94 protein-coding genes, 2 tRNA genes, 3 rRNA genes and 1 pseudogene (2 of these 100 only partly in view) are annotated in these 115,343 nt (G+C 59.6%); 43 read left to right on the forward strand and 57 right to left on the reverse strand.

The window, feature by feature from the left end; genetic code table 11:
- Together CAL20_RS17830 and CAL20_RS17835 are read left to right on the forward strand one after the other, a co-directional pair.
- Positions 1–609: the 3' portion of a Bug family tripartite tricarboxylate transporter substrate binding protein gene (locus CAL20_RS17830; protein WP_094822240.1), read on the forward strand. Its footprint begins 381 nt before the window's first position; the window shows 609 of its 990 coding nt (coding positions 382–990); its start codon lies off the left edge, out of view; it ends in the stop codon at positions 607–609.
- Positions 610–810: 201 nt separating this feature from the next.
- Entirely contained in the window at positions 811–1,299 is a 489-nt protein-coding gene (locus CAL20_RS17835) for a VOC family protein (RefSeq protein ID WP_094822241.1), read from the forward strand.
- Between the two features lie 16 nt (positions 1,300–1,315).
- Here the strand turns inward: CAL20_RS17835 and CAL20_RS17840 are convergent, their stop codons facing one another.
- Both CAL20_RS17840 and CAL20_RS17845 read right to left on the reverse strand, forming a co-directional pair.
- The gene (locus CAL20_RS17840; RefSeq protein ID WP_094838544.1) at positions 1,316–2,152 is read right to left on the reverse strand and encodes a class II glutamine amidotransferase; all 837 of its coding nucleotides are present in this window, start codon (positions 2,150–2,152) and stop codon (positions 1,316–1,318) included.
- A gap of 50 nt (positions 2,153–2,202) precedes the next feature.
- On the reverse strand, positions 2,203–2,625 hold the full coding sequence (locus CAL20_RS17845; protein WP_094822243.1) for a VOC family protein: 423 nt from the start codon (positions 2,623–2,625) through the stop codon (positions 2,203–2,205).
- Between the two features lie 185 nt (positions 2,626–2,810).
- Here CAL20_RS17845 and CAL20_RS17850 point away from each other — a divergent pair, with 185 nt between their 5' ends.
- Positions 2,811–3,857 (forward strand): NADP(H)-dependent aldo-keto reductase, encoded by a 1,047-nt coding sequence (locus CAL20_RS17850; RefSeq protein ID WP_094838545.1) that lies wholly within the window; start codon positions 2,811–2,813, stop codon positions 3,855–3,857.
- Positions 3,858–4,766: 909 nt separating this feature from the next.
- Here CAL20_RS17850 and CAL20_RS17855 read toward each other — a convergent pair.
- The 5 genes and pseudogenes from CAL20_RS17855 to CAL20_RS17875 form a co-directional block, all read right to left on the reverse strand.
- A pseudogene (locus tag CAL20_RS17855) lies at positions 4,767–5,474 on the reverse strand (haloacid dehalogenase type II); the annotation flags it as partial.
- A gap of 35 nt (positions 5,475–5,509) precedes the next feature.
- Complete coding sequence (locus CAL20_RS17860) at positions 5,510–6,271, reverse strand: ABC transporter permease (protein ID WP_094822246.1); 762 nt, start codon at positions 6,269–6,271, stop codon at positions 5,510–5,512.
- A gap of 52 nt (positions 6,272–6,323) precedes the next feature.
- Entirely contained in the window at positions 6,324–7,244 is a 921-nt protein-coding gene (locus CAL20_RS17865) for an ABC transporter ATP-binding protein (RefSeq protein ID WP_094838547.1), read from the reverse strand.
- A gap of 250 nt (positions 7,245–7,494) precedes the next feature.
- Positions 7,495–8,703, reverse strand: a complete 1,209-nt coding sequence (locus tag CAL20_RS17870; protein ID WP_094822248.1) for a CaiB/BaiF CoA transferase family protein — start codon at positions 8,701–8,703, stop codon at positions 7,495–7,497.
- An 85-nt stretch (positions 8,704–8,788) separates the two neighbouring features.
- Positions 8,789–9,658, reverse strand: a complete 870-nt coding sequence (locus tag CAL20_RS17875) for an HpcH/HpaI aldolase/citrate lyase family protein (RefSeq protein ID WP_094822249.1) — start codon at positions 9,656–9,658, stop codon at positions 8,789–8,791.
- 93 nt (positions 9,659–9,751) lie between these two features.
- On the opposite strand from CAL20_RS17875, the gene CAL20_RS17880 reads away from it, so the two are divergent.
- Positions 9,752–10,645: a LysR family transcriptional regulator gene (locus tag CAL20_RS17880; RefSeq protein ID WP_094822250.1), complete on the forward strand. Its 894-nt coding sequence runs from the start codon at positions 9,752–9,754 to the stop codon at positions 10,643–10,645.
- Between the two features lie 3 nt (positions 10,646–10,648).
- Here the strand turns inward: CAL20_RS17880 and CAL20_RS17885 are convergent, their stop codons facing one another.
- Positions 10,649–11,371: a hypothetical protein gene (locus tag CAL20_RS17885; protein WP_143277082.1), complete on the reverse strand. Its 723-nt coding sequence runs from the start codon at positions 11,369–11,371 to the stop codon at positions 10,649–10,651.
- A 184-nt stretch (positions 11,372–11,555) separates the two neighbouring features.
- Entirely contained in the window at positions 11,556–12,884 is a 1,329-nt protein-coding gene (aceA, locus tag CAL20_RS17890) for an isocitrate lyase (RefSeq protein WP_094822252.1), read from the reverse strand.
- Positions 12,885–13,309: 425 nt separating this feature from the next.
- Between aceA and queF the strand changes: the two genes are divergently transcribed.
- Positions 13,310–14,131 carry an NADPH-dependent 7-cyano-7-deazaguanine reductase QueF gene (gene queF / locus CAL20_RS17895; protein ID WP_094838611.1) on the forward strand — a complete coding sequence of 274 codons (822 nt, stop codon included), beginning with the start codon at positions 13,310–13,312 and terminating at the stop codon, positions 14,129–14,131.
- A gap of 887 nt (positions 14,132–15,018) precedes the next feature.
- Here the strand turns inward: queF and CAL20_RS17900 are convergent.
- The 6 genes from CAL20_RS17900 to CAL20_RS17925 all read right to left on the reverse strand — a co-directional run bounded on the left by CAL20_RS17900 (position 15,019) and on the right by CAL20_RS17925 (position 22,966).
- Positions 15,019–17,349 carry a molybdopterin guanine dinucleotide-containing S/N-oxide reductase gene (locus CAL20_RS17900; RefSeq protein ID WP_094838549.1) on the reverse strand — a complete coding sequence of 777 codons (2,331 nt, stop codon included), beginning with the start codon at positions 17,347–17,349 and terminating at the stop codon, positions 15,019–15,021.
- Positions 17,350–17,408: 59 nt separating this feature from the next.
- Positions 17,409–18,404, reverse strand: coding sequence for a tripartite tricarboxylate transporter substrate binding protein (locus CAL20_RS17905; protein ID WP_094838550.1), 996 nt, complete (start codon positions 18,402–18,404; stop codon positions 17,409–17,411).
- Between the two features lie 63 nt (positions 18,405–18,467).
- Positions 18,468–19,502 (reverse strand): M14 family metallopeptidase, encoded by a 1,035-nt coding sequence (locus tag CAL20_RS17910; protein ID WP_094822265.1) that lies wholly within the window; start codon positions 19,500–19,502, stop codon positions 18,468–18,470.
- 29 nt (positions 19,503–19,531) lie between these two features.
- Positions 19,532–20,713: a cystathionine beta-lyase gene (metC, locus tag CAL20_RS17915; RefSeq protein ID WP_094838551.1), complete on the reverse strand. Its 1,182-nt coding sequence runs from the start codon at positions 20,711–20,713 to the stop codon at positions 19,532–19,534.
- 41 nt (positions 20,714–20,754) lie between these two features.
- On the reverse strand, positions 20,755–22,332 hold the full coding sequence (locus tag CAL20_RS17920) for a rhodanese-like domain-containing protein (protein WP_179266696.1): 1,578 nt from the start codon (positions 22,330–22,332) through the stop codon (positions 20,755–20,757).
- Between the two features lie 46 nt (positions 22,333–22,378).
- Positions 22,379–22,966 carry a cysteine dioxygenase family protein gene (locus tag CAL20_RS17925; RefSeq protein WP_094822268.1) on the reverse strand — a complete coding sequence of 196 codons (588 nt, stop codon included), beginning with the start codon at positions 22,964–22,966 and terminating at the stop codon, positions 22,379–22,381.
- Between the two features lie 107 nt (positions 22,967–23,073).
- Between CAL20_RS17925 and CAL20_RS17930 the strand changes: the two genes are divergently transcribed.
- On the forward strand, positions 23,074–23,997 hold the full coding sequence (locus tag CAL20_RS17930; protein ID WP_094822269.1) for a LysR substrate-binding domain-containing protein: 924 nt from the start codon (positions 23,074–23,076) through the stop codon (positions 23,995–23,997).
- A 91-nt stretch (positions 23,998–24,088) separates the two neighbouring features.
- Here the strand turns inward: CAL20_RS17930 and CAL20_RS17935 are convergent, their stop codons facing one another.
- The 11 genes from CAL20_RS17935 to CAL20_RS17985 form a co-directional block, all read right to left on the reverse strand.
- Positions 24,089–25,375 (reverse strand): MFS transporter, encoded by a 1,287-nt coding sequence (locus CAL20_RS17935; RefSeq protein WP_094822270.1) that lies wholly within the window; start codon positions 25,373–25,375, stop codon positions 24,089–24,091.
- A gap of 144 nt (positions 25,376–25,519) precedes the next feature.
- Positions 25,520–26,092, reverse strand: a complete 573-nt coding sequence (gene pgsA, locus CAL20_RS17940) for a CDP-diacylglycerol--glycerol-3-phosphate 3-phosphatidyltransferase (protein ID WP_094822271.1) — start codon at positions 26,090–26,092, stop codon at positions 25,520–25,522.
- 81 nt (positions 26,093–26,173) lie between these two features.
- Positions 26,174–28,003, reverse strand: a complete 1,830-nt coding sequence (gene uvrC, locus CAL20_RS17945; protein ID WP_094822272.1) for an excinuclease ABC subunit UvrC — start codon at positions 28,001–28,003, stop codon at positions 26,174–26,176.
- The gene (gene nagZ / locus CAL20_RS17950) at positions 27,966–29,021 is read right to left on the reverse strand and encodes a beta-N-acetylhexosaminidase (RefSeq protein ID WP_094822273.1); all 1,056 of its coding nucleotides are present in this window, start codon (positions 29,019–29,021) and stop codon (positions 27,966–27,968) included. The genes uvrC and nagZ overlap by 38 nt, the downstream gene beginning before the upstream one ends.
- A 45-nt stretch (positions 29,022–29,066) precedes the next feature.
- Positions 29,067–29,504 (reverse strand): holo-ACP synthase, encoded by a 438-nt coding sequence (gene acpS, locus CAL20_RS17955; protein ID WP_094822274.1) that lies wholly within the window; start codon positions 29,502–29,504, stop codon positions 29,067–29,069.
- A gap of 10 nt (positions 29,505–29,514) precedes the next feature.
- On the reverse strand, positions 29,515–30,255 hold the full coding sequence (gene pdxJ, locus CAL20_RS17960) for a pyridoxine 5'-phosphate synthase (protein WP_094838553.1): 741 nt from the start codon (positions 30,253–30,255) through the stop codon (positions 29,515–29,517).
- Positions 30,256–30,342: 87 nt separating this feature from the next.
- Entirely contained in the window at positions 30,343–31,932 is a 1,590-nt protein-coding gene (locus CAL20_RS17965) for an efflux transporter outer membrane subunit (protein WP_094838612.1), read from the reverse strand.
- 44 nt (positions 31,933–31,976) lie between these two features.
- Positions 31,977–35,207: an efflux RND transporter permease subunit gene (locus tag CAL20_RS17970; RefSeq protein ID WP_094838554.1), complete on the reverse strand. Its 3,231-nt coding sequence runs from the start codon at positions 35,205–35,207 to the stop codon at positions 31,977–31,979.
- Between the two features lie 62 nt (positions 35,208–35,269).
- Positions 35,270–36,490, reverse strand: a complete 1,221-nt coding sequence (locus CAL20_RS17975) for an efflux RND transporter periplasmic adaptor subunit (RefSeq protein WP_094822277.1) — start codon at positions 36,488–36,490, stop codon at positions 35,270–35,272.
- Between the two features lie 183 nt (positions 36,491–36,673).
- Positions 36,674–37,861, reverse strand: a complete 1,188-nt coding sequence (locus CAL20_RS17980; protein WP_094838555.1) for a DUF3734 domain-containing protein — start codon at positions 37,859–37,861, stop codon at positions 36,674–36,676.
- Positions 37,858–38,454, reverse strand: coding sequence for a DUF4136 domain-containing protein (locus CAL20_RS17985; protein ID WP_094822279.1), 597 nt, complete (start codon positions 38,452–38,454; stop codon positions 37,858–37,860). Before CAL20_RS17985 ends, CAL20_RS17980 begins: the two co-directional genes overlap by 4 nt.
- Positions 38,455–38,615: 161 nt before the next feature.
- Here CAL20_RS17985 and CAL20_RS17990 point away from each other — a divergent pair, with 161 nt between their 5' ends.
- Positions 38,616–39,422, forward strand: coding sequence for a TOBE domain-containing protein (locus CAL20_RS17990; RefSeq protein ID WP_094838556.1), 807 nt, complete (start codon positions 38,616–38,618; stop codon positions 39,420–39,422).
- Between the two features lie 430 nt (positions 39,423–39,852).
- Here the strand turns inward: CAL20_RS17990 and CAL20_RS17995 are convergent, their stop codons facing one another.
- The 8 genes from CAL20_RS17995 to CAL20_RS18030 all read right to left on the reverse strand — a co-directional run bounded on the left by CAL20_RS17995 (position 39,853) and on the right by CAL20_RS18030 (position 48,597).
- Positions 39,853–40,647, reverse strand: a complete 795-nt coding sequence (locus CAL20_RS17995) for an ABC transporter ATP-binding protein (RefSeq protein ID WP_094838557.1) — start codon at positions 40,645–40,647, stop codon at positions 39,853–39,855.
- A gap of 2 nt (positions 40,648–40,649) precedes the next feature.
- Positions 40,650–41,540, reverse strand: coding sequence for an ABC transporter permease (locus CAL20_RS18000; RefSeq protein WP_094822282.1), 891 nt, complete (start codon positions 41,538–41,540; stop codon positions 40,650–40,652).
- 104 nt (positions 41,541–41,644) lie between these two features.
- Complete coding sequence (locus CAL20_RS18005; RefSeq protein ID WP_094822283.1) at positions 41,645–42,622, reverse strand: ABC transporter substrate-binding protein; 978 nt, start codon at positions 42,620–42,622, stop codon at positions 41,645–41,647.
- A gap of 296 nt (positions 42,623–42,918) precedes the next feature.
- On the reverse strand, positions 42,919–43,902 hold the full coding sequence (locus tag CAL20_RS18010; RefSeq protein WP_094822284.1) for a Bug family tripartite tricarboxylate transporter substrate binding protein: 984 nt from the start codon (positions 43,900–43,902) through the stop codon (positions 42,919–42,921).
- Between the two features lie 241 nt (positions 43,903–44,143).
- A complete protein-coding gene (locus tag CAL20_RS18015) occupies positions 44,144–45,685 on the reverse strand; it encodes a malonate--CoA ligase (protein ID WP_094822285.1) in 1,542 nt (513 codons plus the stop codon).
- 5 nt (positions 45,686–45,690) lie between these two features.
- Positions 45,691–46,503: an enoyl-CoA hydratase/isomerase family protein gene (locus tag CAL20_RS18020; RefSeq protein ID WP_094822286.1), complete on the reverse strand. Its 813-nt coding sequence runs from the start codon at positions 46,501–46,503 to the stop codon at positions 45,691–45,693.
- A gap of 62 nt (positions 46,504–46,565) precedes the next feature.
- Positions 46,566–47,864: a malonyl-CoA decarboxylase domain-containing protein gene (locus tag CAL20_RS18025; protein WP_176456537.1), complete on the reverse strand. Its 1,299-nt coding sequence runs from the start codon at positions 47,862–47,864 to the stop codon at positions 46,566–46,568.
- Positions 47,815–48,597, reverse strand: a complete 783-nt coding sequence (locus tag CAL20_RS18030; RefSeq protein ID WP_094822287.1) for a GntR family transcriptional regulator — start codon at positions 48,595–48,597, stop codon at positions 47,815–47,817. Before CAL20_RS18030 ends, CAL20_RS18025 begins: the two co-directional genes overlap by 50 nt.
- 163 nt (positions 48,598–48,760) lie before the next feature.
- Here CAL20_RS18030 and CAL20_RS18035 point away from each other — a divergent pair, with 163 nt between their 5' ends.
- The gene (locus tag CAL20_RS18035) at positions 48,761–49,519 is read left to right on the forward strand and encodes a VIT1/CCC1 transporter family protein (RefSeq protein ID WP_094822288.1); all 759 of its coding nucleotides are present in this window, start codon (positions 48,761–48,763) and stop codon (positions 49,517–49,519) included.
- A gap of 54 nt (positions 49,520–49,573) precedes the next feature.
- Here CAL20_RS18035 and CAL20_RS18040 read toward each other — a convergent pair whose 3' ends face one another.
- The gene (locus tag CAL20_RS18040) at positions 49,574–50,344 is read right to left on the reverse strand and encodes a spermidine synthase (RefSeq protein ID WP_094822289.1); all 771 of its coding nucleotides are present in this window, start codon (positions 50,342–50,344) and stop codon (positions 49,574–49,576) included.
- Between the two features lie 65 nt (positions 50,345–50,409).
- Positions 50,410–51,591, reverse strand: coding sequence for a beta-ketothiolase BktB (gene bktB / locus CAL20_RS18045; RefSeq protein WP_094822290.1), 1,182 nt, complete (start codon positions 51,589–51,591; stop codon positions 50,410–50,412).
- A gap of 188 nt (positions 51,592–51,779) precedes the next feature.
- Here bktB and CAL20_RS18050 point away from each other — a divergent pair, with 188 nt between their 5' ends.
- The 3 genes from CAL20_RS18050 (at position 51,780) to CAL20_RS18060 (ending at position 54,483) form a co-directional block, all read left to right on the forward strand.
- Entirely contained in the window at positions 51,780–52,937 is a 1,158-nt protein-coding gene (locus tag CAL20_RS18050; RefSeq protein WP_094822291.1) for an acyl-CoA dehydrogenase family protein, read from the forward strand.
- A 70-nt stretch (positions 52,938–53,007) separates the two neighbouring features.
- On the forward strand, positions 53,008–54,021 hold the full coding sequence (locus tag CAL20_RS18055; protein ID WP_094822292.1) for an acyl-CoA dehydrogenase family protein: 1,014 nt from the start codon (positions 53,008–53,010) through the stop codon (positions 54,019–54,021).
- Positions 54,022–54,108: 87 nt separating this feature from the next.
- On the forward strand, positions 54,109–54,483 hold the full coding sequence (locus CAL20_RS18060) for a tautomerase family protein (protein WP_094822293.1): 375 nt from the start codon (positions 54,109–54,111) through the stop codon (positions 54,481–54,483).
- A 38-nt stretch (positions 54,484–54,521) separates the two neighbouring features.
- Here the strand turns inward: CAL20_RS18060 and CAL20_RS18065 are convergent, their stop codons facing one another.
- Positions 54,522–55,415: a LysR family transcriptional regulator gene (locus CAL20_RS18065; protein ID WP_254924175.1), complete on the reverse strand. Its 894-nt coding sequence runs from the start codon at positions 55,413–55,415 to the stop codon at positions 54,522–54,524.
- 99 nt (positions 55,416–55,514) lie between these two features.
- Here CAL20_RS18065 and CAL20_RS18070 point away from each other — a divergent pair, with 99 nt between their 5' ends.
- From CAL20_RS18070 to CAL20_RS18085, 3 genes are all read left to right on the forward strand, one after another.
- Positions 55,515–56,777 carry a CaiB/BaiF CoA transferase family protein gene (locus CAL20_RS18070; protein WP_094822295.1) on the forward strand — a complete coding sequence of 421 codons (1,263 nt, stop codon included), beginning with the start codon at positions 55,515–55,517 and terminating at the stop codon, positions 56,775–56,777.
- A complete protein-coding gene (locus CAL20_RS18075) occupies positions 56,774–57,244 on the forward strand; it encodes a MaoC family dehydratase (RefSeq protein WP_094822296.1) in 471 nt (156 codons plus the stop codon). Before CAL20_RS18070 ends, CAL20_RS18075 begins: the two co-directional genes overlap by 4 nt.
- A gap of 165 nt (positions 57,245–57,409) precedes the next feature.
- Complete coding sequence (locus tag CAL20_RS18085) at positions 57,410–58,381, forward strand: Bug family tripartite tricarboxylate transporter substrate binding protein (RefSeq protein WP_094838558.1); 972 nt, start codon at positions 57,410–57,412, stop codon at positions 58,379–58,381.
- 204 nt (positions 58,382–58,585) lie between these two features.
- Here CAL20_RS18085 and CAL20_RS18090 read toward each other — a convergent pair whose 3' ends face one another.
- The 4 genes from CAL20_RS18090 to CAL20_RS18105 form a co-directional block, all read right to left on the reverse strand.
- Complete coding sequence (locus CAL20_RS18090; RefSeq protein WP_094838559.1) at positions 58,586–59,845, reverse strand: quaternary amine ABC transporter ATP-binding protein; 1,260 nt, start codon at positions 59,843–59,845, stop codon at positions 58,586–58,588.
- On the reverse strand, positions 59,842–60,699 hold the full coding sequence (locus CAL20_RS18095; protein ID WP_094822300.1) for an ABC transporter permease: 858 nt from the start codon (positions 60,697–60,699) through the stop codon (positions 59,842–59,844). Before CAL20_RS18095 ends, CAL20_RS18090 begins: the two co-directional genes overlap by 4 nt.
- A gap of 574 nt (positions 60,700–61,273) precedes the next feature.
- Positions 61,274–62,272 (reverse strand): ABC transporter substrate-binding protein, encoded by a 999-nt coding sequence (locus tag CAL20_RS18100; protein ID WP_094822301.1) that lies wholly within the window; start codon positions 62,270–62,272, stop codon positions 61,274–61,276.
- 572 nt (positions 62,273–62,844) lie between these two features.
- Positions 62,845–64,104, reverse strand: coding sequence for a class I SAM-dependent methyltransferase (locus CAL20_RS18105; RefSeq protein ID WP_094822302.1), 1,260 nt, complete (start codon positions 64,102–64,104; stop codon positions 62,845–62,847).
- A 217-nt stretch (positions 64,105–64,321) separates the two neighbouring features.
- On the opposite strand from CAL20_RS18105, the gene CAL20_RS18110 reads away from it, so the two are divergent.
- The 3 genes from CAL20_RS18110 (at position 64,322) to rpmG (ending at position 66,239) form a co-directional block, all read left to right on the forward strand.
- On the forward strand, positions 64,322–65,500 hold the full coding sequence (locus CAL20_RS18110) for a Bcr/CflA family multidrug efflux MFS transporter (RefSeq protein ID WP_094838560.1): 1,179 nt from the start codon (positions 64,322–64,324) through the stop codon (positions 65,498–65,500).
- A gap of 304 nt (positions 65,501–65,804) precedes the next feature.
- Positions 65,805–66,041 carry a 50S ribosomal protein L28 gene (gene rpmB / locus CAL20_RS18115; protein ID WP_012250213.1) on the forward strand — a complete coding sequence of 79 codons (237 nt, stop codon included), beginning with the start codon at positions 65,805–65,807 and terminating at the stop codon, positions 66,039–66,041.
- Between the two features lie 30 nt (positions 66,042–66,071).
- Complete coding sequence (gene rpmG / locus CAL20_RS18120) at positions 66,072–66,239, forward strand: 50S ribosomal protein L33 (RefSeq protein WP_003810296.1); 168 nt, start codon at positions 66,072–66,074, stop codon at positions 66,237–66,239.
- Positions 66,240–66,380: 141 nt separating this feature from the next.
- On the opposite strand, the gene CAL20_RS18125 is transcribed toward rpmG, so the two are convergent.
- The 3 genes from CAL20_RS18125 to CAL20_RS18135 all read right to left on the reverse strand — a co-directional run bounded on the left by CAL20_RS18125 (position 66,381) and on the right by CAL20_RS18135 (position 70,232).
- Positions 66,381–68,183 (reverse strand): SulP family inorganic anion transporter, encoded by a 1,803-nt coding sequence (locus tag CAL20_RS18125; RefSeq protein ID WP_094822304.1) that lies wholly within the window; start codon positions 68,181–68,183, stop codon positions 66,381–66,383.
- 231 nt (positions 68,184–68,414) lie between these two features.
- Positions 68,415–68,963 (reverse strand): hemerythrin domain-containing protein, encoded by a 549-nt coding sequence (locus CAL20_RS18130; protein WP_094822332.1) that lies wholly within the window; start codon positions 68,961–68,963, stop codon positions 68,415–68,417.
- A gap of 105 nt (positions 68,964–69,068) precedes the next feature.
- Positions 69,069–70,232: a D-alanyl-D-alanine carboxypeptidase family protein gene (locus tag CAL20_RS18135; protein ID WP_094822305.1), complete on the reverse strand. Its 1,164-nt coding sequence runs from the start codon at positions 70,230–70,232 to the stop codon at positions 69,069–69,071.
- 456 nt (positions 70,233–70,688) lie between these two features.
- Here CAL20_RS18135 and CAL20_RS18140 point away from each other — a divergent pair, with 456 nt between their 5' ends.
- The 14 genes from CAL20_RS18140 (at position 70,689) to CAL20_RS18205 (ending at position 84,740) form a co-directional block, all read left to right on the forward strand.
- Positions 70,689–71,144 carry an HU family DNA-binding protein gene (locus CAL20_RS18140; protein WP_094822306.1) on the forward strand — a complete coding sequence of 152 codons (456 nt, stop codon included), beginning with the start codon at positions 70,689–70,691 and terminating at the stop codon, positions 71,142–71,144.
- 137 nt (positions 71,145–71,281) lie between these two features.
- On the forward strand, positions 71,282–71,785 hold the full coding sequence (locus tag CAL20_RS18145) for a MarR family winged helix-turn-helix transcriptional regulator (RefSeq protein ID WP_094838561.1): 504 nt from the start codon (positions 71,282–71,284) through the stop codon (positions 71,783–71,785).
- Between the two features lie 14 nt (positions 71,786–71,799).
- A complete protein-coding gene (locus CAL20_RS18150) occupies positions 71,800–73,017 on the forward strand; it encodes an MFS transporter (protein WP_094838562.1) in 1,218 nt (405 codons plus the stop codon).
- Positions 73,018–73,101: 84 nt separating this feature from the next.
- Positions 73,102–75,759 carry a leucine--tRNA ligase gene (gene leuS / locus CAL20_RS18155; RefSeq protein WP_094838563.1) on the forward strand — a complete coding sequence of 886 codons (2,658 nt, stop codon included), beginning with the start codon at positions 73,102–73,104 and terminating at the stop codon, positions 75,757–75,759.
- A 10-nt stretch (positions 75,760–75,769) separates the two neighbouring features.
- A complete protein-coding gene (locus CAL20_RS18160; protein ID WP_094838564.1) occupies positions 75,770–76,429 on the forward strand; it encodes an LPS-assembly lipoprotein LptE in 660 nt (219 codons plus the stop codon).
- A gap of 3 nt (positions 76,430–76,432) precedes the next feature.
- Positions 76,433–77,491, forward strand: coding sequence for a DNA polymerase III subunit delta (gene holA / locus CAL20_RS18165; RefSeq protein WP_094838565.1), 1,059 nt, complete (start codon positions 76,433–76,435; stop codon positions 77,489–77,491).
- A 232-nt stretch (positions 77,492–77,723) separates the two neighbouring features.
- The gene (locus tag CAL20_RS18170) at positions 77,724–78,989 is read left to right on the forward strand and encodes a glutamate-5-semialdehyde dehydrogenase (RefSeq protein ID WP_256981609.1); all 1,266 of its coding nucleotides are present in this window, start codon (positions 77,724–77,726) and stop codon (positions 78,987–78,989) included.
- A 50-nt stretch (positions 78,990–79,039) separates the two neighbouring features.
- Positions 79,040–79,420 (forward strand): hypothetical protein, encoded by a 381-nt coding sequence (locus CAL20_RS18175; protein WP_094838567.1) that lies wholly within the window; start codon positions 79,040–79,042, stop codon positions 79,418–79,420.
- A gap of 63 nt (positions 79,421–79,483) precedes the next feature.
- On the forward strand, positions 79,484–79,768 hold the full coding sequence (locus tag CAL20_RS18180; RefSeq protein WP_094838568.1) for a GNAT family N-acetyltransferase: 285 nt from the start codon (positions 79,484–79,486) through the stop codon (positions 79,766–79,768).
- Positions 79,769–79,771: 3 nt separating this feature from the next.
- On the forward strand, positions 79,772–80,152 hold the full coding sequence (locus CAL20_RS18185) for a YchJ family protein (RefSeq protein WP_094838569.1): 381 nt from the start codon (positions 79,772–79,774) through the stop codon (positions 80,150–80,152).
- 191 nt (positions 80,153–80,343) lie between these two features.
- Positions 80,344–81,042: a heavy metal response regulator transcription factor gene (locus tag CAL20_RS18190; protein ID WP_094838570.1), complete on the forward strand. Its 699-nt coding sequence runs from the start codon at positions 80,344–80,346 to the stop codon at positions 81,040–81,042.
- A complete protein-coding gene (locus tag CAL20_RS18195; RefSeq protein WP_094838571.1) occupies positions 81,039–82,421 on the forward strand; it encodes a heavy metal sensor histidine kinase in 1,383 nt (460 codons plus the stop codon). The genes CAL20_RS18190 and CAL20_RS18195 overlap by 4 nt, the downstream gene beginning before the upstream one ends.
- Positions 82,422–82,553: 132 nt before the next feature.
- Positions 82,554–83,885 (forward strand): APC family permease, encoded by a 1,332-nt coding sequence (locus CAL20_RS18200; RefSeq protein ID WP_256981619.1) that lies wholly within the window; start codon positions 82,554–82,556, stop codon positions 83,883–83,885.
- Positions 83,886–83,912: 27 nt separating this feature from the next.
- Positions 83,913–84,740, forward strand: a complete 828-nt coding sequence (locus tag CAL20_RS18205) for a class I SAM-dependent methyltransferase (protein ID WP_094822319.1) — start codon at positions 83,913–83,915, stop codon at positions 84,738–84,740.
- Positions 84,741–84,832: 92 nt separating this feature from the next.
- Here CAL20_RS18205 and CAL20_RS18210 read toward each other — a convergent pair whose 3' ends face one another.
- Positions 84,833–85,468: a TetR/AcrR family transcriptional regulator gene (locus CAL20_RS18210; RefSeq protein ID WP_094822320.1), complete on the reverse strand. Its 636-nt coding sequence runs from the start codon at positions 85,466–85,468 to the stop codon at positions 84,833–84,835.
- Positions 85,469–85,735: 267 nt separating this feature from the next.
- Complete coding sequence (locus CAL20_RS18215) at positions 85,736–87,025, reverse strand: ankyrin repeat domain-containing protein (RefSeq protein ID WP_094838573.1); 1,290 nt, start codon at positions 87,023–87,025, stop codon at positions 85,736–85,738.
- Between the two features lie 381 nt (positions 87,026–87,406).
- Here CAL20_RS18215 and CAL20_RS18220 point away from each other — a divergent pair, with 381 nt between their 5' ends.
- The 6 genes from CAL20_RS18220 to CAL20_RS18245 are packed head-to-tail and all read left to right on the forward strand — an operon-like array spanning position 87,407 to position 94,693.
- Positions 87,407–88,387, forward strand: a complete 981-nt coding sequence (locus tag CAL20_RS18220) for a Bug family tripartite tricarboxylate transporter substrate binding protein (RefSeq protein ID WP_094822322.1) — start codon at positions 87,407–87,409, stop codon at positions 88,385–88,387.
- Positions 88,388–88,424: 37 nt separating this feature from the next.
- Positions 88,425–89,390, forward strand: a complete 966-nt coding sequence (locus CAL20_RS18225; RefSeq protein WP_094822323.1) for a Bug family tripartite tricarboxylate transporter substrate binding protein — start codon at positions 88,425–88,427, stop codon at positions 89,388–89,390.
- A gap of 50 nt (positions 89,391–89,440) precedes the next feature.
- Positions 89,441–90,217 (forward strand): enoyl-CoA hydratase/isomerase family protein, encoded by a 777-nt coding sequence (locus CAL20_RS18230; protein ID WP_094822324.1) that lies wholly within the window; start codon positions 89,441–89,443, stop codon positions 90,215–90,217.
- A gap of 1 nt (position 90,218) precedes the next feature.
- On the forward strand, positions 90,219–91,430 hold the full coding sequence (locus CAL20_RS18235) for an acyl-CoA dehydrogenase family protein (RefSeq protein WP_094838574.1): 1,212 nt from the start codon (positions 90,219–90,221) through the stop codon (positions 91,428–91,430).
- A 3-nt stretch (positions 91,431–91,433) separates the two neighbouring features.
- Positions 91,434–92,576 carry an acyl-CoA dehydrogenase family protein gene (locus CAL20_RS18240; RefSeq protein WP_094838575.1) on the forward strand — a complete coding sequence of 381 codons (1,143 nt, stop codon included), beginning with the start codon at positions 91,434–91,436 and terminating at the stop codon, positions 92,574–92,576.
- Positions 92,576–94,693, forward strand: coding sequence for an acetate--CoA ligase family protein (locus CAL20_RS18245; RefSeq protein ID WP_094838576.1), 2,118 nt, complete (start codon positions 92,576–92,578; stop codon positions 94,691–94,693). Before CAL20_RS18240 ends, CAL20_RS18245 begins: the two co-directional genes overlap by 1 nt.
- Positions 94,694–94,758: 65 nt before the next feature.
- On the opposite strand, the gene CAL20_RS18250 is transcribed toward CAL20_RS18245, so the two are convergent.
- Positions 94,759–95,766: a 4-hydroxythreonine-4-phosphate dehydrogenase PdxA gene (locus CAL20_RS18250; protein WP_254924183.1), complete on the reverse strand. Its 1,008-nt coding sequence runs from the start codon at positions 95,764–95,766 to the stop codon at positions 94,759–94,761.
- 31 nt (positions 95,767–95,797) lie between these two features.
- Complete coding sequence (locus tag CAL20_RS18255) at positions 95,798–96,775, reverse strand: Bug family tripartite tricarboxylate transporter substrate binding protein (protein WP_094838577.1); 978 nt, start codon at positions 96,773–96,775, stop codon at positions 95,798–95,800.
- Between the two features lie 110 nt (positions 96,776–96,885).
- Between CAL20_RS18255 and CAL20_RS18260 the strand changes: the two genes are divergently transcribed.
- A complete protein-coding gene (locus tag CAL20_RS18260) occupies positions 96,886–97,830 on the forward strand; it encodes a LysR family transcriptional regulator (protein WP_179266698.1) in 945 nt (314 codons plus the stop codon).
- A 181-nt stretch (positions 97,831–98,011) separates the two neighbouring features.
- Here CAL20_RS18260 and rrf read toward each other — a convergent pair.
- The 5 genes from rrf to CAL20_RS18285 form a co-directional block, all read right to left on the reverse strand.
- Positions 98,012–98,124, reverse strand: a 5S ribosomal RNA gene (gene rrf / locus CAL20_RS18265).
- A gap of 192 nt (positions 98,125–98,316) precedes the next feature.
- Positions 98,317–101,202: ribosomal RNA gene (locus CAL20_RS18270) — 23S ribosomal RNA — on the reverse strand.
- A gap of 287 nt (positions 101,203–101,489) precedes the next feature.
- Positions 101,490–101,565 (reverse strand) — tRNA-Ala (locus CAL20_RS18275).
- Positions 101,566–101,622: 57 nt separating this feature from the next.
- Positions 101,623–101,699, reverse strand: a tRNA-Ile gene (locus tag CAL20_RS18280).
- Between the two features lie 142 nt (positions 101,700–101,841).
- Positions 101,842–103,372: ribosomal RNA gene (locus CAL20_RS18285) — 16S ribosomal RNA — on the reverse strand.
- Together the 16S, 23S and 5S rRNA genes with 2 tRNA genes alongside form the textbook arrangement of a ribosomal RNA operon.
- Positions 103,373–104,510: 1,138 nt before the next feature.
- Between CAL20_RS18285 and CAL20_RS18295 the strand changes: the two genes are divergently transcribed.
- Positions 104,511–105,485 carry a LysR substrate-binding domain-containing protein gene (locus CAL20_RS18295; RefSeq protein WP_094838579.1) on the forward strand — a complete coding sequence of 325 codons (975 nt, stop codon included), beginning with the start codon at positions 104,511–104,513 and terminating at the stop codon, positions 105,483–105,485.
- Positions 105,486–105,605: 120 nt separating this feature from the next.
- A complete protein-coding gene (locus tag CAL20_RS18300; RefSeq protein WP_094822336.1) occupies positions 105,606–108,071 on the forward strand; it encodes a DUF3772 domain-containing protein in 2,466 nt (821 codons plus the stop codon).
- A gap of 48 nt (positions 108,072–108,119) precedes the next feature.
- On the opposite strand, the gene CAL20_RS18305 is transcribed toward CAL20_RS18300, so the two are convergent.
- The 3 genes from CAL20_RS18305 to CAL20_RS18315 form a co-directional block, all read right to left on the reverse strand.
- A complete protein-coding gene (locus CAL20_RS18305; RefSeq protein ID WP_094822337.1) occupies positions 108,120–108,881 on the reverse strand; it encodes a TSUP family transporter in 762 nt (253 codons plus the stop codon).
- A 48-nt stretch (positions 108,882–108,929) separates the two neighbouring features.
- The gene (locus tag CAL20_RS18310) at positions 108,930–109,811 is read right to left on the reverse strand and encodes an EamA family transporter (RefSeq protein WP_094822383.1); all 882 of its coding nucleotides are present in this window, start codon (positions 109,809–109,811) and stop codon (positions 108,930–108,932) included.
- A gap of 112 nt (positions 109,812–109,923) precedes the next feature.
- On the reverse strand, positions 109,924–110,223 hold the full coding sequence (locus CAL20_RS18315) for a YciI-like protein (protein WP_094822338.1): 300 nt from the start codon (positions 110,221–110,223) through the stop codon (positions 109,924–109,926).
- A gap of 103 nt (positions 110,224–110,326) precedes the next feature.
- Between CAL20_RS18315 and CAL20_RS18320 the strand changes: the two genes are divergently transcribed.
- A complete protein-coding gene (locus tag CAL20_RS18320) occupies positions 110,327–110,617 on the forward strand; it encodes an antibiotic biosynthesis monooxygenase family protein (RefSeq protein ID WP_094822339.1) in 291 nt (96 codons plus the stop codon).
- A gap of 49 nt (positions 110,618–110,666) precedes the next feature.
- Here the strand turns inward: CAL20_RS18320 and CAL20_RS18325 are convergent, their stop codons facing one another.
- On the reverse strand, positions 110,667–111,596 hold the full coding sequence (locus CAL20_RS18325) for a LysR family transcriptional regulator (protein ID WP_094822384.1): 930 nt from the start codon (positions 111,594–111,596) through the stop codon (positions 110,667–110,669).
- A 176-nt stretch (positions 111,597–111,772) separates the two neighbouring features.
- On the opposite strand from CAL20_RS18325, the gene CAL20_RS18330 reads away from it, so the two are divergent.
- Both CAL20_RS18330 and acnB read left to right on the forward strand, forming a co-directional pair.
- Complete coding sequence (locus CAL20_RS18330) at positions 111,773–112,753, forward strand: tripartite tricarboxylate transporter substrate binding protein (RefSeq protein WP_094822340.1); 981 nt, start codon at positions 111,773–111,775, stop codon at positions 112,751–112,753.
- A gap of 206 nt (positions 112,754–112,959) precedes the next feature.
- Positions 112,960–115,343, forward strand: the 5' portion of a protein-coding gene (gene acnB / locus CAL20_RS18335; protein ID WP_094838580.1) for a bifunctional aconitate hydratase 2/2-methylisocitrate dehydratase. The gene runs 208 nt beyond the window's last position; only the first 2,384 of its 2,592 coding nucleotides appear in the window; it begins with the start codon at positions 112,960–112,962; its stop codon lies off the right edge, out of view.

A 115,343-nucleotide genomic window follows, 5' to 3' on the forward strand; every position in this document is an offset into this window, starting at 1 on the left:
ACGTTGCCCAACGTGTTGCTGGTGGATCCCAATCTGGGCGTGAATTCCGTCGCGGATCTGATCGCACTGCTCAAACGCGATCCGACCAAGCGGACCTTTGCCTCGTCCGGACAAGGCACGTCGACCCATCTGGCCGGCGAACTGTTCGCAGACACGATTGGCGTGCCGCTCACCCATGTGCCCTATAAGGGTACCCCGCCTGCCATGGTGGATGTATCCGCGGGCGCGGTGACTTTCATGTTCGACCAGATGACGGCCGCCCTGCCCTTGCTGCAGAACGGCAAGCTCAAACTGCTGGCCGTGACAACGCCAAAACGCATCGCGCTGGCCCCCGATACGCCCACCATGGAAGAAGCCGGCGTAAAAGGATTCCAGATGGCGTCATGGCAGGCGGTGTACGCCCCCAAAGGCACGCCCAAGCCGATCGTCGACCGCCTGTCCCAGGAAATCGCCACCATCCTGAAAGAACCCGATGTCCAGGAAAAACTGGGTAAAACCATGGGGATGGAATTGGTAGGCAGCAGCCCGGAAGCCCTGCGCGATCTGATGGCGGCGGAAATCCCGCGCTGGGCGGAGGTGGTCAAAAAATCAGGCGCCAGTGTCGATTAACCGGACGCTCACGCCATCTCTCAAGCCGTGGCTTTGGCGCCCGGGGATACATCCGGGTGTTATAGGCCACCCGCCCCCTTTCGGCCCCGCCAGCGGCAATCGGATAAAAAAAGTCACTTCGTTTGTCGATCTGGATGTCTATCATTCGTCGTAGGGATAGAACCCTGCCAATCCGGCAGGGGCACCTTTCAGGAGCCCGCCATGGCCACTGTCAAGCCCATACCCGAAGACATGCATACCGTGACCCCTCACCTGATTTGCGAGGGGGCAGCCGAAGCCATCGCCTTTTACGTCAAGGCTTTCAATGCGGTCGAACTTGCCCGCCTGCCGGGCCCTGACGGCAGAATCATGCACGCGATGATACAAATCGGAGACTCCAAAATCATGCTGGCCGACGCGTTTTCCGAATGCGGCGCCATGAGCCCCAAAGGGCTGAAGGACTCGCCGGTATATCTGCATATCTACGTCGAAGACGTCGATGCCGCCATGGCGCAAGCCGAGGCCGCCGGCGCAAAGATCACCATGCCGGCGATGGATATGTTCTGGGGAGACCGTTACGGACAGCTGACGGATCCCGTCGGACACCGCTGGTCGATGGCGACACATAAACAGGATCTGACGCCGGAACAGATCCAGGAGGCAATGCGCGCAGCGTTTTCCGAAATGAACAAGAATCAGGTTCCGGTCTGATTCGATGGTTCGCCGCCTACAGGCCTCCCGGCACAAAGGGGAAATACTGTACGTCCCCTTTGTGCGCGATGATTGCTGTGGCCTCGGGGACTTCTTGCCAGACGCCGGGCAGTTCAGTCAACGGCTCGGATAGCAGCATATAGGTGTCGTCTCCGAGTGCAGCAATGCGAGGCTCGTCGGGATACAGCTGTTTCAGATGACGCACATCGTTGTTGTGAAACAAGGTGCGCGAGTTGGCCTCGCTCGAATAGCGCACGGCGATCAGGCGCTCTCCATCCAGCGCGCAGATGGTCATATTCAAAGGATGCTCCACACCGTGCCGGTGGCCCGCGTCCTCCACCGTGGCGGCCATACGCTCCAACGCAGGCAGCGGGTCGGTTTCCAGACCGAACGTCAGCGCCAGCAAGAACATGACCTCGGAATCCGTCGATCCCTCCAACGAGAGGAAATAGCGCGGATCCACCTGCATCAGCAGTTCGCGCCGCAGCAAGGGATAATCCCGGATCGATCCATTGTGCACAAACAACCAGCGGTCATGACGAAACGGATGGCAGTTGGTTTCTTGTGCGGGTGTATCTGTCGCGGCACGAATATGCGCGACAAATAATGGTGCCCTGATCGCGCGCGCAGCCTCTCGCAGATTGCGATCGTTCCAGGCGGGATGAATACTGCGATAGCGAAACGGAGCCTCGTTCGGGTCCGGACCATACCAACCCACGCCAAAGCCGTCTCCATTCGTCGTGGTCGCCCCTAGACGCGAGTGCAGACTCTGGTCGATCAGCGAATGCTGCGCCTTGAAAATCACCAGATCCAGTTGCAAGGGATCACCGGAATACGCCATCCAGCGGCACATAGCCATGCTCCTGCGGGTTGCTAGTGGAGCAGTTATAGCAGCAAACAGGCTCAGTCCTGCGGCAGGAACTCCGGATTCCAGACGACTTCCCACAGATGGCCATCCGGGTCTTGAAAATACCCTGCATATCCGCCCCAGAAGGTATCGCCGGCGGCCTTGACGATCTGAGCGCCCGCCTCGCGAGCTTGCTGCATGACCTGGTCGACTTCTGCCTTGTTGGCAACGTTATGGGCCAACGAAAACTCTGTCGCGCTGCGAGGCCCCTGTGGCACCTGCGTGTCGTGCGCCAGGCTGGCACGAGGCCATAGCGCCAACTTCAGACCGGGCTGCATATCAAAAAACGCGACGGCGCCGTGTTCGAATTCCGTGCCGATAATGCCCGGCGTCTCGAGTCCCAGACCATCGCGATAAAACTGTATCGCACGATCCAGATCGTCCACGCCCAAAGTGATAAAACTCACGCGAGGTTTCATTAATACTCCTGAAGTATGCTGGCCGGCAATCGCGGCGATGCGCATCGATCGATGCAAGGGGCTCTCCGTCACGCTGGCGCGTTTCCCCTGCCGGAGGGCATTTGCTCATGCTCTCCTATTTAATCACTCATTCAGCTCCGAGGAGTAACATCGACGCGTTTCCCTTCCTCACTCGGAGCCCTCTCTTGAAATACCGCAAACTTGGCCGCACCGATACCGAAGTCAGTCTGATTGGCCTGGGCACGATGACCTGGGGCGAGCAGAACAGCGAAGCCGAAGCGCACGAGCAACTGGACTACGCCCTCTCTCGCGGCGTCACGCTCGTCGACACCGCCGAGATGTATCCCGTACCGCCCAAGCCCGAAACCCAGGGCCGGACTGAAACTTATATCGGCACCTGGCTGGCCAAAACGAAACGCCGCCAGGACATTGTGCTGGCCAGCAAGGCAGCCGGCCCGGTCCGTGATCCGAAACGCCCGGGACACATTCGCAACGGCAAGACCAACCTGGATCGCAAGAACCTGACCGAGGCCCTGGACGCCAGCCTGAAACGCCTGCAGACGGACTATCTGGATCTGTATCAACTGCACTGGCCCGATCGCACCACGGCGACGTTCGGCCGCGACTATCCGTGGATCGACGACGATTACACCGTGCCGGTCCAAGAAACACTAGAGGTCCTGCAGGATTTCGTGCGCGCGGGCAAAGTCCGTCACATCGGCGTATCAAACGAAACGCCGTGGGGCGTCGCACAGTTTCTAAAGCATTCCGAGAACCAGGGCTTGCCCCGCATCGCCACGATCCAGAACCCGTACAGCCTGCTGAATCGCACCTACGAAACAGGCCTGTCCGAATTCAGTCACCTCGAACAAGTCAGCCTGCTGGCCTATTCACCGTTGGCGATGGGCGTGCTCTCGGGCAAATACTTGAACGGCGCTCGCCCCGAAGGCGCCCGGCTCACGCTGTTCACGCGTTTTACGCGCTACAGCAATCCGCAGACCGAAGCAGCGACCGAGCAATACGTGAAACTGGCGCGTGACCACGGCCTATCGCCCACGCATCTGGCGCTGGCCTGGGTGAATCAGCAACGTTCTGTCGCCAGCAACTTGATCGGCGCGACGACGTTGGAGCAGCTCAAGGAAAACATCGACAGCGTCGATGTGACGCTGTCCGACGATATCCTCAAAGCCATCGACGCGATTCACGTGCAGCATCCTAATCCTGCGCCGTAAATCGATCGGGAGAGCAGCGTCCGGTTATCGTGCTGATACCGGGTGCCGCTCGGCTTAGATCGTCAGAGGTTTGGGTTGTGTGAGGTCGGTGTGCTTATTGGACGTCGAGCCGAGGCCATCGGGCCGTGAGGGCTTCACAAAGCCGGTCCGGCGCGCGGGCGCCGGACACCGTGTTCGCTCGCTTCGTCCGGCCCCTTCGGGCCTCCCTTCAGCCTCCGCTCCACTCGGCTTTGAGGCGCCCTCACGGCCCGATGGCCTCGGCTCGACTCGCAGTCACTCAAGCTCAACACACCGCTGGCTCGACTTTCTTGCTTGGCGTTTTTTTGTAGCCCTGTTGGCAAAGAGAAAGATCTTGCAGGGCTGCTATTCGCGCGTGCCCTGCACACGCGCGAATAGCGATCGGTCCGGGCATGCGGCGGGGTGGGAGGGTGCCAAGTTGGAAGATCTGCTTGGTTAGAGATGATGCATGCGACGCTGATGCGCAGTTCATCTCTAGGTATAACGAAATCGTAGCTCGAGAGATCTTCTGTTCATCTCCGATGCCAAAACCTTCGCATGCAGATCACGAACGCTATTCATTGGCGCGCCCGTAGGCGCCAATGAATAGCAGCCCCGCAAGATCTTCATCCTTGCAAACGCCAGTTCCTACGAAGCCTACGAAGACCAGTCGTGCCAGCGACGGAGGGAATCAGAGATTCTGCGAGTCGAGGCGGGGCAGTGACCGTGTTGGCGCGCCTCGGAGGCGAGCGAGGGAAACCGAAGGAGCGTAGCGACGAGGTTGACAAAGCGGTGTCGGCCGCGCAGGCGGCAGACCGACTCCGTGAAGCGCCAACACGGTCACTGCCCCGCCTCGACGTCCAATAGAACTCCGCCCCCAGCTCCCCGCAACGCAAAGTTCAGACCTAGAGCTCAGGCCAACAATCGATCGGCCAGCTGTCCGAAATCGTCAGCCACCGCATCCCAGTCCTGCTCGGCCGCCAGATCCGTCTTCTGATCCGGCCCATGCTCGGTCGGACGACGCACGAATGCCGTTTTCAAACCGCACTGACGCGCCGCGGCAAGATCGTTGTTGTGCGCGGCGACCAGGCACATCTGGTCGGGCGCCAGACCCAACACATCGGCGGTGCGCAGGTAGGCTTCAGGCGTAGGCTTGTAGGCCTGCGCGACCTCTGCGCCCAGAATCGCATCCCATGGCAGGCCGGCGCGTTTCGCCATATCCAGCATCAGCCGGATATTGCCGTTCGATAGCGGTGCAATGATGTAGCGCGTTTTCAGGCGCGTCAGGCCCGCCACCGAATCGGGCCACGGATCCAGGCGATGCCAGGCGAGATTCAACGCGTCCAACTCTGCGGGCGGAATCTCGTCAGGGTTCACACCCAATTCGCGCAGCGCCTTTTCCAGATTCTCGCGATGCAACACATCCAGGCGTACAAACGGCCGCTGACCGCTGCGCACGGCCTCCATGGAGGGCGAGTATTGGCGACGCCATGCGTCTGCCAACGCGAGGGGTTGTACGTCCCCACGCCCATACTTCGCTAAAAACGGTCCGGCCTCGCGCGCCACGCCATTGCGCCAATCCACCACCGTACCAAAAACGTCAAACACCAATGCTTGAACCTTGTCCCAACCCATGATGTGCCGCCTCCTGTGAATTACGTTTTCAAACGATACCCCGTCAGGAATATCCATCGCACCGCGATCAAACAGACGATCAGGAACACCACCGTCATCCCCAGACTGATGGCAACGCTGACATCCGATACGCCGTAAAAACTCCAGCGGAAACCGCTGACGAGATAAACGACGGGATTGAACAGGCTCAAAGTCTGCCAGATAGGCGGCAGCATGTTGATGGAATAAAACGTGCCGCCCAGGAACGTCAGCGGCGTGATGATCATCAGCGGAATGATCTGCAGCTTTTCAAAGCCGTCGGCCCAGATGCCGATGATGAAACCAAACAAGCTGAAGGTCACCGATGTCAGGATCAGAAACCCTATCATCCAGAATGGATGCTGGATATGGAACTCGACAAACAAACGCGCGACCGCCAGCGTGATCAGTCCCAAAATGACAGATTTGCTCGCGGCCGCGCCCACGTATCCGATCACGATCTCGATGTAGGAAATCGGCGCAGAATGGATTTCATAGATCGTGCCGGAAAAGCGCGGCATATAAATACCGAACGAGGCATTGGCCACGCTCTGCGTCAGCAGCGACAGCATGATCATGCCCGGCACGATAAACGCCCCATAGCTGACACCCTCGATCTCGACCATATGCGAGCCGATCGCCGAGCCGAACACGACGAAGTACAGCGCGGTGGATACCACAGGCGATGCCACACTCTGCATCAGAGTGCGGCGCGCGCGGGCCATTTCAAATAAATAGATGGCTCGAATAGCGTAGAAATTCATTGTTTACCTCGAATAACCTCGGCGTTCATGGGCGGCGAGAAAAACACCGACATCAAGCGTTCACCAAGCTCACAAAGATGTCTTCCAGAGAGCTTTCGGATGAACTCAGATCGGTAAACTCGATTCCGGACTCATCCAATTGGCGCAGCAAACGGGCGATCTCTCCGCCTTCGTGCTGATTGTCGTAGGTATAGACCAGTTGATAGCCATCGCCGATGAGATCCAGGCCGTAGGCCGCGAGTGCCGCGGGAACGGACGGTAACGCGTTTTTCAGCGTCAAGGTCAATTGCCGCTTGCCCAGTTTTTTCATCAGCTTTTGAGTTTCCTCGACCACGATGATCTCGCCTTTGCGGATCACGCCGACGCGGTCGGCCATTTCCTGGGCTTCTTCAATGTAGTGCGTGGTCAGGATGATGGTGACGCCGCTCTCTCGCAGGCGTCGCACCATGTCCCACATGCCTCGGCGCAATTCCACGTCGACACCGGCCGTCGGCTCATCCAAAAACAGGATATCGGGCTCGTGCGACAGCGCTTTGGCGATCATCACGCGACGCTTCATGCCGCCTGACAGCGCCATGATGCGCGTATCCTTTTTTTCCCACAGAGAAAGATCGCGCAGGATCTTCTCGATATAGTCGGGATTCGCCGGCTTGCCGAACAGGCCACGGCTGAAGGTCACCGTATTCCAGACGTTTTCAAACGCGTCAGTCGAAATTTCCTGCGGTACGAGCCCGATGCGCGCACGCGCCGCACGATAGTCGGTCACAATGTCGTGGCCATCGGCCAGCACACGCCCCTGCCCCGGCGTCACGATGCCGCATAGGATGCTGATCAGCGTGGTCTTGCCCGCGCCATTGGGCCCCAACAGGGCGAATATCTCGCCCCGCTGGATGTCCAGGTTGATGTTTTTCAAGGCCTGATGCCCTGACGCGTAGGTCTTGGATAGGCCTTGTACGGAAATGACGGGTTGCACGCGGACCTCTATATGGCGTTTGACCCGGTCATTTTACGTGTTCAATTTCTGCGCGTCGTTCCATAAAAATGGGAACATTATTCCGTCAGGCTGACTAATCGCTCGCTATCGAGCAAGGATAGCGTGGCTCACTACGGCCTGCCGGGGCGCAAAAGTACCGTCGTCGCCCTGTCATGCCGCGATAGCCAAGGAAGCGTGCCGCCCCGCCGCGACGGGGGTGAAGCGTCCCCTCGCCGCGATCACCACCTCCTCAGAGCACAGCCCGTTGCGCTTTCAATGCGGCAATCTGTTCGGACGATAGCTCCAACTCCGCCAACACATCGTCGGCATGTTGACTAAAGGCAGGTGCCGCAAACGGTGCTGGCCCCGGCGTGCGGCCATACTTGATCGGATTCGCAAATCCGCGGTAATTCCCTACCACCGGATGCTCGTAATTCGCCACCATGCCCTCGGCCTGCACCTGCGGGAAATCGAACATGTCTTCGATAGTGCGGGCAGCGGCGCATGGCACCTCTTCGCCGAACAGGGCTTCCCACTCGAACGCACTGCGCGCCTGCAAGGCCTCGTGCAGACGCGGCACGATCTCGTCGCGATGCTCGGCGCGTTTACGCACCGAGTCATAGCGCGGGTTCGCCGCCAATTCGTCCAGACCGGTTTTCGCGCACAATGCTGTCCAGAAATGCGGCGTGTTCGCGGAGATATACAGATAGCCCTCGCGTGTAGGATGCAGACCTGTGATGCCGCCCGAGCGCATGTCGCGCCCGACCTCGCGCGGCTCGCCTTCTGCCCAGATCATGCGAGCGGACTGCATGGTCAAGGCACTGCGCAACAACGACACGCCCACGTACTGCCCACGTCCGCTGCGCTCACGTTCGTACAGCGCGGACGACACGCCGGAGGCCACCAGCGCTGCCGCGTAGTAATCCACAACGGAGCCATACAGGATCTCGGGCGGACCGTCGGCCTTGCCTTGCATCGCGCACATGCCTGTCATGGTCTGCAGGACCTGATCGTAGCCAGCTTTGTCTTTCAATGGGCCGGTATCTCCATAGCCCGTCACCGCGCAATAGATCAGGCGCGGGTTGATTTCCTGTAACTGTTCATATGCAATGCCCAATCGAGCCGGCACGCTGGGACGAAAGTTATGCACGAGAACATCCGCGCGGCTGGCCAGATCGCGCAGCACTTGCTGGGCCTCGGGCTGTTTCAGGTCCAGCGCCAGGCCCCGTTTGCTGCGATTGACGCCTAGAAATGCTCGGCTCTCGGATTCGAGGGATGACGGATATTTGCGCAGGTTGTCGCCGACGGGAGGTTCGATCTTGACGACGTCGGCGCCTTGGTCAGCCAGCAGCGAGCAGCCATAGGGGCCCGCGATATAGGCGCTGAGGTCGAGTACGCGAACACCATGCAATGGGCCTTGGCCCTGTGGCGTCGCGGAATCAGGGGTAGATAAAGTCATCGAGTGTTCCGGGAAGTGTCGGTGTCCATACCGAGAAGGAAAGGGGTGCAGCGCAAGGCTGTAAATACCATGTCGTCAGCCCGCTTCACGACGGCAGCAAGCCAGAACGCTTTGCCGTTTCCACAATCGCCTCGGCACGTCGCACGAAGGGCGGATCGATCATTTTTCCATCGACCACATAGGCGCCGACGCCTCGCGCATCCGCATCGCGCGCGGCCTCGACTACACGTACGGCATGAGCGATTTCCTCGTCGCTGGGGCGAAACGCCGCGTTCGCCAAGGCGACCTGACTGGGATGGATGCAGCTTTTACCCAAGAATCCCAAACGACGCGCCAACTCGGCCTCGGCCTGAAAACCCTCGGTATCGCGAATGTCGGCAAAGGCCGAGTCATAGGCAAACACGCCCGCCTCGCCAGCGGCGAGCCGCAATGTAAACATGGCCTGCTTGACCGCGCTGGGCTCGCGCCGCGCAATCCCCAGCGGCTCGAACAGATCACCCAAACCCAGTTGCAACCCCGCCACGCGCGGATCGGCAGCGGCCAGATCGGCTGCGCAACGCAACGCGCGCGGCGATTCGATATTGAGCAGCAGACGGATCGGCTGTGTCACCCCATTGGCGCTTTCGGCCTCGGCCAGCACACGTGCGGCTTCGCGGATTTGCTCGACTTCTTCGGCCTTGGGCAAGTTCAGCATATGCAGTCCGGGGCGCGCCACAGCCTGCACGTCGGCCAGGAAGTACGGCGTATCCATGGCATTGACCCGCACGATCAGCGTTTTTTCGGTGACCTGCGCCTCCGGCGAGGCGAGCCATTGCGCCAATTGCTGGCGCGCCTCATCTTTGCGATCGGCCGCGACCGAGTCCTCCAGGTCAAACGACAAGGAATCCGCCTGCCCCGCCAAGGCTTTGGCGTACAACTCGGGCCGCGAGGCCGGGACGAAAAGTTTGCTTCTCATTGTGATCATCCTAGTGAGTCCAGCTCCACATACTAGGACAGCCGACTGATGATATAAAGTGAGGAATATTAATCCGCTAAGTGAGTTTTTCTCATGAAGATCGAGGCCTTTCGCACACTGGGCGCCGTGCTGCGCGGCGGCAGTTTTGCGGCTGCAGCGGCGGATATGAACCTGTCGCCCAGCGCAGTCAGCCTGCAGATGAAGCAGATGGAGGAATATTTTGGCCAGCCGCTGTTTGACCGCTCTGCCCTGCAGGCACGGCCCAATGCTTTTGCCGAAGAGGTCGACGAGGTATTGCGCGAAACGTTCGCCAAGCTGGATGCGCTGCGCCGCCGCAGTTCGCCCACCGTATCGGGCACCGTACGATTGGGCATCATCGAGCCGTTGCAGGTCACGCTGCTGCCTCCGATGCTGCGGTGGGTGCGAGAGCATTATCCCCAACTGGATGTGCGTCTGGTGCGCGGGCGGGGCGTGGAGCTGGTAGAAAAACTCAAGACCGGCGAGTTGGATGCCGCGGTCGTGACCCAACCCGAATCGGGCGGCTCGCGCCGCCTGGCCTGGACACCGTTATTCCGAGAGCCCTTGGTCGCCATTGCTCCGCCAGACTCCACCGAAGAGACCTTGAGCGAGCTGCTGCATCAGCACGAATGGATCCGCTTTGACAAAACCACGATCGGCGGTGGGTTGGCAGCGCGCTATGTCGCCCAGCACGCTCCTCACGCGCGCTGCCGGCTGGAGCTGCAGTCCCTGGCCGCGTTGACCGCCCTGGTGTCCGAGGGTTTGGGAGTGTCTGTTCTGCCGGACCCCGGACCGCAGGTATATGCAGTACATCCCGTGCGAGTATTGTCTTTGGGCAAACAGGGGCCGGCGAGACAGATGTCCTTCGTCTGCCGGCAATCGGATCAAGAGAACCGTTTGGTGCAAGCGTTACGGTCAGGTGCCAAGGCAGCGCATGCGCGACGCACGGGTCTGAGCATCAGAGGCTGACGTTCAAGGGCTTTTGTTGCGCCAGTACGGCCCGTCAAACCCTGCACACAGTTGGTCGAATATATTCTGCGTGGCATTGTTGGGCCGCGACATCTGGCCGGCCTTGTCGATGCGCAAACTCGACCGCTGCAACTCGACGCGCTCGCCCTGCGGCCGCTTTGCGTTGCGGATTACGTTGACGAATTGAATCTCGCCATCGTGGTCTTCGATATTCAGTTCCAGCCAGAGATCCGGTCGGCTCATGGTGGACAAGCTGTAGTACAGCACATTGATGAGCGGCAGATAGCGCTGCGCTCTCACAGGGGCGCAATCGACGCGGTAATCACGCACCACCTGCTCGGCGCGGCTGCTCTGAAAATGAATGCGCGTATCGTATTTCGCGGCGAGCGCGGCGGCGAAAGCATCAGGATCGCTGTCCTCTTTCACCTGCAATTCGAGCCAATCGCAACTGGCTTTCTTCAAGTAGAAATAGTGACTGCGGGGAACACCATCCGCGCCTTGAGTCACCACGATCGCGCCGCCGCCGTTCAAGATTATCTTGGCATGCGCACGCGTGTCCGTACCATTCAAGCGCTGCGGAATGCCTCGCGGAAACGTCTCGCAAGAGGATGTGCTGGCGCCAGCGCGATAAACCGGATTGGTGTAGAACGCATCCAAGGCATCGGCCTGCACGCTGGCCGCCGTCAATAGCGTCATTGCCGACAGCACCGCACTGCTTATTCTCATTCCATACTCCCGGGCATACCACGCTCACAATGAGCAGCATCCAGCAACGCTGCTCATCAAAAGCAGCACGCGAGCATGGGATTAAACACTAAAAAAACAGCCCGACGGCAAAAAAACGGGATGCCCGCAGGCATCCCTAACCACCCTACTACAGCAAACTAAAACTCAAACGATCCGTATCCGATCAAGCCGCACGCACTTGCGCCACGGGTTCGTCATGATGGAACTGCGCCTCTTCGGTCGAGCCGGTCAAGGCCGTGGTGGACGACTTGCCGCTCTCGATGGTTTGCGTGACTGCATCGAAATAGCCCGTGCCGACTTCGCGTTGGTGCTTGACGGCGGTAAAGCCCAGATCGGCAGCGGCAAATTCCTTTTGCTGCAGCTCTACAAAGGCGCTCATCTGGCGTCGGGCATAGCCATGTGCCAACTCGAACATGCCGTAATTCAGGGCGTGGAAACCGGCCAACGTGATGAACTGGAACTTGTAGCCCATGGCGCCGAGCTCGCGCTGGAACTTGGCCACCGTTGCGTCGTCCAGGTTCTTTTTCCAGTTGAACGATGGCGAGCAGTTATAGGCCAACAGCTTGCCCGGGAATTGACGATGCACGGCCTCGGCAAATTTACGGGCATATTCCAGATTGGGCGTCGAGGTTTCGCACCAGATCAAATCTGCGTAAGGCGCATAGGCCAGACCGCGCGAGATGGCCTGATCGATACCCGCCTTGGTGCGGAAAAAGCCCTCCACCGTGCGCTCACCGGTGATGAAGGGACGATCGTTTTCGTCCACATCGCTCGTCACCAGATCCGCAGCGTCCGCATCCGTACGGGCCAGGACCACAGTCGGCGTGCCCATGACGTCGGCAGCCAGACGGGCCGACACCAATTTGGACACGGCCTCACGGGTGGGCACCAGAACCTTGCCGCCCATGTGGCCACATTTCTTCACCGATGCCAATTGATCCTCGAAGTGCACGCCAGCAGCGCCCGCGTCGATCATGGCTTTCATCAGTTCAAATGCGTTGAGCACGCCACCAAACCCCGCCTCGGCATCGGCCACGATAGGAGCGAAATAATCGATGTAGCCCTCGTCGCCGGGGTTCTTGCCTTCCATCCATTGGATCTGATCGCAACGTGACAAGGCGTTGTTGATACGGCGAACCACCTGCGGCACCGAGTTGACGGGATACAGCGATTGATCGGGATACATCTCACCGGCCAAGTTCGCGTCACCCGCGACCTGCCAGCCTGACAGATAGATGGCCTTCAGACCAGCCTTCACCTGTTGCATGGCTTGGTTACCCGTCATTGCACCCAGCGAGTTCACAAAGGGCTCGCTATGCAGGAGCTCCCACAAACGGGTCGCACCGCGATGGGCCAGCGTATGCGCCACCGGCACAGAGCCGCGCAGACGGATGACATCCTCGGCGCTATAGCTGCGCTTGATGCCCTGCCACCGGGTGTTTTCCGCCCAGTCTTTCTGCAGATTACGGATTTCGGTTTCGCGATTGCTCATGACATGCTCCTGAAAAAACAAAAGACACAAAGAGAAGAAACACAGAGAAAAACTCGAATTCAGTGGCGGACATTTGCGTTGCCTGAGCAACAAACCGGATGATCTGAACCGGAGTGACGCCGTCGGTATTGCGTCTGATCATTCCGCGCCGCGTTGGATAAAAGTCTATGCCTATGTTGCGGAGCAAGGCGAGTTTGCATCTTATACAAGACTAAAAATATTATTCTTTAAAATCAGCGACTTAAAAGTTTGTTTTTATATTATGAAACGACTTTGCCGTCTATGAAATGCGACCTCGCTGCTGTGCAGCAGCTACTTTCATATGGCGAAGAACGCTTTTCACAATATGAAAAATCAGACCTTCCGGAGGGCCTAAAATGCAGGTTCCGAACGTTGTCCCCGACGTTGCCTTTGATTGCTGCTCCATGTCTTTAGCCAATGCCCCGCTGGGCCACCATGTCGACTACCCGTCGCAATACGACGCCAGCCTGCTCTTTCCTATTGCGCGCGCGCACAATCGCGCCAGCCTGAATCTGGCCGCAACGCTGCCTTTTGCTGGCGTGGATATCTGGAATGCCTATGAGCTCTCGTGGCTGGATCGCAAGGGCAAGCCCCAGATCGGGATGGCCACGTTCACCGTGCCCGCCGACAGCCCGAACATCATCGAGTCCAAGTCGTTCAAGCTGTATTTGAATTCGTTCAATCAAACTCGCCTGGATAGCGCACAGCAATTGCGTGACCACCTGGTGCACGATCTGTCTGTCGCGGCGGGCGGCGAGGTTGGTGTGGACTTGATCCTGCCCGAACGCTTCGCCGCGCTGACTATCAGCGAACTCGAGGGCGAGAATCTGGATGCTCTGGATATCGAGATTGAAACCTATACGCCTGATGCTGCGCTCTTGCGCTGTGCCGACGGCCCTGCAGTGTCTGAAACATTGACCTCGCGCCTGTTGAAGTCCAACTGCCCTGTCACCGGGCAACCCGATTGGGCCAGTGTACAAATCCGCTACCGCGGCCAGCCGCTGGATCGCGCCGCGCTACTGCGCTATATCGTGTCGTTTCGCAATCATGCGGAGTTTCACGAACATTGTGTGGAACGGATTTTCACCGACATCATGGCTACTTGCCGGCCCGAGCAGCTGACGGTGTATGCGCGCTATACGCGGCGTGGGGGGCTGGATATCAATCCGTGGCGGAGTAATACGGGGGAGTCTGCACCTCGAGATGTGCGGATGGCCCGGCAGTAGCGGGGGGTATGAGCCAGGGTGTTCTAGTGGGTATCGGGGCGGGGTGGATGGGATTATGAGTTCTATTGGACGTCGAGGCGGGGCAGTGACCGTGTTGGCGCTTCACGGAGTCGGTCGGCCGCCTGCGCGGCCGACACCGCTTTGTCAACCTCGTCGCTACGCTCCTTCGGTTTCCCTCGCTCGACTCCGAGGCGCGCCAACACGGTCACTGCCCCGCCTCGACTCGCAGAATCTCTGATTCCCTCCGTCGCTGGCACGACTGGTCTTCGTAGGCTTCGTAGGAACTGGCGTTTGCAAGGATGAAGATCTTGCGGGGCTGCTATTCATTGGCGCCTACGGGCGCGCCAATGAATAGCGTTCGTGATCTGCATGCGAAGGTTTTGGCATCGGAGATGAACAGAAGATCTCTCGAGCTACGATTTCGTTATACCTAGAGATGAACTGCGCATCAGCGTCGCATGCACCAACTCTAGCCAAGCAGATCTTCCAAACTGGCACCACGCCACCCCGCCGCATGCCCGGACCGATCGCCATTTTCGGGGGGGCAGGGCACCCGAAAATGGCAGCACTGCAAGATCTTCCTCTTTGCCAACACGGTCACAGAAAAACGCCAAGCAAGAAAACCGTGCCAGCGATGTGATGAGCTTGAATTACTGCGAGTCGAGCCGAGGCCATCGGGCCGTGAGGGCGCCTCAAAGCCGAGTGGAGCGGAGGCTGAAGGGAGGCCCGTAGGGGCCGGACGAAGCGAGCGAACACGATGTCCGGCGCCCGCGCGCCGGACCGGCTTTGTGAAGCCCTCACGGCCCGATGGCCTCGGCTCGACGTCCAATAAGCACGCCAACGCCCATAAGAACATCAACGTCCTAAACCTCTGAAGTGCGTTATGGCTACGTCCCCAACTCTGGCGGTTCGTACGCACGTATCGGTGGTACCGGGCCATCATAACGCTCGAGTTGTACAGCCGTCAGTTGCCCAGTGCACCCTTGCGCCAAAGAAGACGTGCCGACGTCTCGTGTCAGCATATTGGGATTACCGTGAACACACATCGGCCGCTCGTCCGCCGGATCCAGTGGATCGAACCACGCCCCCGTCGGCAACTGCACTACCCCCTGCATGATGCTATCGGTGACGTGCGCGGCCGCCAAACAAGCGCCGCGCGTGTTAAACAAACGCACGATATCGCCGTCAGAAATCCGGCGGCTCAGCGCATCAGCCGGATGCACTCGGCACACTTCGCGGCCATGGCGTTTGCATGATGCACTATGCGCACCAAAATCCAATTGGCTATGCAGCCGAGTCGCGGGCTGGTTCGCCACCAGATAAAGCGGATGCTCGTTATCAGGAACATCAGCAGGCTCGATCCACGCGGGATATCCGAGACAGTCACGATAGCCAAACGACGCCACGGTCGGTGAACTGATCTGGACCTTGCCGCTGGGTGTAGGCAGAGGATGCTGATCCGGATCTTGGCGAAACGCACGCAGCATTCCACCGTCATCCGGCGATTGCGGCAACACCAATTCACCGCGCTGCCAGAAGGTATCAAAATCCGGAGCATCCTCGCCCCGTTCGATCAATGCAGCACGCGTCGTTTCATAGATATGCCGCAGCCACTCACGGCTGCTGCGTCCTTCTGTAAAAGCCTCGCGCCGCCCAAGCCTTTCTGCCAGATCCGCAAAAATCTCGTAATCATCCCGCGCCTGACCCACCGGCGGTGCGATACGGTGCATCGCCACCATCAACGGGTCCGTGGGCGTGGCGCCGATATCCTCGCGTTCCAGCGTCATCGTGCACGGCAAGACAATATCGGCATGCCGAGCCGTCGCGGTCCAGACGCATTCGTGCACGATGAACGTGTCAAGCGTGCGGAATGCCTCGCGCAAACGCGTCAGATCCTGGTGATGATGAAACGGGTTACCGCCAGCCCAATACGCTAGGCGCACATGGGGATATCTCAAACGCTGGCCGTTATAGTCAAACGTCTCGCCGGGATGAAGCAGCATATCGGCAATGCGCGCGACCGGGATATAGGCGTCTACGCTATTACGCCCCTGAGGGAACGCTGCGATCGGTACGGCATTGTTGCGCTTGCCATAATGCGCCAGCGTGCCCAGAGCGTAGTTGTATCCCCCTCCTGGCAAGCCCAGCTGACCCAACGCTGCAGCCAGCACCACACCTAACCAAACGGGTTGCTCGCCATGCTCGGCACGCTGCAGGGAATGAGACACCACCACCAGCACCCGTTTGGATGCCAGAGAGCGAGCCAACGCAATAATATCGTTCTCAACGAGCCCCGTCACGCCAGCGGCCCAGGAGGCATCCTTGGGCTGTCCATCTGTCTGCCCCGATAAATACGCCTGAAAATTTTCCCAACCGTCGCAATAACGCGCGAGAAACTCGCAATCATGCAGATTCTCGCTAACCAGTACGTGCAACAGCCCCAACATCAACGCCGTATCCGTTCCCGGCCGCACAGGGAGCCAGCGGGGCTGCGCCTCCTCAGGCAAATCCTCACGCAATGGACTGACGCAAATAAAACGGCAGCCGCGGCGTGCAGCGCGACCCATCGCGTCGCGTTCGATGTGGCGGCTGATCCCGCCGCTGGCTACTTGGGTATTGCGCACAGCCATGCCGCCGAATGCCAACACGACCTCGGTATGCTCGACGATCTGCTCCCACGTCACATTGCGGCGCGCAACCGCATCCAGCGGTCCCAATACGTGCGGCATGATGACCGCTGATGCACCGGCGCTATAGTTGTTGACGGAACGGACATAACCGCCCAGCACCGTGTTCAGGAATCGATGCACTTGGCTTTGTGCATGATGGAATCGCCCGGCGCTGGACCAACCGTACGAGCCGCCAAAGATACTTTCCAATCCATAGGTATCGCGCTGGCGTTGCAACTCGCGCGCAACCAGATCCAATGCCTCGTCCCACGACACCTGCACGAATGTGTCGTTGCCGCGCGCACGGTCTGCGCCCGGCCCCCGGCTCAACCATCCCCGCCGCACCATAGGCGCCGTGACTCTGGCCGTATGGCGCAATGCGTTGGTGAAGTTATTGATCAGCGGACTCGGATCCGGATCGCCTGGATGCGGACGCACCTTTACGTGATGACCGTCAAAGCTCGCAAAAAACGTCCCCCAGTGAGAACTGTGCGGACCTTCAGCAGCACCTGGGGCAACGAAAGAATGGGAACGGGGAGCAGACGCCATGACGCGATATACCTGAAAAGAAAGACAAGCCAGCCCGTCGGGCTGGCTTTGCGGGGCAACTATTCTGCACGCATGTCAGCTTGTTGAACCAATTTCCCCCATTTTGCCCGCTCCGTCGCCATCAACTGGCCAAAGCCCTGAGGCGTACTCGAAGTGGCCTCCATGCCCGCAGCGGCAAGCCGGTCACGGACCTCGGGCTGAGCCATGGCCTCGACCAGTGCCTCGTTGAGCTGCTTGATGATCGGCGCCGGGGTACCCGCTGGAGCCACGATACCGTACCAATTCATCAGATCGTAGCCCGGGACGCCAGCCTCGGCCATGGTCGGCGTGTCGGGAAATAGCGGCGAGCGTTTCGATGTCGTGACGGCCAGCAGACGCAGTTTGCCCGAGTCGATCATCCCCTTGGCCGTCGGGTCGCAGAAGGTCAACGGTACCAGCCCCGCCATGACGTCGGTCAACGCAGGCGTCGTGCCCTTGTACGGCACGTGCATCATCTTCAGGCCTGTCATCATCTTGAACTGCTCGCCCGCGATTTGGCCTATCGTCGCCACACCACCGGAGGCATAGTTGATTTGTGCGTCAGGCTTTTTGGCCGCATCGACCAGGTCTTGAACTGTTTTATAAGGCGTATTGGGCGAGACCACGAGCAGGTTCGGCATCGTCACCAATGTGCTGATCGGGGCGAAGTCCTTGCTGGGGTCGTAGTTCAGCTTTCGCAAGTTCGGCCAGATGGTGAACGAACCCGGCGTGGCGATATACAAGGTATAGCCGTCCGGCGCCGACTTGGCCACGTACTCGGTTGCCGTCAGCCCCCCTGCCCCGGGACGATTTTCTACGATGACATTGGCCGACAACTTGGCCGCCAGTCCCGGCGCCACGGATCGCGCCAGCACATCCGCCCCACCGCCCGGCGGAAATCCGACAACGATGCGTACGGGGCGGCCTTCAGCTGGAAAACCAGCCGCTTGCGCCGCGGGCGCCACAGCAGTCAATGCGGTTGATACGATTGTTGCGGCCAGCATCATGCGGCCAGTGATAGTCACTAGGCTATTCATTGGACATTCCCCTTGATATATAGAACTGGCGCGATGTCGTGGACCGCGCCTGACTTGCCCCCGTCAGTGCCAGGATGGGACGGGTGTTGTCCCCTCTCGCCACTCCCAGGCTACAAATGCGAGACGCTCGCCGGTATGCACGACCGGATCCGACCGCAAGCCGATCAGGATGCCTTCGCGCGGCATGGGCGCCACTGGTGTCACAGTGCCATCGAGCGCGATGACATCGCCCAGCGACTCGCCTTGGGATACACGGTCGCCAGCGCAGAAACGCGGGACAAAGAGGCCGCCTTCGTCTGCCGTGATCCAACCGCGCTGCGACACCAGCTTCAGAGATTGAGCGGAATCGGCTGGCGCCGGCGCGCCGGGCAGAATCCCCATGCTGCGTGCAAGCGTACGGAAACCGACTTCGGCGCGTTCAATATTGTCAGGCTGATAACGATTGCCTGCCCCAAGTTCCAGCATAAAGGCGCAGATCCCCGAGTTCAGGCACTGGTAATCGAGAGCACCGGCAATGTTGCCAGGCAATTCGCCCTTGCCGCCGACATCTTGGCGGCACGCCAATGTGGGAAAGAAAGGCGCCATCGCTGCGAGCAGGTCATCTTCTTTTACCTGATCGTTGGGAGGCGTTTTATATACCGCGTAGGGACGCGAATCGAACAGCGGATTCATCGTGTGCAGATTGATCAGAACGTCTGCCACGCCACGTATTTCCTGCATCAGCACGTGTGCGACTCGCTCGGTGATCATGCCGTCCGCCTTGCCTGGATACGTTTGATCCAGATCCAGTTCGTCGTACGGATTGCGTTTGCGGCGCGCATCCAGCGCCTGCGGATTGCCCGTAGGGGTCACGACGAGATTGCCCGACATGACCGACGGATCCAGGCTGTTGGCAAAGCGCAGTGCGGCGACCATGCCGTTGATTTCGTCACCATGCACCTGCCCATGCAACCACAGCGTACGTCCCGGGCGCGCGCCTCGCACGGCGATATAAGGCAGAGACACATCTATGCCTGAAGCCATCGAGCCGACCCGCAACTTGCCGCTGTGGCGTGCGCCACCTTCGTTTTTTGCCAACCACTGACCAATGCTGCTCACGCTTTGCTCCTTGAAATTCCGTAGGTGGATCAATCGCGACTGATGGCGTCAAATGCTTGCCCGAGATCGGCAATCAAATCGTCCGGGCTTTCCAGACCGATATGCAGGCGCACAATGCAGCCGTGTCCCGACCAATCGGTCACGCTGCGCGCGCTGGGCAGATCCGCAGGCGTCACCAGGCTCTCGTATCCGCCCCATGAGGCGCCCAGCCCAAACAGCTCCAGACTATCGATCCATTGATCCGCGGCCTCGCGTGTCACCTGCGGCTGAAACTCGAACGACAACAGTCCGTTCGTGCCCGTGCAATCGCGTTTCCAGATGTCATGTCCCGGATGTTCCGGCAATGCCGGGCAAAACACCGCACGGACATCAGGGCAGCTTTGCAGATAGCCCGCCACTCGCAATGCATGTTGCTCGTGCATGGCCAGACGCGCGGCCAGGCTGCGAATGCCACGCAAAACCAGATAGGCATCATCGGGACTCACCGTCATGCCGAATGCGTCGCTGCGCGCCGACAAGGCGGGCCACGCTGCCTCGGTAGTCGCGACCGTCCCCATCATCACGTCGGAATGGCCGCTGAGATACTTGGTCGCCGCCATGACAGATACGTCTGCTCCCAACGCCAGAGGGCGATACTGACAACCGGAACCCCAAGTGTTGTCGCATACCAGCAGTGCATCATGACGATGCGCTATGTCGGCCAGCCTAGGCAAGTCGCACATCTCGTAAACCAATGAACCGGGACATTCGGCATAAATCATGCGCGTCGCCGGTTCGATTTTTCCCTCGACGTCTGAGCCGTCGGCTGCAAAGAACGTGCAACGAATCCGGTACGGCGCCAGAAACGACTCGGCCAATTTGCGCGCAGGCTCATACACTGCATCGGACATCAACAGATGGTCTCCCGGCTTGAGATACGAGAGCAGCGTCATCGCGATAGCCGCAAGACCCGTAGGAAATAGCCTGGTGCGATAAGCCCCCTCGAGTTCGCTCACTGCGTCCTCCAGCGCGAAGCCTGTCGGATTGCCTCGCGCACCATAGGTGAACACGCGTTCTCCCGAACGCCGCGCACGCAGGTCCCGCTGTTGAGCGACATTGTCAAACACGACGGTGCTGGCACGCACCACAGGCGGGTTGACAGGCGATCCCCCTTCATAAACGGGCGCTTTGCCCGTCTGCACCATGCGGGTCTGTAATTGCCGTTGCAACATGATGTCTTTCCTGTTCATAAGGAGATGAGGACGGATATCGATCAGGCGTCCGCCTGAAGCGATGGCAACCGAAACTCGGCCTTCTCGAGTTCATCGAGTTGCGAGATGAGGTTGATTTCCCATTCCAGATATTGGCGTGCTGCAGCCTTGTTGCCGCTGTGCCGGTCATGGACAAAAAACAAGTAGTCAATGCACTCGCTATCAGCGGGAGACTGCGGACTGGACTGCACGGGCAAGCCCGCATCGAGCCAGGCCTGCAATCCGCCAGCCAATATGCTTACCGGCGCGTCGAGCCGATTCAGCTCTATCGCTGCGCACGCCGCGACACCAGGCTCATCGGCCACCAGCACGATGGGTGCTTCGATAGCTTGTAGATCTGCGGTCAAACGCGGCCGTATTGACCAACGCGATCCGGGAATATGCCTCTGGCGAAAACGCATGCTGGAACCCACATCGATGATCACGGGCGCAGCGGGCTGCCGCAACTGCTCGGCCAGTGTTGCCGCGTCGATCTGGCCAAATTGCGGCATCTCTGAGGGGGCTGACTCCCTCAGCGCCAGGCCACTGGCCAGTCCGCCATCCAGCACATACACCTCGTGTCCCAACTGCCTCAGCCAACTGGCGACAACAGGCGCTCGCACGCCATCACTATCGAATAAAACCAGGCGCGCGCGACGCACACCGATGTACTGGTCAGTGGCCTGGATCAACTGGCCACCCGGCGTATGCACAGCGCCAGGCAAGGTGCCGGCAGCGTATTCCTCAGGCGTGCGGACGTCGCACAGGAAAAGCGACCGTTGCGCATCCTCATGCCAGCGCCGTACCGTCGGCGCATCGACCGTTGGCACCTCGTAACGTTTCGCCAATTCCTGAGCCGACCGCCTGATGGCCGGCAGATCATCGCTCGGCTCGCCATAACGCCGGCTCGCGCCATGGTCCAGCACCAGATCGTCCAACATCCAGCCCTGCGTACCACTTTGCAACGCGGAAACTCGATTGGGTAAACCCAGGTTGATCAGGGTCTGCGCGCCGATGATGCTGCGCGTACGGCCTGCACAGTTGATCACGATATGCGTTTTGTCGTTCGGCACGATACGCCGCACGCGATAGGCCAACTCACCGTTCGGGCAGCTCGTCGCGGTCGGAATCGACATCTTGCGATATTCCTCATAAGGCCGGCCGTCCAGCACGACAACATCCTCGCCCGCCTGCAACATGGCATTCAACTCGGTCGCGGTCACATGCGGTGTCTCGTAAATCTGTTCGACCAATTCGCCGAATGCCTTGGATGGCACATTCACGCCGGCATACAATGTGTAGCCTGCCGCTTGCCAGGCGGCTGTTCCGCCGTCGAGAACGTGCACGTTCGAATAGCCCAGATCCTCCAGCCGTTGCGCGGCCGCCTGAGCTACGCCTTGCCCATCATCATAGACAACGGTGCGCACCTGTTTGCGCGGCGCCAAACGTTGCACATCCAGCTCCAATCGGCTGTATGGCAACGTGATGCCATAGAACAGATGAGACTCGCCATACTGCCCATGCTCTCGGACATCAAAGAGCGCAATCTCTGCGCCGTCATGCAACCAGGACTTCAAGGTTTGGGCGTTAATTAAATGCATGTTCCACAACGAAAAGGTGAATGGATGAAAGGCACTGCTTGCTGGATCAACGGCGCGTCTGAACGCCGATCGACATCGTTTCGCACGTGCCTTTTTCCAGGTCATAGCCTGTACGCTGGGTCAATGTTTCCAACGCGCGCCCATAGAGATGCAGATGACGGATGACTTGGCCGGGCAGAATCTCCACCGAATGAATGTCCTCGGGCATCAGCGCAATCCCCGTCCCTGGCTCTACCATGACCTGGCCGGACTCCCGCAACTGTGCGCGTCCGGGCACGCTGCCGTCGTCCAGGCGCTCATAGACGCGATTGAGCTCTACCCCCTCGACGGCACTGATACAAGCCCAGGTCGTATGGTTGTGCGGCACGATGCGTTTACCTGGCCGCATGACGTTGAGATACAAGGCGTAACTTTGGTCCGGCTCTTCTGATATCAGATAGCGCGCCTGCAGCTCCCCATCTTGCGGCGCGGCAAACGCCTGTTCGCTCCACAATTCTGTGCGTGCGGCTAATCGATTTAACTGCGCCAGAATGCCGTCGAGCGCAGCTCGATTGAGCTCGCCCGCCTCTGCGATCTGTTTGACTTGCTCGATTGCGCTCTGTACCGCCTGGGTACGCTCTGCCGATACGCTCATGCTTTCACCCTTTGAAAAGTTTTCGAACTGCGTTGATTGAAATATAGGCACAGACGCAGGGCGAAACAATCTAGAATCGAGTCGAAATCGATTAGAAAAACTGATATATGCAGACACTAGACCTCGACACCTTGAGAACGCTGACCGTCATCCAGGAACAGGGCGGCTTTGCGGCTGCGGCCGTTCATCTGGGCCGAACGCAGTCCGCCGTTTCGCAACAGATGCAGCGGCTCGAAAGCCAACTGGGCCGCGCCATCTTTGAACGCCGCGGGCGGCAAAAGCGCCTGACCTCGCACGGCGAGCGGCTGCTGGACTACGCGCGTCACCTGCTGTCGGTCAACGACGAAGCCTTACGCAACCTGCAACAGGGCAGCCTGGAGGGCGTGCTGCGCATCGGCGCGCCGCACGATGTGGCCGACAACATGCTTCCACCGCTGCTTGCCCAGATCGCCCGTCATTCGCCGCTGCTGCAAATCGATATTCACGTGGGGCGCAGCCCGTTTCTGATGGAATCTCTGCATCGCGGCGAGATCGACATGACGATTTCGAACCGTCACGACCCTACGCTGGAGGGCGTCGTTCTGCGCACTTCTCCCACGGTATGGGTCTGCTCCTCCAGCTATGTGCTGGACAATACCAAACCTATTCCCCTGGTCCTGGCGGACGGTCCCAGCCTGTTCCGGCGCCTGGCTCAGGAGGCGCTGGACGACGCCGGCATTCGCTGGTCGCCCAGCTATACATCATCGAGCCTGATAGGAATCAAGGCAGCCCTGCGCGCCGGGCTGGGGGTGACCGCGCGAGGTATTGAGCTGATCGGCACGGATTTCCGCGTATTGGGAGAAAACGACGGCATGCCGCGTCTGCCCGATGTTGAGTATTACTTATTCGTGCGTAATAACGTGGTACGGCCGCTGACTCGACGAGTTTTTGACATGCTCAAGAGCAATATGCGGCTGCTGCGCAGCGCCGATCGAGAGAATCGCCCGGGGGATGTGCTGGGCGACGGAAATCATGTCCGCTTTGCGGTCTGACGGCGTTTGCGCAAACGCCTTTGGGAATTTGCGTCAAAGTGACAAGCCTGGCACGCGCAAGCGCGGCAAAAGCATCGGGCTCCGTCCCCCATTAACGCGCCGCGGCCGCCAGCGGCGCGCTCGCCTTGCGCGCTTGCACGGCGATCCACTGTGCCAGCAAGGCTGCGACGGCAAATGCGATGCCCGCTCCGATCCAGGGGCCGTGACTCATCCCGGCATCCAGCAGCAGGCCGAATCCCAATGGGCCCAGCGCTGATCCCACATCCATGCCCGAGTAGACCAGGCCATACACGGAGCCCGTCGCGCCCTTTGGCGTAACGCGCCGGATCAGCATATCGCGCGAGGGGGCAGCGACGCCAGAACAAAAGCCGGCCAGACCCACGACTAATGCTGCCCAGCCAGGAGGCACCATTCCCAGGGCGAGCACTACCAAGGTAACGCCAGCCAGGATCAGCGCCACCGTGACGGTCAACTCGGTGCGCGGGTTGGCGGACACGAGAAAACCTCCTGCCGCCATCCCGAGAGCCGAGGCCACCATATACCCGGACAGCGCCGAGCTGGCGACCACTTTTGACAAGTTATACAACTCGCCCAAGAGCGGAATCGTGTAGTTCTGGACTGAGGACAATGCAATTGACGTAAAGGCGAAAAACAGAAAGGCGCCCCACAATGCGGGCTTGGCCAGCAAGGTCATCAAGGTCGTCAATACGCTTTCTTGAGGCGCAGGCGTGCTCGGTGTTGCCTTGGTCTGAACCGTGTCGGATGCAGGAGGGTTGCCTCCCAACAGGTCGCGCCCCACGACTGCCAGCATCAACACCACAGCCACCAGACCCGCTGCGCTGAATGCCGCCACGCGCCAGTCGGCCAGCAGCGTGATCGAGGTGATGAAAACCGGCGTCAACGCCCACCCCAAATTGCCCGTCAGCCCGTGCGTACTGAAAGCGTGACCCAACCGTGCCGGACTGACGCGATGGTTGATGATGGAATAGTCGGCGGGGTGGAATACCGAGTTGCCTATGCCGCCGATCACTGCTGCTGTCAGCAGCATCAGGTAACCATTGGCCGCCCCGATCAAGACGCCCGACAAGACAAAACACGTCAGCCCGAACCACAGCACGGGTCTGGCGCCAATGCGATCCACTACAAAACCGGACGATGCCTGCCCTACGCCCGAGACGACATAAAACGTCGAGACCAGCAGCCCGAGCCGAGCAAAATCCAGATCAAACGCCGTGCCCAAGGATACATACAGCGAAGGCAGCACCAACTGAAAGAAATGCGATGAGGCGTGCACGACACCGATCAACAGGATCGTCAGCCAATCGCGGCGGCGAAGATCAGGGGAATCCAGCGTAACGGTATCTGCAGCGGAATGCATGGCAAGCAAAACTCATCTCAACGCACAAAGCGCGGCTCGCGCAGCGCTACTGCGTAAATATTATTGTCGAGATCTCAGCCGCGATATCGGTTATTGAATTCGCCGCGATGCTGGAATCCCGACCCTCCTTAAAGCCTGGCTCGTCTATTGAGATTTTTCACGAATGGCGGGCCAGGCGCGTTGCAAGTAATAGAACATCGACCACACCGTCAGCACGGCCGCAATCACAATCAATATATCGCCCAGGAGCCGGCTCGACATCCCGAACAACGGTTGATCGTAGAGCAGGCACGGGATGGCAACCATCTGCGCAGCGGTCTTGAATTTGCCCAGGCGGTGCACGGCGACGCTGGCGCTGGCGCCGATCTTGGCCATCCATTCCCGCAATGCCGAAATCGTGATCTCGCGCCCGATGATGATCAGCGAAATAAAGGCGTCTACCCTGCCGAGATCGAGCAGGACGATGAGCGCGGCGCACACCATGAGCTTGTCCGCCACGGGGTCCAGAAATGCGCCAAACGCCGAGGTCTGATTCCAGCGGCGGGCCAGCCAACCGTCAAACCAGTCGGTCAAGGCGGCAATGATAAAGGCCCAGGCGGCCAGAGTGTCGCGGGCAGGCTCAGACACCCAGCTGGTGGGCAGATAAAACAGCCCCACTACCAGCGGGATCATGGCGATGCGCAGCCACGTCAGAATAATCGGCACATTGATTGGCATAATGAACGTATGCTACATCACTGGCGTGAAAAACTCTTGGCAGGAAACGCCAGGGTGGGGGAATAGCCAGCGGCAGGCAGTTTATCCATGCAAGGCCTCATAGATACGCTCGGCCAGATCGTGCGAAATGCCGTCCACTGAGGCCAGGTCCTCGATACTGGCGGATGCCACTCCGGAAAATCCGCCAAAGCGGGCCAGCAGACGCTGGCGGCGGCGGGCTCCGACACCCTCGATTTCCTCGAGACGCGACACATTACGAGCTTTGGCGCGGCGAGCCCGCATACCGGTAATCGCAAAACGGTGGGCCTCGTCGCGGACCTGGGCGATGAGCATCAGCGCAGCAGATTCCCCGCCTAATGCTATCGGCGGACGACCGTCGGCGAACACCAGCGTTTCCAGCCCGACCTTGCGCCCTTCGCCTTTGGCGACGCCAACCAGGGTTTGTATGTCCAGCCCCAGCTCGGCGAAGACCTGGCGCGCAATCTCGACTTGGCCCTTGCCGCCATCGATCAAGACGAGGCCAGGCATCGGCGCCTCGCCATCGGCGACCTTGCCAAAGCGCCGGGTCAATACCTGACGCATCGCGGCATAGTCGTCGCCCGGCGTGATCCCCGCGATGTTGTAGCGGCGATATTGAGACGGCTGCATGTCGTGGTGCAGGAACACGACACAGGAGGCCTGCGTCGCCTCGCCTGCGGTATGGCTGATATCGAAACACTCGATACGCAATGCATCCAGCGCAGCCTCGTCGGTGTCCAGGTCCAGCACCTCGGCGAGTGCCAGCGTCCGCGCAGCGCGCGCGCCGGACTCGGTCAGCGCACGCGCCAAGGCCATCTCCGCGTTTTTGACGGCCTGCTCCAGCCAAGCGCGGCGCACACCTTGAGGACGCGTCAGTACCCTTGCAGGACGGACTTGGGCCTGCTCGGCCAACAAAGCCATCAAGCCGCTATCGGGCAAGGCGTGGGAACAGACCAGCACAGGAGGCAAAGGATTATCGGTGTAATGCTGTGCGATGAAAGCCTCGAGCACCTGGGGCGCATCTTGGCCGTCGACATGTACGGGAAAGAATGGCTTGTCGCCCAAATGCCGGCCGGCGCGCACCATGGCCAGGTTCACACAGACCTTGCCGCCCGCAGACGCGACCACGATGACGTCGGTATCCTCGCCCCCCACGTCCTCCATGGTTTGCTGATGCAGCACACGCGCCAGCGATCCCATCTGGTCGCGCAAGGCGGCGGCCTCTTCGAATCGCAGCTCGGTCGATGCCTGCAGCATGCGCTGTTCGATCTCGCCCATCACCTCGCGCGCCTCGCCATTGAGAAAACGCGCCGCGCGATTCACATCGCTGGCATAGTCCTCGGCCGAAATCGCATCGACACAGGGCGCTGAGCAGCGGCCGATTTGATGCAGCAGGCAAGGACGCGAGCGGTTGGCAAAGACCGTATCCTCGCAAGTCCGCAAGCGGAAGACCTTTTGCAGGATCTGAATGGTCTCGCGCACAGCCCAGGCATTGGGAAACGGACCAAAATACTGGCCGCGCTTGTTCGTCGAGCCGCGATAGTAGGCCACGCGCGGCCATTCGTGCCCCGTGATCCACAGATACGGGTACGACTTGTCATCGCGAAACAGAATGTTGTAGCGCGGCCGCAGGCTCTTGATGAGATTGTTCTCCAAGAGCAGCGCTTCGGCTTCGGAACGCGTGACCGTGACCTCGACACGCGCGACCTTGCCAACCATCTGGGCAATTCGCGGGCTGGCCAGATTTTTCTGGAAATACGAGGAGACGCGTTTTTTCAGATCACGCGCCTTGCCCACATACATCACCACACCCTCGGCGTCCAAGTGTCGATAGACGCCGGGCAGGTGCGGCAGATCAGCCAGAAACGATTTGAGATTGAAGTCGTCGGGCATGCTGGTAGCGAGTTTCGGCTTGCAGGGCCTTCCAGGAGGGAGCGGCAAAACGGGGCATCAGCCGGCGAATACGCTCGACCGATTCGGGCGGGTGCGTCACGTCCAGGCGGGACAGCAGATCGTCGGCCAGATCCGGACGATTGCACACCAACACCATATCGCAACCTGCGCCCAAGGCGGCTTGGGCGCGCGCAAGGATATCCCCCGCCACCGTGGCGCCCTCCATGGTCAGGTCGTCGGAGAACACCACGCCCTCGTAGCCCAGACGCTCACGCAAGATGTCTTGCACCCACCGGCGAGAAAAGCCCGCGGGATGTTTATCGACCTTGGGATAAATCACATGTGCCGGCATGACGGCCGGAATGACGGCATCGCCCAGCCACGCGTACGGTGCGGCGTCTTCGCTCAGGATACGTTCCAGCGGACGCGGGTCGACCGGCATCTCATGATGCGAATCCGCACCCACGAAACCATGCCCGGGGAAATGCTTGCCGCATGCGGCCATCCCGGCCTGCGCCAAGCCCTGAGCCACCGCGCGCGCCAGCATGGCAACCACGCGCGGATCGCGGTGAAAAGCGCGCGTGCCGATGACTTTGCTCACGCCGTAATCCAGGTCCAGCACGGGAGTGAAGCTAAGATCCACGCCACAGGCCCGCAACTCGGCAGCCAGCACATAGCCCGCTTCGGTAGCCAGTCGCATGGCGGTCAAGGGATCGCGGTCCCACAACACTCCCAGATCGCGCATGGCTGGCAACACGGTAAAACCGTCTTCACGGAACCGTTGCACTCGTCCGCCTTCGTGATCGACCGCGATCATCAGCGGCTCGTGTCGCGCACGATGGATCTGGCGTGTCAGCTCGCACAACTGTTTGCGGCTCTCGAAGTTTCGGGTAAACAGGATCACCCCACCCACCAAAGGGTGGCGCAGGCGTGCTTTCTCTGCTTTGGTCAATGTGGTGCCTGCCACATCCACCATGACGGGGCCGGGGGGCAACAAGGTTTTATGTTTCTTGGCCATGCGGTCTGGTCCTTTGATGAGAGAAAAAGAGGAATCCGGAAGGCACTAGGCCTTGCGCTCGACGATGACGTACGCGGCAGCCATATCGGATTCATCGGTAATGGAGACATGCGCCACACCGAAACGCGGCGAGTACCATTCAAGCAGGCTGGGCGCGATGACCAGGACCGGACGGCCACTGGGAGCATTGAGCACCTGCACACGCGTCCAGGTCATCGGCATACGCATCCCCAGACCGATCGCCTTGGAGAACGCTTCTTTGGCAGCAAACCGCGTGGCCAGGAAACGCACGCCGCGAGCAGCGTCCCGGGCGCGCCGGGCGTGAAATTTCTGCAGTTCCTCGGGGCCGAGGATTTTCTCGGCAAATCGGTCCCCATGACGCGCCAACGCGCGCTCGATACGATCGATGCGCAGCAAGTCCATGCCTATGCCGGCAATACTGCTGGCCGGCTGTGGCGGAGAATGGGCGGGAACGTCAGACATGAGATGAGACTCAGCGGCCGCGCACGGCCTGCAAGCGTGCCTGCACCATGAGCGCCTTCATTTCGCGTACGGCCTTGTCCCAGCCGTCGAACACAGCCTGCGCCACGATGGCATGACCGATATTGAGCTCCGAGATACCGTCCAGCGCCGCGACAGGCGCCACATTGCCATAGTGCAGTCCGTGGCCGGCATTGACGCGCAATCCATGCCGCAGGCCTTCGGCTACCCCGGCACGCACGCGCTCGAGCTCCTGGCGCGCCTGATCTCCCTCTGCCTCGGCATAGGCTCCCGTATGCAGCTCGATGACCGGAGCGCCTGCCTGAACGGCCGCCTGAATCTGCGCCGGCTCGGGATCGATGAACAGAGACACGCGGATACCTGCCTGCTGCAGACGAGCCACGGCGCTGGTGACGGCAGGCAATGCGCCCGCCACGTCCAAACCGCCCTCAGTCGTGAGTTCGGTGCGCTTTTCAGGCACCAGGCACACGTCGCTGGGGCGAACTTGGCACGCGATCTCGAGCATTTCGGGCGTGATCGCACATTCCAGATTCATGCGGGTGCGCAGCAGCGGGCGGATGGCGTGCACGTCCGCATCCTGAATGTGGCGGCGATCTTCGCGCAGGTGCAGGGTGATCAGATCGGCCCCGGCATCCTCCGCCCGCAAAGCGGCCTGGATCGGGTCGGGATAAGTCGTGTGGCGCTGCTGACGCAGCGTCGCCACGTGATCGATGTTGACGCCAAGTTCTATCATGATGCTGTCGTGGATGAATCTAAAAGGGCGGCTCCGATACCCCGCAGATCAGGATATCGGATGCCGCCCTCAAGTGTAACTCTCAGATCAGGAGCCAGATGCTGGCGTCGCCGATGCCCCTGGCATCGTGGCGCCCGTACCTGCCGGATTGCCGCCTGACGCCGCTCCATTTGCGTTGCTGGCCGTGGGAGTCACCTCCGACCAGCCACCGCCCAGGGCCTTGTACAGCGCCACGCGGTTGTTCAACGCGGCCAGTCCGGCCTGGACCAGGCTCAGTTGAGCGTTGAAATAATCAACCTGAGCAGACTGCACCTGCAAGTAGCTGTCGATGCCATTCACATAACGCAGGTTCGAGAGTTCCAGCGTGCGCGCCGTCGAGTCCTGCAAGGAACGCAGCGACTCGACTTGAGCCCCATAGGTGGCCTCGCCTGCCAAGGCATCCGAGACCTCTTGGAAAGCCTGCTGGATGGTCTGCTCGTACTGTGCCACGGCAATGTTGTTACGCGCGTTGGCCAGGTTCAAGCCCTCGCGTATGCTGCCCCCGGCAAATATCGGCGTCGTGATGGACGGCGAGAAGCTCCACGCCCCCTGCCCACCGCGGAACAAGGTACCCAACGAAGGGCTCGCCACCCCCAGCATCCCGGTCAGGGAAATCGTGGGGAAGAACGCCGCCCGGGCCGCGCCGATATTGGCATTGGCCGATTTGAGGTTATTCTCCGCTGCCATGATGTCGGGACGACGCTCGAGCAAATCGGAGGGCAGCCCACCCGGAACGGTGGCCAGCAATTGATCCCGGCCGAACTCCGCTGGCGGCGGCAGGTTGTCCGGCAGCGGCACCCCGACCAACACCGTCAACGCATTGACCGACTGCGCGCGCAAACGGGCCAATTGCGCCAGATCGGCCGAGGCCGAATCCAGCAGGCTCTTGGATTGGTTCAACTCCATTTCTGAGGCCACGCCCCCATCAAAACGGCGTTTGACAAGGTTGTAGGACTCTTGGCGAGCGGCCAGCGTCTTGCGGGTGAGATCCAGCTGGACATCGGCCGCGCGCATGTTGAAGTAGGCTTGAGCCACGGCGCCGACCAGCGTGATATGAACGCTGCGTTGCGATTGCTCGCTGGCGAGATAGGTTTGATAGGCGGCTTCGGACAGACTGCGCAAGCGGCCGAACAGGTCAATCTCGAATGAGGTCATGCCGACGCCAGCCTGATAACTGCTGGACACCGAAGGCGAGTCTTCGCCTCCCACCCGCATATTGGGCGGCATGCGTTGGCGCGTGCCTTCGATACCGGCACCAATGCTGGGCCATTGCGCACCGCGCTGCACGCCGTATTGGGCGCGCGCCTCTTCGACGCTTTCGACAGCGACACGCAGGTCGCGGTTATTGGCCAACGCCAGCTCGATCAAGGCCTGCAGGCGCGGATCGCGGAAAAATTCGCGCCAACCGATATCGGCCGCTGGCACCGTCGACGCAGGCGCCACGGCCGAGGCCGGCTGTTCGGACAAGGTGACCTGACCGGCAGCCGAACCGAATTGCACTTTGGGCTGCGTCGGCCAATCGCCTGGAACAGGCGACTCGGGACGATGATAATCAGGCGCCAGCGAGCACCCGCCCAACAGCGCGGCCAGGCACAGCGACAGCGTGGCGCGCTGATATTTCGAAGATGACTGCAACATGTCGCGCTGCATAGATGACTTATCTCGTTTAGACATCAGAGCACTCATTGCTTGCTCTCCTGATCGTCTGCCGGGCGAGGCGTAGTGCCGTTGGCGGACGAGCCCTCGGCGGCTTCGCGAGCGCGTTTTTCGGCCTGCTCGGCCTCGAAGGCCTTGAGCTCATTACCCAGCAAACGAGGCTTGGTCTTGAAAAGGCTGAGCATCACCACAAAGAACGTGGGCACGAAAATCACGGCAAAAGGCGTCGCCGCCAACATGCCGCCCAACACGCCGATACCCACGGCCTTTTGGCTGGCAGCGCCCGCGCCACTCGCCAAAGCCAGCGGCACCACGCCCAGGATGAAAGCCAGCGAGGTCATCAGAATCGGGCGGAAACGCAGACGCGCCGCCTCGACCGTGGCCTCGTACAGTCCCATGCCGCGGGCGTACTGGTCCTTGGCGAATTCCACGATCAGAATGGCGTTCTTGGCCGCCAGACCGATCACGGTCACCATCCCCACCTGGAAGTAGACGTCGTTGGACATGCCCAGCAGCGACACCAACCCGACCGCGCCCAGCATCCCCAGCGGCACGACCAGCATGACCGACAAAGGAATTGCCCAGCTCTCGTACAGTGCGGCCAGCACCAGGAACACTACCAGCAACGCCAGCCCCATCAAGATGGGAGCCTGGTTACCAGCCTGGCGCTCCTGATACGACAAGCCGTTCCATTCGTAGCCAAAGCCCGAGGGCAGTTGGCCCACCAGGCGCTCCATCTCCGCCATGGCTTCACCTGTGGTGTAACCCGGCGCGGCATCACCGCCTATACGCATGGACTCGTAGCTGTTATAGCGCACGACCTGCACCGGCCCTTGTGTCCAGTTGTACGACACGAACGAGGACAGGGGCACCATCTGGCCGCTGGTATTGGCGACGTTCATCTTGAGGATTTCGTCCACCTGCATACGGTGGCTGGCCTCGGCCTGCACCCAGATATTCTGCATGCGTCCCATGTTGGGGAATTTGTCGATATAGCTGGACCCCAGCGACGTCGCGATCAACGTAGCGGCGGCCTGGAAATCCACCCCTTGGGCCGCTGCCTTGTCACGATCGATCGTCAAGGTCAATTGCGGACCGGGCTGCAGCCCAGTGATACGCACTTGGGACAGGATTGGGCTCTTGGACGCCATTTCCATCAACTGCCCCGTGGCTTGCGCCAGCGCAGCCGTACCAGCGTTGCCACGGTCTTGGAGGCGCAGGTCGAAACCCGTCGCGTTACCCAACGATGAAATAGCGGGCGGCACCAGCGTAAATACCTGCGCGTCATGGATGCCCATCAGCTGCTTTTCGAATGCTGCAAACGCAATGGCACCTGCCGAATCTTTGGGGTCCTTGCGTTCGGAGAAATCTTTGAGCGTCGAGAAGGCGATTGCCGCATTCAGGCCGTTGCCGTTAAAGCTGTAGCCCTGAACGGTGATGACGTTTTCGACGGCCGGCAGGTTCATGAAGTAGTCTTCGACCTGCTTGAGTACATCGACCGTCCGGTTGGCACTGGCCCCAGTAGGCAACTCGATGTTGCTGACCACGTAGCCTTGGTCCTCTTCGGGCAGGAACGAGGACGGCAGACGGAAATACAGCCACCCCAGCAACACCACCAGCAACAGGAACAGGAACATCATGCGGCCGCCTCGATGCAGGATGCGGGCCACCCAGCTTTGGTAGCGATGCGTCGTTGCGTCGAACTTGCGGTTGAACCAGCCGAAAAAGCCTTTCTTTTCTTCGTGATGCCCCTTCGGGATAGGCTTGAGGATCGTGGCGCACAACGCGGGCGTGAAACTCAGCGCCAAGAACGCGGAGAAGAAAATGGACACGGCCATCGCCACGGAGAACTGGCGGTAGATCACGCCCACCGAGCCGCTCATGAAGGCCAACGGCAGGAACACCGTCACCAGCACCAGCGTGATACCCACGATAGCGCCGCTGATCTGCGGCATGGCTTTCTTGGTGGCCTCCTTAGGAGACAGGCCTTCGGCCGCCATGATGCGCTCGACGTTCTCCACCACCACAATAGCGTCGTCCACCAGAATACCGATGGCCAGCACCATGGCGAACATGGTCAATACGTTGATGGAAAAGCCCAGCCCCAGCATCACCGCGAATGCCCCCATCATGGCTACCGGCACCACCAGCGCCGGGATGAGGGTATAGCGCACGTTCTGCAGGAACAGGAACATCACCAGGAACACCAGCACCATGGCTTCGACCAAGGTGTGGATCACCTGCTCGATCGAGACCTTGACGTACGGGGCCGTGTCGTAGGGGATGTCGAATTTGATGTTGCCCGGGAAATACTGCGACAACGACTCCATCTGGTCGCGTACGCCCTGCGCGGTGGCCAGAGCGTTGGCGTCCGGGGACAGCACGATGGCAAAGGCGGCCGTCGGCTTGCCATTGAGGCGGGCACCAAACTGATAGTTGTCGGCACCCACCTCGATGCGGGCTACATCGCGCAGACGCACTGACGAACCATCGGTATTGGCGCGCAGCACGATGTTGCCGAACGCTTCGACCGTCGAAAGCTGGCCATTGACCACGACCGTCGCCGTAAAGCGCTGGCTTTCAGGATTGGGGGGCGCCCCCAGGCTGCCCGCCGAAATCAGCACGTTTTGTCGGCTGATGGCAGCATTGACGTCTGATGCGCTCAGGTTGTAGCCAACGAGCTTATCGGGATCAATCCAGACCCGCATGGCACGCGGAGCAGCAAACAGCTGAAACTGCCCAACCCCAGGCACCCGAGATACGGGGTTCTGAATGTTGCGCGTGATGTAGTCGGCCAATGCCGTCTGGTCCAACGAGCCGTCGGTCGAGGACAGCGTCACGATCATCAGAAAGCCGGCACTGGTCTGCTCGTACTGGATGCCCTGCTGCGTGACCGCCGTCGGCAATTGCGCCGTCACGTTCGACACGCGGTTTTGCACGTCCACCTGAGCCAGGTCGGGATCGGTTCCCGGCGAGAACGTCGCGGTGATCGTGGACTGGCCGTTGTTGTCACTGACGGACTCGTAATACAGCAGTCCCTTGGCGCCGTTGAGCTGATCCTCGATGATACTGGTCACCGACTCGGCGACTTCTTTGGACGAGGCCCCCGGATAGGTAGCAGTAATCGTAATGGCAGGAGGCGCCACGTCGGGGTACTGCGCGACCGGCATATTGGGAATGGCCAATATGCCCGCCAGCAAGACGAACAGGGCAACTACCCAGGCGAAAATTGGTCGATCGATAAAAAATTGCGGCATGTGGGCTAACTCGGAAAGTGCTCACGAAAACAGGCACGCGGCGCATCGCGCCGCGTACCGTTTTAGGATTTTTGCTCCGAAGCGGGCTGCGCAGGTGGCGCGGCGCCTTCGGGCTTGCCTTGCGTGGGCGGTGCGGCTTTGCTCGGTCCACCGGGGTTCCAGGGGGAGGCTTGCGCGGGCGCGCCAGGGCGGATCTTCTGGAAGCCTTCGACAACCACGACGTCGCCGGCTTTCAAGCCGCTGGTCACCAGCCATTGCCCCTTGATCACCCCACCGGTCGTTACGGCGATCTGCTCGATCTTGTTGTCTTTCACAAGCATCAAGCTCTGCAGCCCATCGGCCGTACGCTGCAGGGACTGTTGAGGCACCAACAACGCCTGCTGATTAGTCCCCTGCTCCAGACGGACCCGCACGTACATGCCGGGCAGCAAGAGGCCGTCCGGATTGGGCACCTCGGCGCGCAGGTTGACCTGGCCGGTCGTCGGGTCCACCGTAATCCCGGTGAACAAGAGTTTGCCGGGATGCTCGTAGACAGATCCGTCCTCCTGCACGACGCTCACGCGTGCAGCGTCTTTGCCGATGCGCTCGATCTTGCCGCTGGCAAACGCCTGGCGCAGTTGAGCCAGATCGGCAGTGCTCTGCGTGAAATCGACGTAGATCGGATCGAGCTGCTGGACCAGAGCCATCTGCGTAGCCGATGTTCCTTCGACCAGTGCACCCTCGGTGACCAGGGCCTTGCCGATGATTCCTGTAATCGGCGAGGTGACATCCGTGTACCCGAGATTGATCGCAGCCGCGTCCAGGTTGGCCTTGGCAGCCGCGACAGCGGCCTCGGCCTGACGATAGCTGGCCACAGCGTTGTCGTATTCCTGTTTGCTGACGGCATTGGCCTTGACCAGCGGCGCATAGCGGTCCGCGAGGGCTTTGGCGCTATACAGATCGGCCTGCGACTGTTTGAGCTGGGCGGCCGCCTGATCGCGCGTTGCCTTATAGGGGGCAGGATCGATCTTGAACAGCAGTTGCCCTTCTTTGACCTCGCTGCCTTGCTCGAACTCGATCTTTTGCACGATGCCCGTGACACGCGCCCGGATTTCCGCATCGCGAACGGCATCCACACGGCCCGGCAAGTCGGACACGATCGATGCGGGTTGAGGTTGAACCGTAATGACGCTGACTTGCGGCATTCCGGGATTCATTTGAGGGTGTTCTTTGCAGCCTGCCAATGCCAAAGCAACAAGCGCAACAACACCGAATCCAGAGACACGATGGTGCGAAAAACGCATGAATTCCTCACGGAGTAGAGCCAAGGCGCGCGAACCCGCACACGCGACGCCGAACCGGAATAATGGCGGTCGGCAAGCCCGTTAATGTAACCTTATTTTTGTCCCAAAACTACCGAATTTGGCATCAAATCCCTCGTAATATTACGATACTCCGTCAATGTGATGCCCCGTTGACAGGCGAACTCAACGCTTGGCCGAGCGATGTATGTCGTGCGTGACAAAGCCTTGGTCGACAGGCGGACGGTCCAGCACTTTCGGCATGGCCAATGTTTGTTGAATGTCCGTCAGGCCGCTCTGCCAGTGCTCGCGCATGGCCTCGGATCCGAACTCATAGTCCTTTGAGTTGCGTTCGTAGTGTTTGGCTTCGTAGATCAGATTGACGACATTCACTGAGGGCGTGCACGCCAACTCACGGATATCGGCCAATTCCGCACTGCAGCGATCGTCCTCTGGCAAACGCTCCAGCAGGCGCTGCAAACCGCGGCGCAATTTCAGGATGCGTTGATAAATATTCGTCACCGTGCGAGTGCGGCTGGAGTACTGAATATCCTTCTGACGCTCCGCGACTTCTTCGAGATTGGTGGGCAATGCGCCTCTGGCGGGCCAGAGATCCACTTGAAAAGCCAGCGTGTCGGGCATCGGATGTACAGACAGCACATGAGACAGGGGCGTATTCGACACTACACCGCCATCCCAATAATACTCGCCGTCGATCTCTACCGCGGGGAACCCGGGCGGCAATGCCCCTGAGGCCATGATGTGCTCGGCCCGCAACCGCGTCGTCGAGCTATCGAAATACGCAAAATTGCCTGTCCGCACATTCACCGCTCCAAAGCTGGCGCGCACGTCTCCGCGGTTGAGCAAGTCAAAATCCACGTAGCGATTGAGCGTCTCAACCAGAGGCGAGGTGTCATAGAAGCTGGTTGCTTGCGGGCCGCTATGCATCAAATAGGGAGGCGGATAACGCAGCTTGAAAAACCCCGGCTGCCCCGACGTCAATGCGTGAAAAGCGGCCAATTGACCGTTCATGGCGGGCGAGCCAAAACCAAACGGCATGCCCTGAAACAGCCGGGCCCAAGCCTCGCCCCACGGCAAGGAAGCAAACCCGGTAGGCCGGCAAATGGTTTCCCAAAAGCCGCGCAGACGGTCCACGCGCTCATCGGGCGGCGAGCCCGCAATAATGGCGGCGTTGATCGAGCCGATGGAAATCCCGGCTATCCAATTCGGACGGATGCCGGCCTCGTGCAGCCCTTGATAAACCCCCGCCTGATACGAGCCCAGTGCGCCACCGCCCTGTAAAACCAAGGCGATGGTTTCATAGCCATCAGTCTCTGGCGGACACGCACATGGGTCGGAATGCGTCACACTCATTGAGCCTTGGTCGATTGAGGCATTTGCGGCGTACCGCTACCCTGTCGGAACGGGTAGCGTTGGAATATCTGCGCCACATTGGCGTCGACATTCTGCGCAGAGGAAGCAGTCGCCTGGTCATCGATGACGCCGACGCTGACACCCTCCCAGACCAATTGCTTGCGGCGTGCGTCGATCAGATCGATATTCAATGTGCCCTCGGTGTACTGATACACGTCATTGCCCCACGCATAGCCCGGCCAACCGCCGTAGAAACCGGCGCGGTAACCATAGTATGGGCCCATCGGCGCCGCAGGCGTCACCTCGGTTTTCTGCTGCAATTTTGCATTGAAGTTGATCAATAAGTCGGGAGACTGTTCGGCATAGACATAGCCGCGCATTTCCATTTGGCTGCGCGTGGCGGATTTCAAGCGCTCGGTCAGCAGCGTGCTGTACCCTGCCTTATCGGTGCCCAACGGCGACATGAAGCCAAAACTGCGATACTGAGCAAAGTTGGCGCTGTGATCATAATCACTGCGGATCGTGGGGCCCGACGAGCAGGCAGCCAACAATCCAACCATAGCCAGGGCCGGAACAAGCGCAACGCGTTTCATAACGACATTCTCCGCAATAAGTGCGCAAACATCATGCCCTGAAGTTTGTAAACTTGCAATGGAATCTCATTCGCGTTCAGTTATGGCAACATCGTGTCTTTCGTCGCCTATGCTGCCATGTCCCTACCCCACCGACAACTGCCCTACTCTGTGACTGCGCCATGACAACTTCCCCGCTGGAGCTTGGTGGATCCATCTGGCTACGCGCCGGCAGCCAGACATTGGGCGGCAAAAGCCGTATCGACCTGCTGACTCAAATCGGACTCACGGGCTCTATCAGTGCAGCAGCGCGGGCGGTCGGCATGAGCTACAAAGGGGCCTGGGATGCAATCGACGCCATGAACAATCTGGCTGGCGAGGCGCTGGTGTTGCGCGCCACGGGAGGCAAAGGCGGTGGCGGCGCGCATCTCACGGCCCGTGCCGAACAGCTCATCGCGACGTTCCAGATCCTGGAGGCGGAACATCGGCGCGTGATGGAGCATCTGGCTCAAACGAATCTGAACGCACCGAATGACCTGAATTTGATGAAGCGAATCATGTTGAAGACCAGTGCGCGCAACAAACTCCTGGGTACCGTCAGCGCGATCCGCACGGGTGCAGTCAATGACGAAATCACGCTGCGTATTGCGGGCGGGCATGACATCGTTGCGACCATCACTCGCGAAAGCACGGCGGATCTCGACCTGGCCGTCGGCAGCGAAGCGATCGCGCTCATCAAGGCTCCCTCTGTCATGATCGCTCTGCCCGGCGAGGGACTGCGCCTCTCGGCTCGTAATCAGTTGGCGGGTATGGTGGCGGACATTCGGCCCGGTGCGGTCAATAGCGAGGTCATCGTCGATATTGGCAATGGGGCTAGCCTTGCGGCCATCATTACTCAGGACAGTGCGCAGGCGTTGGAATTGGTGCGGGGAGTGCGGGTGGTGGCGGTGTTTGATGCGTCTAATGTGATTTTGGGGGTTGTTGCTTAGCGTGGCCGTTGCTTAATAGGATTAGCGCTTGGTGATAGATGTTGCCTTGGTCGGCGGTTTGTTTGTCGGCGAGGATGGGTTGCTCGCAAATAGTTGAGTTCTTTAGACGCCGGGGGCCGTCATGTAAAGGCGGCGCTGGCCCTATCGTCCGGTCTGGCCGCCTGCGCGGCCAGACTGCCCTTCACCACCCTCGCCAGGCGGGGCGGCTGGGCAAACTCGCTCCGCTGCGCTGCGCTCAAACATGCCCAGCCGACTTCCCCCCGCCTGGCAAGGGCGGTTCGGCGGACTCAACGGGCCAGCGCCGCCTTTACATGACGGCCCCCGGCTCGCAATGTCTATTATTGGCGGGTGCTATGGGGAATGGAGCGCGAATCAACAATCGTGGCCAGCCAGCCACGCACCGACGACGTCACAACAATCGAAACGCCTACTACCCCAGCAGCAGCGCATCGTCCGAGAGTTTCTCGCCCCGAACTCGCTCAAACATCGCCAGCAAATCTGGCACATCCATCCCCTTGCGTTCATCACCGGAAACATCGAGCACTACTTGTCCTTGATGCAACATGACAGTACGATCCCCGACATCCAGCGCCTGTCGCATGCTGTGAGTCACCATCATCGTAGTGAGCTTGCTCTCCGCCACGATGCGAGCGGTCAGTTGCAGAACAAAGTCCGCCGTACGCGGATCCAGCGCGGCCGTATGCTCGTCCAGCAGCAGTATCTGAGACGGCTGCAACGCCGCCATCAGCAGACTGACAGCCTGGCGCTGCCCGCCCGAGAGCAAGCCGATACGGTCGGTCAGACGGTTTTCCAGCCCTAGCCCCAACGTGGCGAGCCGTTCCCGAAATCCCTCGCGCATGCTGACTTTGACAGCGCGGCCAAAGCCTCGGCGAGCGCCCCGCATCTGAGCGAGCGCCATGTTTTCCTCGATGGTGAGATCCTCGCAGGTGCCTGCCATCGGGTCCTGGAATACGCGTGCGACACGGCCCGCGCGTTCCCAGACCGGTTTGCGGGTCACGTCTTCGCCGTTGATTTCGATCCGGCCGGAATCGACGGGCAAATCGCCGGAAACGGCATTCAGGAAGGTCGACTTGCCTGCCCCGTTTGAGCCGATGACGGTCACGAACTGGCCACTGGGGATCTCGAGCGACAATCCACGCAACGCGCGAGTTTCGATCGGGGTTCCCGCGTTGAAAGTCATTTTCAGATCTTGTGCACGCAACATGATCAGGCTCCTTTCTTGCCGATCAAGCGGCGCTTCAACATGGGGATCACCAGGGCGATGGTGACCAATACGGCAGTGACGAGATTCAGGTCTTGGGCCTGCAGACCAATGAAATCGCTATTGAGCGCCAAGGCGATAAAGAAACGGTACACCAATGCGCCGATGATGACTGCCAAGGTAGCCAATACGAGCTTGCGAGACGGCAGGATGCTTTCGCCGACGATCACGGCCGCCAAGCCGATCACGATGGTCCCGATCCCCATGGAGATATCCGAGCCGCCTTGTGTCTGCGCGAACAACGCGCCTGCCAGGCCTACGAGAGCGTTGGACAGGGCCATGCCTGCGAGGATCATGCCGCCTGTATTCACGCCCTGAGCGCGCGCCATGCGGCCGTTGGAGCCAGTCGCCCGCATCGCGAGGCCCGTCTGAGTGGAAAGAAACCAGTCGAGCAGCAGTTTGACAATCAGGACAACGCCAACCAGGATCAGCGGACGGGCGACGTAGTCGCTCAGCCACTCGGGCTGCATGATAGTAAATACGGTGGGCTCGGTGATGAGCGGCACATTGGGTTTGCCCATGATCCGCAAGTTGACGGAATACAGCGCGATCATCATCAGAATGCTGGCCAGCAGGTCCATGATGCGCAGCTTGACGTTGAGCCAGCCAGTGATGAGCCCCGCGACTGCTCCAGCGCCTGTCGCGGCCACGGTCGCGGTAAAGGGGTCCACGCCCCCCGAAATCAAGGTCGCGGCAACGGCGCCGCCCAAGGGGAAGCTGCCGTCTACGGTCAGATCGGGAAAACGCAGCAGCCGAAAGGATATAAAGACGCCTAGCGCGACCAGGCTGAAAATCAGGCCAATTTCCAGTGCGCCAAGCAGAGAGAATAAGGACATGAATAGACTCTGACCCGCCAGATCTCGTGAACCTGGCTGGCATTACCTTGAATTATGTTCAGTTGAAAACAAACTGCTGGCCCAGTGGGCCAGCAGTGGCGGAATTATTTGATGATCTCTGCCGCCGACTTCACCAGCGCATCCGGTAGCGTAACACCTTGTTTGGTGGCTGCGCCCGGATTCACAAACAGGCGAAGGTTCGAGCTGGTTTCCGAGGCAATCGCGCCCGGCTTTTCGCCCTTGAGGATGCGTACCACGATCTTGCCCGTTTGCACGCCCAGATCATGATAGTCGATGCCCAACGCCGCAATGGCGCCGCGCTTTACGCTGTCGGTGTCCGAGGCCACCAGAGGAATCTTGGCGTCGTTGCCGACTTTGACGAGAGACTCGTAGGCCGACACTACGTTGTTGTCGGTGTTGGTATAGATCACATCGACTTTGCCGATCAGGCTGCGCGCGGCGGAGGCCACATCGACGGTACGAGGCGCGGCGGCCTCGACCAGCGTCAAGCCGGACTTGGGCAGCAGTTCCTGCAATCGTTTGACCACCACGACCGAGTTGGCCTCGCCGGGGTTGTAGACCATGCCGACGCGCTTGGCGTTGGGCACGACCTTTTTGATCAGCTCGACCTGCTTGTCCAAGGCCAGCAGATCGGACACGCCGGTCACGTTGGTACCCGAGGGCTCCATGCTGGGCACTAACTGCGCAGCAACGGGGTCAGTCACTGCCGAGTACACCACCGGCACGTCTTTGGTCGCAGCGACGACCGACTGGGCCGATGGCGTCGCGATGGCGACAATGGCGTCAGGGCGGTCGCCGACGAACTTGCGCGCGATCTGCGCGGCGGTGCCGGTATTGCCCTGCGCGCTCTGGTATTGCCATTTGAGATTCTTGCCCGGCTCGTAGCCGGCTTTTTTCAGAGCGTCCTGGACGCCGTCACGTACCGCATCCAGAGCGGGATGCTCGACGATGGCCGTGACAGCCACTGATTTTTGTTGCGCCGCAACAGCCGGGACAGCGTGGATAGCCAACGCCACCGCCACTGCGCCCACCGTCAGAAAATGTTTTTTTCCGATCAGCATCGGGTCTACTCCTTGCACCGTTTGGGTGTTGGTTTACTTATCAGCGCGTGAGCCAGGCACTGACCGCCAAGCTCACACGCCTGTGAAACCGCTAAGTCTAACGTGTCGCGGCGAACTTGGTGGCGGGGGTAATCCCTGAAAAATGCTGTCGCCACGACAGTTCGCCTCGCGTCAGGCCCCAAACACGGCTGACATCCGTTATGGCACTACTCATCCAAGGCAGTGCAGCGGCTCACGCCAAGACCGGACAAACCGCTGCAGCACGGCTGGCATGCATGCCAGCCGTTTGCCTGTCCTCAATCCAGTGTCACGCCCGAGTCTTTGACGACCTTGCCCCAACGGACGATTTCACTGTCGACAAAGGCGCCGAATTTTTCACCGGTGAGATCCGGCGTGGCCGAGCCGTTGCCTGCCCAGGTTTCTTTGATCTTCGGCGTATTCAAGGCTTTGGTCACCTCGGCGATCATTTTGTCGACGATAGGTTTGGGCGTGCCCGCCGGCGCCCACAGGGCATACCACGTCGACACTTCATAGTTCGGCACACCTGCCTCGGCGGCCGTCGGCACATCGGGGAACGACGGCGAACGCTTGGCGGCGGCCACCGCCAGAGGCTTGATACTGCCGGCTCGGATATGGCCCGCCGACGAACCCAAGCCGTCAAATGCCAGATCGACTTGCCCACCGATCAAGGCCGACAACATCGGACCCGCCCCCTGATAAGGCACGTCGACGAGCTTGATCCCAGTCTGCATTGCAAACAGCTCGCCAGCCAAATGGTGTGTGCTGCCCTTGCCCGCCGTGCCGAAATTGATTTCACCGGGGCGCTTGCGCGCGTACTCGATGAACTCCTGCAGGGTTTTCACAGGCAGCCGGGACGTGTTGATCACCACCACCTGAGGCGGCTGCGCCAGCAGCGCCACCGGGATGAAATCTTTCTGGATGTTGTAGGTCAGGTTCTTGTAGAGCGCAGGCGCCACGACATGATGGGCGCCGCCCATAAAGAACGTGTAGCCGTCGCCTTTGGCTTTTGCGGCCACGGAGGCGCCGACAGTGCCACCCGCCCCGCCTTTATTATCGACCACGACGGTCTGCCCGAGCTGCGTGCTCAGTTGCTGAGCCAACGGCCGCGCAAACGTGTCAGTGCCGCCGCCAGCGGGAAACGGCACGATCAGGTTGATGGGATGCTCAGGCCAATCGGCCAAGGCAGCGGTCGGTGCCAAAGCCGCGCTGACCCCCAGCGCGGCTGCCAAGCTCAATGCACGAATCATGGAATGCTTCATTTCGTCTCCTCGATTGAGACAGCATGAAAATGCTGTCCGTATTGGTTTTATATGAATGCATCAGTGTGTCGCCGGACAAGCTGCGCCTCTGTCTAAAGGCCGCGAGATTGTCTCGGATGTCCGTCGTGTCACAGACCGGGATCGAGTCCGGTTCAGGTCTGCGAGTCTGTCGGCACGACGGACGTGGATCCAATAAGAATGAGCTGGTGAGCAAGCCTCCTGTGGGGCGGTTAATAGAAGGTCACGCAGTCTTGTATGACTCGCGCAGAACGTTCTTTTGGACTTTGCCCATCGTGTTGCGCGGCAACTGATCGATCAGATGCAATTGCTTGGGCACTTTGAAATTGGCGATCCGGCTTTTCAGCTCCGCCTGCATCGCAGCGACGTCCAGGGCGGCGCCCTCACGCGGGACGACCACGGCAACCACAGCTTCGCCAAAATCAGGATGAGGCACGCCGATGACGGCTGATTCCAACACGCCAGACATTTCGTCGATGATCAGTTCGATCTCTTTGGGATAGACGTTGTAGCCGCCCGAGATGATCAGGTCTTTGCTGCGGCCTACGATGGACAGATAGTCATCGGGGACCGCTGCGCCGCCGGATTCGCCGCCCCAGCGGCCCACATCGCCCGTGCGGAACCAACCGTCCGACGTGAACTCTTCGCGGGTTTTTTCCGGCATGCGCCAGTAGCCCGAGAACACGTTCGGACCACGCACCTGCACATTGCCAATCTCGCCTGCGCCCAGCTCGACGCCGTTGTCATCGACCACGCGGACTTGCACGCCCGGCAAGGCTTTGCCCACGGTACCGCCGCGGCGCTCGCCATCGGCTGCATCATAGGGATTGGAGGTCAGCATCACCGTCTCGCTCATGCCGTACCGCTCGAGAATGGTTTGCCCCGTGCGCTCGCGGAAATCGTTGAAGGTCTCCATCAACAGAGGCGCCGATCCGGAAATGAACAAACGCATGCGCGAGCATACCTTGCGATCAAAGCGCGCCTCGGCCAACAGACGGACGTAATAGGTGGGCACACCCATCATCACCGTGCAACGCGGCAGGTAATGCAATGCTTGTTCGACGTCGAGCTTGGGCAGCCAAATCATGCGGGCACCGGCCAACAGCGCGCCGTGAGACGCGACAAACAAACCGTGCACGTGAAAGATAGGCAGCATATGCAGCAGCACATCGTCCGAACGCCAGCCCCAATACCGATGCAACACCTGCGCATTGGAGGACAGGTTGCCATGCGACAACATGGCGCCCTTGCTGCGGCCCGTGGTGCCAGACGTGTACAGGATCGCGGCCAGATCGTCCGCTTTACGCACGACATCCTCAAACGACTGGCTTTGGCCCGCGGCGGCATCCAGCAAGGTACCCGTGCGATCCTCATCGAGCGTGTAGACATGAGCGGTACCGGCCTGCGCGGCGGCCTTGCTCACCCAGCTCAGATTCTTGCTGGAGCACACCACCACTGCGGGCTCTGCATCGCCCAGGAAATACGAAATTTCCGATTCGCGATAAGCCGTATTCAAAGGCAAATACACCAGCCCAGCCCGCAACGTGGCCAGATAGAGCAACAGCGCCTCGGGCGATTTTTCAACTTGTACCGCGACGCGCGATCCCTCGGGTAAATTCAGCGAGGTCAACAAATTAGCCAGACACGCACTGGCATGATCGATATCGTCCCAGGTGTACAGCAGCTCAGGCGTTTCCAGGGCGATTTGACTGCGATCTGCGGGAAAGCCGCTAGCCAGCACGGTATACAGATTGGCGTTGCTCACCTTGTTTAGTCTCCAGTGAATACCGGTGTCCGGCCCGCCAGAAAGGCGGTGACGCCTTCGCGATGGTCGTGACTTTCGGCATAAGAAAAAAAATCTTGATAATGGGATTCGTCCAGCGGCGCGCCTTGCTGCAAATGGCGAGACTGCCGCTTGTTGATACGCGCGGCCAGCGGCGCGCCACGCATAATACGCTCGGCACAGGCGCGCGTCTGATCGGCAACCTCGGCATCCGGCACAACACGGGTCAATAGCCCCAGCGACAGCGCCTCGGCGGCATCGAATACACGACCCTCGAGCAAAATCGCCATGGTTGTGGCGCGGCCGACCAAGGCCAGCAAGCCCCGCATTTCGTCGGGCGCCATCGGGAACCCCAGCTTGTTGATCGGCACCCCGAAACGCGTCGACGTCCCCGCGATACGCAGATCTGCCTGACAGGCGATTTCCAACCCGCCCCCCACGCAAACGCCCTCCAGCTGTGCGACGACAGGATGCGGGCAATCCGCCACTGCCTGTAGCGCCGGCGCGAGAATATGCTGGTGATAGTGGCGCACTTGGGACACGTCACCCCGCACCGCGGGAAACTCGCGAATGTCCGCTCCCGCGGCAAACTGACCACCCTCGCCGCGAACGATCACGCAACGCACGGAGTCGTCTGTGGACAGCGTGTCGAACACCACCCTCAACTGATTCCACATCGACACGGTAATGGCGTTCATGCGCCCGGGGTGCGATAACGTCACGCAGGCCAAAGCGCCCTCGCGCGTCAGTTGTACGCTATCCGGCCTAAGCTCTACAGATGATGCGTCATGCTCGTTCATTGATACGTCGCGCTCTCTCGTTGATTTGCCAGGCTGGCTCATTGACAGGTTGTGCCCACCCACTACGCAATCCGCGCAATACCACGGCTCACACGCGGTTTGCCCTGCCCCAATTGTTCTAGATTAGCGTCCAGGTCGTCCAAGTCATACAGATAATTCACCATCATGCCGCAGGATTGGCTCAGTCCTTTGGCCGACGTATCTGCCGCCCAATTCAGCCGCTCGATACGCGCGCCATTGCCCAGGTGAAAACGCGCGACAGGATCTATGGGCTGATTGTTTTTCATCGTCATCAAATAGTGCGCCACCAGCTTCATGCCGGCCCGCTGCACCACCTCGGATGATTTACCTGTCGCCGCTTTGGACAGCCTGGCCACCCAGCGAGCGCCATCAGGCGCGCCGGCCCTCGTGCGGCCTTTGTCGCGCACAATCGCCTCGACTTCCGCCGCACTCAGACGCGACAGCCAGTCGACCAAACCAGGAATCGGCGACAAAGTGGCAAAGAAACGCAATTTGGGCAGCTCTTCGACCAGGCGCTCGATCACACGCTTGAGCAGAAAATTGCCGAAACTGATCCCGCGCAATCCGGGCTGCGTATTCGAAATGGAATAGAAAATCGCCCAGCGGGCCTTGTCCAGATCCGCTGGCGGCGCGGCCGTATCCAGCACGACTTGTACGTTGTCGGCCATCTGCGTGGCAAAAGCCACCTCGACAAAGATCAAGGGCACATCCGGCATTTGCGGATGGAAATAGGCATAGCAACGCCGATCGGGCGCGACGCGATGACGCAAATCATCCCATGACCGGATCTCGTGCACGGCCTCATAGATGATCAGTTTTTCCAGCAATGACGCCGGCGAGTCCCACGTCAAGGGACGCAGCTCCAGCAACCCCACGTCAAACCAGGCCGATAGCAGGCTTTCCAGATCCTTGTCCAGTGCCTGCAGCCCTGCCACCTGTTTGCGCCAGCGCAGCATATCGGCACGCAGCGCCACCAGGAAACGCAAACCATCGGGCAATGCATTCAGACGCTTGAAGAACGCCAGCCCACGGTCGCCACGCGGCTGTAAACCGGCATCGACTTGGGCCAGGCCCGCCAGCAATTCGCGCCGGCGCTTGCCGTCCGCCGCCGTATACGCAGCGCACCAGGTGCGTGCCAATTTGTTTGCGGCCACATCGGTCAGGCGTGCCTGGAACAGGGGCAAGATTTCCGTGGCGCTAGGCGGGCGGTCGCGGTCCCACAGACGGCCAAGCCGGGCCATCAGCCCGGCGCTCTCTGCAACCGCTTTTTCATCTGACACGGTATCGCTCTCAGGCGGCCGAGCGCCGCGTGCGAGCGGACTGGAGTCTAGGGCTGTCATGGGAAACCTCCTGGATAGCAGACGTATTTGAGGATGACGGTGATGAGGAACGGGCTGTTGTCGTCACGGACGCGGCCTCGGCCCGCCGGGCCAGCAGACGCAAGGCATCCAGCTGGCGCAGCAAATGTTTACGGGCCAGCGCCTCGGCCGCTTCCGGGTCACGGGCTTTCAGCGCGGCAAAGATGGCCATGTGTTCGGCGCATGACTCGGTAATTCGTCCGGGCACAGTGAGGCTCTTGTGGCGAAAGAGGCTCAGCACCTTGCGTAAATTTCCGACCATGTCCGACAGCCAGCGATTGTTCGCCAGCGCCTGAACGGTCTCGTGGATCTGCGCATTGGTGTCGTAATAGGCATCGACCTCGCCTGCCGCGGCATGCGTTTGCAGCGCCCGATGCAGCGATTCCAGCCCGGCGAGTTCGGCGTCGGACGCCTTCAATGCCGCCTCGTGCGCGCAGCGTCCCTCCAGCATGGCCATCAGGGGAAAAATGTCTTCCAGGTCCTGCAACGACAGCTCGTTGACGAAACACCCGCGGCGCGGCTCCAGCCGCACCAGCCCTTCGGTCGCCAGGACTTTCAGCGCCTCGCGCAACGGCGTGCGGGATATGCCGAGCACGCCCGTCAGGTACACCTCGTCTATCCATTCGCCGCTGGCCAACGCCCGCGAGCGGATCATGTCCCGCAACCGGTCGGCGACTTCGAGGTACAGCGCTTGACGAACAATAGGTGCGGTCATGGCGGGCCTGTCTGGAATCCCGTAATTCATAATTATAGGATTTTTGATCATAGCCATTACAGAGCTGAAGCGATAGCCCCCACCCCCCTGGGAAATCCCTTGGCACATGATTTTCCCCCGTGGCGCTGCTGAACGCGCAACATCCTGTCAGGAAATTTCGCGTATGCTTTCCAGAGGCAACTACACCGCAACTTACATAAGCTTTCTCTTCACAGTGCCCCACTCTCACTACCGCGCTCACGCTGAACCCCATCGTACGGGGCGCATTGGATGGCTGCGTGCCTCAGTGCTAGGCGCCAATGACGGCATCATTTCCACTGCCAGCATGATTGCAGGCGTCGCGGCGGCCAACGTCAGCCACGCCAGCATCCTGACCACCGCCATCGCCGCACTGGCCGCCGGCTCCATGTCGATGGCAGCGGGCGAGTTCGTATCCGTCCATTCGCAGGCGGATACCGAAAAGGCAGACCTCGCGCAAGAACGCAGGGAATTGATGCGCAATCCGGCGGGCGAGCACCGGGAGCTGACAGGGATTTACGTACGGCGTGGGCTGGATCCTCAACTGGCGGCCGAGGTCGCGACACAGTTGATGGAACATGACGCGCTGGGCTCTCACGCCCGCGACGAGATAGGCATCACAGAAACGCTGCGCGCACGGCCGCTGCAGGCAGCGGTGGCTTCGGCCGCCAGCTTTGCGGTGGGGGCGGCGCTGCCCTTGGCCGTGGTATTGGTAGCCCCGCCGCAGTCATTGCTGCCGTGGACGGTGGCCACCAGCATTTTCTTTTTGGCCTTGCTCGGCGCAATCGCCGCCGCGATCGGTGGCGCATCCGTCGTCAGAAGTGCATTGCGTGTGGCCTTCTGGGGCACGTTGGCCATGGCCGTGACAGCGGGCATCGGCGCCTTGTTTGGCACCCCTCCCTAACGCTTGTGGGCTGGATACCGAAGGCAGAGCCACATACCAGCCCCGCCTTAAAAGTTAAAAGTACAGCACTCCGTCTACGGCGTGGCTCGTCAACGCCCGGGCCCAACGGCGAGCCGGTAACCCATATTGGCTTTCCACGACTTCCGCCCGGGCCAGCAATTGTGCCGGGGTAATGGCCAACGACGGGCCGCTGAACGCCAGCACGATCTGGTTTCCTGCGTCGATCTCGGGCAACAGCACAATGCGGTCGTCAAACGCCTGACGAATATTTTCGATATTGCGATCAAAGCTCTCGTGCTTACCAAACAGATTGACCGACAACACGCCAACCTCGCCCAGCACGCGGCGGCAAGCGCGATAAAACGGAATAGAGTCCCGTACCGGCCCGCGAGCCTCAGCATCGTATAAGTCCACCATCAGCACCGGGCAATTTCCCGCGTTTTGCGCGTCCGCCACCCACACGGCAGCATCCTCATGATGCACCGTCAGGCGCGGCGATGCCGGCAGGCGGAAAAACATCTGGCACACCGCCGTGACCTGAGGATTCCATTCCACCACCGTCAGCGGACTGCGCGTGTGCTTCAGGCAAAACCGTGTCAGAGAGCCCGCCCCCAGTCCCAGCAGCCCGATCGATTCCTCTTTGGGTGGCTCCAGAAACAGCAACCAGGCCAACATTTGAGAGGTGTATTCCAACACCAGTTCCGCGGGCGCCTTGATACGCATGGCGCCCTGGATCCATTCCGTACCGAAATGCAGATAACGAATGCCGTCGGATTCGGAAAGCGTGGGCTGATCGGCGGCAGCGGGGCGGGTACGGGCAGGCATCGGAAAGTCTCAGCGAATAATCGCGTGATTGTAGCGAGCCTGCCCCTCGAAGTGCTTACGCGGAATTACACGCGCTCAAAGATCGCGGCAATCCCCTGCCCGCCGCCAATGCACATCGTCACCAGAGCATAACGGCCTTGGACGCGCTGCAGTTCATACAGCGCCTTGACCGTAATGATGGCGCCCGTCGCGCCGATCGGATGGCCCAGGCCGATCCCACTGCCGTTCGGGTTCACCTTGGCCGGATCCAGCCCCAGCTCGCGCGATACCGCGCAAGCCTGCGCAGCAAAGGCTTCGTTGGCCTCGATGACGTCCAACTGATCCACCGTCAGGCCGGCGCGCTTGAGGACAGCTTGCGTTGCCGGCACAGGGCCGATGCCCATGATGGACGGCTCGACGCCTGCATGCGCATAGGCCACCAGCCGCGCCAAGGGTTTGACGCCGCGCTTTTCAGCGACCGAGGCGTTCATCAGCACGACAGCAGCTGCGCCGTCGTTCAAGCCCGAGGCATTACCTGCCGTCACCGTCCCGTTTTCCTTTTTGAACACGGTCTTGAGCGCGGCCAGGCCTTCGGCCGTCACGTCGCGCCGCACGTGTTCGTCGGTGTCGAAGACAACTTCGCCTTTACGGGTTTTCTGGACGATGGGCACGATCTGATCGCGGAAATAGCCTGCATCGATTGCAGCCGCCGCGCGGCGGTGAGACTCTGCGGCCAACGCGTCCTGGTCGGCGCGGCTGATGCCGAACTTTGCCGCCACGTTTTCGGCCGTCACACCCATGTGAATGCGTTCGAAAGGATCCGACAGCGCGCCCGTCATCATGTCCAGCAACGCGGCGTCGCCCATGCGCGCGCCCCAGCGCTGCGCCGGCGCGATGTAAGGCGCACGGCTCATGCTTTCCGCGCCTGCGCCGATGGCGATGTCGGCATCACCGAGCAGGACAGTTTGCGCGGCCGACACGATGGCCTGCAGGCCCGAACCACACAGGCGGTTGACGTTGAAGGCGGGCGTTTCCTTGGCAATGCCCGCATTCATGGCCGCCACACGCGACAAATACATATCGCGCGGCTCGGTATTGATCACATGCCCGACGGCGACATGCCCCACCTCGTCGCCGCCAACGCCCGCGCGAGCCAGCGCCTCTTTGATGACAGTCGCGCCCAGATCGATAGGCGGCACATCCTTCAACGCACCGCCGAAATCGCCAATAGCGGTACGGGCGGCTGCGGCAATGATGACTTCATTCATGCAATATCTCCAGGAGCACGACATGCCGGCACCATACCGGCAGCAACTTCACCATCATACTGCGCTGCGGCAAAACGGGTCTGGCGCTGCCTGATACGAAATATGTATCGGCCTGCCAAAAAAAAATATTAGACAAGGATCCGCCTGCAGAGGGATAGTCCAACACCAAGGAGCCGCTAGTCCACAATATGATAGATACGCTTGAACTGACCGCCATACCCACCGAAGACGAATCCCTGCGCGCAGACATACGCGCCTTTCTGGACGACGCGTTGGCCGATATGCCGCCCGATCAGCGCGCTCGATCCTGGATGGGCTTCGATGCTGAATTCAGTCAGGCCTTGGCTGCCCGCGGCTGGCTAGGCATGACCTTGCCGCGCGAATATGGCGGCGCGGCACGTGGGCATTTTGCGCGATTCGTCCTGTCCGAGGAGCTGCTGTGCGCCGGTGCGCCGGTATCGGCCCACTGGATCGCCGATCGCCAAAGCGCCCCGTTGATTCTGAAGTACGGCACTGAAACGCAGCGCCAGTTTTACCTGCCCCGCATCTGCCGCGCAGAGGCGTTTTTCTGCATCGGCATGAGCGAACCGAACTCAGGCTCGGATCTCGCCAGCATTCGCACGCGGGCCGAGCCCAGGGACGGCGGCTGGCTGCTCAATGGCAGCAAGATCTGGACCACCAACGCCCATCGGTCCCATTACATGATTGCGCTGGTGCGCACCTCGGGCACGGCAGCCGACCGGCATCAGGGGCTCTCGCAACTGATCATCGATCTGTCGCTGCCGGGCATCACCATACGCCCCATCGAAGACCTGGCAGGAGACGCCCATTTTTCCGAAGTGTTCTTCGACAACGTCGCGCTCGATGCGTCGGCACTGATCGGCACCGAGGGCGACGGATGGCAGCAAGTCAATGCAGAACTGGCGTTTGAGCGCAGCGGGCCCGAACGCATCTATTCCAGCATGGCGCTGGTGCAATGCTGGCTGTCGCATTGCCGTGCCATGCAGATCAACGACGCCCACACCACCGCTGCGCTCGGTGAAATCCTGACGCAACTCGCCACGCTGCGCGCCATGTCGCTGGCCATTGCGGGGCAACTGGCCTGCGGCCGCAGCCCCGCCACCGAGGCCGCACTGGTCAAAGACCTGGGCACAGAACTGGAGCAACGCATTCCCGATCTGCTGGCACAACTCTTGAGCCAAACGCCAGATCGCGCGATACCCCCAGAACTGCTGCGCACCTTGGCTTACGTCGAACAAGTCAGCCCGACCTATTCGCTGCGTGGCGGCACGCGCGAGATTCTGCGCGGCATCATCGCGCGAGGGCTGGGGCTCAGGTCAAATTAACGTTGCAGTATTGCTGCAGCATCTTTTGTTATCTCGGCATCGATGCCGAGGCGTTTCGAAGCGACTGACGATGGATACTTTATTCGGCGACGCCGCCCAGCGCTTGTTTGCACAAGCCTACCCCATAGAGGTTCTGCATGCCATCGAGCGCGGCCAAGCTGCCACCGGAGCCTGGCAAGCGGTGGAAGACTCCGGTTTTCTGGACGCGCTATTACCGGAGGATGCCGGTGGAGCCGGCCTGCGCCTGGCCGACATCGTGCCATTGGCCCAATCGGCGGGACATCACGCCGTGGGCGCGCCAGTGATTCAAACCTTGCTGGCGCGCGCCTGGTTGCATCACGCCGGCCATCAACCGCCGTCAGGCCCCATCGCCCTCGCTCCCTTTCAGGTGCACCACACCACAGCCGGCATCCAGGCCCACGCCGTCGGCGCCGCCCGCATCGCGCAATGGGTGTTGGCAGCGATGCCGGATGGGGCACGTTTTCTGCCCGTCGCACAAGCCGAGATCACGCCCTCGGGTGGCCATGGCAGCCTCGATGCGGACATGCACTGGCCATCCGCCGTACTACGGGACAGCCCTCTGCTGAACACTGCCGACGTCAGCTTGGCGGATTTGGCGGCTGTGGCCTACGCCGGCCTGATCGCTGGCGCACTGGAACGGATCCTGGCGCTGACCATAGACTATGCCAACCAACGCACCCAGTTTGGCAAACCGATTGGGCGTTTCCAGGCGGTGCAGCAACAGATCAGCGTCTTGGCGGAGCAAGTCTGGGCAGTGCGCACGGCGGCGCAACTGGCGTATCAAAGCCCGGACTGGCGCCCCGCCCCCTTGTTGGCCGCACTGGGCAAAGCACGCGCCAGCGCGGCCGTGACGCGGGCTGCGGATATTGCGCATGCGGTGCATGGCGCAATCGGCGTGACCGCAGAGTACGAGCTGCAGTATTACACGCGCCGATTACGCGAATGGCGTCGCGCCGCCGGTGGCGAGCCGTATTGGAACGCCCGCATCGGGGCTGATGCGCTGGCAGCGTCTACGTCTGCACTGGACTACGTGCGCAAGCATCTCTTTGCTGTCATTGAGTGATCGCATCCTCGCCTGCCAAGATTGCTATGATGCGACTCATCTCAACCCCAGCGGGCCGCAGGCTCGCTTGACTCGCCAGGAATCGCCATGCCCGTCCTGAATATGCAAATCATGCAAGGCCATAGCACCGCTCAAAAAGCGCAACTGCTGCAGAACTGCTCGCAAGCTGTCGTCGACAGCATCGCCGCGCCTCTGCCCTCCATCCGTATCGTGCTGGAAGAAGTCGCCGCCGAGCATGTCATCGTTGCAGGAGAAATCGGCAAGCCCATGGCACTGGTCATCGCACGCCTCATCGAGGGCCGCACCCCCGAGAAAAAAGCCGCACTCATCGCCGCGGTCAGCCGCGCCGTTCACCACAGCCTCGACATTTCAGAACAAGACGTGCGCGTCATCGTCACCGATGTGCCCAAGACCGACATGGGCGTCGCAGGCGGGATCACCGCTCTGGCCGCCGGACGCTGAAGCAGCCCCGCTGCCGCTCCATCATTCTCAATGGCGCATCATCGCGCCGACAGCATGGAGTCGCGCAGCCGCAATACCGGCGCACACGAGGTATCGCGGTGCGCCACCAGCGACAACGCCAACGCATCATGAGCATCGGCGTCCAGCAAATCCACGAATTTCACATGCGGCGTGGAATAAGCGCGCGTCACACCCGGCACCAGGGCCACGCCCAGACCGCTGGCCACCAGACTGACGAGCGTCTGCACCTGAATCGCCTCCTGACTGATTCGCGGTGAGAAACCGGCTTTGTGGCACAGAGCTTGAGCGACGCCATGCAAGCCTGGGACCTTGTCCGGCGCATACATCACGAATGGCTCTGCCCGCAGTGCTTTCAACGCGACAGGCCCGCCATCGGCCAACGGATGCGTCGCGGGCAGCGCCAGAATCAGGCTGTCGCGCTCGACCACCCACGACGATAACGACGCGTCCTCGGCCAATGGGCCACGCACCAGACCCGCATCAATCTCATTGGCACGCAGCATTTCCGCCAAGCGCTTCGTACTGTCTTCGCGCAACTCCAACGCGACATCGGGATAACGGCGCCGGAACTCAGGCAAACAACGCGGCAGCAGCATGTACGTGGCCGAGCCGACAAAACCCAGACGCAACCGTCCTAGCTCGCCCAACGCTACACGCCGTGCAGACTGCCGCGCCTGGTCGGCATGGAATAACGCGCGTTGGGCATCAGCCATCAAGGCTTGCCCGGCTGGGGTCAACGACACCCCTTTTGCGCCGCGTTCCAGCAGCAACACACCTACGCTGTGCTCCAGCTTTTGTATCGAGACCGACAGCGCAGGCTGCGCAATGTGCAACGCCTCGGCGGCACGCCGATAACTGCCGAGCTCGGCGATCGTGACGAACTGGCGTAACTGCCTCAAGTCCACAGCCATAACAAATTCCATATCGCGTCATACCAACGCCATATTAGACGGTTATCTGCTGGGTGATTAGGATGGCATGCATCAGATGTCCCCTATCGCAGAGCAGCAATGCAGACGACAAACAGCCCCTCCGAGCGCAGCGCCTTGGCCGGTGTACGCATCCTAGACCTGACGGCCGTGGTATTCGGCCCCTATGCCTCGCAGATCCTGGCCGACTACGGCGCGGATGTCATCAAGGTCGAACCGCCGGAAGGCGACTCGACCCGCCGCACCGGGCCCAGACAAGAGGATGATCTAGCTGCAATCTTTCTGGGCATCAACCGCAACAAGCGCAGCATCGTACTGGACCTGAAACAAGCCGACGCGCGCGAAGCCCTGCTGACTCTCGTTGATAGCGCAGACGTCCTCATGCACAGCATGCGCCCGGCAAAAATGGCGCGGCTGGGCTTGGACCCGCAAAAGCTGTGCGCCCGCAATCCACGACTGATCTACGCCGGCCTGTATGGTTTTGGCGCGGGTGGCGCGTATGCCGATCAGCCCGCCTATGATGACATTGTGCAGGGCCTCACAGGCATCGCTGACATCACGCAGCGCCAAAGCGGCGAACCGCGTTATCTGCCCACCATAGCCGCAGACAAAACCTGCGGCCTGGTAGCGGCCCACGCCATTCTGGCGGCCCTGTTTCAACGCGAACGCACAGGCCTGGGGCAGCAACTCGAAGTCCCGATGTTCGAATCCATGGCGTCGTATCTCTTGGTGGAGCATTTTTACGGCCGCCACCTGCAAGACAGCCCTGATACCGGCACCGCAGGCTATCCGCGCGTATTAGCCCCCTGGCGACGCCCGTATCAGACCACCGACGGCTATTTGTGCATGATGCCTTACACCGATGCCCATTGGCACCGCTTCTTTAATGAAACCGGCCACGAAGCGCTGGTCGATGATCCGCGCTTTACGGACATCACAGCACGCACACAGCATATCGAGGACCTCTACGCGCTGGTAGGCCGCATCGTCGCAGACCATCCCACGGCCCACTGGCTCGCCTTGTGCCAGCGCCTGGAAATCCCGGCCGCGCCCGTCAACCGCCTGGAAGACCTAGAGCAAGATCCGCATCTGCGCAGCGTGGATTTCTTTGTTCCGTTGACCAGCACTGCCGGTCACCACTATCGCTTTACGCGCAACCCTGTCCGGCTGCAGCGCTCTCATGTACCGCCGGCCATGCCGCCTCGGCTGGGTGAACACACCCGCCAGGTGCTGCAACAAGCAGGGCTGTCACCCCAACGTATTGAAGAGTTGCTGGCGAGCGGCAGTGCTCGCGACAGCAACCACTCCGTTTCCCTTTCCACGCCACCCGAGGTTGAGCAATGACAACACCCCAAACCCCTACCGTGCTAGGACGAGGCTACTACTGGCAGGACCTGCAAGTCGGCCAGCGCTTTCACACATTCCGCCGCACCATTACCGAGACCGATATCGTCAACTTCATCAGCGCCACCGGCATGCTGGAGACCATCTTTATCGATGCCACCTTCGAACACGGCGCCATCCGCGGCCGCCCCGCGCCGGGCGCACTGACATACGGCTTGATCGAGGGGCTGCTGATGCAAGGCATGGTACAGGGCACTGGTCTCGCATTGCTGGAGGTACATAAAAAAATGCTGGCGCCGGTCGTTGCGGGCGACACCATCTGGGCAGAAGTCGAAGTCACCGGCATACGCCCTACCTCCAAAAACAATCGCGCCGTGGTGAACTCATCGATCGAAGTTCGCAACCAGCACGGACAAGCCGTGATGACTTACACAGCGACGCGTTTGCTCGCCGGCAAGCCCGATTGAATCGCCAACCCGGCGCATCCAACGAGGTGCGCCGGAAATAAAAACGGGCGCAGGACGCCAGATAACAACAACGCATTGCCGCCTGCGCCTTGAGACATAAGCAACAACAGCGCATCACCTTCGCGCTGCAAAACAAAAGCCACAACAATACAAGGAGACAAACACATGAAACGCATACATCACCTATTCGCCGCCCTGATAGCCCTGGCAGGCATCGGTCTTGCCTCGTCCGCACTGGCCGCCTGGCCCGAACGCCCGGTCACCATGGTGGTACCTTTCCCACCCGGCGGCCCCACGGACCTGGTCGCTCGGGTATTGGCCAAGCAGCTATCCGAGCAAACGGGCCAGACCTTCGTCGTCGAAAACAAAGGCGGCGCCAACGGCAACATAGGCATGCAGTATGCGGCAGGGGCCAAACCAGATGGCTATACCGTGCTGTACAACACCTCATCCATTGCGTTAAGCCCCAATCTCTACCGCAACCTGGCGTTTGACCCCATCAAAGATTTCGATGCGGTCTCATCGACAGCGGTGATCCCTCTCGTGTTGTTGACGCATCCCTCAGTGCCTGTGCACAACGTCAAAGAATTCGTCGACTATGCCAAATCCCATCCAGGCAAACTGTCTTATGCCTCAGCAGGCGCAGGCAATGTGACCCATCTGGGCGCACTGCTATTCCTGCGCTCGGTGGACATAGAGGCCGCCCATATCCCTTATCGCGGCAGCGCGCCCGCCATGACAGATTTGGTGGGCGGCCAAGTTCAATTCATGACCAACACATTGAACGACTCACTGGGCTTTATCCGCGAAGGAAAACTACGCGCCCTGGCCGTCAGCAGCAGAACGCGCAGCCCTCAACTACCCGATACCCCCACCTTGGCCGAGACCGTCGTTCCCGATTTCGAAATGGGCGCATGGCAAGGCATCGTCGTCCCGGCGGGCACACCGGCGGAAATCATCAACAGTCTCAACGCACAGATCCGCAAGGCCCTGCAATCGCCCGAGGTCTTGAAACAGCTCGCCGCCCAAGGTGCGCAACCACTGGGCGCCTCGCCACAGGAGTACGAACAATACATCAGCGATGAGATCCAGCGTTGGCACGAGGTCGTCAAGGCCGCCAATGTACGGCTGGATTGAATATTCTGGCTTCGACTCAGCGTGCAGCTATCCCCACAGTGAACGTCGAATGCTGAAACGTAGAGGTCCAGGCATGGAACATGGGCCTAGATGCATTGCCTCGGCATGGCCAGATGCATTAGGGGGGCGACCTAAGTCGCCCCCTAATGCCATACTCGTCAAGGTGCTCAGGAATCATGCCGGAACACCAAAAGGCTCGCGGCGCTAAGCAGACTCGGTCGCTTTGACCGTATTCTGGTTCGGCTCTTCATCAGTTGCTGACGACGCAGCCGCTTCAGGCGCAGCATCCTGCAATGCCGGCGTGACCAGGTCCACGACCTTCTTGCGGGACAGCATACCGATGAACTCGTCATCCTCGCCCGTCACGGCGACCGGTTGATCACTGTGCACCAGACGAGCCAATACCTCGTCCAGGCCAGCCGTAGCAGGCACCGACGCCAGATCCTCGACATACGCCGACACATCGCGCACACCTGCTTCGACTGCGCGCTGCGCTGCCTCGCTCGTGAGCACACCCGCCAATCGCTTACCATCAAGCACCGGCGCATACTCGAAACTCAACGCATGCATACGGTCCAACGCATGCGCCGGACGGGAACGCATGGTCAACGTCAGCCGCGGCGGATTCACCGCATGCGCAGCATTGAGGACCTTGGTACGGTTGACGTCTTGCAAGAATGCCTGCACATAGTCATTCGCCGGATTCAGCAAGATGTCTTCCGGCGTGCCCTCCTGCACCAGCTCGCCGTCCTTCAGAATCGCAATGCGATTACCCAGACGCAGCGCCTCGTCCAGATCGTGCGTAATGAACACGATGGTCTTGTTCAGCTTAGCTTGCAACTGCAACAGATGGTCCTGCATTTCACGGCGGATCAGCGGATCCAGCGCCGAGAACGCCTCGTCCATCAACAGGATCTCGGCATCGGTCGCCAAGGCACGAGCCAAGCCCACGCGCTGCTGCATCCCACCCGACAACTGATGCGGATACTGCGCTTCAAACCCATTCAGCCCGACCTGATCCAGCCAATGGCGCGCGCGCTCTTCCCGCTCCGCCTTGGCCACACCCTGCACAGTCAGACCGTACGCAGCGTTATCCAGCACCGTACGATGCGGAAACAAGCCAAAGCGCTGGAACACCATGCTCATTTTCTTTTGGCGGAACGTCTCCAGCTCACGCTTGCCCAGGCTGACCACATCCACGCCATCGACCAGGATATGGCCGGCGCTAGGTTCGATCAAACGATTGAAATGGCGGATCAACGTCGATTTACCCGAGCCGGACAGACCCATGATGACGTAGATACTGCCCTCTTCGATCGACAGGCTGATGTCACGCAACCCCAGCGTATGGCCGCTCTTGGCCAACAGGTCTTCCTTGCTCATGCCGCTCTGCGCGGCAGACAACCACTTTTCCGGATGCGGGCCAAAGATCTTATAAATGTTTTTGACTTCAATCTTGCTCATCGGTGGCCTCCTTTACGTACACGGTGTCCATAGGATTGTGTAATGCGGTCAAACAACACCGCCAACACCACAATCCCCAGGCCTGCGAGCAGACCTCGGCCAACCTCCAGACGATTGATACCCAACAACACTTCGTAACCCAGGCCACGCGCCCCGATCATCGAAGCAATCACCACCATCGATAACGCCATCATCGTGGTCTGGTTGATACCAGCCATGATATTGGGCAAAGCCAGTGGCAACTGCACACCAAACAACTGCTGGCGCGCATTCGCGCCAAACGCGCGCGACGCCTCGAGCACCTCGCGATCAACCAGACGAATCCCCAAATCAGTCAAGCGGATCAGCGGCGGCACCGCATAAATCACTGTAGCAATAATCGCGGGAATCTTGCCCAAACCAAACAACATCACCACCGGAATCAGATAAACGAAACTCGGCATTGTCTGCATGACGTCCAGAATCGGCAACATGATGGAGCGCAGCCAATTGACCCGCGCCATCAGCACTCCCACTGGGATACCGATAATCACCGACAGCCCTGCCGCCATGATCATCAGTGCCAGCGTCTGCATCCCTGCATCCCACAGCCCCAGCAGTCCGATCACGCACAACAGCGCGCCCATGGCAATGCTCAGACCAATACGCCGGCTGACACCCCAGGCAATCGCGATGGTGACCAACACCACCAGCCACCATGGCGTGCTGCGCAAGACTTGCTCCAGCCACACCAACGCGCTCAGGAACGGCTGCGACATCGATTCCAAGGTGTCCGCATACTGCGTCACCAAGTGATCGACAAATGAATCAATAGCGCCACGCACAGCGCGTGGCGGAATAATTTCTGGAAACATAAACCCTCCTTACGGGCATGCCGTAGAGCGATGCAGCCGATAAACACACAGAGCAATCAGCTGCATGACCCTAGTCACGCAATGTGCCTCTCGTACCAAGCCAACGGCCACAATCGCCTTCGGACTAGGTCACATGAACATGCCGTACGAACATTCACACAACATGCCCCCTGCTCACGCCCGACGTGGCATGCGCCGCACGCACATATCGCCCGGCACACGTCAGCGACGAGACACATGTAGGACACATACGAGAACCACAGAAAAACACAATCAATGCCGCGGCCAGCCACTACTGCGAGTCCCTGCTGGGTGCCGGGCAGTTGCCCGCCGGCCCGTAGAGCCGCGATGTAGCCTCGCGCAGCGAGGCCGAGGCCCCTGCTCACGGGCCGAGTCGCGGCGATAGGGCCGGCGGGCAACTGCCCGGCACCCAGCAGGGACGCCTAAGCAGAGAAACCCGCTGCACTGAGCACAGCCCCACCGCACGAAAATAACGTAGCGGAGCCACGCGCACACATGAAACGCGGGCGCCTATCACTTCAACAGGCCAAGCGAGCGTCCCGACAAGCGACGCTTACAACGCCGCTTTGACCCGCGTAGCCACCTCCGCAGGCACCCACTTGCTCCATACATCAGACTTATTCTTCAGGAACCACTGGGCAACATCAGACGACTCATCCCCCGACTCTTCCATATAGGCCAACGTCGCATCCATCTCGGGCAGCGGCACGGAAACCTTGGACAAGAACTCGGTCAACTTCGGTGCTTTCTCTGCAAAACCAGAATTCACAGCCGTAAAGACGGGGTTTTCCGGATAAGCGCTAGGCTGAGGATCCTTGCACTGCGGCGACGTCAGACACTTATGCTTTTCCGCGTCATACGGCGGCAATTCCAGCTTCACCAGATCCAGCGAACCCACCAGCGGCGTCGGATACCAGTAATAGAAAACCACGTTCTGCTTGCGCTTGTAGGCCGATGTCAACGCGGCCTTCTGGGCAGCGCCGGTGCCCGGCGAATACAGCGTGTACGAATCGTCCAATTTCAAAGCATGAAACAGATTCGTGCTGACGACTTCGCAACCCCAGCCTGCCGGACATCCGTAGAAACGTCCCTTGGAGGGCTCTTCCGGATCTTTGAATTCATCCTTGAATTTAGGCAGATCCGCCGCCGACTTCAGCTCAGGCAGACGTTCCGCGGTATAGCGAGGGATAAACCAGGCCTCGCCGCCCATATACACATCACCGATGCGCTTGACCTTGCCGGTCTTCTCGGCCTTGTCCCATGGTTCGGCGACGCTGTTGAGCCAAATCTCGGTATTGATGTCCAAATCGCCGCGCTCTAACGCGGCCAACGCTGGCAGCGTTTCTGTAGGCAGGGTTTCGGTCTTGCACCCATAGCCCTTTTCCATGATGAATCGTTGGACATCGACCAGGACCAGATTGGATTCCCAGTTCATGCCGCCAAACTTGACCGGACGGTCGATTTCGCATTGTGCGTCGGCTGCTTGAGCAGTACCGGCAAACGCGAGGAACACCGCTGCAGCGGACAGGGTTTTGACAGGATTGAAACGCATTGGCTTTTGCCTCCATAGGTTCAAGGACACCTCGCCAACCAAACCAGGTTGCGTGATGCCGTGGAGCTAAGGGGGTTGTGCGGAAGACGGGCAGAACCGCCAATACAAACCGACACTAGCAGCGAGACGTGGCGTCGCAAGGGACGTCAGCCTCGTCAGACAGCAAACCCAAACAGCAGCCCTCAAAAGGCCCCTGTCGGGATGACAGAATTTTGAATACAACTAAATGAAGAAGCCAGCATCTTAGCCGATTTTGACTGTCCGACCAACACCCATGTCGAATCATTTGGATACAAAAATCCAAAAAACGGCTAGGGAAACTACTCATTGATCGGGTGCAAAGCCCCTATCTACGCGGTGTTGCGCCGCAATATAAACAGGACACATTTAGTTTCTTTGAGTTTCTAACAGTTGTTATTGAGGCGAAAAATTTGCCGGTGGCCGGCGATTTTCGGTCAATTTTTCCGCTAATTTTTCAGGCAGCGAAACGCGGGGCCGCCATTTTGGCGACCCCGCATGTCAGCTGTCCGTTCGCGCCGGCAATCAATGAGACCGACGGACAACCCCCATCCTCACGCGTCGGTATACATATAAGTTCGTCGCCATGGATAGCCAAGATCTGCCGGGTTATCCAACTCGTCGGGCCGCCCCGTCGCCGGCGTCGTGGCCAGCACCTGGTGCAATGCGATCCAGCCATGCTCGAACGCCATCGCGCAACCCGCCAAATACAGCCGGTAGGCCCGCAGCGACCGGGCACCCTGCTCGCCTTGCAAGAGTTGGACGGCTTCGGGCAGACGTGCCTCCAGCGCATCGCTCCATGCCCATAGGGTACGTGCGTAATGAGGGCGTAGGTTTTCCACGTCCACCCCTTCCAGACCGCCGTTGGTCATGGCTTCCATCACGCTGCTGATGTGGGTCAGTTCACCGCCCGGGAAGATGTATTTTTCAATGAACTCGCCCATCCCGCTGCCCAGCTCGGCGTTATACAAGCCGGCCGCGGTAATGCCGTGGTTCATGATCAGCCCGCCCGGTTTGACCAGGCGCCGCAGCTTGGCAAAGTACCCTGGCAGTTGGGCGCGGCCCACGTGCTCGAACATCCCGACTGACGCCAATTTGTCGTAGGGCTGAGACTCATCGAGTTTGCGGTAGTCCAGCAGTTCCATCCGCACTCGGCCCGACAGGCCCTTCTCCTGGATCAGTTTATTGACATAGGCATGCTGATTACGCGACAGCGTGATCCCCGTCGCATCGACCCCGTAGTTCTCCGCGGCCCACAGCAACAGCCCGCCCCAGCCGGCTCCCACATCCAGAAAGCGCTCGCCCGCCTTCAAACGCAACTTGCGGCAAATGTGGTCCAGCTTGGCCTCTTGAGCCTGAGCCAGATTCATCTGGGGCGTACGGTAATACGCGCAGGAATAAACGCGGCGCGGATCCAGCCACAGCGCATAAAACTCGTCGGATAAGTCGTAGTGAAACTCGATTTGCTTGGCGTCACGCTCGACGGAGTGGCGCCACACCGAGATCACTTTGCGCACCAGTTCCGTCAACCAGCCCCCCCGTGCCGCATCGACCGGCGAACCCGGCAACAGCGCCGCAGCAGCGGCCATGACATCGCGCATATTGCCCTGGATATCGATGCGACCCTCGACGTAATCCTGGCCCAACACCCCGACCGCCCCTTCGGCCAAGTGAGCCAACGCCGATTTATCGCGCGCGACGAACCGAACCTTTGGATCGGCAGGCCCGACGACAGTGCCATCAGGCAACTCTAACTGTACGGTGACTGGCAATGCTTGCAACTTGCGCTCTACAGCAGACAGCATAGGATTCACAGCTTCTCCCCTACATGAAAGAACTGAGCAACTCTATCCGAAAATCACCACTCACTGCCAGTCCTACACGCATGCTAGAATAGTTAGCTTGCTATCTAATTCAGCGAGACGTCAACTTCCCTATCCATGCGCGGTGTTTCTGTGCGGCACGCGCATTACCAGTAGCACAGCCCCTCCCGCCCACGCATTCATGCCATCGCAGTCTTTACCTCGCCGCATGCCCGGCTGGCTCATCTTGATGGGCGTGCTCACCGCCATCGGGCCATTCTCCGTAGATATGTATTTGCCGGCCTTTCCGGCAATTTCCGCTGGGTTGCAGGTCCCACGCGGCGACGTCGAGCGCACGTTGGCAGCCTATCTGGTCGGATTGGCCCTGGCTCAAATTGTCTACGGCCCTCTCGCCGACCGCTACGGCCGCAAACTCCCCATGCTGGGGGGACTGGGCATATACGCCATCGCATCGCTCGGCTGTGCACTGGCCAGCACTATCGAAATGCTGACGCTGTGCCGCGTACTGCAAGCCCTGGGTAGCGCGGCCGGCATTGTTATTCCTCGCGCGGTGATCCGCGATCACTACGAAACTCAGGACGCGGCACGCGCCATGTCCATGCTCATGCTGATCATGGGCCTCGCACCGATTCTGGCGCCGCTGGTTGGCGGGCAATTGCTTTTCTTTGTCGGTTGGCGCAGCCTGTTTTGGCTGATGGCGGCTGTCTCGTTGGCCATGATCATCGCCACCACGTTGATCATGAAGGAATCCCTGCCGCCGGCGCGCGTACAACCGTTGCGCGCCAGCGGCATCGCCGAGAATTATCTGGCCCTGATCCGACACCGTCGGTTTATCGCACACAGTCTGGCCGGGGGCCTGGGCTCCGCCGGCATGTTTGCCTACATCATTTGTTCGCCTCGAGTATTTATCGAGTATTACGGTATCGCGCCCGAGCACTACGGGCTGCTGTTCGGCGCCAATGCCGCCGGGCTTATCATCGGCTCGCAAGTCAGCGCCCGGCTGCTGCGCAAACGCACCCCCATTCAATTACAGCGCGTCGCCCAAAATGCCTTGGCTGTCGCTAGTCTCTTGGCCCTGTTCCTGGCCGTGACCGGCTGGATGACGTTACCGCTGTTGATGGCGTGCCTGATCGGTTATATGTTCAGCCAGGGGTTCGTCAATCCCAACTCGGCGGCGCTGGCCTTATCGGAACAAGGCATGCGCCTGGGGGCCGCATCGGCCTTGCTCGGCACGCTGCAAATGTCATGCGGCGCGATCGCCGGCGTCGTCGTGAGTATTTGGCAGACAGACGGACCGTTGCCGCTGGCCACGGTCCTGGCCTGTTGCGCCACCTTGTCCTGGTTGTCCGGCCGCATCGCCCGCCGGGGTCCGCCCCTCTCTCTATAGGTGGGGGGAATCGGCGGTACTCTGCCCTGCGCACACGGACAATGGGGATATTTTCCCCTTTGACCAACACCTATCAGCCTAGCTATTGATTTTTCTCGCCTTTTCGTATTAGAATGGCGAGCTTCGTATGAAGTTTTCCCGTGAGTAGCCTACTATGCTTTGTAGCTACCACTTTCGACCAGCACCCCGTGTATAGGTACAGCGGGCGGCGGGTAGCGGGTATAAGCACAGGCGCCAAGCCTATCTACCTGTCTTTCCTTCCCCAGCTTCGCCATACGCGGCCAGAATACTTAGAGGTAAAACCATGGCACGCGTATGCCAAGTAACTGGCAAAGGCCCGATGACGGGCAACAACGTTTCGCACGCTAACAACAAGACCAAGCGTCGCTTCCTGCCCAACCTGCAATCGCGCCGGTTCTGGGTCGAGAGCGAAAACCGCTGGGTTCGCCTGCGTGTTTCCGCCAAGGCCATCCGCATCATCGACAAGAACGGCATCGACGCTGTTCTGGCCGACCTGCGCGCCCGCGGCGAACTGGCCTGATCCGGCCCCATCACAATCTAGGAGCAAGACATGGCCAAAGGTATCCGCGAAAAGATCAAGCTCGAGTCCACTGCCGGCACGGGCCACTTTTACACGACCACCAAAAACAAGCGCAACATGCCCGAAAAGATGCTGATCAAGAAATTTGATCCCGTCGCTCGCAAGCATGTTGACTACAAAGAAACCAAGCTGAAGTAATCAGCCGGTTTTCGACGCAGCAAAAAAAGGCCTCGCACTATTGCGAGGCCTTTTTTGTTGCCGGGCCGCCCCAAAACAAAAACGCCCCCTCGGGGGGCAGCAAGCCGAAGGCGCAGCATGGGGGGCCTTTTTCATTGCTGATCATGCATCGTTGCCGCCGGCATCCCCTGTGGGCCTGAACGGCCGTTGATTGCACTCGCGAAAAATACGCGCCGTGCAGCCTGCACAGATATCGGGATCCAAACGCTGGAAAATCTGTGCGATCGCGGTCGCCTTGTCGGGAAAGATATGGTCCTCGCCTAGATAGTCGACAAATCCCATGCGATGCCACATTTGCATCACCTCAGGTCGAGGCCGGTGAAAATACAGATCGCCCCCCATTTCGCGCCGCTTACGCAGCTCGTATTCCCACACCAGCGCCCCCGCATGATCGATGAAATTCATGCTTTTCGTCATCACCAGCAGATGGCGCGGTGCGTTGGCCTGGCTGCGTAGCGCCTGCAGCCGATCAGCGACGTGAGCCACGGCACCAAAATAGACCGAGCCTTCCATGCGCAGTAATTTCAATTGCGGACATTCGGGCAGTTCATCTGAATTCCCTTCGAGCACGGCAAAATGACGATCTGGATCGCTCGCTCTGAATCCCATCGTGCGCATGGCAGGATGCGAGGTGCGATGCAGATATGTCATGAGCGACAGCAACGTACCCAGCAAAATCGCGATCTCCATACGGATCGTCACGGTCGCCACCAGGGTCGCCAGCGCAATCAAGAACTCGTTGCGTTGCACACCTGCGATACGCCGCCAGTGCGGCAATTCCAATAGATTCCACGCCACCAGCAACAGCAGCCCAGCAATCGCCGCATACGGAATTTGTGCCAGCAAAGGCGAACTCACCGTCACCAGCAGCATTAACAACACCGCGGCAAATACTGCCGCCATGGGGGTACGCGCCCCTGATTCGAAGTTGGGGATCGAGCGGTTCAACGAGCCGCAGGACAAATAAGACGAGAAAAACCCGCCCACGATATTCGACAACCCTTGCCCCATGAATTCACGATTGGCGTCGATCGTCTGCCCAGACCTCGAAGCCACCACTTTGGCAATCGAAATCGATTGCGCGAGCGCCACAATGGATAACGCAAAGGCCAGGCCCAGCAAATCCGGCAACGAACTCCACGGAACCTCGGGCACATGAAATGGCGGCACAGGCTGAGACAGCTTGCCCAACACTCGGATGCCGCTGCCCGGCTCAGAAAACGCCCAGGCGTTCAGTGCAGCGGCCACCGCCGTTCCCGCTACGAGGCCGATCAGCATATGCGGCTTGCGACGATCCCAACGGCGCGCCAGCAGTGACACTCCTATCGTCACCAGCGCCACCAGCAGCGCGCCCCAATGCAGCTCGCCCAGCCCTCTCGCCACACCCAGTAATACAGCCCCCGCGCCATGCGCGTGAATACCGTCCAGGCCCAACGCGTCTTTCAACGCATGTACCGCGATCAGCAAGGCTGCGCCGCTGGTAAAGCCGAACAGCGCAGAAGGCGAAATGAAATTCGCCAACGCCCCCAACCGCAGCACGCCGACCAATAATTGCAGAATCCCCACCAGAATCGTGACCGCCAGCGCCATCTGGATATAGTCGTGACTGCCGGCCATCGCCAACGGCGCCAGCACGGCGTATAGCGCCAGTGAATTGGCGTTCGTCGGGCCCGACATCACATGGCGGCTCGAACCAAACAACGCCGCCACCACACAGGGCACAATGGCCGAATACAGCCCATACTCGGGCGGCAAGCCCGCCAAGGTGGCAAACGCCACCCCTTGCGGCAGCACCAACAGCGCCCCTAGCAGCCCGGCAAAAGCATCGGCCCGCAGCGAGGCAGGCCCGACATCATGAATCCACGTACCAAATATGCGATTTGCCAACTTAGCCACGCGCTGCATCTTCCTATTGTGATGAGATTGTCGGCCGGGCTCGATTCAATACCACGAGCGCATAGTAATGGGCAGGCGATAGACCAGCGACAAGCACCGCTTATAACCAGCGGGCATATAGGGTAATCCCATGCATTGATGCGTGCAACGCACATGGCATCACACGGACATTTTATGAGCTGGCGCTGCCATCCAATGACCGGCGCGATTCGCTTGCAGGACGCGGCATATCCGCACCTCCTAACTCGCTCCGCCACCGCGCCTCGCCCGCATCGCCTGACTCATATCTGACAGCGCCAAATCGTCCAGCAGCCGCGCTGCCATGGGCAGTAATTCGTTTTCTTCGCGCTGAATATGGTCGGCATACTGTGCGCAAAACTGCTCGACGCCGGCCTCGTCGAGTTCGGCAGGCTGGCCTGCACTGACCGCCTCCAAGGGACCATGCAGACGGCGCCACAAAGCCTCCAATTGACGGTGTTCCTGCGTCAAACCATCCACCATCTCATGCAAGCATCTCGCGTCCGAACCGGCCATGGAATCGATGAGCGCGGGAAAGAGATCGGCCTCCTCGTCACGGTGATGCAGCACGGCCGCCGTATCAAAGTACTTCAGCACGCTGGCAGCTGCCGTCTGCGCTACAGCATCGGAACCATGTTGCGCCACATGCGCGGCCAAACGCCGCAGCGTGGCACATTGGCGGCCCATACGATCATGACAGGCCGAAAGCAATTCCAACGGCGTATCCAACCCCACGGCCGGCGACGAAAACCCAGGAATATCGACTTTCATGATCATTTCCTTCCTCTCCATGCGCCGTGTAGCTCACGACCTTTCTGTCGTGGCACCACACCGCTCAAGCCGGCCACTCTCGCGACGGAACTGCGCCGCTCGCATTTAACCCATGGTCTGCCGCCACCATAGCCGCACCGTATCCCAGGTGCGTGCCATGATCCCGGCCTGCGGCACCGCATCCAGCGCCACGACCGGCCAATTCCCGGCGGGCTGGCCGTCAACCAACACTTGCAACGATCCTACCTCGGCCTGCGCGGCGATAGGCGCGATCAACGGCTGCCGTTGCGTCACGACCGGCTTGACCTCCGAGGCCCGCGGAACCGTCACGTAAGCGTCGCGCGCCAGTCCGACACGCACGGCATCCTGTTCGCCTTTCCAGACCTGCGGCGTGTCGATGGCCTCCCCCTTAGCATACAGCTTGACGGTCTTGAAGCTCTGGAACCCCCAGTTCAACAACACCTGGCTGTCCTGGGTACGCAGTTTGTCAGAGCCCGTGCCCAACACCACGCTGATCAAACGCCGGCGCATCTGGCCGTCGGGCCGCTGCGCCGAGGCTATCAGACAGTATCCTGCCGAGTCAGTATGGCCGGTTTTCAGCCCATCGACACTCGGGTCCAGCCACAACAGGCGATTGCGATTCGACTGCGAAATATTGTTATAGGTAAAGGTCCGCACCGAATCATAGGTCTTATACAGATCGGGAAAATCGCTGACCAGACGCTGCGCCAACACCGACAGATCGCGCGCCGTCGAGTAGGTATTCGGATCGGACAAGCCGTGCGGACTCGCAAAACGCGTTCCGTGCAGCCCCATCTGCGCAGCCTGCTCGTTCATCCGCTGCACGAACGCCTCGACCGAACCCGAGGTCGCCTCGGCCAACGCGATCGCCGCATCGTTGCCCGACTGCACCAGCAAGCCATACAGCAAGTCATTGATCGACACGCGCTTGCCTGGCTCGAGAAACATCTTGGAGCTGCCCGGCGCAACTTTCCAGGCTCGTGTCGACACCGTCACTTGCTGTTGTGCCGACAGCCGCCCATCGCGCAACGCTTGAAACACCAGATAAGCCGTCATGACTTTAGTCAACGACGCCGGCTCGATACGCGCATCAGGATTGAATGACGCGATTTCCTGACCACTCGTGGCATCGAGCAATAACCACGCTTTGGCCGTCACCGGCGGTGGCACAACGGCCGCTGCGTGCGCCGGCACACCCGCCACGCAGGCTGCCACGAGCAGCCAGCTGGCACATACTTTCTTGAACAAGAGAACTCCTACTTGGAATCAGCCAATCCCACCCAGTGTCGGTCGCGCGCTCGACAAGCGGCACGCGGTCAAGACCTGTCAGCGCCACGCGATCAGGCGCGAGGCTGGCAAGTTCGTCAGGATAACCCACGAAAAGTTCACGCTCGACCATCATGCAGCCTTGATGAACGTGCGCACCTTCGCCCTCCCCGATTCCTGCCAAGCTGTGCGCAGCAGCAAAAGAGCGCGGAATTTGCGGTCGTTCCGGGCCTGGAAAATATCGCCCAACGATACAAGTTGCAGCCCGCTGAGATTGCAATCAGCCATGTCTTTGCCACGAAAACAACATGTTTTAAGGGGTCAACGCAAAGAAATACGCACACAGCGCCTGAAGTTCCGCTATTATCGGGCGCGAGGTGCCACGTGCCGATCTTCGGTACCGAGCTCACTCGCGTTCTCAACATACGGATTTCGACCATGGCTACCAAAGCAAAAGCTCCCGCCAAGAAAGTCAGCAAGACCGCTGCCAAAGCCCCTGCCACCAAGGCTGCGGCTAAGAAAGCACCTGCCAAAAAGGCAACCGTCGCCAAGACCGCTGCAGTAAAAACGGTTGCGGCTCCCGTCATCAAAGAAGCACTGAACAAGTCGCAATTGGTTGCTCACCTGGTCGCACAGACCGGCGTGGAAGCCAAATCGGTCAAGGCCGTTCTGGCCGGGCTGGAAAACGCTGCACTGGGTTCGGTAAACAAGAAAGGCGCTGGCGAGTTCTCTCTGCCTGGCCTGCTCAAAGTCACCGTGCAGAAGGTTCCTGCCAAGGCCAAGCGCTTCGGCAAAGACCCGTTCACCGGCCAAGAGCGTTGGTTCCCGGCCAAGCCCGCATCGGTCAAGGTCAAGGTCCGTCCTCTGAAAAAACTGAAAGACGCCGCTCAGTAAATCTGCGCACCGTCCCTACAGTTTGATCGGCAAGGCCCGTCTCGCAAGAGGCGGGCCTTGCCGTTTTTGCGTGCAACATTGACATTCCGGATCCGCCCATTTATCTTTACGTCAAAATACTTAATGTAAAGATAACCATGCGCGATCACGTTGATTTCGTTCTTGGCCAGTGGCACGAGCAGTGTCCTGAACTGAATGTCTCCAGCATGGCTGTATTCAGCCGGCTGTTTCGCCTGCATACGCTGGCTGCCCGCGAGGTCGACACTACTTTTCGCGAATATGGCCTGCATCAAGGTGAATTCGATGTGCTGGCCACGCTGTATCGCGCGGGCCCGCCACATGCGTTAAACCCCCAGGCCTTGGTCGGCGCCCTCTTGCTCTCCTCCGGCGCCATGACTCATCGTCTGGATAGTTTGCAGCAAGCAGGTCTGCTGGTCCGTGCACCAAACCCCGATGATCGCCGCAGCGTCATGGTGTCGTTGACGCCTCAAGGATTGCGCGTCATCAAAGCGGTGCTGGATGACTACCTGATCAAGCTCGAGCAGCTATTGAGCCCGCTGTCTGCGGGCGATCGCAAACATCTCGCGACGCTGCTGCGCCAACTGCTCAGCGCGCATGACGCCAACGCCCACTCCTCTTGATTGCAGTCCCGTCCATGTCTCACCCCACTCCCGCCCGCGTCCCCACATTGACCACGCCCATCATCTTGTTGATGTCGGCAGCCACGGGATTGATCGTCGCGAGCAATTATTACGCGCAGCCCTTGTTGCACACCATCAGTCAGCAGTTCGGCTTGAACGAGACCGCCGCCGGCAGCATCGTCATGACGGCACAGCTATCGTATGCCGCCGGTCTGATGCTGCTGGTTCCCCTGGGCGACATGCTTGAGCGCCGTGCGCTGATCGTGTTCATGACCCTGTTGAGCGCGGTGGGCTTGTTGATTTCCGGCTTTGCCAACAGCTTTCCAATGCTGCTGGCAGGCACCGCCGCCACGGGAGTATTGTCCGTGGTGGCCCAGGTCCTTGTGCCGTTCGCCGCCACCTTGGCGGCCCCTCACCAGCGCGGCAAAGCCGTCGGCACGGTCATGAGCGGCCTGTTGCTCGGCATTCTGCTGGCACGCACGGTAGCCGGCGGACTCGCCGAACTGGGCAGCTGGCGCACCGTCTACTGGGTCGCATCGGGATTGCTGCTCATCATGGCGGCGGCGTTGTGGCGCGTATTGCCGCGCTATAAAGCAACCACGCATCTCAGCTACACAAGCTTGCTGGCCTCAATTTTTCATCTCTACGCACGTGAGCCCCTGTTTCGGGCACGCTCGCTGCTGGGGGCGTTGATCTTCGCTTCTTTCAGCATGTTCTGGACGCCACTGACATTCCTGCTGGCCAATCCCCCCTATTCCTACAGTGACAGCACCATTGGTCTATTTGGCCTGGCGGGCGCGGCCGGAGCTTTTGCCGCCAATCGATTCGGCCGTCTCAACGATCGTGGACGCGGCAATCTGGCGACGAGGATCGGACTGATACTGTTGGCCGCCTCATGGGTCTTGCTCGCGCTGGGAGCGCATTCGCTGGCGGCGCTGCTGATCGGTGTCGTCATGCTGGACATGATGATCCAAGGCGTTCATGTCACCAACCAGACTTCCATCTATCGCCTGCAGCCCGACGCCCGCAGCCGACTCACCGCTGGTTACATGACGTCTTATTTTATCGGCGGCGCAGCCGGCTCGTTGATCTCGTCGTTCCTGTACGCCGCGGGCGGATGGTTGGCGGTCTCGGCCGGCGGACTGGCTGTGAGCCTTGCCGCCCTGGCCTATGCCGCCTGGTCCCCATCGGGTCGCATCCCCGAAAACCCACCCCCGGCCCCTCGCGGCTAGGGACTCTTTATAATCAGGGGTTTGACCGTCGTTGCGTGACGCAGCGGCGGCCCACTTTCTTTCTATAGATACGCGCACGAGCCCATGCAGGAACGTTACAGCCCCACCGCCGTCGAAGCAGCCGCCCACCAAGACTGGCAGGCCCGCGACGCCTACCGTGTCACCGAGCACGCACAGAACGCCGACGGCTCCGAAAAGCCGAAGTTCTACGCGTGTTCCATGCTGCCGTACCCCAGCGGCAAGCTCCACATGGGTCACGTCCGCAACTACACCATCAACGACATGATGGCGCGCCAGCTACGCATGCGCGGTTACAACGTATTGATGCCCATGGGCTGGGACGCATTCGGCATGCCCGCCGAAAACGCCGCCATCAAGTCAAAAGTCCCGCCGGCCAAATGGACCTACGACAACATCGCTTACATGAAAAAGCAGATGAAATCGATGGGTCTGGCGATCGACTGGTCGCGCGAAATGTGCGCCTGCGATCCGAAATACTACAAATGGAACCAATGGTTGTTCCTGAAGATGCTCGAAAAAGGCATCGCCTATCGCAAAACGCAGGTCGTCAACTGGGATCCGGTCGATCAGACCGTGCTGGCCAACGAGCAAGTCATTGACGGACGCGGCTGGCGCTCGGGCGCCCTCGTGGAAAAACGCGAGATCCCGGGCTACTACCTGCGCATCACCGACTACGCCGACGAGCTCCTGGAACAAGTCCGCAACGGCCTGCCCGGCTGGCCGGAGCGCGTGCGCGTCATGCAAGAAAACTGGATCGGCAAATCCGAGGGCCTGCGCTTTGCGTTCCCTCATCAGATCGCCGGCACCGACGGCCAGCTCATCCAGGACGGCAAGCTGTACGTCTTCACCACCCGTGCCGATACCATCATGGGCGTCACGTTCTGCGCCGTTGCGCCTGAACATCCGTTGGCTACGCACGCTGCGCAATCCAATCCAGAGCTCGCCGCATTTATCGAACAATGCAAGCTCGGCGGCACGACCGAGGCTGAAATCGCCACCCGCGAAAAATCCGGGATGCCTACGGGCCTGACCGTCACCCATCCTCTCACGGGCGAGCAAGTCGACGTCTGGGTAGGCAACTATGTGCTCATGAGCTACGGCGACGGCGCCGTCATGGGCGTGCCCGCTCACGACGAGCGCGATTTCGCCTTTGCCCAGAAATACCAATTGCCCATCAAGCAAGTCGTCGCGCTCGAGGGCAAAACCTATTCCACCGACGCCTGGCAAGAATGGTACGGCGACAAACAAAGCGGCCGCACCGTCAATTCCGGCAAATACGATGGCCTGACGTTCCGCGAAGCCGTGGACGCGATCGCGGCCGATCTGACGGCCCAGGGCCTGGGTGAAAAACAAACCACCTGGCGCCTGCGCGACTGGGGGATTTCGCGCCAGCGTTACTGGGGTACCCCGATCCCCATCATTCACTGCGCCGACTGCGGTCCGGTCCCGGTGCCCGAAAAAGACCTGCCGGTCGTCCTGCCCGATGATCTGATTCCCGACGGCAGCGGCAACCCGCTGGCCAAAAACGAGGCATTCCTGTCGTGCTCATGCCCCAGTTGCGGCAAACCCGCACGGCGCGAGACCGACACGATGGACACCTTTGTGGACTCGTCCTGGTATTTCATGCGCTACACCTCGCCGGACAACGACGAGGCCATGGTCGATACGCGCAACGATTACTGGATGCCCATGGACCAGTACATCGGCGGCATCGAACACGCCGTGCTGCACCTGCTGTACGCCCGGTTCTGGACACGCGTCATGCGCGACATGGGCCTGCTGAAATTTGACGAACCCTTCACCAAGCTGCTGTGCCAAGGCATGGTGCTGAACCACATCTACTCGCGTAAAAACGCCCAGGGCGGCATCGAGTATTTCTGGCCCGAAGAAGTCGAAAATCAATACGACGCCAAGGGCGCCATCATCGGCGCCAAGCTCAAGGCCGACGGTTCCGACGTGCAGTATGGCGGCGTGGGCACCATGTCCAAGTCCAAAAACAACGGCGTGGATCCCCAAGCGCTCATCGACACACTGGGCGCAGATACCGCGCGCCTGTTTGTCATGTTCGCCAGCCCGCCCGAGCAAACCCTGGAGTGGTCTGATTCCGGCGTAGACGGCTCGAATCGTTTCCTGCGCCGCCTGTGGACCTTGTGCTATGGCCAACACGAGGCCATTGCCCGTGGCCTGGCTGCCGGCACCGACTGGACTCAGGCCCCCGCCCCCGTCAAAGACCTGCGCCGCGAGGTTTACAGCCTGCTCAAGCAAGCCGATTACGATTACCAGCGTATCCAGTACAACACGGTGGTCTCGGCTTGCATGAAAATGCTCAACGCCATCGACAGCGCCAAGCTCCCCGACGGGGCCCAGTCCGATGCAGCCCGCGCCGAAGCCATCGGCATCCTGCTGCGAGTGCTGTATCCGGTCGTGCCGCACATCACGTGGCACCTGTGGCGTGATCTGGGTTATGCAGCCCAGTTGGGTGATCTGCTGGATGCGCCTTGGCCGCACGTCGACGAGGCCGCGTTGGTGGCCGACGAGATCGAGCTCATGCTGCAAGTCAATGGCAAACTGCGAGGCTCGATCCGCGTCGCCGCACAGGCCTCGAAAACAGAGATCGAACAACTCGCCGCCGGCCAGGAGGAAGTCTCCCGCTTCCTCGAAGGCCGTCCGCCCAAGCGCGTGATTGTCGTGCCGGGCAAGCTCGTCAACGTCGTTGGTTAAGAGGTCACGCATGCATTTTGCTCCGCCCCGCCTGCAACATTTCCGCTCACGCTGGTGGCTGCGCGCAGCCAGCCTGGCGACCGTCATGCTGCTGGCGGCGTGCGGCTTCGCCATGCGTGGCGTGACGCCATTGCCGTTCAACACGCTTTATGTCGGCATTCCCGAAAACACGCGCTTTGGTGCCGACGTCCGGCGTGCAATACGTGCAGCATCACCCAACACACGCCTGGTAGACCAAACCAAAGCAGCGGACGCCGTGTTGCAGGTCGTCGACAATAGCCGCTCACTGCGCGAGGTATCGCTCAACGCACAAGGCCGTGTCGAGGAATACGAACTCGGCATCAACTTCACATTCCGCCTGATCACCAATAAAGGCGTGGCCATCCTGCCCGACACCACGCTCTCGATCTATCGCGAAATGCCGTACGACGATCAGGTCGTCCAAGCCAAAGAAGCGCAAATGGAGACGCTGTATCAATCCATGCAGCAGGCTCTGGTCAGCCGCTTGCTCCGACGCTTGACGGCGCCAGACGTACATAATGCGTACGAGGCCGCACAGCGTGGCGAAAACGATCCCGACTCGCCGGTCTACGATCCCAATGCCGTGCCGTCCGACAATCGGCCGGAAACCTGGCAAACGCCTGGGACGCCCGGCACGGGCACGTGGTGACGCATGGGGCAGTCGCTAGACGCTGACCGATTGGCAGAGTATCTGCAACGCGCCGGGCAGCGCCTGGCGCCGCTGTACACCATATCTGGCGACGAACCTCTGCTCGTCATCGAAGCCACTGACGCTCTGCGTGCCGCCGCACGCCAAGCCGGCTACACCGACCGCACCTCCATGATCATGGATGCGCGCAGCGACTGGAGCGCGGTTTTCGCCGCCACACAAAGCGTCTCGCTGTTCGGTGACAAGCGCATTCTGGAAATCAAGCTGCCCACCGGCAAGCCCGGAAAAACGGGCGCGGACACCCTCACGAAACTGGCGACGCAAGCCGCGGCGCAACCCGATCCCGACACTCTGATCGTCGTGGCGCTGCCCCGCCTGGACAAAGCGACGCGCGAGTCCAAATGGGTCCAGGCACTGGCGCAGAGCGGCATGATGATAGACATCGCCTCGATCGAACGCAGCCGCCTGCCCGCCTGGGTCGGCGCCCGCCTGGCGCGGCAAAACCAGCGCGCCGACGCCGCCACGCTGCAATGGATGGCCGACAGGGTCGAAGGCAATCTTCTGGCCGCCCACCAGGAAATCCAGAAACTGGGACTGCTCTACCCCGAGGGCCAATTGGCCGCCCAGGACGTCGAACGTGCCGTGCTCAACGTCGCCCGTTACGACGTTTTCGGCCTGCGCGACGCCATGCTGGCGGGCGACGCACCGCGCACTATCCGTATGCTGGAGGGCCTGCGCGCCGAAGGCGAGGCGCTGCCCCTGGTTCTGTGGGCCGTTGGCGACGAGATCCGCCTGCTGGCCCGCGTCGCCGAAGCCCGCGCCACGGGCCAGGACGCCGGCGCACTGATGCGCCGGCTGAGGATATTCGGCGCCCACGAGAAACTGGCCCTGCAAGCCCTGGGGCGCATCCCCGCCAAGGCCTGGCCGGCGGCGGTCCAGCATGCGCACGAGGTGGACCGTCTGATCAAAGGCCTGACCGTCCCCGGACGCCTCGCAGACGCATGGGAAGAAATGACCCGACTGGCGCTACGCGTGGCGGCAGCCGGCAGCCGTGCCCGATGACGGTCCGGCCCTGCGGCTCACGGGCCGGGCTGCAACACGCTGCGCCGTCCAACCGCCCCGCCGCGCTGCCGCCCCCTGCGGTTGTGCTCTCGGATAGCGGCCTGGCGCCGCACACTGGCGGGCCTGTTGCCGCGCAGCGGCGGCCCGCCCTTCGCTGCCGCGCAGCACGATACACTTAGGACTATCTGCCGGTGCATGCTGCACCGCCTTCCGAATCATGCCAGACACTCTCATGTCCTCTTCCGATATCGATAATGCCATGCTGCTCTTGGGCGAAAACGCCCGGCGCGCCTCGCGGGCCATGATGCGCGCCAGCGGCGCGGCCAAAAACCAGGCGCTGCTCGCCATGGCCGATGCGCTGCTGGAAAATCGCGCCTCGCTACAAGCCGCCAACGCCAAAGACCTGGAGGCGGCACGCGCCAATGGCCTGGAGCCCGCACTGCTCGACCGCTTGACCCTATCGGACAACGCCATCGACAAAATGGCAGAAGGCCTGCGTCAGATCGCCAATCTGCCGGACCCAATTGGCAGTACCACGGCAGGCACCGTCCGTCCCAATGGCATGCGCGTCGCTCAAATGCGCGTGCCGCTGGGCGTGATCGGCATCATTTACGAATCCCGGCCCAACGTCACCATCGATGCGGCGGCGCTATGCCTGAAATCCGGCAATGCCACCATCCTGCGTGGCGGCAGCGAGGCCTTTCACTCCAATGTCGCGCTGGGACAGATCGTACAAACCGGCCTGCAAGCCGCCAATCTGCCTCCTGAAGCCGTCCAGGTCGTCGGCACGACTGACCGCGCTGCAGTGGGCAAGCTCATCACCATGACGGAGCACATCGACGTCATCGTTCCCCGAGGCGGCAAAGGCCTCATCGCCCGGCTGGCGCGCGAAGCCCGTGTGCCCCTGATCAAACACCTGGACGGCAATTGCCACGTCTACATCGATGCCGCCGCCGATCCGCAAAAGGCCCACACCATTGCCTTTAACGCCAAGACCTATCGGTACGGCATTTGCGGCGCCATGGAGACCCTGCTGATCGACGCCGGCGCCGCCATCTCGATCCTGCCGCGCCTCGCGACTGCGTTTACCGCGCACGGCGTCGAACTGCGTGGCTGCCCTCGTACGTGCGAGATCGTACCCGCCGCCAAACCCGCCACCGACGAAGATTGGGCCACTGAATACCTGGCTCCGATTCTGGCCGTGCGCATCGTCGACTCGCTGGACCAAGCCATCGAACACATCGCTCGCTGGGGCTCCGGCCATACCGACGCCATCGTGACCGAAGACCTCTCGGCCGCCCACCGCTTTCAACGCGAGGTCGACTCCAGTTCGGTCTATGTCAATCTGCCCACCTGTTTTGCAGACGGATTCGAATATGGCCTGGGCGCAGAGATCGGCATATCGACCAACCGGCTGCACGCACGCGGCCCTGTCGGCCTCGAAGGCCTGACCACCCTGAAATGGGTTCTCAGCGGCGAAGGACAGACACGCGGATAGTTTCCGCCTCGTCCCAACACGCCTAGCCATTCTTTACTGCACTGCATCTCATGTCCACTCCCGTTCTCGCCTACGCATTCAGTCTCGTCACGCTGTGCTTCATTGTCTGCACCATCTGCGGCATTTTGCTGTTCTTTGTACAGACGGACAGAATCAACGCAACCCTGAAGCATCCCTTGTTAAAGCACGGATCGTTTCGGCAATTCCCATTGGTCATCAAGACCTCTATCTTTCAAGACTATTTCTTTCGCCTGGCCTTTCCGGGATTCAACTTTGGCCTGTTTGCTCATGCCAACAAACAACTCAGCCATGTTGAGCCCAGACGCGTGCCTTTCAGTGTAAAGATCCCCATCGTAGGCTTCTGGGCATCATGCTGGGTGGGTCTTGTCGCCATGATCGCAGTCTGGGTTATCCTGTTCCTGTATCGTTGATCTGCATATCGCGGCCGGTTCGCCGGTCATCGCAAACCGGCTTGTCTTCCTGGCTTTACCACCATGTCCGACACCACGCTCATCATTGATCATAACGAGCCGCAAGGCCGCTTCCAAACGCGCGTAGACGGCCACGCCTGCGTCCTGGATTATCAGTTGCGCGACAACACCATGGTCATCCAGCACACCGGCGTCCCCAGCGCCGTCGGCGGCCGGGGCATCGCTGCGGCACTGACTCGCCATGCCCTGGACACGGCTCGCCAACGCGGCTGGCGCGTCCTGCCCTTGTGTTCCTATGCCGTAGCCTATATCGCCCGGCACCCCGATTATCAGGATCTGGTGGTCTGAACGATGCCAGCTTGTCCGTGCGATAGCGGCCTGGCCTATGCGCGTTGCTGCGAACGGTGGCATCGCGGCCCGCAGCGCCTGCTCGCCCCGGACGCCCTCGCCTTGATGCGCTCGCGCTACAGCGCTTTCGTGCTGGACGATCTGCCGTACTTGCTCGACACCTGGCACCCTGACACACGTCCCGCTCGGCTAGAGCCGAACCCCTCCGATCTGAAATGGCTAGGCCTGCAGATCAAGCAGCACCATCAGCCAGACGCCGATCACGCCACGGTCGAATTCGTGGCTCGCTACCGCCAGGCCGGCCGTGCCACGCGTTTGCACGAAATCAGTCGATTTCTGCGCGTCGGCGGACATTGGCTCTACTTGGACGGCGAACATCGCTGATTAGCCTACACTAGGCTTGGTTTGAGGCCGGCCTTGTTCCCAGGCCAGAGATTGCGCACGCTGTCGACGGACAGCATTGCCGTCTGGCTGACAGAAATGTCAGCGTATCGTCAGCGCGATGACCTATGGGCCTGCGTAAACTGATTCCATGCTGTAAGCCATTTTCCCCTGGTACAAAAGCAATTCTCACCATGCGAGTACTTGTCGTCGAGGACGAAGCGAAAACGTCTTCCTACATTCTGCGAGGACTGACCGAACTCGGCTATACCGTCGATGTCGCAGACACGGGCGTTGACGGCCTGCATCTGGCCCTCGAGTTCGACTATGACGCCATCGTCCTGGACTTGATGCTTCCCGGCCTGGATGGCTATGGGGTGCTGACTCAGTTACGCCGCCAGAAATCCACGCCTGTCATCATGCTATCGGCTCGAGGCGCCGTTGACGATCGCGTGACCGGATTGCGCAAAGGCGCCGACGACTATCTGCCCAAACCCTTTTCGTTCACAGAACTGGTAGCCCGCCTGCAAGCTCAGACGCGACGCCGCACAGAGGGGCACGAGGTCACCACGCTGCAAATCGACAATCTCACGATCGATCTTCTCGCGCGTAAAGTCACCCGGGCAGGACAGCGCCTGGATCTCACTGCCAAAGAGTTTTCTCTGCTCAGCCTGCTCGCCCGCCATCAGGGAGAAGTCCTCTCCAAACTCATGATCGCCGAGCAGATCTGGGACATGAATTTCGATAGCGACATCAACGTGGTCGAAGTCGCCGTCAAACGCCTGCGGGCCAAGGTCGATGCCCCCTATGGCCGCAAATTGCTGCACACCGTTCGCGGCATGGGCTACGTACTCGAAAACCGGCATAGCGAGCCATCGGACGACGCCGCATGATACGGCCCAGACGCAGCCTGCCCATTGCATGGCGACTGGCGACGATGTTCGCCATCACCGCCGCGGTGGTATTTTCCGGCGTCGCTTTTTTTCTGTACTGCGTGCTGACCGAGTCCGTACGCGAACAGGTGCGTGGTGAACTGGAATATCACCATACCTTGCTGGATCCCTACATCCACTCGCGCGCTACCGAGCTCGAATGGGAGACCGTACGCCGCAAACTCGACGGTTTTTCCCAAGAAGGTGCGCGGGTTCGTTACTGGATACGGTCCTCGGACGAGCGCTTTGCGTACGGCGCCCCCTTGTTGCTCGAGGACGGCTGGGAAATTCCCGAAGAACCGTTCGGATTCATCAAAGTCCGCGAGCCATCCAACATCTGGGCGACGTTGAGCCGCACCATTCCTGCCTCCGGTGACCGGCCCGAAGTGGAATTCATCGTCGCACTCGACTGCTCGGCCTACATCCACACCAAAGAAAAATTCACCCGGGTCATGAGCATCACTTCAGCCCTGGGCATCTTGCTGGTTGCCATACTGGGATATTGGATTGCAAAACTGGGCTTGAGTCCCGTGCGCCGGCTCAGCCGGCAGGCCAACCGCTTGCCGCCCAATAACCCGCGGCAACGGCTGGACGTCGTTGGCCTGCCGCCTGAAATCCGCGAGCTCGCCGTGTCGTTCAATAATGCGCTCGAGCGCCGCGAGGCCGCGTGGTTGCAGCTTGAGGGATTCAACGCCGATGTCGCCCACGAACTGCGTACGCCCCTGACCAATCTCATAGGCCAAACTCAGGTTGCCCTTGTTCGCGAACGGGATCTCGGCGCATTGCAAGACCTGCTTGAATCCAATCTGGAAGAACTCGAGCGTATGAGCAGCATCGTCAACGACATGCTGTTTCTATCCAGTGCCGAGAACGGGCATCGCGCCGCAGAACTCAGCGACATCTCGCTATTGACCGAATCCCGCAAAACCGTGGAATACGTCGAGGACACGTTCTTCGAACGCGATCTCACTGTCCGTATCGATGGCGATGCGCACATACACGCCGACAAACGCCTGTTCCATCGCGCCCTGGCCAATCTGCTCTCGAACAGCGTGCGCTATGCGTATGCCGGCACCGAAGTCGTCGTCGCCATTGAAATGCGCGGCGATTATGCATGGGTTTCCGTTTCGAATCATGGCGACCCGATCCCGCCAGAACAGCAGTCCCGTCTATTCGAACGCTTTTACCGTGGCGATGCCGCGCGCACGCATAGCGGCGTCCATCACGGCCTCGGTCTGTCCATCGTGCGCGCCATCGCTTCCATGCATGGCGGGTCCGTCTGTATCCGTAGCGAACACGGCATCAATACCTTCGGCTTTTCCCTGTTGAAGTCAATTTAATTCCTGCAGTTCCGCCCCGCCACGCTGGCGGCCTATTGTCCTGAAGCTTACAAATTCATGAACAATCTACACCAGCGCAGTACGGAATCACCCGCTCCAGCCTCTCATCACGTCGAGGCCAAACCTGCAGGAATGCTGTCGGTCTTCGATGCCGTCGTCATTCTTGTGGGCTTGGTCATCGGCATCGGTATTTTCAGGACACCGTCCATCGTCGCAGCCAATGTCGACTCGGAATGGGCATTCATCATGGTCTGGGTGGCGGGTGGCGTGGTCACGTTGATCGGTGCGCTGTGTTATGCCGAACTCTCTGCGGCACATCCCCATGCAGGGGGCGAATATCATTTTCTATCCCGCGCTTATGGACGTCCTGTCGCGATGCTATTCGGCTGGGCGCGGGGCACCGTCATCCAGACTGGCGCCATTGCAGGCGTCGCTTTCATGCTGGGCGATTATGTTGCTCAACTCTTTCCGTTAGGCCCCTATGGCCCGGCACTCTACGCCGCCCTCTCAGTCATCCTGTTTACTGGCGTCAACATCATCGGAACGGCGCAAAGCAAAACACTGCAAGTCGTCGTGACGCTGGTCGAGGTAGGCGCTCTCGCTGCCGTCATTCTGTTTGGACTATTCGGCGCACCGGCAGAGCTCACCGCGCCACCGACACCGATCTCATCCGACACCGCCGCGCTAGGGCTGGCGATGATCTTTGTACTGCTCACTTTTGGCGGCTGGAACGAGGCGTCTTATCTGACCGGCGAACTCAAAGACGCGCCGCGCAACATCGCGAAAGTCCTCGTCACCGGCACGCTCATTCTGATTCTCCTGTACGTGCTGGCCAATCTCGCCCTCGTTTCCATTCTGGGCCTGGAGGGCTTGCGCGCCTCGGATGCCGTGGCCGCTGACATGATGCGGCAAGTTGCCGGCCCCGCGGGCGAAACCATCGTCACGTTGGCCATTATCGTGGCCGCCATATCCACCCTGAACGCCACCATCTTTACCGGCGCCCGCGTTTTTTATGCCATGGCACAGGACCTCTCGGTCATGCATTGGATGGGCATCTGGGACGGCCGCGGTAAAACGCCGGCCAACGGGCAATTGGTCCAAGGCGCCATCGCACTGGCCCTGATAGGCATGGGCGCCATTACCCGCGATGGCTTCAAGGCCATGGTGGACTACACCGCGCCGGTGTTTTGGGGATTTCTGCTCTTGGTCGGGCTCGCTGTATTCGTGCTGCGGTGGCGGCACCCTGAACGCCAACTGCCTTATCGCGTCCCGCTCTATCCCCTCACGCCGATCGTGTTCTGCCTGACGTGCCTGTACATGTTGCACGCGAGCATTCTGCATACCGGCGCAGCGGCCTGGATCGGACTCGCCGTACTGGCCGCAGGCACGCCGCTGCTGTTGCTCAGAAACAAAGCTGTAGACCCCGTCGCCACCGCCCAACCGCGGGACGATGCCGCCCTCTGACTTGCCCTCTCAACAAGGAGAACGTCAATGCAAACGCTGCAAAAATCCCTAGTATCTGCCGTGCTGTGCGCCATGGTCTGGCATGCCAGCGCAGCCGCTCAAACGGCGGCCGACAAGGCCTCGACTTACGAGCCCACCGTGGGCCAATCCGGTAAAGACGTGGTGTGGGTGCCCACACCTCAAGCACTAGTCGACCGCATGCTGGAAATGGCCGAACTCACTCCCAACGACCGCCTCGTCGATCTGGGCTCAGGCGACGGCCGCACCGTCATCACTGCCGCCAAACGCGGCGCTACGGCACGCGGCATCGAGTTCAATCCCGACATGGTCGCCCTGGCGCAACGCGCCGCAAAAGCCGAAGGCGTCGCAGACAAAGCGACATTCGAACAGGCCGACATTTTCAAATCGGATTTCTCCGACGCCACCGTAGTGACCTTGTTCCTGCTACCCAGTCTGAACGAACGTCTACGTCCCATCATCCTGGAGATGAAGCCAGGCACGCGCGTCGTCTCCAACTCGTTCACCATGGGCGATTGGCAACCCGACGAATCTGCGCAAGTCAGCGAAAACTGCACGGCGTATTGCAACGCGCACAAATGGATCGTCCCCGCCAAAGTCGCCGGCACATGGGCACTCGGCGATAAAGAGCTCGTATTGGAGCAACGCTATCAAATGCTCAGCGGATCCCTGCGCGAGGGCAATAATGTCACGCCGATCACCGACGCGCGGCTAGAAGGAGAGGTAATTCAATTTACTGTAGGAGACCAACGGTATACCGGTCGAGTATCCGGTAAAAGCATGAGCGGCAACACGCAGAACAATGCGCCGTGGCAAGCATCGTTGAGTGCCTCGTAAACGATCACGCCGAACATCGCCCGACGAAACGCCCCGCCACGAAACGGACAGCACCACAAAGGTTGGATCGATGTACAACCTCTCGGGGCAGTTCAAAGCGGGGCGGGGGCGTTGTCGTACGGGAGATCGTCCGCCGCCGACCGCTGTGCTATTCCCTGCAAAAACATCCCCACAAAACAGTCCATGATCTCTGTCGCCGTCTTTTCGCCGTCTGGGCGATACCAGCGGGACAATTGATTCAACGACGACAGCAGAAATTTGCTGGCCAGGCTGACATCCGTACCGGGACGGAACTCGCCCGCGGCAATGCCATCCCGAATCGACGCCTTCAACAGCTCTTCATAAGCATCGCGCCATTTGAGCACCATAGCGCGCGTTTCGTCATTCTCGGCAGACCAAAAGAGTTGCGAGCCGGATACCCAGCTATCATGAAACTGCTCGTAGTACTCAATTGACGCTCTCATAAAACCGTACAAGCGCTCCACCGGGCCGCTTTCCGCAGGCGGCATACGGTCACGCACGTACTCGAACAGCACCTGCATGCCGCTGGCGACCAGGCTTCGGTATAGCGTTTCCTTGTCCGGAAAATGGTGATATAGCGCCGACTTCGATACTCCTACCTCGGCCGCGATCATGTTCAACGATGTGCCACGATAACCGTGGCGGGCAAACAACCGGCGGGCCACGTCAATGATCTGATTATTACGTTCTGGCTCACGTGTGGTCATGGCTGAGGGATCTGTCCTGAAATACACCAAGCTGATGGTACGGGAATTCAAAGACTTGAATTTCGGAGGAAACGATCCATCATATTCTAACGAACCGACTGGTCGGTCAACTCGGCTGACGCGCGTTTATTGATTGAGGGGAATCCTCATTCCGACGCTGCAGGTCCACCATTAACCAGCGCCCGCCCCCCCGCATACGACCTGCTGAAGTTGCCCTCACGCGCTTCTTATCGGCGAGGGCGAACTCATCAGTTACGGTAAAGAGCCTTATTTTCGTGCGGCGATTTTTTCATCCCGGACGGCACTCAGCGCGAGAGCCAAGACATTCGCATCGCTCTGCCGCCGCTGCGCCATCAGCTCATTCATCGTGGTGATGAAATCAGCGCCGAGGTGAAGGATTGATTTTACGGCTCGAAAATCGCCTTTCTGGCAACGGTCCATCAGCAGATGGCCCCCAGGTGCTCCGGCTTGAATCAACAGCCTTGCTTCGTTCGTTTTCCCCTGGTCGTACATTTCCGATACTGCACGTTCCATAGCTGTATCTGCGAGGCCCGCTATACTCGCTGAGCGATACGAAGGCGTGACGCTGCCCGCTGCATCTGCCTCCGCCTTCAGATTTTTCTCCGCCGTAATGAGCACGCGCAGCCTCATTTCCTTTTCTGGATTTGTCAGCGTTTCGTCCTCGGCTAGATCCCATAGCGCATCGTCCGCAATAGCGCCAGCCTTCAGCAAAGTGGTCACTTCCGTTAGCTCGTTCGATTCGGCGTAATGCTTGAAAAGAGGTGTCTCGTCGGGATCGCCTATCAGCACGGTTTTCACTGCCCTCACGTTCCCTGATCTCACTACACTGTCCAGGACGGCCTCAAGCGCGCCTTGGCCGCTAAACCTATCCTGACGCAATATATTGCTCAGCAACAGCACCGCGTTGCCAGCACGTGAGGCAAGTGCCGCGTCATGCGTATGGCCCGTGCCGGCCTGCTCCGCGACACGCTGCAAAAGTGACGCTGGATCGGCTCCCTTGTTGGCGAACAATATTGCGGCATTGTTCATGTTCTCGCTAACAGCGATTTCCAACGCAGCATTGAGATCCCCTTTCGCCTCGATCAACACTGCCGACATTTTGATCGCTTGCTTTTCCATAGAGGAAAGCTCGTCCCTCACGTCCTTACGATTGGGCCGGCTCGCTCCCGCTTTGACCAAGGCTTGCATCAGATCCACATTTTCCAATGCGGCGGCCCGCATTAGCGGCGTATATCCTTGTCTGTCGGAAGCATCCAGCACTTGTGGATCGTCGCCGCAGTGAGCCAGTATCGTCTTCGCGATCTCGTTGTGCCCCATGGCGATCGCCATATGAAGGGGCGTTTGCCCGTGAGCGTCGTTTATCGCGGTGAGCTCGACTCCGCCTCGCTGAAACATACCAGCGACCTCTTCGTTACTCCCGTTGACCACGGCTGAAAAAAAGTCATCGTTGGGAATTCTTCCGGTTGATTCACCCGAAACGTTATGGAGCCCCGTTGCAGAAGGCTCCGAGACAAGGCGGCTTAGATCGATTTCCATGAAGTAGCTCGCAGAAAGAAAATGGAAAAAAGAGAGACGCCGGAAAGCATGCTTCCGAGCGTCAGGTTGAAGCGAGTACCTAAGGGCAAATCGACATCAACCCCCCCTTATGTCGCATCCCGCATAAAAATCGTTCCAATCAAGGATTTTCAGGCGTCCTATATCGCCGAAGCAAAGGTCGGTGTTCCGACGCAGGGCGAGACGTAGTGCACGCTATGCGCCCCGTACAGGCGTATTAGGGATTCAATGACTTGTATTTCTCGGGAAACGATCTATCATGCGTGAACTGACCGACCGGTCGGTCAGTTCAAGAAATACCAAGCAGCACACGCCTGAAGCACCAGTTTTCTCAAATAAAACAAGCAGATAGGTGGAGACAACATGAATAGCAATGTCCGCGTTACGCTGACTTTGTGGTTGATGCTTGCAGTATTCACGGCCCTGCCACAGGCCCAGGCAGCAGACGCTTTTCCGCAGCGCCCGATCCATTTGATTGTCCCTTTTGCGCCTGGAGGCGGCGCCGACAACAACGCTCGCCAAATCGCCGAGCCCTGGTCCAAAGCCCTGGGTCAGACCATCGTGATTGAAAACAAGCCAGGGGCGGGAGGCACTCTGGGCGCGAGCTACGTAGCACAGGCGGCTGCGGATGGCTACACCTTGCTTTACACCACGCCGGGGCAGCAAATGACGGCACCCTATCTGTTAAAGCAATTGCCGTATCGCCCTTTCGATGATCTCGTCTCTATCGGTAAAGTCACTGAAGGCGCAAACGTCCTGGTGGTTTCGAAAAATCTGCCGGTACATGATGTGCAAACGTTGATCGACTATGCCCGCGCTCATCCCGGCAAGCTCGGGTTCGCCAGCTCGGGGATCGGCTCCAGCAGCCATCTGGCTGGAGAGCTCTTTAAAAAAGAAGCTGGCATCGATATTTTTCACGTTCCTTACCGAGGCACAGGGCCAGCACGCACCGACGTCCTGAGCGGACAGGTGCCGATGACAATAGACACTCTCAGCGTCTATCTGCCGGATATCCGATCCGGCGCCGTACGTGCGTTGGGCGTGTCGACATCGACACGCAATCCCACAGCGCCCGACATTGCGGCCATTGCTGAAACACTGCACGGTTTCGAGGCCTATCCGGTCAACTACATCACAGCGCCTGCCCGTACGCCTGAGGCCATCATCAGAAAACTCAACGCCACGTTGAACCAGGCACTACAGGACCCCAAGTTGCGTGCGAGCCTGATCGCAGCAGGCACAACCCCGCAAGGCAGCACCCCCGAACAGATGGATGCACTGGTCCGTTCGGAAAGCAAGAAATGGAAAGCCCTCATCGAAAGCGCCCACATAAAAATCGAATAAGCGCTGCCCCTTTTTTCAAGCTGGACGGAGACAATGAATGAAAAAACTGCTGCACCTGTGCGCCGCTCTCATCAGCGCATCTGCAATCACGACAACCGCCGCGGCGGCTCAGGAATACCCCCATCAACCTGTCACGATCGTCGTCCCCTATGCGCCCGGCGGCGTGACAGACGTCTATGGCCGCGTCATTGCAGACTATCTGGGACGCCAATGGAAAGTCCCTGTCATCGTCAAGAACGAAGCCGGCGGCGGCACCATGATAGGTACCTCGGCTGTCGCACGCGCCGAGCCTGACGGCAACACTATCCTTTTGACCAGTTACGCGTACACGTCCAATCCCATCCTGCGCACAGATCTCTCGTATGACAAGGATGCATTTCGTCCCGTCATGCTCTTAGGCAACAGCCGCAACATGCTCGTCGTATCTGCACGCGGTGATCTGCATACGCTGGATGACGTCGTCGCCAAGGCCAAAAAGTCTCCCGGGAACTTGCGGCTGGCCTCATCGGGCATCGCCTCCAGTCCGCACATTGCCGCTGAATTGTGGGCCCGTGAAGAGGGAGTGCAGATTACGCACGTGCCTTATCGCGGCACCTCGCCTGCAATGAATGACGTCTTTGCAGGGGAAGTCGACGGCATATTCGATGGCCCGTCGGCCATGCCAAATGTCCGGGCAGGCAAGCTGCGGGCTATTGCCATTGCGAGCGAAAAACCGCATCCCTTTGCTCCCGGCGTACCCACATTCCGGGAACTGGGTGTGGATCTGGTATTTGGCAGTTGGTTCGGCTTTCTCGTTCCTAAGAACACGCCCGACGCCATCGTCGACAAGCTCAATGCCGACCTGCGCCGCGCCGTAGAAGACCCCACCGTGAAAGCCGCCATCGACAAAACGGGCCTGCTGTTATCCGCCGGGTCGCCTGAACAGTTTTCCGATTTCCTGAACTATGAATCGGAACGTCTGCAAAAACTCGCCAAGACGAGCGCCGACCTGCGCTTGCAATAAAGCCTGCCAGCAACACGAATGCCGTACTGACCCTGAACGAGGAGTAAAGCATGACCTATGAATGCCTGGAAGTCGAACGCGACGGCCATGTCGCCATCGTGTACTTGAACCGCCCGCCCGTCAATGCACAGAATGCGCAAATGCGTGCGGAAATCGTCGAGGTCTTCGATAGCTTCAACGATGATGATGATGTCCGCTGCGTCGTCTTGGCCAGCAAGACTGCCGTTTTCTCCGCCGGTGCAGACGTATCGGAGAGGCCGGCGATCAAACAAAAAGGGCCAGGTGCCTACTGGCGGCACAACCGCCTCGTGCGTGAATCGTCGCTGGCGATACAAGAATGCAACAAGCCCGTGATTGCCGCCGTCAATGGTCCTGCACTGGGCGCGGGCTTTGGCCTGATGACCTCGTGCGACATCTGGGTTGCGTCGAACAATGCCTACGTATCCATGCCGGAAATCAACGTGGGGCTGGCCGGAGGCACTGCGCTGCTGCAGCGCGTATTCGGCAAATCGCGCGCTCGCCGCATGTTCTTTACCGGCATGAAAGTCTCGGCTGACGAGCTCTATCGTTTGGGGTTAATCGAAGCGAGCTTACCTCCGGAAGAGCTCATGCCTTACGTCATGGAGCTTGCGCACGAAATCGCCAGCAAAGCGCCAATCGCCTTGCGTTATGCCAAAGAGGCCTCGCAAGTTACCTCCTCCATGCCGCCACGGGAAGGCTATCGCTTCGAGCAGAACATCACCGTCGCGCTCTCGAAAACCGAAGACGCCAACGAAGCCCAGCGCGCGTTCCTGGAAAAGCGCACGCCCGTCTATAAGGGCCGTTAATATGCCAGCAGAGCTGAATTCCCGGTATTTCTCGCTCTTGTCGGATGGCCATCGCGAGAGTGATCAGGACGCCGCGTTTCGTGCCGAGTTACGCCAATTCGCCCAAACGCACTGCCCTGACGACATCCGGCAAGCCGTCGCGTCCGGCGAAAAAATCACGCGTCCTGTCTACAGCAAATGGCAAGCGATCCTGTATCAGCGCGGCTGGGCGGCGCCAAACTGGCCGCTCGAGTATGGCGGTACGGGCTGGAGCCTGCGTCAGCGCATGATTTTTGAAGAAGTCATGGCCGACCAGGATTGCCCGCCGCTGTATCACCACGGCCTGGGCCACATTGGTCCAGTCATCATGCAGTTCGGCACCGAGGCGCAGAAGTCATATTTCCTGCCGCGCATTCTGGATACCACCGACTGGTGGTGCCAAGGTTATTCCGAACCTGGCTCGGGCTCGGATCTCGCCTCCTTGAGCACACCGGCGGTGCGTGACGGCGATCACTATGTCATCAATGGCCAAAAAATCTGGACCTCGCATGCCCACGAAGCGGATCGTATTTACCTACTGGCCCGCACATCGCGCGAGGCTAAAAAACAAGAAGGCATTTCGCTTTTCCTGATCGACATGAATACGCCGGGCATCACCGTACGGCCGATACGCACGATAGACGGCTGGCACCATGTCAACGAAACCTTTCTGGACAATGTCAGAGTGCCGGCGGACAGGCTTCTCGGCACAGAAGGCCAAGGATGGTCTTGCGCCAAATATCTGCTGGAGCGCGAGCGTCTGCCGCCCGCCAGTGTTTCGCAATTGATACGGCAATGGCGACGCGTGGCGCGCCTGCTGGCAGAACATCAGGCTAGCCAGCCTTTGCGCGACTTTTCCTCGCTCGAGCATCAAATGGCCATGCTGGCGGCACAAATCAAAGGCGCGCGGGAAATGTTGGCCTCGGCGATTGATGCCATGACGCGCCGCGAACCGTTAGGCGCCAAACCTTCCGCATTGAAACAGGCATGCAGCGCCATTGCGCAATCATTGACGAAAATCGCATTGCTCGTCGCTGGACCCGTCGGTGCACAGCAGCTCGTGCGTCATGACGACACATCGACAAGCGATGGGCTATGGGTACAGAACTACCTGTTTTCAAGGTCGAAAACGATCGCGGGAGGAACGACAGAGATCCAACTGAACGTCATCGCAAAATCGTTGTTTGGAGCATGAGACATGCCGTTTGAACCGAACACTTTGTTCCCGGGACTGTTATCGGAAAGTGCTGCCCGCGTCGCACAGGACGCGGCCAACCATTCTGACGTTCACCCCGCTGCCGCTCTCATCTGTGAAATGGGATGGAACGCTGTACTCGTGCCGGAGGCACAAGGAGGCGCCGGCGGCGACTTTCAAGACTTGGCGGCGATCATCGAGGGCCTCGCAACACATGCAGTCAACCTTCCCGTCGTGACGCGATGCGGCGTGATACCTGCCATATTGAATGCACTGCCCAAACAGCCTTCCGTACAGACATTGCAAACCGGTATCGCCGAAGGCGTATACATTGTCGAATCGGGAGGACCGCTCCATCCCGGCGATCCGACCCCGCCGTTATCGGCAAGCAGAGGCAAGCAAGGCTGGCAACTATCGGGAACCACCACCGGTATCGAGCTGACGGATGATTGCACCCATGTCCTGTTGATCGGCCGAGATGCCATCGACGATAAAGCCATTTTGATTAGCGTTGCCACAGAACGCCTGACGTGCAGCAAGACCATCTATCGCACAATGGATGACCGTCAGATTGCCATCTTTCATCTGGATGAGTTTCCCGTGCGTGACGATGATATTCTCGCCACCGGCCTAGCTGCCGTGCAGTCCATCCACGCGGGGTGGCGTATTGCTGCTGCAGCCACGGCCACCGACTCGGTATGCAGCATGGGCAGCGCCTTGAGCCGCACCATTTCGTATTTGCTGGAACGCAAACAGTTCGGCCACGCGCTCGCCGATTTCCAGGCGCTGCGCCATGACGTCGCTCGGCTATACGTCACGTACGAACTTTGCCGTAGCCTGCTGCAAGCTACCCTGAGAACCCTGGAACAATCTCAAGCGGACGGCGATGATACGTCAGCACTTGATCTGCTGGGCCTGTATATAGGGCAGGAAGCCATTCGATTTGCAGAAACGGTTATCCAGCTGCACGGCGGTATGGGCATGACTCTCGAGATGCCCGCTGCACAATTAGCGACTCGGCTATTAGCCAACGCATTACGCTATGGTGACCCCCTGACTTACCAGCAGAAAATCAATCGTCTGCAGTGTGGTGGACACACCTCTTTTTCCCATGCGGTGAATGCCCAGGTTTCGCGAGGCGACTGATGACTGCGATAGCACATCCTTTGCAATGTTTCTTTGACCCGACATCCGTCGCCATCATTGGCGCCTCATCGGATCCCGATAAACTCGGCGGTCGGCCGATTCGGTTCCTGCGCGAGGCTGGCTATGAAGGGAAAATATTCCCGATCAATCCGCGCTACGACACGGTCCAGGGCCTGAAAGCCTATCCCTCGCTGAACGATGTTCCCGATCCGATAGATCACGCCGTGATCATCGTTCCTGCGACGGGCGCCCACGACGCGCTGCAGGCTTGCATCGAGAAAGGAATACGTCACGTACAAATCCTCAGTTCGGGCTTTGCCGAAGACGGCCCCGCCGGACAAGTGTTGCAGGATGCGCTGGTTGCCTTGGCAGCTAGACACGGCGTGCGACTGCTAGGCCCCAACTGCCTGGGCATCGTCAGCACCAGCAACCGCTTTTATGCCACGTTTTCCACGGCTCTGGAGGCCCTCTCGCCTCGACCCGGCGGCATCAGCTTTGCGACGCAAAGCGGTGCATTCGGCTCGTGCGCCTACGCGCAAGCTATCCAGCGAAACCTGGGTATCTCGCGCATTGTCGCCACGGGCAACGAGGCGGATGTGGACGTTGCTCAGTGCATCGATTTTCTCGCCTCCGATCCCGCCACGCACATCATCTGCGCTGCGATCGAAGGATGCAGAGACGGCGACATGCTGCGCCAAGCCTTGTTAAAGGCCGCCGCCGCCAACAAGCCGGTCATCTTGATGAAGGTGGGAACCTCCTCGCGCGGACAGCTCGCGGCAGCCACTCACACGGGCGCGGTCGCAGGTAACGACCGCATCTTTGATGCCGTCATACGCGAGTGCGGCGCATATAGGGCGAACACCATCGAACAAATGCTGGATATCGCCTACCTGTGTACCCATCTGCCTCTGCCCGCCAACGCGCAGGCCGGCATTCTGACCGTCTCGGGCGGCATCGGCGTACTCATGACTGACGATGCCGAACGCCATGGCATTGATATTCCGTCTATTCCGCCAGCATTACAAAACCGTATACACGGGCTCGTTCCGTTCGCGATCGGCGACAATCCATTGGACACCACAGCGCAAGTCGGCGCAGTCAAGCAAGGCATCCCGGGGCTGGCCGAGATGCTTCTGCAAGACACCGATTGGTCCATTCTGTGTGTTTATCTGGCACAGATTCCCTGCGACGAACGCCGTTTTCCCGACATGCTGGAATCGCTAGGAAAACTGCGCCGCGACTATCCAGACAAGCTCATCGTGCTGGTCGGACCCCATAGCGAAAAAATGCGCGCAGAAATAGAAGCCCGTCATTTGGTTATCTTTGCAGATCCCGGGCGTGCCATGGCCGCATTAGGAGGGTTGGTCGCGTTGGTGGAACGGCGGCGCCATCTGGTCCGCCATCAGGAAACCACGGATCGTACCCCCATCGTTGCTGCCCCTGCTGTCGGCACGCAACTGGATGAAGCGCAAGCAAAACATATCCTCGCACAATACGGTTTGCCAATGCTGCGCGAAACGCTATGCACGACTGCCGAACAAGCCGTGCAGGCCGCCAACACGATCGGCTTTCCTGTTGTCGCGAAAATCGTATCGCCGGATATTCTGCATAAAACCGAAATGGGTGGCGTCCTGCTGGACTTGCCTGACGAGCAGGCGGTTCGAGACGCCTATGCCACGCTGCAACAGCGCGCCGCAAGCGTGCCGGGCAACCCACATATATCCGGCGTGCTGATTTCTCCGATGAGCAAAGGCGGCACCGAAACCATACTGGGAGTGCATGTAGATCCCTGGTTCGGACCCATGGTGATGTTTGGCCTGGGTGGCGTATCGGTAGAACTATTCAAGGACGTCGCCTTTGCCAGTGCACCGCTCACGCCAGCGCGCGCGCTCGCGTTGATCCAGTCTGTGCAGGCGTTCAAACTACTCAATGGATGGCGCGGCAAACCAGCACTCGATGTTTCTAAGCTGGTCGACGCGTTGGTTGCGCTATCGCATTTGGCGCACGACTGGCGCGCAGTCCTATCGGGCGTAGATATCAACCCCTTCATTGCGAGACAAGACGGCGCCGTTTGCCTCGATGCATTGATCACGCTCAAAAATGCCGCGCCAGCGTGAGCAGCTGTTCGTGCTGCGGGCAACATGCCGGGGGACGGTGAATCAGCACCTCCCCGTAGGCGCTGTTACCCAACTTGCGGCGCGCCCGCCATACGCACACACAAATCGAAGGCGCGCTGCAAGCCCTGCACGTTGGCGATGCCTTTGCCCGCGATATCAAAAGCACTGCCGCTGGCAGAAGTCGCCACCGGTACAGGCAGGCCGCCATGTAACGTGACGCCATGGTCAAAGCCCATGAGCTTCATGGCGATTTGCCCCTGATCGTGATACATGCAAACCACGGCATCAAAATCGCCTCGCCGCGCGCGGATGAACACGGTATCAGAGGGATAAGGGCCTGATGCGGCCACGCCGCGAGCTGCCGCCTCTCGAACGGCGGGCGCAATGAGATCGATCTCCTCTCGCCCGATAGAACCGCCGTCGCCGGCATGCGGATTCAACCCGCACACGGCGATACGCGGCTCGGATAGGCCACTACGGCGCAGTGCATCATCGATAAGATTGATCGCTTCAATCACACCTTCGGTGCTGAGATGATCGGCCACCTCACGCAGCGGTACATGGGACGTGACACGCGAGGTCCACAAATCATCGGTGATGTTGAATTCGCAGACGAAATCAGACACGCCAAAACGCTCTTGCATATGACGCAACTCGTCTTCAGCCTCCAGTCCGCCCAATTTCAGAGAATGTTTGTTCAACGGAGCAAACAGAATGCCCGATGCGTGACCTGCCGACACCAGATCAATGGCGCGCTCCAACGCCAGAAAGGCGGCCCTGCCGGCGAGCTCGCTCGACTGGCCGCGCTCGGGCAACCGACCACCCAGAGCGTCAATCTCCAGCAATGCAACTTCGCCTGACACCGGACGGATGTCTTTGATATCACGGGATATCCTGGTATCGATACGAACACCCGCTACACGTTGGGCGTCCTCCCAGACGCACGCATCCCCGACGATAAACAGTGGAAAGCGATTCAGGTTGTCAGGGTCAGATAACAAACGGGCGGCCATTTCAGGCCCGACACCGGCGGGATCGCCGAGTAGTACAGCGAGAGGCGGAACAGCAGACATAGAATTTGCAGACATAGTTAGGGCTTTACGGTTATTGCGCTTTTAGGCCCGCATTGGCGACGAGCTTGCCATAGCGGTCGAATTCTTCTTTATTGAACTGGGCAAACTGCTCGACACTCATCGAACGGATTTCGCCTCCCAGGGCGGCAATGCGCTCACGCGCCTGGGGCGTCTGCAGAACGGTCTGCAGCTCCTGACTCAGTTTCTGGACAATAGGATCCGGTGTGCCTGCCGTCGTATAGAGCGCATACCATATGCTCACATCGGCGCCTTTGACGCCCTGCTCTTCCAAGGTCGGAACATCAGGCAACTCGGCCGATCGACTCTGCGCGCTGACGGCCAGCGGACGCAGTTTGCCAGATCGGATCTGAGGCATGGCCGAGGATGAACTGTCGAATATCATCTCGATCTGTCCGCCTATCAGATCGATCTGGGCCTGGGCGCTGCCCTTATAGGGCACGTGATCAAGACGTAAGCCAGTCGCTGCCGCAAAGGCCACACCACTCACATGCTGGGTGCTGCCCACGCCGGACGAACCATAGCGGAAAGGCTGCGGCTGCTTACGCATGACCTGCAACAGATCATCGACTTTTTTATAGGGCGAGCTGGCCGACACCACCAGCACGCTCGGCATAACGGCGACCAGGCCTATAGGCTGCAAGTCGCGTAGCGGGTCATATTTCAGCTTGAGAATATGCGGCGCAATGGCTTGCGCCGTGGTGGTAGCCAACAGCAGCGTCAGCCCGTCTTTCTCTGCACGTGCCGCAATGTCGGCGGCGATGGTGTTGGACGCGCCGGGACGATTCTCCACAACCACCGACTGATCAAAATCCTTGCTAAATCGCTCGGCCAGCAGGCGGGCCAGAATATCAGTGCCGCCGCCAGGAGGAGAGCCGACCAGGATCCGCACAGGCTGAGAAGGATAGTTTTCTGCGGCGGCAACAACATGACAGGACCACATTGACACGACGGCAGCGCATGCCATCGCAGCGCGGGAAAAGGCATTCATGTTTGTCTCGATATCGTAATTGGTATGCTGGGCACGATAACAAGCAGAACTATTCCCAATCCAATCCTTTTTTGGCAGCCATTCATATATTTTTATATATGATGTTGAGCATGACAGATTTCACCGATGCCCAACTGCTGCTACGCTTGCGCACCCGCCAATTGCTGTTGATTCGTCTGCTGGATGTCGAACGCAACCTTGGCCGTGCCGCGGCCGCGCTCAACATCAGCCAGCCAGCAGCCACCAAACTGCTGCAACAGGCAGAGGAAACGCTCGGCGTCAGACTATTTCAGCGAAGCCCGCGCGGTATGCTGCCCACGACAGCCGGCGAAGTCGTCGTGCGTTATGTACGTACGCTATTCAGCGATTTTGGGCTCATGCGTGAGGAGCTGGCGGCCCTGGCCTCAGGACTAAAGGGTCACTTACGTATCGGCAGTGTGCCCGGCGCCGTCCCTTCGCTCGTAGCCCCTGCCCTGATCGAATACAAACGCCGGCACCCCAATGTGCAGGTCAGTGTCATCGAGGACACCAGCAACGTTATCGTGCATCTCCTGGCACGCGGCGAAGTCGACCTCGTGTTGGGGCGTCTTACGGAGGAACATGTGGCTGGCAGCTATGACGTCAGTCCATTATCCGAAGACACCCAGGTGCTGGTCGTCCGTCAAGGACATCCCTTGCTTCAACAGAGCAGTGTCTCGCTCACGGAATTGATCTCCGCCGCCTGGATCATGCAGCCACCCGGTGCACCTCAGCGCACCCGCCTAGACGCTGCGCTACGCGAAGCCGGAATCACGCGCAAGCTCAATATCACCGAGACATCATCTACGGTGTTGACGACGGCCTTGCTGCAGATCTCCGACATGGTGGCTGTCATGCCAACCTCGCTGGCCAGGCACTATGGACGGTATGCCGGATTGTGCACAGTCCCTCTCAATACGCCAATGCGCTTGCCGGCCATCAGCCTGATTACCGTGACAGGGCGCCCTTTGAGCGCGGCCGCAGCCCATTTCGCTCCGATGGTCAGAGCGTTGGCCCAAGAGGGCAGCCTTCCCTAGATTCAAGCGCCGCCAGTTCAGCGACAAAATTCAACTTGATCCTGCACTGACCCGTCAGCATCGGGCAAATACTGCTGAGCCTCGCGGAGATATTGAAGAGGCGGGACGAAGGAATTACTTTTTGGCCGCGCAAAGACAAAACCCCTCGCAGCGTATGCTGGAGGGGTTTTGCGGGATAAGAGCCTGACGATGACCTACTTTCACAAACGAATGTTCACTATCATCGGCGCAAAGGCGTTTCACTGTCCTGTTCGGGATGGGAAGGAGTGGGACCACCTTGCTATGGTCGTCAGGCGTAAGGGGTTGGGCTGGTAGAGGATGAGTCTACGAGCCCCAATTTGGAAGAAGCACGACGTGTTGCGCGAGTCAGGTGCAGCGGGTGCACCGATCGGCGAGCAACAGGGGGTTATGTTTGACGAATTCTTTCTATATAAACGGCACTTGTCGCTACGGTCTCATATCAGGTCATAAAACCCACAGAGTTATAGGATCAAGCCGCACGGGCAATTAGTATCGGTTAGCTCAACGCATTACTGCGCTTCCACACCCGACCTATCAACGTTCTGGTCTCGAACGACCCTTCAGGGGGATCTAGTCCCCGGGATACCTAATCTTCAGACGAGTTTCCCGCTTAGATGCCTTCAGCGGTTATCTCTTCCGTACTTAGCTACCCGGCAATGCCATTGGCATGACAACCGGTACACCAGAGGTACGTCCACTCCGGTCCTCTCGTACTAGGAGCAGGCTCCGTCAAGTATCCAACGCCCACGGCAGATAGGGACCAAACTGTCTCACGACGTTTTAAACCCAGCTCACGTACCTCTTTAAATGGCGAACAGCCATACCCTTGGGACCGGCTACAGCCCCAGGATGAGATGAGCCGACATCGAGGTGCCAAACACCGCCGTCGATATGAACTCTTGGGCGGTATCAGCCTGTTATCCCCAGAGTACCTTTTATCCGTTGAGCGATGGCCCTTCCATTCAGAACCACCGGATCACTATGTCCTGCTTTCGCACCTGTTCGACTTGTCAGTCTCACAGTCAAGCACGCTTATGCCATTGCACTATCAGCACGATTTCCGACCGTACCTAGCGTACCTTCGAACTCCTCCGTTACACTTTGGGAGGAGACCGCCCCAGTCAAACTGCCTACCATGCACTGTCCCCGATCCGGATAACGGACCAAGGTTAGAACCGCAAACAAACCAGGGTGGTATTTCAAGGTCGGCTCCACCGAATCTAGCGACTCGGTTTCAGCGCCTCCCACCTATCCTACACAGGCCGGTTCACAGTCCAATGCAAAGCTACAGTAAAGGTTCATGGGGTCTTTCCGTCTAGCCGCGGGGAGATTGCATCATCACAAACACTTCAACTTCGCTGAGTCTCAGGAGGAGACAGTGTGGCCATCGTTACGCCATTCGTGCAGGTCGGAACTTACCCGACAAGGAATTTCGCTACCTTAGGACCGTTATAGTTACGGCCGCCGTTTACCGGGGCTTCGATCAAGAGCTTGCACCCCATCACTTAACCTTCCGGCACCGGGCAGGCGTCACACCCTATACGTCGACTTTCGTCTTGGCAGAGTGCTGTGTTTTTAATAAACAGTCGCAGCCACCGATTCTCTGCGGCCCCTTCGAGCTCTGCGCGCAGGCGCATCACCCTACCGGGGCATACCTTCTCCCGAAGTTACGGTATCAATTTGCCGAGTTCCTTCTCCTGAGTTCTCTCAAGCGCCTTGGAATATTCATCCCGTCCACCTGTGTCGGTTTGCGGTACGGTCTCGTACAGCTGAAGCTTAGAGGCTTTTCTTGGAACCACTTCCAATCACTTCGGTCCACATGGGACCTCGTGCCACACCCTTGAATTTCGCGCCCGGATTTGCCTAAAGCGCCTTCTCTAATGTAGCAACAGGGACTTCCAACACCCTGATGACCTTCCGCGATCCGTCCCCCCATCGCACTGTACGACGGTGCTGGAATATTAACCAGCTTCCCATCAGCTACGCATCTCTGCCTCGCCTTAGGGGCCGACTCACCCTGCGCCGATGAACGTTGCGCAGGAAACCTTGGACTTACGGCGAGGGGGCTTTTCACCCCCTTTATCGCTACTCATGTCAGCATTCGCACTTCTGATACCTCCAGCAGCCTTTACAAGCCACCTTCGCAGGCTTACAGAACGCTCTCCTACCGCGTGTACCAACGGTACACACCCGCAGCTTCGGTTTATTGCTTAGCCCCGTTACATCTTCCGCGCAGGACGACTCGATCAGTGAGCTATTACGCTTTCTTTAAAGGGTGGCTGCTTCTAAGCCAACCTCCTGACTGTCTATGCCTTCCCACTTCGTTTCCCACTTAGCAATAATTTGGGACCTTAGCTGGCGGTCTGGGTTGTTTCCCTCTTGAGTCCGGACGTTAGCACCCGGTGCTCTGTCTCCCAAGCTGTACTTGCAGGTATTCGGAGTTTGCCATGGTTTGGTAAGTCGCCATGACCCCCTAGCCATAACAGTGCTCTACCCCCTGCAGTAATACTTGAGGCACTACCTAAATAGTTTTCGGAGAGAACCAGCTATTTCCAGATTTGTTTAGCCTTTCACCCCTATCCACAGCTCATCCCCTAATTTTTCAACATTAGTGGGTTCGGTCCTCCAGCACGTGTTACCGTGCCTTCAACCTGGCCATGGGTAGATCATCTGGTTTCGGGTCTACACCCAGCGACTAATTCGCCCTATTCGGACTCGCTTTCGCTACGCCTTCCCTATTCGGTTAAGCTCGCCACTGAATGTAAGTCGCTGACCCATTATACAAAAGGTACGCCGTCACCCCATTAAGAGGCTCCGACTGTTTGTATGCACACGGTTTCAGGATCTATTTCACTCCCCTTCCGGGGTTCTTTTCGCCTTTCCCTCACGGTACTGGTTCACTATCGGTCGATCACGAGTATTTAGCCTTGGAGGATGGTCCCCCCATCTTCAGACAGGATTTCACGTGTCCCGCCCTACTTCTCTTACGCTTAGTTCCACAATCCAGATTTCATCTACAGGGCTATCACCTGCTACGGCCGGACTTTCCATTCCGTTCGATTATCTGTACTGCTAAATCGTAAAGGCTACTCCGATTTCGCTCGCCACTACTTTCGGAATCTCGGTTGATGTCTTTTCCTCGAGCTACTGAGATGTTTCAGTTCACCCGGTTCGCCTTCGCTGGCCTATGTATTCAGCCAGGAATACTGCATCGCTGCAGTGGGTTTCCCCATTCGGACATCTGCGGATCAAAGCTTGTTTGCCAGCTCCCCGCAGCTTTTCGCAGGCTACCACGTCCTTCATCGCCTGTGATCGCCAAGGCATCCACCATGTGCACTTAGTCGCTTGATCCTATAACACTAGAGTCTTATAGGACGCTGATATGTTTCGCGTTTGTGCCGTTCATAAGTTTCAAAGCGACAGATCTCTCGATCCATCTTGAGAACTAGAACTAAATCTTAATGCAATCACAACCCGCATTTACGTTTCATCAACTCTCGTCGACTACTTCATAAACGCTTTCGTTGTGCTTCTTCCTAATTGTTAAAGAACGAATGTATAACCTTGTTGAGCAAAACCCAACACATAACACTGACTCGCAGCACTATGTGTTGAACTCTACAACCACACCAGAGTAATGGTGGAGGTGAACGGGATCGAACCGATGACATCCTGCTTGCAAAGCAGGCGCTCTCCCAGCTGAGCTACACCCCCATTTTCCTATCCGCTTCACTCAGGCATCTCTACCCTCGCGCCGCACACAGTAAAACCTGGTGGGTCTGGTTGGATTCGAACCAACGACCCCCGCCTTATCAAGACGGTGCTCTAACCGACTGAGCTACAGACCCAAATTTCTTCGGATCAGTCAGCCCAGAATCCGCAGACCACAGGGAGGTATCCCCTCTCGACTGCCGACTGCTCACCGATCCCAGCTATACATCTCACAAACAACCGATAAGCGTGGACGCTTAATAGCCACAGCTCGCTCTTAAAGGAGGTGATCCAGCCGCACCTTCCGATACGGCTACCTTGTTACGACTTCACCCCAGTCATGAATCCTACCGTGGTAATCGCCCCCCTTGCGGTTAGGCTAACTACTTCTGGTAAAACCCACTCCCATGGTGTGACGGGCGGTGTGTACAAGACCCGGGAACGTATTCACCGCGACATGCTGATCCGCGATTACTAGCGATTCCGACTTCACGCAGTCGAGTTGCAGACTGCGATCCGGACTACGATCGGGTTTATGAGATTAGCTCCACCTCGCGGCTTGGCAACCCTCTGTCCCGACCATTGTATGACGTGTGAAGCCCTACCCATAAGGGCCATGAGGACTTGACGTCATCCCCACCTTCCTCCGGTTTGTCACCGGCAGTCTCATTAGAGTGCCCTTTCGTAGCAACTAATGACAAGGGTTGCGCTCGTTGCGGGACTTAACCCAACATCTCACGACACGAGCTGACGACAGCCATGCAGCACCTGTGTTCCAGTTCTCTTGCGAGCACTGCCAAATCTCTTCGGCATTCCAGACATGTCAAGGGTAGGTAAGGTTTTTCGCGTTGCATCGAATTAATCCACATCATCCACCGCTTGTGCGGGTCCCCGTCAATTCCTTTGAGTTTTAATCTTGCGACCGTACTCCCCAGGCGGTCAACTTCACGCGTTAGCTGCGCTACCAAGGCCCGAAGGCCCCAACAGCTAGTTGACATCGTTTAGGGCGTGGACTACCAGGGTATCTAATCCTGTTTGCTCCCCACGCTTTCGTGCATGAGCGTCAGTGTTATCCCAGGAGGCTGCCTTCGCCATCGGTGTTCCTCCGCATCTCTACGCATTTCACTGCTACACGCGGAATTCCACCTCCCTCTGACACACTCTAGCCCGGTAGTTAAAAATGCAGTTCCAAAGTTAAGCTCTGGGATTTCACATCTTTCTTTCCGAACCGCCTGCGCACGCTTTACGCCCAGTAATTCCGATTAACGCTTGCACCCTACGTATTACCGCGGCTGCTGGCACGTAGTTAGCCGGTGCTTATTCTGCAGGTACCGTCAGTTGCCTCAGGTATTATCCAAGACCGTTTCTTTCCTGCCAAAAGTGCTTTACAACCCGAAGGCCTTCATCGCACACGCGGGATGGCTGGATCAGGGTTGCCCCCATTGTCCAAAATTCCCCACTGCTGCCTCCCGTAGGAGTCTGGGCCGTGTCTCAGTCCCAGTGTGGCTGGTCGTCCTCTCAAACCAGCTACGGATCGTCGCCTTGGTAGGCCTTTACCCCACCAACTAGCTAATCCGATATCGGCCGCTCCAATAGTGCGAGGCCCGAAGGTCCCCCGCTTTCCCCCGTAGGGCGTATGCGGTATTAGCTACGCTTTCGCGTAGTTATCCCCCGCTACTGGGCACGTTCCGATACATTACTCACCCGTTCGCCACTCGCCGCCAGACCGAAGTCCGCGCTGCCGTTCGACTTGCATGTGTAAAGCATCCCGCTAGCGTTCAATCTGAGCCAGGATCAAACTCTTCAGTTCAATCTCTGTTTAATTCGCACCCCGTTCTCACGAGGCACTTCACTCAAAGGAAGTGAGGTTCTATGAATATCTTTGACATTCAAGGTACTTCACTTCAAATGTGTGCGCTTGATTTTGTTTAGCTTCCGAGCACCCCGACGAATCGGAGCCACTCGTGCTGCGCTACCAAGCGCCCACACTTATCGGTTGTTTCGTTGTTAAAGAGCAGGCACTGCATATACTGCATCGCGTCGCTTTCGCTTCGCATCTGCCACTGTGTCAGCAGCAGAGAAACGAGATTATGAAGGCTTTTTTTCACGCTGTCAAATCGATTCGTTTTCGTTTCGATCTGCACTCTTCATCACCTCACAACTGCCAGGTCGCCCCGGCTGCTGCCTCGGTCATTCGGGATATCAGGGTTAACCCTAACCTCACCAACTGCCGAGCCCGAAATATTAACACACTTTTTAAATTCGGTGCAACTAGATCTCAAATAATCATCGTCGCGGGAATTTACTGCGTTACCACTTCGGCCTCACCGCCCGAATCCGTCTCGTCTGAAACTGCGTTTCGTCTGAGTTCGTGTTCAAGCAGCGAAGGAGCGAGACTATAGCACATGACATTTGCGTGACGCAAATCGGACGAATTAACGGGCTCAATCACTCCGTCGACAGGAGACAGGATCATTCAAGCCCTTGTTATATATAGGAGCCTCTATGTATAGATTAAAGAGAAGGAACGGCAGCAGGACCGTATCGATACTCCCGGCCTGCCGCGCTCCGTATCAAGACCATAGCCAGAAAGCCCGACGATTCTCCTCCAATCGACGCGTGGCCTCGGCTTCGCCCAGTAGCGACTCCGGTACGCCGATGTCGCGTAACACGTCATTGCCCAGTTCGCTCAGGGCAACAACCGTTTGTTTTCTAGCGCGGCGAGTGAGAAAGGCTTGCCACCAGGCCGCCCAAAGCCCAGCGGCGCGGTTCGTGCGCGGCGCCGCCGCAGAGCGAATCGAAGCGGTTAGATGGGGAGCTGCAGTGTTTGCAACAGCGAGTATTCCCGGCGATTTCATGTGTGTCTCCCAGTAGATGTCCCACACTGGTTAGCGTAAAAGCACAATGGCGCGCTGTGAATCGCATTGTTCCGGCCATATTGGTCGGTTATGCTTACCAGTATGAGCCGACTACCTTTGAACACCCTGCCCGCTTTTCGTGCGGTGGCCGAGTTGCAGAATCTGCGCGCCGCCGCGGAGCGGCTGCACCTGAGCCACAGTGCGGTCAGCCAGCAGATTCGCGTGCTGGAGGAACAGCTGGGCTTTGCACTGTTCGATCGCCAAGGAAGGCGCGTGATCCTGAACTGTGCGGGCCGGGCACTGCTCTGCAGTGTGCAGAACGCTTTGGCGCAATTGGATGATGGGGTGTTGGCAGCGGCGTCGTTTGCACAGGGCGCGGACCAGCATTTGCGCGTGTCGGTCTTGCCCTCGTTCGCGCAACGATGGCTCTTGCCCCGAATGGCGCGCTGGCGAGAGCGCCACCCCAATCTGACGCTGGAAATCGAGACGTCCCAGCAGTTGGCCGACCTGCAACGCGATGGATTTCATGCTGCGCTGCGCTCGGGGCGCGGCCCCTGGCCAGGAGTGATGTCGGAACCGCTATTCGATATTCCCATGCCGCTCATTGTGTTGGCAGCCCCGGCTACGGTAAATAGATTAGATGATCTGCACCCGGAAACGCTGGCGCGTCAGCCGTTGCTGGGGGACAAGGAACTGTGGCGGCAATGGTTCGCCGCGGCAGGGTTGGCCGCGAATGTCACGCCGGTGGCATCGTTCAATGATGCCGGCATGATGCTGGAGGCTGTGGAACAGGGATTGGGGCTCGCATTGGGCCGGGAACTGCTGGCGGTCGATGCCTTGCGCGCGGGAAGGTTGGTGAAAGTATCACCAGTAAGCATAGATTTCGAGCCTGCGGAGACTTATCACCTGGTGTATCCCCCGGGGCTCAGAGATTGGCCGCCGCTATCGGCTCTACGGCAATGGATCCGTGACGAACTGGAGCGCTCGCGCGACATCTTGATCGCTGGCAATGCAGAAAATACTGCAGACTCCGCTGAGACTGTCACATCGCCCCCCGGGCCCTGACGTAGTGCAAATGTGCAATTCCGGACCATCTGGCGCATCCAAACAGGTTTTGTTGCACTAGAGACCCGATACGCTTGCTATGCTGCATCGTTATTACTGGATGCGCGAGGTTCGCCCATCATGATGCAGTTCCCGCGCGGATCACGCGCCTGCTGGATCCGCCTGTTGGCGGCAATGACGATATGGCTCTGGCTTGGGGTCGCCGGATTGGCGGCCGCCCAGCCCGAGGGGCCGCCGAGTGCGGCCGACGCGGAGTCGGCGCTGTCCGACGCCCGTAAGCAAATCGACCAGATCCGAGAACGGTTGGAAGACGGTGGCGAAGACGCGCAGCTCGTGCGCTGGCGTAATGATGTGCTGGACATCCAGTCGCGCGCCAACACCTTGGCCGAAGCCCTGGCTCCGCAATTGGCCGCGGTGACTGCCAGGCTGTCCGAGCTGGGTCAGCCGCCCGAGGGAACGCGCGAAGCGCCAGACGTTGCGGCGCAGCGCACACAGCTGCAGCAAGACAACCGGAAGCTGGATTCACAAACCAAGCTGGCGCGTTTGCTTGCGGTCGAGGCGGCGCAAACCGCCGAGCAGATCTCCACATTGCGGCGCACCCAGTTTCAAGCGCGGCTGGGAGAGCGCCGCGACTCGATTGTGGGGGATACGTTCTGGAGGGAGCTGCGCAGTGATCTGCCCCGCGACTGGCGGCGCCTCACTGAGCTGGCTCAAGAACTACGGGAGGCTGTCACCAGCACTCAAGGCGCTATCTGGTTCGTGCTGGCAGTGGCCATTGGTATCACGCTGCTTTTGCGCATGGCCTTTAGCCGTTTGGTGTTGCGACTGACCGCCACGCGCGTCCCGCCCGGCCGATTGCGCCGCTCGTTCCTGGCCATCTGCATTGTGATCCTGGCCTCGGCAACCCCCGGCATCATCGCCGCCTTGCTGTATACCGGGGTGACCTGGAATTCCGGACTGTCCGACGATACGCGCGATTTATTGAGCAGCCTGGTGGCAGTCGTATGCTTTGGCGGCTGTGTGGCCGGGCTGGGTCATGCTTTGCTTTCGCCTGAACGGTCCAGCTGGCGCTTGCCCTCTATTCATGATGACGTAGCGCAAGGTTTGCGCCATCTGCCGACCCTGCTCGGCATATTGGTCGTAGTGATCTGGCTGTGTGACGAGCTGCCGATCTTGTTGAACGCCAGCTTGACCACCACGATTTTGGCGACGTCGATAGCCGCCCTGGCCCTGATCGTCACGCTGGCATGGGGACTGCGGCGCAGTACCCGGTTGCGCAAACAGTTGGAACACGGCGCGGACGATCAGCCCTTACCGCCTCGCCCGTTCTGGCTCTCGATATTCATAGGCATCACGTGGGCGATTCTGGCGTGCAGTGTCGTGAGCCTGCTTGCCGGATATGTCGCGTTCGGCAGTTTTGTCGTCAAGCAGGCACTATGGACGCTGGCAATCCTGTGTTTTGCGTATCTGCTGTCGATACTGATCAACGACGGTTTCAGCACGCTGCTGGCGCCCGCGCCGGGCAGCGAAGACGATGCGCGCAAACGGTTGTATGGCCAGGCGGCCGTGCTATTGGCAGGGATCGGACGAGTGACGGTAGGCTTATTGGCCGCTACGCTGCTGCTCGCGCCTTTTGGCGAAGGGCCCTCGGATCTGCTGCATCGGATGAACCAACTGCTCACGGGACTGCAAATCGGCGAGGTGCATTTGCGTCCCGGTGCGTTGATGCAGGGCTTGCTCGTGCTGGCGTTTTGTCTGGTAAGCGTGCGCCTGCTCAAACGTTGGCTGGCGAATCGCTATTTGCCCACGACAGAACTCGATCCGGGCATGCAGCTATCGGCCGCAACCTTGTTTGGATATGCGGGTGTGGTGCTGGCGGTTGCGCTGTCGTTGTCGGCACTAGGGATAGGCCTGGAACGCGTCGCGTGGATTGCCAGCGCCTTGTCGGTAGGGATTGGTTTCGGGCTGCAGGCGGTGGTACAGAATTTTGTGTCGGGCCTCATTCTGTTGGCTGAACGGCCGGTCAAAGTCGGGGACTGGGTGTCGCTCGGGGGTGTCGAGGGCGATATTTTGCGCATCAATGTGCGTGCGACCGAAATACAAATGGCGGATCGATCCACGGTGATCGTGCCGAACTCGGAGTTCGTGACGAAAACGGTACGCAATGTGACACATGACAATCCGTTGGGCTTGGTGCAAGTGAAACTACCCATGCCCCTGGATGCCGATGTACACCGTGTGCGCGAGGTCATGCTGGAGGCATTCGCTGCGAATGAAGGGGTGCTGGACACCCCCGCCCCCAATGTCTATCTGGAAGGCATTGAGAACGGTCATTTGCTGTTTAACGCACGTGGGTATGTCAGCACGCCACGCAATGCGTATAGCGTACGCAGTGCGTTGTTATATGACGTGCTGCAACGTTTGGCGAATGCGAAATTGCCGTTGTCTACACCGTCGACGATGATGCTGACGTCTGCGCCTACGGCAGGATCTGAGCCGGCTGCAGCATCTGCTGCGGTGCAAAGCAACGAGGATCCGGAACCGCCTAAACCTGCCTCATCCGGCGAATCGAAAACCCACCCGTGAACGCGACGTGGCACGCATGCGCGCCACGTTTCGGTCTATGTTCCCCGTCTAGGTCAATAGTGCTTGAATCACCGGAATCAACAATCCGAATCCCGCAATCATCAATAGCACGAAGACCAAGCGCTTGACCATTTTCACCGAGTCTTTGGAGGCATAGCGTCGCACGAGCCAGGTCAAGATGACAACAACGGGCAAAGCCTCCAGACCCATCCATAGGGACGATACGCTCAGGCTGCCGTTGGCCGCGACCAAAGACAGGCGCACCACTGCGTTGGCTGCAAACAGAATCAGCAGACTGTTCCGTATGAGGGTCAAAGGCAGGGGCTGTCGATAGAGGAGGTACACCATAGGGGGCCCGGCGCTGGAAAATAGACCACCCAGTACGCCCGCCACCAGACCATATGAAATAAAGGAAGCCTGCGACGAGACCTGCTCCAATGGCCGGCTGCGCGCGATCAACATGATGGCGCAGGCCAGAATGGTCAAGCCCAAAAGGCCGCGCAGCAACAATACTGCGCTGCCACTGATCCACTCGAGAGCGAAGACGCCAAAGGCTACACCGACCAGGCTGGCGATCAAAGGCGTGCGAATCAAAGACCAGTCCAATTTTGCACTTGTGCCGCTCAGCGCCACCACGGCATTGACCAGCGTCAGCATGTTCACTACGTTGGACATCTCGGGCAACGGTGCCAAAGACAACAGCCCTGTCAGCCCGAGCAAAACCAGGCCGAAGGCAAAACCTGTCATGGTCTGGGCATAGGTGGCCAAAGCCACGCAGCCCAGGAACAATAGATGATCAACCAGCGTCATGTATCGATGAGTATGAACGCCATGGCGAAGCGCCGCCACGGCATATCGTTATCGTCTGCTCCGCACACGGCTCGCATAAACGTTTAGGGACAAGCCGCCTAATACCAAGGCGGCCGCGAGGATTTTCCAGGCGGGCAGTGCTTCGTTGAGCAGCACTGCCGACGACAGAATACCGAAGACGGGGACCAGCAATGCCAACGGCGTGATGGTCACAGCCGGATGGCGGGCCAACAGCCAACCCCAGGCGCCGAATCCGAACACCGTATTGCCTACGCCTTGCCACAGTGCGGCCAGCCATCCCCACCCGCTGGCATGTGCCAGTGCGTCTATCACTTTTGCCGGCCCGTCTACCAGCAAGCTGATGATCAGCAAAGGAATGATGGCAAAGAGCGAACTCCAGGCGGTGAAGGCCACCATATTGACCCTGCCCGCGCCACGCATGACCATGTTGGTACACGCCCAGCAGAACGCGGCGGCCAATACCAGGCCCAAGCCAAGCAGCGTGACGGCCGCCGCCGGATCTGTTGCGCTGCGCCATGCGACGACGGCATAACCGCTCGTCGCCAAGACGAGCGCCGCGATTTGTAATGGCCGCGCGCGTTCTCCTGTCATGATCATCGACATGATGATGGTGAAGAACACTTGGGCTTGCACCACCAGGGACGCCAAGCCTGGCGAGATGTCCTGGCGCATCGCCCAATAAACCAGGCCAAACTGCCCTACGCCCAACAACAGACCTGCGCGCGCCAACATGTTCCAAGGCACTGCCGGGCGGCGGAACACGAATATCCAGGGCAGTGCCGACAGCAAAAATCGCAACGCTGCAAAGAGGAATGCAGGAAACTCTGCCAACCCCCATTTGATGACCACGAAGTTCGTCCCCCAAATGAAGACGACAGACAACGCCAACAACAAATGTGAAAGTGGCATGAGCGATGCGGCCAGTACCAAGCCGAAATGTCAGGGCAAAGGCGGCATCATACGCCTGTATGCGAACACGCCGCCAACGCACCGCATGACTGACATTCTGCTGAATACAAACTCAGCCCGGCACAGGGTGCTCGGCTAGTTCGCCGACGACAGTGGTCCATGCACGCACTCGCCATTGTTTGACCAGGCCGGCTTTCACGTATGGGTCCGCTTTGGCAAACTCCTCGGCCACGGCGGGGGAATCGGCTTTGAATAACAACACCGCCTGATCAGCAGGATCGGCCAACGCGCCGGCCACTACCAACTCACCGCGGGCCACGGCTGCGCGCGCCAATGCCAGGTGCTCGTCGCGAAATGCGCCGCGCCGCTCGAGATAATCGGGGACCAGGTCGTAAAACATCAGATAATGCATGGCACGCTCCTGCGCTAAAGTCACTAGGTAGCTTGATCATACCTGCCGTGAGTTTTGTTCGTCTTGCTTATCAGTTGCCCACTACGTCAAGGAAGAAATCCAGATGATCCAGGAAATCGCCAGCATTCTCGTTACCGCCGGACACGAGGCTCAATTCGAAGCCGGCGTGGCACAAGCCAAGCCGCTGTTTCTGCGTGCCAAGGGCTGTCATGGCATGGCACTGCATCGATCGATCGAAAATCCCCAGCAATACACGTTGGTCGTGGACTGGGAAACGGTCGACAATCACATGGTCGATTTTCGGGAGTCAGCCGACTTTCAAGAATGGCGCAAGCTGGTCGGTCCGCATTTCGCGCAACCGCCGCAAGTGCATCATGAGGCCAAAGTACTGTAGGAACCTCTCGTCGCACTGACAAGGTTCGGTCATCGTTGACCGAACCTTGTCAGATGTCGGATGGAGACGTGGTGGCTTGCTTGGCGCCTGTGGCTTCCGCGTTGGCCAGTTGCACCGCAAGTGCAATCGCATCGGCAAGGAACGGCGAGTGATCGTCTTTCCGATAGCTAAGGATAACGGGGGACACGAAAGTATCGGCGTCGATAGGCACATGCGCGATGTCCGCGCGATGCAAACGATGTACCGACGCAGGTACGACGGTCACTCCCAGGCCTGCCGCCACCAGGCCGATGGCGGTCTGTAGCTCATTGGCCTCCTGGACGACACGCGGGGTATGGCCCGCTGCTCGGAACAGACCCAGCACGTGATCCGCATAATTGGGGCGCGGACGCGCCGGATAGAGCACAAACGGTTGCGCGGCAAGCTCTGCAATGCCGACGCGCCGGCGCCGCGCCAAGGGATGCCGCAATGGCAGCGCCGCCACTAAGGGCTCGGCCATCAGCACACGGCGTTCGATCGCGGGATCGTCAAGCAGGATACGGCCAATCCCCACATCGATGCGCCCCGCCTTCAGCGCCTCGAGCTGAGGCAAGGTTGTCATCTCGGCCAGACCGACCTCAATACGCGGGTCGGCCTCGCGCAGACGTCGGATCAGTTCCGGCACGAAGCCATACAGCGTGGACGGTACAAAGCCGATGCCGAACCACCCACGTTCGTGCCGTCCCAGTCGCCGGGTGCCTTGCACAATTTCGTCAAGACGCGCCGTCAACTGCAGCGACTGCTCCAGCAAAAATCGGCCAGCCTCCGTCAATTTCAGCGCACGCGAACCGCGCTCTATAAGAGTGACGCCGAGTTCGTCTTCGAGTTGACGAATCTGCCGGCTGAGCGGCGGCTGAGCGATATGCAATCGGACCGCCGCTCGTGTGAAACTGCCTTCCTGCGCAACCGCCTGGAAATAGCGTAAGTGCCGAAGTTCCATAAAACGCATACCTACCAGGTATAGAAAGCAACCAATATAGTCTTGGACCCGCGAAAAATCGAGCGGCATACTTCGGCTACGCCGAAAAGCACTTGTTTCAGGTATGGCTGCCATGAACGCTATCGCGATATCACCGCGCACCTGAAGTGCTCTGCAACACCAAGGAGACATTGAGCATGCATCGTCGATTTTTAAAGCCGCTGGCCGCGTTCTGCGCGGCGGGCGCGTTGTTGGGAGCCGCCGCGGCAGTCCACGCCGAGTACCCCGAACGTCCGGTAACCTGGGTAGTGCCATTCCCGCCCGGGGGAGCAATGGACAATATTGCCCGTACGTTGGGCGAAGCCATGGGCCGGCAGCTGAATACCTCGTTCGTGGTCGAAAACCGCGCAGGCGCGGGCGGAAATATCGGCGCAGCGATGGTGTCGCGCGCCAAGCCCGATGGCTACACGATCATGATTGCGGCCAATGGCATGGCGGTCAATCCGGCACTCTACGACAACCTCAATTACGATCCGCAAAAGGATTTCGCGCCCATTTCGTTGCTGGCCATCGTGCCCAATGTGCTCGTCACAAACCCGCAGCGCACTGACAGCAAGAGCGTTGCCGATGTCATCGCCAAAGCCAAGGAGCAACCTGGTCACTATACCTTTGCCTCGGCCGGTGTCGGCACCTCGATTCATCTGGCCGGCGAGCTGTTTGTGTCGATGGCGGGAATCGACATGCTGCATGTGCCCTACAAGGGCAGCGGCCCGGCCGTAGCGGACCTGCTTGGCGGCCAGGTGGACTATATGTTCGACAGTGTGACGTCGGCCAAACCGCACATCATGTCCGGCAAATTGAAAGCCTTGGCGGTCACAACTGCCAAGCGCTCGTCGGCACTGCCTGACGTCCCCACGGTGGCGGAAGCCGGACTGCCGGGGTACGAGTTGACGCCTTGGTTCGCGGCTTTCGCGCCGGCCGGCACCCCGCCGGAGATTGTCGCAAAGCTCAACGCCGCGATGCGCCTAGCTCTGAGCGACGCCAAAGTAAAAACCACGCTGGAGACCATCGGAGCCGAGCCTATTGGCGGCACGCCCGAGGAGTTGAAGACCTATTTGGCCAAGGAGACCATCCAGGGCAAAAAGCTCGTGCAAGAACGCAATATCAAGCTGCAATAGTCCTATTGCGCACGTCGGGCAGCGAACCGAGCACCTTTCACGCGGCCCGACGTGCAGCATATCCCCTGCGACAACGTGGATTTGAAACAATACCGAATCAATCAAGTCTTATATAAGATATAAGACACTTGCTCCCACCCCCCTCCAGCCTCTACAATCGGCCTCGAAGACCCTTCCCGCAACCCGATTTTTATGCAGGCCTATTCATGCTGGAAACGTACCGTCAACATGTTGCCGAGCGCGCTGCGCTGGGCATCCCCCCGCTGCCGCTGTCGGCTCAACAAACAGCCGACCTGATCGAGCTCCTGAAAAACCCGCCCGCAGGCGAAGCAGACAATCTGCTGGATCTGCTGACTCACCGCGTGCCCGCCGGCGTGGATGATGCCGCCAAGGTCAAAGCGTCCTATCTGGCTGCTGTCGCGCTGGGCAAAGAATCGTGTGCCCTGATCAGCCGGGCCAAAGCAACCGAATTGTTGGGCACCATGTTGGGCGGCTACAACATCGGCCCGCTGATCGAATTGCTGGACGACGCCGAGGTCGGCGCCATCGCTGCCGATGCGCTGAAGAAAACCCTGTTGATGTTTGACGCGTTCCATGACGTCAAAGAAAAAGCCGACAAGGGCAATGCCAACGCCAAGGCCGTGCTGCAAAGCTGGGCCGATGCGGAATGGTTCACCAGCCGTCCCGCACTGCCCGAGAGCCTGACGATCACGGTATTCAAGGTTCCCGGCGAAACCAACACCGACGATCTGTCGCCCGCCCCCGATGCCACGACGCGCCCGGATATCCCGATGCACGCGCTGGCCATGCTGAAGAACAAGCGCGACGGCGCAGCGTTCCAACCCGAGGAAGACGGCAAGCGCGGCCCGGTGCAATTCATCGAATCGCTGAAAGAGAAAGGCCACCTGGTTGCCTACGTGGGCGACGTGGTCGGTACCGGCTCTTCGCGTAAATCCGCCACCAACTCGGTGCTGTGGTTCACTGGCGAAGACATCCCGTTCGTGCCGAACAAGCGTTTCGGCGGTGTCTGCCTGGGCAGCAAGATTGCTCCGATTTTCTACAACACCATGGAAGACGCGGGCGCCCTGCCGATCGAGCTGGACGTCTCCAAGATGGAAATGGGCGACGTGGTGGAACTGCGCCCCTACGAAGGCAAGGCCCTGAAAGACGGCCAGGTCATCGCTGAATTCCAAGTCAAATCCGACGTGCTGTTTGACGAAGTGCGCGCCGGCGGCCGCATTCCGCTGATCATCGGCCGCGGCCTGACGGCCAAGGCGCGCGAAGCGCTGGGCCTGCCTCCCTCGACGCTGTTCCGCCTGCCGAAGAACCCGGCCGATTCGGGCAAGGGTTTTACGCTGGCCCAGAAAATGGTCGGCCGCGCCTGCGGTCTGCCCGAAGGCCAAGGCGTACGCCCGAACACCTACTGCGAACCCCGCATGACGTCGGTGGGCAGCCAGGACACGACCGGCCCCATGACCCGCGACGAGTTGAAAGATCTGGCTTGCCTGGGTTTTTCCGCGGATCTGGTCATGCAATCGTTCTGCCACACGGCAGCCTATCCGAAACCCGTGGACGTCAAGACGCACCACACGCTGCCGCAGTTCATCAGCACGCGTGGCGGTATTTCGCTGCGTCCCGGCGACGGTGTGATCCACTCGTGGCTCAACCGCATGCTGCTGCCTGACACGGTGGGCACGGGCGGCGACTCGCACACCCGTTTCCCGATCGGGATTTCTTTCCCGGCCGGCTCGGGTCTGGTGGCGTTCGCTGCTGCGACGGGCGTGATGCCGTTGGATATGCCGGAATCGGTGCTGGTGCGCTTCAAGGGCAAGATGCAGCCCGGCGTGACGCTGCGCGATCTGGTGAATGCGATTCCGCTGTATGCGATCAAGCAAGGCCTGTTGACTGTGGCCAAGCAAGGCAAGAAGAACATCTTCTCCGGCCGCATTCTGGAAATCGAAGGCCTGCCCGACCTGAAGGTGGAACAGGCTTTCGAACTGTCCGACGCCTCGGCAGAACGCTCGGCCGCTGGCTGCACGGTGCGCTTGAACAAAGAACCGATCATCGAGTACATCAACAGCAACATCGTGATGCTGAAGTGGATGATCGCCAATGGCTACGAAGACGAGCGCTCGCTGGGCCGCCGTATCAAGGCCATGGAAGCCTGGTTGGCTGATCCCAAGCTGCTGGAACCGGATGCCGACGCCGAGTACGCCGCTGTGATCGAGATCGATCTGGCCGACATTCACGAGCCCATCGTGGCTTGCCCGAACGACCCGGATGACGTCAAGACATTGTCCGACGTGGCTGGCGCCAAGATCGACGAAGTGTTCATCGGCAGCTGCATGACCAACATCGGCCACTTCCGTGCCGCGTCCAAGCTGCTCGAAGGCAAGCGCGATATTCCGGTCAAGCTGTGGGTGGCTCCGCCGACGAAGATGGATGCGCAACAGCTCACCGAAGAAGGCCACTACGGCGTCTTCGGTACGGCTGGTGCCCGTACGGAGATGCCGGGATGCTCGCTGTGCATGGGTAACCAAGCTCAGGTGCGCGAAGGTGCGACCGTGATGTCGACCAGCACGCGTAACTT

This window comes from Bordetella genomosp. 4 (assembly GCF_002261185.1).
Taxonomy (GTDB): Bacteria; Pseudomonadota; Gammaproteobacteria; order Burkholderiales; family Burkholderiaceae_B; genus Bordetella_A.

Coding starts and splice junctions, on each gene's coding strand:
- CAL20_RS17835 (WP_094822241.1), top strand. CDS start 811: ATGGCCACTGTCAAGCCCATACCCGAAGACATGCATACCGTGACCCCT.
- CAL20_RS17840 (WP_094838544.1), bottom strand. CDS start 2,152: ATGTGCCGCTGGATGGCGTATTCCGGTGATCCCTTGCAACTGGATCTG.
- CAL20_RS17845 (WP_094822243.1), bottom strand. CDS start 2,625: ATGAAACCTCGCGTGAGTTTTATCACTTTGGGCGTGGACGATCTGGAT.
- CAL20_RS17860 (WP_094822246.1), bottom strand. CDS start 6,271: ATGAATTTCTACGCTATTCGAGCCATCTATTTATTTGAAATGGCCCGC.
- CAL20_RS17870 (WP_094822248.1), bottom strand. CDS start 8,703: ATGACTTTATCTACCCCTGATTCCGCGACGCCACAGGGCCAAGGCCCA.
- CAL20_RS17875 (WP_094822249.1), bottom strand. CDS start 9,658: ATGAGAAGCAAACTTTTCGTCCCGGCCTCGCGGCCCGAGTTGTACGCC.
- CAL20_RS17880 (WP_094822250.1), top strand. CDS start 9,752: ATGAAGATCGAGGCCTTTCGCACACTGGGCGCCGTGCTGCGCGGCGGC.
- CAL20_RS17885 (WP_143277082.1), bottom strand. CDS start 11,371: ATGAGAATAAGCAGTGCGGTGCTGTCGGCAATGACGCTATTGACGGCG.
- aceA (WP_094822252.1), bottom strand. CDS start 12,884: ATGAGCAATCGCGAAACCGAAATCCGTAATCTGCAGAAAGACTGGGCG.
- queF (WP_094838611.1), top strand. CDS start 13,310: ATGTCTTTAGCCAATGCCCCGCTGGGCCACCATGTCGACTACCCGTCG.
- CAL20_RS17900 (WP_094838549.1), bottom strand. CDS start 17,349: ATGGCGTCTGCTCCCCGTTCCCATTCTTTCGTTGCCCCAGGTGCTGCT.
- CAL20_RS17905 (WP_094838550.1), bottom strand. CDS start 18,404: ATGAATAGCCTAGTGACTATCACTGGCCGCATGATGCTGGCCGCAACA.
- metC (WP_094838551.1), bottom strand. CDS start 20,713: ATGTTGCAACGGCAATTACAGACCCGCATGGTGCAGACGGGCAAAGCG.
- CAL20_RS17920 (WP_179266696.1), bottom strand. CDS start 22,332: ATGCATTTAATTAACGCCCAAACCTTGAAGTCCTGGTTGCATGACGGC.
- CAL20_RS17925 (WP_094822268.1), bottom strand. CDS start 22,966: ATGAGCGTATCGGCAGAGCGTACCCAGGCGGTACAGAGCGCAATCGAG.
- CAL20_RS17930 (WP_094822269.1), top strand. CDS start 23,074: ATGCAGACACTAGACCTCGACACCTTGAGAACGCTGACCGTCATCCAG.
- CAL20_RS17935 (WP_094822270.1), bottom strand. CDS start 25,375: ATGCATTCCGCTGCAGATACCGTTACGCTGGATTCCCCTGATCTTCGC.
- pgsA (WP_094822271.1), bottom strand. CDS start 26,092: ATGCCAATCAATGTGCCGATTATTCTGACGTGGCTGCGCATCGCCATG.
- uvrC (WP_094822272.1), bottom strand. CDS start 28,003: ATGCCCGACGACTTCAATCTCAAATCGTTTCTGGCTGATCTGCCGCAC.
- nagZ (WP_094822273.1), bottom strand. CDS start 29,021: ATGGCCAAGAAACATAAAACCTTGTTGCCCCCCGGCCCCGTCATGGTG.
- acpS (WP_094822274.1), bottom strand. CDS start 29,504: ATGTCTGACGTTCCCGCCCATTCTCCGCCACAGCCGGCCAGCAGTATT.
- pdxJ (WP_094838553.1), bottom strand. CDS start 30,255: ATGATAGAACTTGGCGTCAACATCGATCACGTGGCGACGCTGCGTCAG.
- CAL20_RS17965 (WP_094838612.1), bottom strand. CDS start 31,932: ATGTTGCAGTCATCTTCGAAATATCAGCGCGCCACGCTGTCGCTGTGC.
- CAL20_RS17970 (WP_094838554.1), bottom strand. CDS start 35,207: ATGCCGCAATTTTTTATCGATCGACCAATTTTCGCCTGGGTAGTTGCC.
- CAL20_RS17975 (WP_094822277.1), bottom strand. CDS start 36,490: ATGCGTTTTTCGCACCATCGTGTCTCTGGATTCGGTGTTGTTGCGCTT.
- CAL20_RS17980 (WP_094838555.1), bottom strand. CDS start 37,861: ATGAGTGTGACGCATTCCGACCCATGTGCGTGTCCGCCAGAGACTGAT.
- CAL20_RS17985 (WP_094822279.1), bottom strand. CDS start 38,454: ATGAAACGCGTTGCGCTTGTTCCGGCCCTGGCTATGGTTGGATTGTTG.
- CAL20_RS17990 (WP_094838556.1), top strand. CDS start 38,616: ATGACAACTTCCCCGCTGGAGCTTGGTGGATCCATCTGGCTACGCGCC.
- CAL20_RS17995 (WP_094838557.1), bottom strand. CDS start 40,647: ATGTTGCGTGCACAAGATCTGAAAATGACTTTCAACGCGGGAACCCCG.
- CAL20_RS18000 (WP_094822282.1), bottom strand. CDS start 41,540: ATGTCCTTATTCTCTCTGCTTGGCGCACTGGAAATTGGCCTGATTTTC.
- CAL20_RS18005 (WP_094822283.1), bottom strand. CDS start 42,622: ATGCTGATCGGAAAAAAACATTTTCTGACGGTGGGCGCAGTGGCGGTG.
- CAL20_RS18010 (WP_094822284.1), bottom strand. CDS start 43,902: ATGAAGCATTCCATGATTCGTGCATTGAGCTTGGCAGCCGCGCTGGGG.
- CAL20_RS18020 (WP_094822286.1), bottom strand. CDS start 46,503: ATGAACGAGCATGACGCATCATCTGTAGAGCTTAGGCCGGATAGCGTA.
- CAL20_RS18025 (WP_176456537.1), bottom strand. CDS start 47,864: ATGACAGCCCTAGACTCCAGTCCGCTCGCACGCGGCGCTCGGCCGCCT.
- CAL20_RS18030 (WP_094822287.1), bottom strand. CDS start 48,597: ATGACCGCACCTATTGTTCGTCAAGCGCTGTACCTCGAAGTCGCCGAC.
- CAL20_RS18035 (WP_094822288.1), top strand. CDS start 48,761: ATGCTTTCCAGAGGCAACTACACCGCAACTTACATAAGCTTTCTCTTC.
- CAL20_RS18040 (WP_094822289.1), bottom strand. CDS start 50,344: ATGCCTGCCCGTACCCGCCCCGCTGCCGCCGATCAGCCCACGCTTTCC.
- bktB (WP_094822290.1), bottom strand. CDS start 51,591: ATGAATGAAGTCATCATTGCCGCAGCCGCCCGTACCGCTATTGGCGAT.
- CAL20_RS18050 (WP_094822291.1), top strand. CDS start 51,780: ATGATAGATACGCTTGAACTGACCGCCATACCCACCGAAGACGAATCC.
- CAL20_RS18055 (WP_094822292.1), top strand. CDS start 53,008: ATGGATACTTTATTCGGCGACGCCGCCCAGCGCTTGTTTGCACAAGCC.
- CAL20_RS18060 (WP_094822293.1), top strand. CDS start 54,109: ATGCCCGTCCTGAATATGCAAATCATGCAAGGCCATAGCACCGCTCAA.
- CAL20_RS18065 (WP_254924175.1), bottom strand. CDS start 55,415: ATGGCTGTGGACTTGAGGCAGTTACGCCAGTTCGTCACGATCGCCGAG.
- CAL20_RS18070 (WP_094822295.1), top strand. CDS start 55,515: ATGCAGACGACAAACAGCCCCTCCGAGCGCAGCGCCTTGGCCGGTGTA.
- CAL20_RS18075 (WP_094822296.1), top strand. CDS start 56,774: ATGACAACACCCCAAACCCCTACCGTGCTAGGACGAGGCTACTACTGG.
- CAL20_RS18085 (WP_094838558.1), top strand. CDS start 57,410: ATGAAACGCATACATCACCTATTCGCCGCCCTGATAGCCCTGGCAGGC.
- CAL20_RS18090 (WP_094838559.1), bottom strand. CDS start 59,845: ATGAGCAAGATTGAAGTCAAAAACATTTATAAGATCTTTGGCCCGCAT.
- CAL20_RS18095 (WP_094822300.1), bottom strand. CDS start 60,699: ATGTTTCCAGAAATTATTCCGCCACGCGCTGTGCGTGGCGCTATTGAT.
- CAL20_RS18100 (WP_094822301.1), bottom strand. CDS start 62,272: ATGCGTTTCAATCCTGTCAAAACCCTGTCCGCTGCAGCGGTGTTCCTC.
- CAL20_RS18110 (WP_094838560.1), top strand. CDS start 64,322: ATGCCCGGCTGGCTCATCTTGATGGGCGTGCTCACCGCCATCGGGCCA.
- rpmB (WP_012250213.1), top strand. CDS start 65,805: ATGGCACGCGTATGCCAAGTAACTGGCAAAGGCCCGATGACGGGCAAC.
- rpmG (WP_003810296.1), top strand. CDS start 66,072: ATGGCCAAAGGTATCCGCGAAAAGATCAAGCTCGAGTCCACTGCCGGC.
- CAL20_RS18125 (WP_094822304.1), bottom strand. CDS start 68,183: ATGCAGCGCGTGGCTAAGTTGGCAAATCGCATATTTGGTACGTGGATT.
- CAL20_RS18130 (WP_094822332.1), bottom strand. CDS start 68,963: ATGAAAGTCGATATTCCTGGGTTTTCGTCGCCGGCCGTGGGGTTGGAT.
- CAL20_RS18140 (WP_094822306.1), top strand. CDS start 70,689: ATGGCTACCAAAGCAAAAGCTCCCGCCAAGAAAGTCAGCAAGACCGCT.
- CAL20_RS18145 (WP_094838561.1), top strand. CDS start 71,282: ATGCGCGATCACGTTGATTTCGTTCTTGGCCAGTGGCACGAGCAGTGT.
- CAL20_RS18150 (WP_094838562.1), top strand. CDS start 71,800: ATGTCTCACCCCACTCCCGCCCGCGTCCCCACATTGACCACGCCCATC.
- leuS (WP_094838563.1), top strand. CDS start 73,102: ATGCAGGAACGTTACAGCCCCACCGCCGTCGAAGCAGCCGCCCACCAA.
- CAL20_RS18160 (WP_094838564.1), top strand. CDS start 75,770: ATGCATTTTGCTCCGCCCCGCCTGCAACATTTCCGCTCACGCTGGTGG.
- holA (WP_094838565.1), top strand. CDS start 76,433: ATGGGGCAGTCGCTAGACGCTGACCGATTGGCAGAGTATCTGCAACGC.
- CAL20_RS18170 (WP_256981609.1), top strand. CDS start 77,724: ATGTCCTCTTCCGATATCGATAATGCCATGCTGCTCTTGGGCGAAAAC.
- CAL20_RS18175 (WP_094838567.1), top strand. CDS start 79,040: ATGTCCACTCCCGTTCTCGCCTACGCATTCAGTCTCGTCACGCTGTGC.
- CAL20_RS18180 (WP_094838568.1), top strand. CDS start 79,484: ATGTCCGACACCACGCTCATCATTGATCATAACGAGCCGCAAGGCCGC.
- CAL20_RS18185 (WP_094838569.1), top strand. CDS start 79,772: ATGCCAGCTTGTCCGTGCGATAGCGGCCTGGCCTATGCGCGTTGCTGC.
- CAL20_RS18190 (WP_094838570.1), top strand. CDS start 80,344: ATGCGAGTACTTGTCGTCGAGGACGAAGCGAAAACGTCTTCCTACATT.
- CAL20_RS18195 (WP_094838571.1), top strand. CDS start 81,039: ATGATACGGCCCAGACGCAGCCTGCCCATTGCATGGCGACTGGCGACG.
- CAL20_RS18200 (WP_256981619.1), top strand. CDS start 82,554: ATGCTGTCGGTCTTCGATGCCGTCGTCATTCTTGTGGGCTTGGTCATC.
- CAL20_RS18205 (WP_094822319.1), top strand. CDS start 83,913: ATGCAAACGCTGCAAAAATCCCTAGTATCTGCCGTGCTGTGCGCCATG.
- CAL20_RS18210 (WP_094822320.1), bottom strand. CDS start 85,468: ATGACCACACGTGAGCCAGAACGTAATAATCAGATCATTGACGTGGCC.
- CAL20_RS18215 (WP_094838573.1), bottom strand. CDS start 87,025: ATGGAAATCGATCTAAGCCGCCTTGTCTCGGAGCCTTCTGCAACGGGG.
- CAL20_RS18220 (WP_094822322.1), top strand. CDS start 87,407: ATGAATAGCAATGTCCGCGTTACGCTGACTTTGTGGTTGATGCTTGCA.
- CAL20_RS18225 (WP_094822323.1), top strand. CDS start 88,425: ATGAAAAAACTGCTGCACCTGTGCGCCGCTCTCATCAGCGCATCTGCA.
- CAL20_RS18230 (WP_094822324.1), top strand. CDS start 89,441: ATGACCTATGAATGCCTGGAAGTCGAACGCGACGGCCATGTCGCCATC.
- CAL20_RS18235 (WP_094838574.1), top strand. CDS start 90,219: ATGCCAGCAGAGCTGAATTCCCGGTATTTCTCGCTCTTGTCGGATGGC.
- CAL20_RS18240 (WP_094838575.1), top strand. CDS start 91,434: ATGCCGTTTGAACCGAACACTTTGTTCCCGGGACTGTTATCGGAAAGT.
- CAL20_RS18245 (WP_094838576.1), top strand. CDS start 92,576: ATGACTGCGATAGCACATCCTTTGCAATGTTTCTTTGACCCGACATCC.
- CAL20_RS18250 (WP_254924183.1), bottom strand. CDS start 95,766: ATGTCTGCTGTTCCGCCTCTCGCTGTACTACTCGGCGATCCCGCCGGT.
- CAL20_RS18255 (WP_094838577.1), bottom strand. CDS start 96,775: ATGAATGCCTTTTCCCGCGCTGCGATGGCATGCGCTGCCGTCGTGTCA.
- CAL20_RS18260 (WP_179266698.1), top strand. CDS start 96,886: ATGACAGATTTCACCGATGCCCAACTGCTGCTACGCTTGCGCACCCGC.
- CAL20_RS18295 (WP_094838579.1), top strand. CDS start 104,511: ATGCTTACCAGTATGAGCCGACTACCTTTGAACACCCTGCCCGCTTTT.
- CAL20_RS18300 (WP_094822336.1), top strand. CDS start 105,606: ATGATGCAGTTCCCGCGCGGATCACGCGCCTGCTGGATCCGCCTGTTG.
- CAL20_RS18305 (WP_094822337.1), bottom strand. CDS start 108,881: ATGACGCTGGTTGATCATCTATTGTTCCTGGGCTGCGTGGCTTTGGCC.
- CAL20_RS18310 (WP_094822383.1), bottom strand. CDS start 109,811: ATGCCACTTTCACATTTGTTGTTGGCGTTGTCTGTCGTCTTCATTTGG.
- CAL20_RS18315 (WP_094822338.1), bottom strand. CDS start 110,223: ATGCATTATCTGATGTTTTACGACCTGGTCCCCGATTATCTCGAGCGG.
- CAL20_RS18320 (WP_094822339.1), top strand. CDS start 110,327: ATGATCCAGGAAATCGCCAGCATTCTCGTTACCGCCGGACACGAGGCT.
- CAL20_RS18325 (WP_094822384.1), bottom strand. CDS start 111,596: ATGGAACTTCGGCACTTACGCTATTTCCAGGCGGTTGCGCAGGAAGGC.
- CAL20_RS18330 (WP_094822340.1), top strand. CDS start 111,773: ATGCATCGTCGATTTTTAAAGCCGCTGGCCGCGTTCTGCGCGGCGGGC.